Raw genomic sequence first — 115343 nt, 5'->3', positions numbered from 1 at the left:
TTTTTAATGAAAAAGTTTCTCTTCCAAAACTTGGACTTTTTACTAAATTTTGTACAGGAACTTCTGCTTTTATCTTAGCAATTTCCTTCTTTTTAAATGCGATTATTTTATCAAGTATTGTCATTTCTTATTTCTTATATTAGGTCGAGCACAGTCGAAACCTATTTTAATATATTTAGTCATTGTGAGGAGCGAAACAATCTGTTCTTTTTACTAAAAGATTCCTTCAGTCATACTTCCTTCGGAATGACATTTTCTATTTTTAAATACTAACTAATTTCTCTAGCGTTTGTTTCGCTTTCAATCCAAATAACGAATCTTTAGCTTCTGCGAAAGCATTTTCGAAAGACTTGGTATCATCAACAATAGTTAATGCAAAAGCAGCATTTGTTAGCACTACATTATTCTGAGATTCTGTTCCATTTCCACCAATAATCGTTTTGAAAATTTCAGCAGCATCTGCAACTGAATTCCCTCCAAATATTTCTGATTGCTGAATTCTTTTCTGTCCTAAATCTTCTGGGTTTATAATTTGTTCTCCGTTTTTCGTAAAGAACTTAAATCCGCTTGTTAACGAAATTTCATCATAACCATCTAAGGCATGAATAATTCCGTAATTGATATCTTCTTCTTGTAAAATGTAATTGTACAAACGTGCAACTTCTAAATTAAAAGTTCCCAACATGTGGTTTTTAGGTGAACTTGGGTTTACCAAAGGCCCTAACATATTAAAGAACGTTTTTAATGCCAATGCTTTTCTTGTTCCACTTACAGCTTTCATTGCTGGATGAAACTTTGGAGCATGTAAAAAACAAATATTTGCCTTTTCTAAATGTTCTCTTAAAATGGTTTCATCATTCGTAAAATTGTATCCAAAACTCTCTAACATATCAGACGAACCTGATTGAGAAGACACTGAATAATTACCGTGTTTTGCTACTTTTTGTCCGGTTCCGGCAACTATAAAAGAAGTTAAGGTTGATATGTTAAACGTATCTTTTCCATCGCCTCCAGTTCCAACAATATCGATTGTATTATAATCTGATAAATCTACTTTTATTGCCAACTCCATTAACGCATCTCTAAAACCAGCAAGTTCATCTGCTGTTATCGGACGCATCATAAAAACAGTCATAAATGATGCTAAATGGGCATCATTGTATTTCTCTGCAGCAATATCTTTTAAGATTTGTTTTGCTTCAGATTTAGACAATCTTTCGTGATTATATAATTTGTTTAAAATTGCTTTCATAATTCTTACTTGTCATTGCGAGGTACGAAGCAATCTCATCATTAAAAGATTGCTTCGTGCCTCGCAATGACATTTATTTATTCGCATTAATAAAATTCGTTACCAACTGCTCACCAACATCTGTTAAAATAGATTCCGGGTGAAACTGCACAGCAGAAATTGGAAATATCTTATGCTCAATTGCCTGAATTAATCCATCTTCATCTCTAGCAGTAACTTGAATTTCTTCTGGAAAACCTTCGTCTGTTGCTGCCCAAGAATGGTAACGTGCCGCCATAAATGTTTCTGAAACATCTTTAAATATTATTGCGTTTTTGTCTGTAACTCTCATTTCTGTGGCTACTCCGTGAAAAACATCTTCTAAATTGATGATGGTTCCTCCAAAAACTTCTGTAATGGCTTGTAAGCCCAAACACACTCCGAATATTGGTTTTATGCCTGCGTAGGTTTTAATTACTTCTTTTAAGATGCCTGCTTCATCCGGAATTCCTGGTCCTGGCGATAACATAATCATATCGTAGTTTCCTACATCTGCAATACTGATTTCATCGTTTCTAAAAACTGCAGGAAATTCTCCTGTGATTTTCTCTACCAAATGAACCAAATTGTAGGTAAAAGAATCGTAATTATCTAAAATTAATATTTTCATTTTAAAAAGCTTTTGGCTTTTGGCTTTTGGCAATTAGCAAAAAGCTAACCGCTAACAGCTAAAAGCTATTTTTAAATATTTTCTGCTAAAATCAACGCTTTTTTTAACGCTGCTAATTTATTATTTACTTCTTGTAATTCTTTTTCTTCGTCGGAATGAATTACGATTCCTGCTCCCGCTTGCGAATATAAAACGTTGTTCTTACTTACAAACGAACGAATGGCAATGGCCAAATTTACAGAGTTGTCTAGACCGATAATTCCGACTGCTCCACCGTAAAATCCGCGTGTTTGGTTTTCGTATTTATCGATTAACTGCATTGCCTTGTATTTTGGCGCTCCACTTAAAGTTCCTGCAGGAAAAGTGTCTCCAACAATTTCAATTGGGTTTCCTTTAATTTCTCCTCTAACAGTAGAAACCAAATGAATCACGTGGCTAAAATATTGTACTTCTTTAAATACCTCAACGGTAACTTTATCGGCATGTTTGCTTAAATCGTTACGTGCTAAATCTACCAACATTACGTGTTCTGCGGTTTCCTTTTTATCTGCGGATAATTTTTTACCCAACTTAATATCTTCTGCCATATCTCCCGTTCGTCTAAACGTACCTGCAATTGGATTGATCGTCGCTTTACCTGCGGATATTTTAATTTGCGCTTCTGGTGAAGAACCCATTAATTTGAAAGACCCGTAATCGAAATAAAACAAATATGGCGACGGGTTGATAGAACGCAATGCTCTATACACATTAAACTCGTCTCCTTTAAATTTTTGTTGAAATTGGCGAGATAAAACTAGTTGAAAAACATCTCCTCTTTTACAATGAGATTTTGCTTTTCGCACATACTCTTTAAATTCTTCGCCAGTTATATTTGAAGTTTCTTCACCTACAATTTCGAATTTTAGTGTATTAAATGCTTGTGCATCAATAATGGTTTCAACTTCATCTATACGAGAAGCTGTACCTTCTTCTATATTTTCTATCAGCGTCATTTCATCATTAAAATGATTGATAACAATAACAAAACGATAAAAACTGTATTGCATTTCTGGTATTGCAGAAGGTGCTTTCTTGTTTGTGAATTTAATATTCTCGAAATACTGAACAGAATCAAAGGTTGTATACCCATATAATCCGTTATAGGGTTTTAACTCGGCAGGACAATCTAAATCTATCGCATCCTTAAATTTATAATATAAATCATAAAAGTTTTTATAGATAGGTTGTGTATCTATTTGCGTTCCTTTATGTGAAACTGTAAACTGATAATCATCTACTTTCATAGTAACAATAGGTTCTACAGCAATAAAAGAAAAGCTTTCTTCTTTACTGTGATAATCGGAACCTTCTAACAACAGCGTGTTAGCGAATTTATCTCTAAAACGTAAGTACAGCCCTACTGGAGTAACTGTATCTGCCATTTTTGTTTTATGAATTGTCTTAAATTGTAATTTTTTCATTTTACTTTTTGTCTGGTCGAGCGCAGTCGAGACTTTTACTTATCCTCTTAACTGCACTCAAGCGGACATTTCTTTATTTTTTTCTTTAAATGACTAAAAAATCATCATAAAAAAAAGGCTTATCGTGAGATAAGCCTTTTTTAATATATTTTATACATATAGGTTTCTTCTCACTTAATTATTAAGAGAGTTCCACCAACCTGTATTTATTGTATTATTTTTCATTATGAAACAAAAGTAAGATAGATTTTTAAAATAGGCAATGTTTAGATTGATTTTTATTTGGAATTTATTGAAGTATATTTTTAAATTAATAGTTTAATTTAAAAAAACTAGTTCATATATTTCGTCTAAAAATCATTGATTTAATAAAAATATGCTTAATAATATTTATAAAATTATTTCTCACTTAATTTAAACATAGCCTTAGCTACATTTAAAGCTGACTTATCATATTCCTCATGTCCATAACTATGTTTTTCGTTTAATTCATAAAATGATCGGTAAATATCAAATGGGTTCTGTGATTTGGCAACCCAAGTAACAATAATATCAAGGATTTCATTCATAACAGGTTGAAAAGTCATTCTACCATCTCCTCCTCTAATGCCATTATTATCGGATTTACGTTTACCTAAATTTAGAAAAATATTTTTTTCATCGTATATGATATCTCGAACTTCCTTGAATTCTTTTCCTTTTGGAAGGTAAGCCATTAATAAGTTTCTAATTCCCTTATAATAAATATTATATTTCTCTTCTGGGTTTTCAAATTCTTTTCCAATTAACTCTCTCAATTCATCGACTTCCACAAGATTTCCTTTCTCTGAGTCAATAGACAATTGTTTTCCTACTTTTTCATTTGCTTTTTGTAACAACTCTAATCTTTCTATATCTGATTCAGAAAGTTCTACTTGCTTTTTTACTTTTTTATTATCTTCCATATACCAATTTTAATTAATTTCTAAAATATGCTTTATTCTTTCCCCTACTAATTTTATACTTTCATCATTCCATGACAAAGGACTCAATTTACTTAAAGCTTCTTTATAATCTGGATAGAATTTATTAAAAGCTCCATAATATTTTTTATCATATAAATTATCCTGATACCAAGTAAAAAATGAATAAACAACAGAAACATGAATTTCATTTTCAATTGCAAATTTCGAAACTAAGTAAGGATTATTTATATAATTTTTTATGTATATAAATTTTTCTTTTGGCATAAAAAAATCTCTAGCAAAAGAATCTGCTTTTTCTTCTATTAAAAATAAATCGGCATCACCAGATAAGTGAAAACTATTTGTTTTAATCAAATCGAAATCGAATAATACATGATGTAACTCATGCAAAAGAGTGAACCAAATTGTCGGGTAACTTTTATTAAAATCAGTAAGAACAATACAGGGTTTTTCATTAATAATAAACGTCCCTCCTCTTACTTGTGTTGTAGCTAAATAATCTTGAAACACAACAGTTACACCAATATTATATAATGCTTTACAAACAGTGAATAACCCGTTTTTTATATCTTGAGAATATGGTTTTATTTTTATGATTAAATCTTTTAATCTATTTCTATCATAATCGTTAGGATTATCAATAACCTTGAAAGTCTGATATGCTGACTTAACCCAAAAATCTTTCATCTTATCTGAAAAATTTCTTTTAGCGCTACTATATAAAGGTTTGTTAAGTTCTAATTGATAATCTTCAATAGAATTAAACCCAAAAAAAGATAAAATTTTGTGAACTAACTTATCCGGTTCATCTTTAATCTTAAAAAAACCAAACTTAGTCAAAGTTTTTACATCAAAATTATCTAATAAAAACGTTGCTTTCCTTGCATTATCAATAGAACGTATATTTTCAGGGCTTTGATTACTTAAAACAGTTTCAATAAATTTATTAATAGGTATTCCTAAAAACTCTGCAATTTTTACTATATGTATTAAGTTAGGCTGCTTAGCACTACCATTTATTATCTGTTCAAAAACATCTTTATCAATTTTCAATAACCTTAAAGCCTTAGTTTTACTAATCTTATAAGATTCTAATTTATCATCAAACATTTCTCTAATATCCAAGCGGCCATCATTTGAAAAAATTGATTTTAATAAGTCATCGATATCTGAGTTAATCATAAAAAAGAGTATTTACTCTGCAAATATACAACAAAATTAAACTTAAAATAAATTTAAAGGGTAATTACCCTCAAAAAAAATATTTATCTAAAACTATTACCTAAAAAATAGAATACTTTTTAATAAACCAAAAAAATCTCGCTTTCGCGAGATTTTTATATTTATAAAAGTAGTTAGAAACCTACTTCCTCATAACCCTAACATTCATCTCCTCAACTTTCTTATCACTCAAAATAGAAGGCGCATTAAATAATAAATCTTCAAACGAATCTATTTTTTATTGAGTAAGACAGCTGTAAAATCTGTGAAATCAATAAAAATACGAACTAAATTGAAAATTTTGTATCTTTGATAAAAGTCCAATAAAATGAATTTAGAAGCTCGAAAAATAGAATTTGTACAAGAATTTCTTAAACTACAAAGTGAGGAAGTTATTTCTCTTTTTGAAAAAATACTAAAAAAAGAGAATCTAAAAGCTGGACAAGAGGATTTTAAACCTATGTCCATTGAGGAATTTAATTCACGAATCGACCAATCTATGAACGACTCAGAAAACGGAAGATTAATAAGTTCTAGTGAATTGAAAGCCCAAATTGAAGAATGGAATTAAACATATTTTGGACTGAATTTGCTAAAAATGAACTTGAAATAATTTATAAATATTATCGAGAAAAAGCTGGAATCGTAATTTCTAAAAAACTTGTAAAAGGAATATATAACGAAACTCTTACTTTAAAAAATCAACCAGAAATAGGGCAAATTGAGGAATTACTAAAAAACCGAAAAGAAGAATTTAGATATTTAATTCACAAAAACTACAAGTTAATTTATTGGATAAATAGTAAAGAAAATCAGATTGAAATTAGTGATGTTTTTGATACTCGACAAAGTCCACCTAAAATTAAAAGAACAAAATAATTATAGCTAATTTTTGGCAAAGAATAAAACTAAAAAAGAATCGGTTTCAATAATGTTTTTTTTCATTTGTTTCTCTTGCATTTTCTAATTAGAATAAACCAAAAAAAATCTCGCTTTCGCGAGATTTTTATATTTTTAAGAATTATTAGAAACCTACTTCCTCATAATCTTTACATTCATCTCTTCCACTTTCTTATCACTCAAAATAGAAGGCGCATTAAATAATAAATCTTCAGAAGAACCTGTTTTAGGGAAAGCCATTACTTCTCTAATAGACGCTTTCTTTTCTAAAATCATCATTAAACGATCTACTCCCCAAGCAATTCCTCCGTGAGGTGGCGCTCCGTATTGGAAAGCTTTGTACATGGTTCCAACACTTTTCATCATTCCTTCTTTATCGTAACCCATATTTTTATAGGTTGCTTCTAAAATTTCTGCTTTGTGAGCACGAACAGAACCTCCACCAATCTCATAACCATTTAAGATTAAATCGTATTGTTGCGCGATAATTGTACCTATCTCCTCGCCTTCTCCAGTCATGTGCTTTTCTAAATCGTAGATAGCTGGCATAGAAAAAGGATTGTGCGTAAACGTCCATCTTCCTTCATCAGTTTTTTCAAACATTGGAAAATCTACAACCCAAGCTGGTCTTAGTTCTTTCGGATTGATCAACTTTAAAATACGTCCCATTTCTTGACGTACCGCATCTAACGCCTTGTTAGCGGTTGCATAATCTGCTGCTGAGAAAAATACAATATCACCAACTTGTGCATCTGTAGCCTTTATAATATAGGCTGCAATTTCTTCGCCTAAAAACTTAATAATTGGCGATTGCAAATCGTTTTCATTCACAATAATATAAGCCAAACCACCTAAACCATTTTGTTGTGCAATGGCAGTTAAGTTTTCTATTTGTCCTTTAGACATACGTTTGTTTCCTTGCTCTGCTGCAGAAACTTTAATACATTTTACAATTCCACCATCTTCAATTGGTTTGCTAAAAACCTGGAAAGTGGTATCTTTTACAATATCTGTAATGTCTTGCATTTGCAAACCATAACGTAAATCCGGTCTATCACAACCATATTTATCCATTGCATCTTTATACGTAATTACTTCAAACGGACGTAAAATCCATTTTTTACCATAAATTTTATTCACAACTTCATTAAACATTTTAGTGTTTAAATCGATGATTTGCTGCATACTTGCGTATGCCATTTCAATATCTAATTGTGTAAATTCTGGCTGTCTGTCTCCACGAGAATCTTCATCTCTAAAACAGCGTGCTATTTGAAAATATTTTTCAAATCCACCAACCATTAACATTTGCTTAAATTGTTGTGGTGCTTGTGGTAATGTATAAAAAGAACCTGCTTGTTTTCTTGTAGGAACAATAAATTCTCTTGCTCCTTCATCTGTACCTGCAGTTAAAATTGGAGTTTCAATTTCTAAAAACTCTTCTTCATCTAAAATATCACGAAGTAACTTAATTACTTTATGTCTATTTACAATTGCTTTACGAACCTCATCATTTCTATGATCTAAAAACTTGTATTGAAAACGAGTAGTTTCATTCGTTTTCATTGCTCTTTTTATTTCAAAAGGCAAGGTTTTAGATAAGTTTAAAATTTCTAATACAGATGTTTCTAATTCTATTTTTCCGGTTCTTAAACCTGCGTTATAATCATCTTCGTTTCTCTGAACCACTACTCCGGTTACAGAAATAACAGATTCTGATTTCAACTTTACAAGTTCATCTAAATTAGGAAAAGTTTCTCTACTTAAACGTACTTGAAAAACTTGATTGCTAGAATCTCTTAAATCGATAAAAATTAATTCTCCGTGATCACGCACACTAGAAACCCAACCAGACAATGTAACTTCTTCATTAATTGTTTCTTCTGATAACTGAGAAATTTTATGCGTTCTGTAGTTTTCCTTGATTATTATAGGAACTTTAGGTAATTCTTCTTCCGTTTTTGGCTTTTCGCTATTGGCTATTTGCTGTTGTTGGCTATTAGCTATTGGCTCTTCGCTAACCGCTAAAGGCGAATTGCTAAGTGCATCTAATATCTCCTCACGGATAACTTTCCCTGAAGCTCCTTTACCTATAATACCGATTACTTTACCAACAAGAATACCAGCTTTCCCTTGATTTCCTGCTTTAATATCGTTTGCAATTGCTTCATTTTCTGCAATCACCTTTTTAACGGCATCTTTAATTTTATCTTCAGAAATAGTATTGTCTTCAAAATACTTGTTGTAATCGAAGTTCCTATCTTTTAAATACGATGTAATTCCGTTTTGTACTAAAACAGAGGTAATTTTATCGTCTTTAAATAATTGGAAAATCTCTGTTAATTGAGCTACATCATGAATATTTTCATACTCATCTGCACCAATATTATTCACCAATGTTTTGGCTACAAAAGAAGCATCGTTAATTTTATTATTGATAGCTACAAATACTGCAGAACGTAAAGAATCTGCTGTAAAAAACTTTGCGTCTTGTGGTAAAACGCCACCATTTATCAAAATAGATTCTACGGCAAAAGGCAAAGAACTGATATCTACATCAATACTTTCTACTACTTTTTTAATGTTGACAAAAGGTAAATCTGGCTCAGAAATAAAACGATAATCTGCTTCAAATTCCTTTTTACGCATCGTTTTGGTTTGCTTTAAATCGGCATCCCATAAAACCGTAGTTTGGTCTGGTCTAAACGCTTTATTTTCTACGTAATAATTTAATTGCTTTTCAACTTCTTCCTTTAACGCATCTACCATAAACTTAAAAGAATTTAAGTTTTTGATTTCTGTTCTTGGGTTTAAATCATACGTACGCTTTTTTCTAAGTGATACAGAAACATCCGATTTAAACTCACCTTTTTCAAGATTTGCTTCAGAGATTTTTAAATTCTGAACAATTCTTTGAATGTATTGCGCATACGTAGAAGCATCTTCAATATTACGAATACAAGGATCGGTAACAATCTCGATTAACGGAACACCTGCTTTGTTAAAATCGACTAAAGAAATTTTCTTTTCGTGCATCAATTTTGCAGCATCTTCCTCAATATGAACTTGCGTTAAACTCACCGTAAATTGCGAACCATCATTTCTATAACAAGAAACTTGTCCGTCTGGAATTACAGGATTGTGAAACTGTGTAATTTGAATGTTCTTTGGGTTATCTGGATATTCATAATGTTTACGATCCCAAGAAATAACTTCATTAGAAAAAGTAGATTTTACCGCTTTTCCAAAATAAATAGCTTTGGTAATTGCTTCTTTATTTATCGATGGTAAAACACCCATTTGCCCAGTACAAACCGAACATATATTCTGATTTGGTTGCTCTATTTCTTGATTTGCACAAGAACAGAATAACTTTGATTTTGTATTTAATCGAACGTGTGTTTCAATACCGATTACTAACTCTAAGTCGTGCTTTTTAATAAGCTCATTTAATTGTTCCAGTTCCATTATATCGTATCTTTTAAGAAGTTAGCAAACTTCAAAACAAGTTCGTCATTATTTTTTGCTGCCGTAATTTGTAATCCTGTTTCTGTTCCTTGTGGCACTGTTAACGTTGGCAATTGCCCTAAACTAAAACCAACCGTATACGCATCCGACAAATACATTGCCAACGGATCTTTTAAACTATCGCCTATTTTTGGTGGCGAATTTGGCGTAACAGGTGATAAAATAATATCTACCACTTTAAAATCTTTTTCGAAATTAGTTACAATTTGATCTCTTAAATTCAATCCTTTTAAATAGATTTCATCAGAAAAACCTTGCGATAATACTTGATTCCCACCAACTATTCTACGTTTAGATTCTTCAGAGAAATTTTCTGATCGTGTAATAGAATACGTATCTTTTAAAGTATCGCCTTCTATTCTATTTCCGTAATTGGTACCATCTAACCTAGAAAGATTCGATGCTGTTTCTGCCATTGCCAATGTATAGTATGTAGAAACTAAGGTATCAGATTCAAAGAAATCTAATTCTTTAACTTCAATTCCTTTGGCTTTTATTTTTTTGATGGCTGATAAAAAATCTGCTTTTACTTGCGCATCAATTGCATCATTTTCAATGAAATTTTTAAAATACCCAACAGTTTTAATTCCATCAGCATTTAAAATAGTTTCTTCGGATATTGCTTCTGATGGATACGTAGTTAGATCTTTAATATCTTTACCACTCATTACATTTAAAACAATTCTAATATCTTCGATAGATTTTGCAATCGGACCAACACAATCTGTAGACGATGCGTACGCCATTAATCCGAATCTAGAAATTCTTCCGTAGGTTGGTTTTAATCCGTATATTTTATTGTAACCTGCCGGTTGACGTACAGAACCTCCTGTGTCTCCACCAATTGAAAATACCGTAAAGTCTTTTGCTACATTTACTGCAGAACCTCCACTTGATCCTCCAGAAACCAACGCTGTATTAATCGCATTTTTAACAGCTCCGAAAATGGTGTTTTCAGAAGAAGAACCATGCCCAAAAGAATCACAATTTTCTTTTACTAAAGGAATGGCACCTGCATCAAATAATTTCTGAATGGCAGTTGCTGTATATGGCGATTTGTATTTTTTTAATAAATCTGAACTTGCCGTTGTTAAAGTTCCTTGAACCATGTACACATCTTTAATTCCGAATGGAATTCCCTCTAACAAACCAATTTCTTGTCCGTCTGCTATTTTAGCATCTACTTTTGCAGCTAATTCTAATGCTAAAGTATCTAAAAGTGAATTGACTGTATTGTGGGTGTTCGATTTTAATAAATCTAATCTTTCTTGCACTAATTGTGTACACGAAATTTCTTTGTTCACCAATTGCTGATGAATTTTACGTATTTGCGATTCCATAATTATTCTTCTATCACTTTAGAAACTACTAAAAATCCGTTTTTTTCTTTCGGAAAGTTTTCGATGATGATTTGTTTTTCCGCTTGCGGACTATCAATAACCACATCTTCTCTTAAATCATCTAAAGACACCGCATTATTATGATTGGTATTAAAAGTAGAATTTGATGTATTTGCCTTTTTAATTACTTCAAATAACTGATTCACCGATTCCGATGGTTTTGCTCCTTTAATGCTAGACAAAATGTCTACCGTCATTATTTTGCTCATGTTTTTAATTTTTAGATTCAAAAAAAAGCCTTCCAAAATTTGGAAGGCTTTATTTATATATTTCTAAACAACAACCTTCCCATCCTAACAATTAGGATTATTGAAATTACGATTGTTATTATTGTTTGTCATTTTTGTTATACTGATGACAAATATAAATAGAAAAAACTGTATACATTCTTCTTTTTTAAGATTTTATACAGCCTTTACATAATTTATAAAATATTGATATTTATTTATTGATATAGCAATAGATTAAAGCATATTTATAAGAAACTTACTAATTAAATAGTAAGCTTCAAATAAACATCACGATAAAATTGGGGGATTTTACAGTTTTTATTAAAATAAACTTATTTTCTTAAAGGAATTGCAATATTGGGGTAATCGGTAATAATTCCATCAACACTCATTTTTAGTAGGTTTACCATATCCTCTTTTTTATTTACCGTCCAAGGAATTACTTTCATCTTATTATTGTGAATCGTTTTTATTTCATCTTTATTCAATAAAACAAAATACGGACTGTAAATTTTTGGTACAAAACTTAACATTTTCATATTCGTTTCAAAATCATTTTGATACGTTAAAAATGCCAAAGTAAATGTTGGATATTTTTTATGAATGTATTCTAAAACACGAGGATCAAAACTTTGAACCGTTATTCTTTCTAAAGGTAATTTTGCTTTTTTTAATTGATTAATTACAAGATCAGAAAATTCTGCCACAGCAGGTTGAAAACCATTTTTCTCATCATCAGGAGTACTTTTAATTTCAATATTATAACGAATCTCTTCATTTTCTGCTTCCGCAAAAGCAATCACTTCAGATAATAAAGGTTTATATGCTTTCTCTTTTTTCTGTTCTAAAAACTTAAGATTTCCAATAGAACCTACATCATAACTTTTTATCTTTTTGTATTTATTTTTATACATATTAAATGCAGAAGCTTCTTCTTTTGTAATACGATTTCCTTTAGCATCTAAAGTAACATTTTCATTTAACCAAGGCTCATGAGAAACAACCACTTTATGATCTTCACTAATAACCACATCTAACTCCAACGTATTTACACCTAATTCTAATGCCTTTTCAAAAGCCTGAATTGTATTTTCTGGTGATAAACCTCTTGCTCCACGATGACCTTGTAAATCAAAATAGAACTTTTGTTCTTTCCCTAAAATCACCTCATCAATAAAAGTTACCGTTTCATTATAAACACCTTGCCAATCTTTAGATCTTAAATCGCATGCAATAACATGGTTTCCTGCTTCTGGAAAAGCAACTTTTGTTTTTTTATCCGCAGGAGTTCCTAAACCATCATACATTTTTAAAATTGCAGCAACAGAAACCACTTGATCTTGTTCTTTGTCATTCTTATAATAATACCCAACAAATACAGGAATCTTAACTTTAGCAAAAGTTGCTGGTTTCATGTTATCTAGTAACATTTTTATCAAAGCCTCATAACCATTAACATGATACGAAGTAGACCAATACTTCGCTTCTTCTTCGGGTCTTATTTGTTTTGTAATTTCACTACCGTTCATTTTGATAAATCCGGCTTTACCTTCTGGAGTTGTAATTGCTGCAAAAGCAGGATTTTTAAGTCCGACAAATGGAGAATACATAATTAGACCAAGAATAGAAGCATCTTCTGATGCTAATTTTAGACTTAAAGTTCCGCCAGTAGACGTACTTACTAAAATTACTTTTTTACCAATTATTTTACCAATTGACAATGCTTCTTTTGCTGTTTCTAAATAATTTTCTGGAGTTAGTTTCTTAAAACTATCGTCCCTCTGTATGCCGTGTTCTTTTAAACGAGATAAGTAAACATTGGCATTGTATTTTTTAGAAAGCATACTCATTATTGGCTCTCCTTCCCTACTACTTGCGCCAAAACCATGTAAATAGACAAATGCAATATCAGATTGTTTATTTTTATAATTATCAGCCCAAATAATTCTAGCATCATTATTGGGTTTGATGTTTTTATTACTATCCTCTTTCTTTTTTACAATACTTTCAATGGTCATAATCGTTTTTACTTCTTGACCTAAAACCGTAAAATTAAAGGCTATTAATAAAAGCGAAGTTAAAAATGTTTTTTGCATGATAAATTGTGTTTTTAAAAAAGCTATCAAAAATATTTGTTAAAATAAATTAAGATAGCTTTTCTATTAAATTATAAGCGTTCTTAAAAGTTCGCTTTTACTTGTACTCCAAAAAATCTTGGCGCACCTGCAATAAAAGTCGGAATACCAAAAGCACCACCAGTATTACCTGCATCAACAATAAATTCTTTATTTAAAGCATTATTCATAAAAAAGGTAAGTTCATAATCTTTGTTGATTACAAGACCTGTTTTAAAATTTAAGATACCATAACCGTCTTGAGAAATATCTGGCAAATTAGTCTCTTCAAAAAATACTTTAGATTTATACGTATAAGTGGGTCTAAAAAAGTAACGTAAGTTTTTAGTAGCATCTATATTGATATTAAATCCTGCAGAAAAAGAATTCTTAGGTGTTAATCTAAATGTATTTCCTGCTAAAGCTTGTGCATTTCCATTAGAGTCTTCGTCATCAAAAGAAGCGTCTATATAACTATAGTTTGCAAAAAAGCTTGATGTTTTTGAAAACGCATACTGCATAGCCGTTTCAAAACCAAAAGAACTTGCACTTCCACTATCTTCTGGCGTTGACGTAAGTACCCCATCTTCAAATTTAGAAATAGTTGTTTGAAAATTTGAATACTCATACATATATGCATTTATATCAAATTGTAATTTATTATTTAAAAACAATGATTTTGCACCTACCTCATAAGACCAAACAGTTTCATCTGATAATACATTTGTTTCTGTTGCCGTTACATTAATAACATTTGGTCTTCTCCCTCTAGAAGCGGTACCAAATAATGTAATTGCCTCATTCACATCATAATTTACGGCAAAACGACCCACTGCTGATAAAAAGTTTTCGCTCGCTTCTATTTTTCCTCCGTTTGTAGTCGTAAATAACACATTAGGATAATTCCCTAATAAACGACCTAAAACAGAAGGATTTTCTGAATCCGTTACTTGATACCCCGCATTAATGTTTTCCCAAGTAGCTCTTAATCCTAAAGTAACAGATAATTTATCTGTGAAATCATAAGAAGCATCAGCAAAAATATCTCCCGAATAGTTTTCTCCAAAATTTTTATTGGATTCAGTATTAAAAGATTTTAAAGTAGCACCTGCAAGAGGTCCAAATGTAGCTGGATCATCTGGTAAATTTGACGCCAAAATTGGAAATCCGTTTGAAACCAAAAAAGTAGGGTTTAAGAATAACATTGCAACACTTTGCTCATTATATTCCCAAGGTACGGTTTGTGATCCTTTTTCATAAAAGAAGTTTCCACCAAAAAAACCTCTAAATTCAGCATCAGTATCAAAATTAAATCTAACCTCTTGACTAAATTGTTTTCCTTCTGATATCTCATGGAAAAATAAAGCAGGAGCCGCAGTTCCGTCTGCATCAAAAGCTTCATCAGAATTAAATTTTCTGTAAGCTGTTGTAGAAGTTACATCCCAAACATCATTTAATTCATGTTTTAAAATTGCAGTAACACCCCAAACAGTTCTGTCTAAACCTAATTCTTCTCCCCTTTCTAAATCTGCAAAAGTATTCGGGTTTGTATCTCCACCTAAAGGTGCATAAGTTCCACTTTTAAAAGAAGTTCCCGGAGGCGTATCTTGTTGCCAGTTTGCAATAAGATCTAAAGTTGTATCATCATTTAATAAATATCTAAATGAGGTTCTAAAAGCAACTGTTTCTTTTCCGTTTAAATCTCCACCAGAAAGGTTTTCGATATATCCATCTCTTTTATTATATATGGCAGCAGCTCTAAAAAACAATTTATCCTCTACTAAGGGAGCATTATAATGTCCTGTTGCTAAAAATTGATTAAAATTACCATACCCTAATTTTACAGCACCAGAAGTTTCATTTTTTGCTTTATTCTGAATAATATGCATTGCCCCAATTTGAGCTCCTCTACCAAACAACGTACCTTGTGGTCCTTTTAAAACCTCTACACGTTCTATATCATATAATTCTACAACAGAACCTCTAGATTTACTAATTGAAACTCCGTCTTGAAAAATAGAGACTCTTGGTTCTACTCTAGAATCACCACTATCACTTGTAATTCCTCTTACTACAATTCCGGGGTTATTTACACTTTGAATTTGCACTTGAAAACCTGGTACATATTCTGACAAAGCATCATATTCAAATGTTCCTTGATTTTCTAAAAAATCTGTTCCATAAGAGGTGATTGCAATAGGCACATCTTTATTTTTTTGCTCTCTTTTTTGAGACGTTACTACAACACCTTCTAACTGATAAGCACTTTCTTTTAAAACAACATTAAATATTGTTTCTACCTTATTAATTACTACTTTTTTGACGATTGTATTGTAACCTAAATAAGATACTTCTACCAAATAACTATCTTTTGCAATCTTATTCAATAAAAACGCACCATTTTCATTTGAAGTTGTTCCTTTTGCTATTTTTTTTATATGAACATTTGCTCCCATTATTGGTTCTCCTTGCTCTGTAGTAATAGTTCCTTTTAACACGCCTGTATTTTGTGCGTTTGTACTAATTAGACTAAAAAGTGTTAAAAATGTAAGTAAAAATTTAAATTGCATCTATTTGAGTTTAAAATTAAATTAGAACACAAATTTATCTTAGTACTACGAGACATTTGTTAACTTAAAATCATACAATGGTTACTTTTTTAATCATTAGAACCTATTCTATATAGATAGTTTACAAAACAATAACACCAAGGTTTCAGAATATTAATATTGTTTGCCTTAACCAAAAAAACACTTTTACATTAATTACTGATTTATAAATTATTAATCAATTTAACAGTGAAATAAGCTACTTTAAACCAAGAATCATAAACTTAACTTACTCATATTAACAACACCTTAATATCGTACTGATATTCCTTCTAACGAAGAATGTCTGCTATTTTATAGTTTTAAAACAAAAGTTTTAAGCGATTTTAAAATTTTCTAAATTTGACATTAAAACAAAAAATATCAAAATTTAATCTAACATCATTTTTAAGCGATTTAAAGCACTTTTATGAAATTAATAAATGTTGATAATTTTAGACTAAAATCACTAAAAAGCTTTTAAAATCGCTTTATTAATTGTAAATTTGAGATTATGAATTTCGCTTTTCGAAGCTGAATTTCATCAATTTAAAAAACATTAATTTACTTTTATATAATGAGCGAAGAAATTAAAAAAGAATATGATGCTTCCAGTATTCAGGCACTGGAAGGAATGGAGCATGTAAGAATGCGTCCTTCCATGTATATTGGAGATGTTGGTGTACGTGGTTTACACCATTTAGTATACGAAGTTGTAGATAACTCTATTGATGAAGCAATGGGTGGTTATTGTGATACAATTGATGTTACCATAAACGAAGACAATTCTGTTACAACCAAAGATAATGGACGTGGAATTCCGGTTGGAATGCACGAAAAAGAAGGCGTTTCTGCATTACAAGTAGTAATGACAAAGATTGGTGCTGGTGGTAAATTCGATAAAGATTCTTATAAAGTTTCTGGAGGTTTACACGGTGTTGGTGTTTCTTGTGTAAATGCACTTTCTGACCTTTTAGTAGCAACAGTGCATAAAGATGGTAAAGTTTGGAGACAAGAGTACTCTCAAGGTAAAGCATTATACCCAGTTAAAACCATTGGAGAAACTGATTTTACAGGTACAATTGTTACTTTTTTACCAGACAAATCTATCTTTAAACAAACTACAATATTTAACTACGAAACACTTGCAACTCGTATGCGCGAGTTATCGTTTTTAAATAAAGGGATCACCATTACCTTAACAGACAAACGTGAAACAGATGATGAAGGAAACTTTATTTCAGAAATTTTTCATTCTGATGAAGGTTTACCCGAATTTATTAAATATTTAGATTCTACGCGCGAGCAATTAACATCGCAAGTAATTTCTATGGAAGGCGAAAAAAACGGAATTCCTGTTGAAGTTGCTATGGTATATAATACTTCGTATGCAGAGAACTTACATTCTTATGTAAACAACATTAATACACACGAAGGAGGAACGCACTTATCTGGTTTTAGACGTGGATTAACAGGAACTTTAAAAAAGTATGCTGATGAATCTGGTTTATTAAAAAATGTAAAATTTGATATTGCTGGTGATGATTTCCGTGAAGGATTAACGGCAATCGTTTCTGTAAAAGTGGCAGAACCACAGTTTGAAGGGCAAACAAAAACAAAATTAGGGAACAGAGAAGTTTCTGCTGCAGTTTCGCAAGCAGTTTCAGAAATGTTAACTGATTATTTAGAAGAAAACCCAAATGATGCTAAAACAATTGTTCAGAAAGTAATATTAGCTGCAACCGCAAGACACGCTGCACGTAAAGCCAGAGAAATGGTACAGCGTAAAACAGTAATGTCTATTGGTGGTTTACCTGGTAAATTATCTGACTGTTCAGAAACAGACCCAGAACAATGTGAAATTTTCTTAGTTGAGGGAGATTCTGCAGGTGGAACAGCAAAACAAGGTAGAGATAGAAACTTTCAAGCAATTTTACCACTACGTGGAAAGATTTTGAACGTGGAAAAAGCAATGCAACATAAAGTTTTTGAAAATGAAGAGATCAAAAACATGTTTACTGCCTTAGGTGTTTCTATTGGTACAGAAGAAGACCCAAGAGCTTTAAACCTTTCTAAAATCCGTTATCATAAAGTAGTTATTATGTGTGATGCCGATGTAGATGGATCGCATATTGCTACCTTAATATTAACCTTCTTTTTTAGATACATGAGAGAGATGGTAGAGCAAGGTTATATTTATATTGCAACACCTCCTTTATACTTAGTTAAAAAAGGACAAAAAAGAGAATATGCTTGGGATGACAATCAACGTGATTTAATCGTTCAAAAAATGGGTGGATCTGCAGCAATCCAACGTTATAAAGGTCTTGGAGAGATGAACGCAGAACAACTATGGGATACTACCATGAATCCTGAATTTAGAACTCTTAGAAAAGTGATTATAGACAGTCCTGCAGAAGCAGATAGAGTTTTCTCTATGTTAATGGGAGACGATGTACCACCTCGTAGAGACTTTATAGAAAGAAACGCTAAATACGCAAACATAGACGTATAGTATTTTTATCTAAATAATTTATATGATACACATTTCTAGTAATAGGAATGTGTATTTTTTTTGATGAAATTCGCTACAAGCCCCACTATAATCATCAAATACTTTAGTTAACTACGCAATACTGATTTAAACATTTTACAAATCAATAAATCGTTACTTTTCCGATTACTTTTCATTAAAAATAATTCAATCTATTTTCACAACATTCTAAAATTAAATTACCTTATTTCTTTACATAGAATTTATTTTGAGTCGATTAAAATTCTGAATAAAATAAAATGAGTTTATAAAACCTTATATCTTTTTAGCATTGCAGACCTAAGTCTTTTTAAAATTATGCTTATAAATTCCTCATCAAACTAAAAAAAATCAATACCTAGATATAGTGAAATTTGACTTCTTACAACCAATATAATGACTCTAAACTTTTATTATTGATTTATTTATCTATTTTAGCAAAAAAATTAACAAACATTTAACCAATTACCAACTAAACCCCATTAACCATGAAAAAGAGTATTTTAATTTTTATCGGCGTATTCGCCTTAGCATTTAACGCAAAAGCTCAAGATGGTTTAGAGAACATTCTTTTTGCCGATATTTCAGACGCAAACCTACTTACAGAAGCTTATTTAAAACCAGTAGCAGAAGGCTTTATTTACGGGATGAGCAGCGGTTGGTTTCATACAGCAAAAGTTCACAAAACACTAGGTTTTGACATCACAATAGGCGCTAATCTTTCCCTTGTTCCATCTGATAAAGAAATCTTTAATGTAAATTCATTAAACTTATCCGATAAAATTACACAAAACCCAATTACTTCTCCTACCGTTTTAGGGAGTGGTGATAGTGCTTTACAAAATGGTTTTGAGGTAACCATACCTGCAAACTCAGACCCTACTATAAATAATGGTATCCACCCAGAATTAGTGAGAAACTTTACAATGCCAGATGGTTTTGGAGACGATTTACCTTTAAACGCAGCACCAACTCCATCAGTACAAATAAGCTTAGGCCTACCTTATCAATTTGAAGCAACTGTACGTGTTATACCAGAAGTAGGTAGCGATGATGTAAAAGGAAAATTATTTGGTTTAGGAATTAAAAAAGAAATTACCGATTGGTTTGGCCCTTTAGACAAGTTACCTCTTCATGTTTCAATAATGGGTGCTTTTACGAATATGACAGTTACAAGTACTATAGACGATCCTAACGAAAATGGAGTAACCATAACTGACGGTTTAGGAGAATTAAAATTAGATTCTTACACAGTACAAGCTTTAGCTTCATTAAACTTCCCTTTTATAAATGTTTATGGTGGTATTGGATACGTTAGCGGCTCTTCTTCTTTAAACATAAACGGAACTTACGAATTAGAATATTCAGGAGGACTTGGTCAAACATACCGAAAAACACTTGTAGACCCTTTAAACTTAAACTACAAAGTTGGTGGATTAACATCTACAATCGGAGCAAGATTAAGTTTTGGTTTCTTTAAGATTTTTGGAAGTTATACACTACAAGAATACAACACGGTAAATGCAGGTATTGCATTTAGCATCAGATAAAATAGTTCGAAATCCATTTCGTAGAAAGACACACTATTAAGGTGTCTTTTTACTTTTTTAGCAATTAAAACTTAAGTAAATTTCGTACTTTTGTTAGAGTTAAAATTGATTATAAATCTAAAAATAATAAATATGAAAGTTACCGTAGTAGGAGCAGGTGCAGTAGGTGCAAGTTGTGCAGAATACATCGCAATTAAAGACTTCGCTTCAGAAGTTGTTATCTTAGACATTAAAGAAGGTTTTGCAGAAGGAAAAGCAATGGACTTAATGCAAACAGCTTCTTTAAATGGTTTTGATACCAAAATCTCTGGAAGTACAAATGATTATTCTAAAACAGCAAATTCTGATGTTTGTGTAATTACCTCTGGTATTCCACGTAAGCCAGGAATGACTCGTGAAGAATTAATTGGAATAAACGCAGGAATTGTAAAAACAGTTTCATCTAATTTAATAGAACACTCTCCAAACACAATTATTATTGTGGTTTCTAATCCTATGGATACTATGACTTATTTAGTTCATAAAACTACAGGATTACCTAAAAACAGAATTATTGGAATGGGTGGAGCATTAGACTCAGCTCGTTTTAAATACAGATTAGCAGAAGCTTTAGGAGCACCTATTTCTGATGTTGATGGTATGGTAATTGGTGGTCACTCTGATGTAGGTATGGTTCCTTTAACTCGTTTAGCTACTCGTAACTCTGTTCCTGTTTCAGAATTTATTTCTGAAGAAAGATTAGAACAAGTTATGCAAGACACTAAAGTTGGTGGTGCAACCTTAACTGGTTTATTAGGTACTTCTGCTTGGTATGCTCCAGGTGCTGCAGTAAGCGCTTTAGTACAAGCAATTGCTTGCGACCAAAAGAAAGTTTTCCCTTGTTCTACTTTATTAGAAGGTGAATATGGTTTAAATGACCTTTGTATTGGTGTACCTGTTGTTTTAGGTAAAAACGGAATTGAAAGCATTGTAGAGATTAGCTTAACTGATACTGAAAAAGCTCACATGCAAAAATCTGCAGAAGGTGTTTCTAAAACAAACGGATTATTAGAATTGTAATAAGCCTTAAAAGCTTACTCAATATATTTTCTAAAATGCAAAAAGCCTCAAAGATCTTCTTTGAGGCTTTTTTACGCCCCTATTTTCTGTAATTCAAATAAACATCTTATCTATTTTCAAAAATGTAAAACACGTATATTTGTTACCTAATTGCTTAAAAATTGAAAAAACAAATACATACACTATTAAAAAATGTATATGGTTATGAAAATTTCCGTCCTTTACAGGAAGAAATTATCACCAGAACTATAGACGGAAAAGACAGTTTTGTTTTAATGCCAACTGGAGGAGGAAAATCTATTTGCTTCCAAATTCCTGCATTAATTTTTGATGGAATTACCATTGTAGTTTCACCGCTTATATCTTTAATGAAAGATCAAGTACAAGCGCTAAAATCTAACGGAATAAAAGCCGATTTTTTTAACAGTTCTATTTCTCCACAAGAAGAAAACGATGTAATTGGCAGAGCAATTAATGGAGAATTACAACTACTTTATTTATCCCCAGAAAAATTAATATCCGTAAGCAACACTTGGTTAAAAGAATTAAACATAAAATTAGTAGCTATTGATGAAGCACATTGTGTTAGTATGTGGGGACATGATTTTAGACCAGAATACACACAATTAAAACATTTTAGAAACTCTTTACCAGAAATACCTTTTATGGCATTAACCGCTACCGCGGATAAATCTGCTAGAAAAGATATTGAAGAACAATTAGGTTTAAAAAATTCTAAATTATTTATCTCTTCTTTTGATCGAAAAAATTTAAGCATAGAAGTTAGAGGACAAGTCGCTAAAAAGAAAAAACTACAAGAAATTGCCAATTTTATACAACGAAGAAAAAACGAAAGTGGTATTATTTACTGTTTAAGTAGAAAAAATACAGAAGAAGTAGCCAGTTATCTTAAAGCAGAAGGACATTCTGTAGCATTTTATCATGCAGGAATGAATCATGAAGAAAGAGAAAGTACACAAACTGATTTTATAAATGATGATATAAAAATAGTGGTTGCTACCATTGCTTTCGGAATGGGAATTGACAAATCTAATGTTCGTTTTGTAATTCATTACAATTTACCAAAAAACTTAGAAGGCTATTATCAAGAAATAGGAAGAGCAGGAAGAGATGGATTGCCATCAGAAACCATACTGTATTACAATATGAGAGATTTTGTATTGTATAGTCAATTTGCAGACGACGGAGCAAATACCGCCATGCAAAAAGAAAAATTAAATAGAATGCTTCAATTTGCAGAAGCTAAATCGTGTAGAAGAAAAATACTATTATCTTATTTTGGAGAACACCTTTCCGAAAACTGTGGCAATTGTGATGTTTGCGAAAATCCGCCAAAAGACTTTGAAGGCACTATTTTAACACAAAAAGCACTTTCTGGAATTGCAAGAATGGGTGAAAAAGATGGAATTACCATGTTAATAAACGTGTTAAGAGGAAGTAATAATGCAGACATCCATTCTAAACAATATTTTAATCTAAAAACGTACGGCATAGGAAAAGATGTCAGTTTTTTCGATTGGCGAGATTATGTAATTCAAATGGCAAATCAAGGATTGATAGAAATTATGTACAGCGAAAATTCTGCTCTAAAAATATCACCCATTGGGTGGAAAGTTTTAAAAGGAGAAAAAACAATTCGTTTAACAACTCCTATTGCCTCTAAAGATAAAAAGAAAAAAGAAAAAGTAGTAAAAACAGCAACAGAAGGAGCAGTAAATAAGGACCTATTTACAGAGCTAAAAAAAATACGATACGCCATAGCCAAGGAAGAGAAAATGCCTGCTTATATTATTTTTAATGACAAATCTCTAAAATTAATGGCTAGTGAACTGCCTACAACAGAAAATGAATTTTTAGCAATTTCCGGAGTTGGAATGAACAAAATGGAAAAATATGGTGAAGAATTTATGAGTGTGATTCGTACCTTTAAAAATGTAGCGAAACCGAGAAAAATTAGCACCATTCAAAACACATTTAATTTATTTAAAAAAGGTTTAAAACCAGCCGAAATTGCCCAAGAAAGAAGTTTATCTATTACCACCATTTTTTCACATCTATCACAATTATATATGGAAGGCAAAGAAGTGGATTTAGAAGAACTTGTAGATAAAGAAGTTGTAGATAAAGTACGAATTGCTTTTAATGAATTGGAAAGAAAAATAGAATTGAAACCCATTTACGACAAACTAAACGAAGAAATTTCTTATGGGGAAATAAGGTTAAGTATTACATTAATTTTAAAAAATGAATAAGATGTATGATCGCACAACCATAACGCAATCTTTTTTATATATTTGACGTATGAAGGCAAAATGGTACATCTGTACTTTATTCTTACTATTTATTTGTTTCGGAGCGTTTCACGAGGAGGTTACTTTACCTAATCAAGAAATTGTTCTTGAATTTGTTGATGTAAAAATCAACAAAAAAGACATAGATAACACAATAGCCGAAGTAAAAGAAAAACTACTAGCAATTGGTGTTGCAAATATTCAAATTAATAAGACACACAACGGTACCTTAAAAATTTCGTACTATAGTACTTCTCATATTAACAACATTAAAGAAGAGCTTTACAAGGATCATAACTTAGTTTTAAATCAAAGTTCTGATCATAAAGAAAAAAACAAGCATTCTTCTAATTACAATATTGATATTCATGAGTTAACCAACCAAAGTGATATTTCTAATTCTGATTTCAATTTTGTTCTTGATGTTAAATATTATTCTGATAAAATTAGCACTTTTAATTATGTTGCTTTCGTAAAAAAAACAACGCAATACAAAGAAAATCAACTCTTTAAAAATTCTTATAAAATCCATAAAAATCATCCTTTTATAAAGGATAGAACTTCTTACAATGAACCTGAAGTTAGAGCAGGTCCGCAAAGCTTCTATAGCTAAAAAAAATGTATTCATTTACATTTTAAAAATACTACTTTAAAATCATGAGTACCAAACTCATAATAACAAAAAACAATCAACAAAAATAATTGTCAGGTTTTACGAGAAACTATATATTTGCTCGTTTTTAAAAATTTGATTATAAAATACATATAAAATGCAGAATAAAGGACTTATAAAGTTATTTGCTATCCTTTTTGGATTAGTGAGTTTATACCAATTATCATTTACATTCTTAGCTACCAAAGTAGAAGATAATGCAATTAGTTATGCAGAAAGTAAAGGTGATAATATTGATTCAAGACAGAAAGCTGCTTTTGAAAGAAAGTACTTAGACAGTGTTGCAAACAAAGACATCATTAATTTAGGTATTACATCTTACAGCTACAATGATGTTAAAGACAAAGAGATGAATCTTGGTCTAGATTTAAAAGGTGGTATTAACGCTATTTTACAAGTATCTGTAAAAGAAGTTTTAAAAAGCTTAGCTAACGATTCTAAAAACGTTGCTTTTAACAAAGCCTTAGACGCTGCAGACGAAGCTCAAAAAAACAGTAATGCTACATATTTAGACTTATTCTTTGAAGAATTTGAAAAAGTTGCTGGCGATACGAAATTAAGTGATCCTTCTATTTTTGGAACAAAAGCTTTAAGCGAAAAAATCACTTTTAATGAAGCAAATGCTACTGTAAAAGAAACATTACAAGAAGAAATTAACAGTTCTATTGGTACTGCTTTTGAAGTATTAAGAAGTAGAATTGATAAATTTGGTGTTACACAACCAAACATTCAAAGAATTGGAAACTCTGGTAGAATTCAGATTGAATTGCCAGGTGCTAAAGATATTGAGCGTGTTACTCGTTTAATTACTAGTAAAGCAGAATTACAGTTTTGGGAAGTATATACAAATGCAGAAGTTCAAAATTACTTTTTTACTGCAAATGCTAAAGTTGCAGAACTTTTAAAAGACAACACCGTTCTAAAAAAAGCTGTAGATTCTACTAAAACAGATGATATTGATGATTTATTAGGAGAAACAAAAGATTCTACAAGTGTAAATCAAAAAAATCTTTTTACTTATTTATTTCCTAACGTAGCACAATCTCAACAACAAATGAGTTCTTTAGTTGCACAAGCTAGAGTTTTAGATACTGCTACTGTAAATAGTTTATTAAAAAGAAAAGAAGTTAAAGCATTATTACCTAAAGAATTAAAATACGTTAAATTCTTATGGGATTATAAATCTAACAAAGGAACAGACGGAACAGAATTAATTGGTTTATATGCCATTAAAGGAAGCCGCAGTGGTAAAGCGAATATTGAGGGTGATGTTATTTTAGATGCTTCTCAAGTATTTGACCAAATGAATAAACCAGAGGTTAGTATGACTATGAATAGTTCTGGGACTAAACAATGGGCAAAAATGACTACCGAAAACCAAGGTAAATTTGTTGCTGTTGTATTAGACAACTATGTGTACACTGCTCCTTCGGTTAACAATCCTATTACAGGGGGTAGAACATCTATTTCTGGTGGAAGTATGACTATTACAGAAGCAGAAGATATTGCTACCGTTTTAAAAGCAGGTAAATTACCAGCTGCAGCTAGAATAATTCAAGCAGAAGTTGTTGGGCCATCTTTAGGACAAGAATCTATAGATCACAGTATTCAATCTTTTGGTTTAGCTATTTTATTAGTTTTAGTTTGGATGATTTTATACTATGGTAAAGCTGGTTTGTATGCAGATATCGCTTTAGCTGTAAACATCTTATTTATCTTCGGAATTTTAGCTTCTTTCAACGCCGTGTTAACATTACCTGGTATTGCTGGTATTATCTTAACTATTGGTATGTCTGTAGATGCAAACGTTATTATCTTTGAGAGGATTAAAGAAAGTTTAGCCATAAAAAAAGGATTAAAACAATCTGTAGATGAAGGTTTCTCTATTAAAGGAGCTTTATCTGCAATTATTGATGCAAATATTACAACTTTATTAACTGGTATTATCTTATATGTTTTTGGAACAGGACCAATTAAAGGTTTTGCTTTAACATTAATGATTGGTATTTTAACCTCATTATTTACAGCGGTATTTATTACTCGTTTGTTAATTGACAGATCTATTAATAAAGGAAACAGTTTAACTTTTAATACTTCTATCTCTAAAGGATGGTTCCAAAATATAAATGTAGAGTTCTTAAGAAAACGTAAAATTGCATATTTCATTTCTGGATCTATTATTGTTGCAGGTATCATTTCTATTTTCTCTATCGGGTTAAAGCAAGGTGTAGACTTTAAAGGAGGACGTTCTTATGTTGTTCGTTTCGATCAAACAATGAACGCGACAGAAGTTGCTTCTACCTTAAAAGATGCTTTTGGTACAGCTCCAGAAGTAAAAACGTACGGTTCTGATCATCAATTAAAAATAACAACTGTTTATAAAATTGATGAAGAAGGACAAGATGTAGATGACCAAGTTCAGACTGCTTTATTTACAGGTTTAAAACCTTATTTAGGAAATACTACGTACAAAAACTTTAAACCAGGTTTCGAAAAAGAAGGTTCTGGTGTAATGAGTTATATGAAAGTAGAACCAACCATTGCAGATGATATTAAAACATCAGCATTATATGCCGTTTTTGGTTCTTTATTAGTGGTATTCTTATACATCTTATTAAGATTTAGAAAAATATCATTTAGTATTGGTGCAGTAGTTGCCGTTTTTCATGATGTATTAATTGTATTAGGTTTATTTTCTATCTTATATAAATTTATGCCTTTTGATATGGAAATAGGTCAATCATTTATTGCTGCAATTCTAACAGTGGTCGGGTACTCCATAAATGATACGGTAGTAATTTTTGATAGAGTTAGAGAATTTACAGGAACACACCCAAACTGGAAATATAGCGAGGTTGTAGACAAAGCATTAAGCTCTACTCTAGGACGAACAATAAACACCTCTTTAACAACATTATTAGTAATGTTAGCAATCTTCTTATTTGGAGGAGATTCTATTAAAGGATTTATGTTTGCCTTAATTATTGGAGTAGTTGTAGGTACATATTCATCATTATTTGTGGCAACACCAATTATGTTTGATACCTCTAAAAAAGAAGAAAAAAATAATTAAACTAATTTTTAGATATATTGAAACCGTTTTTAATTTGTAACTATCAGATTAAAAACGGTTTTTTCATTACACAAATAGATATAAAATTTACATTCTAATGAGCATTATTAAACTTCAAGATCTATATTTTAAACCTTTTATCAACAAGGAAGAAATAGCAGTAATAGTAAAAACATTAGCCGTTCAAGTAAAAGCAGACTTACCTAAAGGAGAAGTTCCTATTTTTGTAGGTATTTTAAATGGTTGCTTTTTATTTGCTGCCGACTTTATAAGGGAGTTTAATGGAGATTGTGAAGTTTCATTTGTAAAATTAGCTTCGTATAATGGTACGTCTTCTACAGAAAACGTAAAACAGTTGGTAGGTATTAATGAAGATTTAACAGGAAGAACTGTAATTATATTAGAAGATATTATTGATACAGGAAACACACTTCAAGAAATTTATAATATCTTTAGGGATAAAAATTTAAAACAATTAAAAATTGCAACGTTATTTTTTAAACCAGACGTATTTAGAAAAGAATTACCAATAGATTATATCGGAAAAGGAATTGAAGATAAATTTATTGTTGGTTACGGATTAGATTATAATGGTTTAGGTAGAAATTACCCAGCAATTTATCAACTATCAACACAACCTAAAATGAAAAACATCGTATTATTTGGCCCTCCAGGAGCAGGAAAAGGAACACAAGCAGATTTTTTAAAGGACATGTATAACTTAGTACATATCTCTACAGGAGATGTATTCCGTTTTAACATTAAAAACCAAACAGAATTAGGTTTGTTAGCTAAAAAATATATGGATGAAGGAGATTTAGTTCCGGATGAAGTAACTATTAATATGCTAAAAGCAGAAGTAGAAAAAAATGCAGATGCCAACGGTTTTATTTTTGATGGTTTTCCAAGAACAGAGTCTCAAGCAGAAGCTTTAGATGCTTTTTTAGCTGAAAAAGGGGAACAAATAAACGGAATGGTAGCTTTAGAGGTACCTGAAGATGCTCTAGTAACTCGTTTATTAGAAAGAGGAAAAACAAGCGGAAGAACAGATGATACTGATGAAAGTAAAATTAGAAACCGTTTTAACGAATACAACACCAAAACAGCTGTTTTAAAAGATTATTTTGACGCTCAAAATAAATACTATGGCGTTAATGGTTTGGGTTCTATTGAAGAAATTACGCAAAGAATTGCAAAAGTATTTGATACTTTATAAAAAGTGTAACTGTTTAAGCGTTTAATTGTTTAAACAAACACGAACAATTACACATTTAAACATTTACACAATTACACAACAAAAATGACTGAAGGAAATTTTGTCGATTACATAAAAATATACGCTTCTTCTGGTAAAGGCGGACAAGGTTCTATGCATTTACATAGAGAAAAGTATATTACCAAAGGTGGACCTGACGGTGGAGATGGTGGACGTGGAGGACACATTATTTTACGAGGTGATAAAAACATGTGGACCTTATTTCACCTAAAATTCAAACGTCACTTTAGAGCCGAAAGTGGTGGTGGCGGAAGTGCTAGTAGAAGTTCTGGTGCAGATGCAGAAGACATTTATATTGATGTGCCTTTAGGTACCATTATTAAAGATGCAGATACAGATGAAGTAATTATAGAAATTACAGAACATCAAAAAGAAGTAATTTTATTACGTGGAGGAAAAGGAGGACTAGGAAACTGGAACTTTAAATCTTCTACAAATCAAACACCAAGATATGCACAACCTGGAATGGATGGTTTTGATGGCTGGTTTAGAATGGAATTAAAACTATTGGCAGATGTTGGTTTGGTTGGTTTCCCTAATGCAGGAAAATCTACTTTATTATCAGTATTGACTTCTGCAAAACCAAAAATTGCAGATTATGCTTTTACTACTTTAAAACCTAATTTAGGAATTGTAGAACATAGAAATCATCAAACATTTGTAATTGCAGATATTCCAGGAATTATAGAAGGTGCTGCAGAAGGAAAAGGTTTAGGACATCGTTTTTTACGTCATATAGAACGTAATTCGGCGTTGTTATTCTTAGTTCCTGCGGATAGTGATGACATTAATAAAGAATATCAAATTCTTTTAAACGAGCTAAAACAACACAATCCAGAATTGTTAGATAAAGACCGTTTATTAGCCATTTCTAAAACAGATATGTTAGATGAGGAATTAGAGGCAGAAATAAAAGCAGATTTACCAAAAGGTGTCGAAGCTATATTTATATCTTCTGTTGCTCAAAAAGGATTACAAGAATTGAAAGACAAACTTTGGAAAATGTTGAATTAAGGCAACGGCAACCAAGTTGCCATTTGTATTCTTTTAATATTTATTAAAAAATAGAAACTCAAACATTCAGTTGTTTGAGTTTTTTTTTATGCAAAAAAAAAGGATAACATACAGTTTTGTCATTTCGAAAGTAGAGAGAAATCTCATAAAGTTTGATTGGGATTTTGTGATCACTGTTATGCGATTTCTCCTCTCGTCGAAATGAAAATTGTTGTTGCTAAGTTTTGCGGTAGCAAAGTTATTCAGTTAGTTGAATTCTAATTGGTAATCTATATTTTGTAGTAACCGGAATTCCGCGTTTATTTGCTGGATAGATTTTTGGAAGATTTTCTACACTTGCTTTTAATAAGCTATCTAACTTTGGTAATTCCTTTTTAATATTTTCTGAAGACTGAATTGTATCTAAACTAAAAATTCCGTCAGCATTAATAATAACATCCACATACACAATTTCGTCGATAGAATCTTTAACCGATAAATGGTATTGTTGCAGCTCTTCTCCCATCTTTTGATGGATAGTTGCTCTAAAACAATCTGCTTTTTGTTGTTTATCAATAATAGCATCACAACCTTTAAAAGAGGGAAAAGTATCTACAGAAGAAAAATCTACAATCGTATCTAAAGCTACAGTATTATTGCTTTTCGAAGGACAAAATAAATCACACGAAGTGATAAAAACCATCATTATTAAAAAAGATAAAAACCTTAAATACATACTTTTAATTAAAGTGTGAATTTACAAAACTTTAACGACTTTTATTCTAAAGATTTAACACTCAAAAAACTCCTCATTTAAACCCATAAAAATAACCAATCTATAATTTATATAAACTTTGGTTGCTGTAGATTTATATTACCCCAAACAGAAAACTCCTCAATAACAATTTTTTAAAATTCCAATAATTATAGAAATGGTATTATATAAAAGTTTTCGTATAGCTAATCTATCAATTACTTCTTTTAAAGAAGCTCCTTACAAATACCAAATTACTTCAATAATCTGCTATTCTACTTCTGTTAATATTTTAGTCATTATTAAAACAAGGTTTATAGCTGAATAATGGTAACAAGGTTTATTTTGAATCGTCTTACAACTAAAAACCTGGCATTATTATTGACTTTAAGCGAGTATTATCATTTATAAACTATGGATATATTTTTATTACTTCTAGGCTTTCTTTTTGTTTGCTTAGGCATTATTGGCTCATTTTTACCAATTTTACCCGGACCTTTAACAAGTTGGATAGGTTTACTTTTATTACATTTTACCAAGATTATTCCGATGGATTGGACTTTCTTAGGTATTACTTTAGGATTAGCCATTCTAATTTGGATTCTCGATTACTTTATTCCTGCTATGGGAACGAAACGGTTTGGCGGCACTAAATATGGAGTCTACGGAACTACAATCGGATTAATTGTTGGCTTGCTCTCTCCTATTCCGTTTGGTATGTTGGTTGGTACTTTTTTAGGTGCGCTAATTGGGGAATTGCTTTATGATAGTAAAGACACCAACCGAGCTTTAAAAGCTTCTTTTGGGGCCTTCATTGGATTTTTAGCTTCTACGACGATTAAATTCTCTATTTCTGTTATTTATTTTGTGCTGTTTGTTATTCAGTTTTGGGAATTTAAAGAAAATTTCTTTTAAAAATTGAACACATAGAAACATTGAAAACATAGATACAGCATAAAAATCACTCTAGTACTATAAGCCTGCAAACAAGTCTAGCCCAGATTGAAGCAATTGTTTGAGCTCTTTTTTATTCCTTTTTCAGGATAAAAAAAGCGAGTGCGGAAAGCTGGAAATAGCTACAAAAAAAAAAGAATTACACTTAATAGTAAAATTGCCACATCACATAAAAAAGTGAGACCCTGAAATAAATTCAGGGTAAAAAAAAAGCGTCCCGTTTCAGGGAAGCTTTCCATTGGTTAACAAAACCACGACGCTTTTACTAAAGCGCCAAAACAACACAACTAATGCTGCCCTAACAAAAAGCAGCCGACAAATATACGAAGTTTTTAAATATTCTCAAATAAAGTTACTGTTTTTTATTTTATTCTCAATTGGCTATTAATGCATTTGATTGTATCTTTGCGTTCTTAAATAAACATCAGAAAACTAAACAGCAAATGCAATTATCAGAACAAGAAGTTGTACGTAGAGAAAAGCTTGTAAAATTACGCGCTTTAGGCATCAATCCGTATCCTGCAGATTTATATCCTGTAGATTCTAATTCTAAAGAAATAAAGAAGGATTATGTTGAGGGAAAAAAGGTAATTATTGCTGGTAGATTAATGTCTATCAACATACAAGGAAAGGCTTCTTTTGCGCAATTGCAAGATGGAGAAGGTAGAATACAAGTGTATTTTAACAGAGATGAAATTTGTGCTGGAGAGGATAAAACCTTGTACAATGATGTTTTTAAAAAATTACTAGATTTAGGTGATTTTGTAGGAATTGAAGGTGAATTGTTTACCACTAAAGTGGGAGAAAAAACAGTGCGTGTTAAGAATTTTACGTTGTTAAGTAAGTCTTTAAAACCATTGCCTTTACCTAAAGTAAAAGATGGTGTTACGTATGATGCTTTTACAGATCCAGAATTAAGATACAGACAGCGATATGCAGATTTAGTTGTAAATCCGCATGTAAAAGAGGTGTTTATTAAAAGAACAAAATTATTTAATGCTATGCGTTCTTTCTTTAATGACGCTGGTTATTTTGAAGTTGAAACTCCGGTTTTACAACCAATTCCTGGAGGAGCTGCAGCAAGACCTTTTATGACACACCATAACTCATTAGACATTCCCTTATACATGAGAATAGCTAATGAATTGTATTTAAAAAGACTAATTGTTGGTGGTTTTGATGGTGTGTATGAATTCTCTAAAAACTTTAGAAATGAAGGAATGGACAGAACTCATAATCCTGAATTTACAGCCATGGAAATCTATGTTTCTTACAAAGATTACAATTGGATGATGGACTTTTCTGAAAAACTTTTAGAGCATTGTGCAATAGCTGTAAACGGAACTTCTGAAGCTACTTTTGGTGAACACAAAATAGATTTTAAAGCACCGTACGCCAGAGTTACAATGGCAGATTCTATTAAACATTTTACTGGTTTTGACATTACTGGAAAAACTGAAGATGAAATTAGAACGGCTGCAAAAGGAATGAATATTCCTGTGGATGAAACCATGGGGAAAGGAAAATTAATTGATGAAATTTTTGGTGAAAAATGTGAAGCAAATTACATTCAGCCTACTTTTATTACAGATTACCCGAAAGAAATGTCTCCTCTTTGTAAAGAACACAGAGACAACCCAGAATTAACAGAGCGTTTTGAATTAATGGTTTGTGGTAAAGAAATTGCAAATGCATATTCTGAATTGAATGACCCAATTGATCAACGTGAGCGTTTTGAGCATCAACTTAAATTGGCGCAAAAAGGTGATGATGAAGCTACCGAATTTATTGATGAAGATTTCTTAAGAGCTTTAGAATACGGAATGCCACCAACGTCTGGAATGGGAATTGGAATGGACCGTTTAATTATGTTTTTAACCAACAATCAATCGATACAAGAAGTACTTTTCTTCCCTCAAATGAGACCAGAGAAAAAGGCTGCTTCTGTTGAATTGAATGATGATGAAAAAGCACTTTTGGCAATTATTACCAAAGTAGAAAAAATAGATTTAAATGATTTAAAAGTAAAATCTGGCTTGTCTAACAAAAAATGGGATAAAACCATTAAAGGTTTAACTAAACATAAAGTAGCTAAAGTTTCTAAAACAGACGAAGGTTTGTTTGTAGAGATAGTTTAACTACAATATAACATATGTCATTCCGAAATGAGCCCTTTTAGGCGATTGAGGAATCTTATAAATCACAAAAGGAATTACAGCAATGTAGTTCCTTTTTTTATTGCTCTTTTTTTATAAGAAACTGCCAATACACACAATAACTATTTGAATTATAATTATTTACACAGAAACATTAGAACTAAGACCTTTATTTAATAAATTTAATTTGAATAGAATTATTTACAATTTAAAAAACAACAGCATCTCGTATTATTCTATTGCATTTATATTTTTTAACACCTCTAAAATACTCACTATCAAAATAACATAATCATGTCAGCAAATAAAAACAGCAAATTTTTAAATAAAATTTAACGGTTTTTTTATGTTCTTTTTGTTGTTGAATGAATTAACTTTTTGCACCTTTATATAGCTAAAAAACTAGTTTTTTTTTTAATACTAAAATCATAATTTCATGTACACATTTCAAGAGCAATTAAAAAGCATTAAGGAAGGTAAAGGATTTATTGCCGCTTTAGATCAGAGTGGAGGAAGTACACCAAAAGCACTATTAGGTTACGGTATTGCAGAGGATCAATATAAAGATGAAACAGAGATGTTCCAACTCATTCATGATATGCGTACTCGAGTAATTTCTGATAAAAACTTTACTCCAAATAAAATTTTAGGTGTCATTCTTTTTGAAAGAACAATGAATGGTTTAATAGATAAAAAGCCCGTACCTTCTTATTTATTAGAAAAACATATTGTCCCTTTTTTAAAAATTGATAAAGGATTGGAAAATCTTAAAGAGGGTGCTAAATTAATGAAACCCATACCAAACATGAAGTCTCGTTTATCTGAAGCTAAGAAATTAGGCATATTCGGAACAAAAATGCGTTCTGTAATTTATGAAAACAATTTAAACGGAATTAGAGATATTGTAAAACAACAATTTGCTTTTGGTTTAGATATTCTTGAATGTGGTTTAATTCCTATTCTAGAACCAGAAGTTGATATTCATGCGAAAGACAAAGTTGAAATTGAAGCCCTTTTAAAGCAAAATATTCTGTTAGAATTAGATAAGTTAGACGAAAATCAATCTGTTATTTTAAAATTAACATTACCAACAGTTCCAGATTTTTATAAAGACTTAGTAAACCACCCTAAAGTTATTAGAGTATTTGCACTTTCTGGAGGGTATGATATTGAAACAGCAAACACATTATTAGCTAAAAATAAAGGTGTAATAGCTAGTTTTTCTAGAGCTCTTTTAAACAATTTAAAATTTCAACAAAGTACAGATGAGTTTTCATTGGCTTTAGACAGTGCTATAGATAGTATATATAAAGCTTCAATTACTTAAAAAACGACTATAAATACACTCGCTGTTATTTAGTATTAAAACTTAAATATTTTATACTCAAAATAAAATTCGTTTAAAAATGATTCTATTTCGGTTGCTTTATCGCTCATTGCAGCCCTTTGAAAATTGGTAAAACATCAAAAGTAAATTGAAATTAAATTTGTGTAGATTCTATTAAAAATAGTCCAAATAATAGTGATTTTTAGATGAAAATACTAAGATTTCTTATTAGTTTATCTTGAGCGAAGTCGAAAGAACAAAATAGTCTCATTTCGGAATGACATCGATAAATAAAAGGAATTACAGCAATGTAGTTCCTTTTTTTATGTTAAAATATTTCATAACACACTGTAATCAATAGTAAAAACCTTTTAAATAATATTTATTAAAGAAAAAAAATGTAAAAATGTTTTTTAAATAAAGACAAAAGTCTTAAATTAGTAGTCAAATGTATTAAGTTATGGTTTATAAAGAAAACACATCAGATTTTACCGCTGTTAACGAAGCAATAAGTAGTTATGTATTAAATTCTCCCTTTAGTTTTAACAAAGAAAACATCACATTTTCAGAATTCTTTGAAAACAAAATGCTTATTATTCAGGTTATTAAAAACGGTTTACCTTTTAAAATATTTAATGCTATTAAGCGTATCATTCCGTTTACTGAAGAAGATTGGGCTAGCTATTTAAATATTTCTACAAAGTCTTTACAAAGATATAGTAACGATGCTACTTTTGTTTTTAAACCAATACATACAGAAAAGATAATAGAATTAGCAGAAGTTAATAACCTTGGTAAAGAGGTTTTCGATTCTAAAGAACAATTTTATTTATGGTTAAATACACCCTCTTATGCGCTTCATAATTTAAAACCTGCAGAACTCATAAAAGATTCTTACGGTAAAGAATTAGTGATGGAAGAATTAAATAGAATAGAGCACGGAGTTTTTGCCTAATGAATATCTTTAGACTATCTAAACGAAAATACGCTACGGAATTTAACGGAAAAGGAGCCGAAAAATCTAACAATAGATGGAATTCTAAAGGAACTGAAATTATTTATACAGCAGAAAGCAGAGCTTTGGCAATGGCAGAAGTTGCCGTACATTTAACAATTGCTACTTTGCCTAAAGACTATGTGATGATTACTATTGATGTTCCGGATGCTGTTTCTATCCAAAAAATTGATGTGAAAAAACTAATTGAAAATTGGAACAGTAATCCTTTTAATTCCGTTACAAAAAAAATTGGAGATGACTTTATAGATGCCATGGAAGCTTGTCTCTTAAAAGTTCCGTCTGCAGTGGTACAAGGAGATTTTAATTATTTGATAAACCCATATCATAAAGACTTTAAAAAGATAAAAATAACTAAAATACAGAATTTTCCTTTTGATACAAGAATATTTCAATAAGGAAAAAAATTACTTCCAGAACTATAACGTGTACTCTTGAGTGATTACCTACAAGTTGCACAAAGATCTAAAAAGACTAAACCTTAACATCCTAAACTTGTTTCAACATCTTATTTTTTTTTCATTTTTTCTAGATCTAAATCATGAGATTTCTCAATCATAAAAAAGTCTCATTTCGGAATGACATCGATAACTAAAAAGGAATTACAGTATCGTGGTTCCTTTTATACTTTATACCCTTTTGTTGTTTCTTAAAGAATTTTCGAATAAGTTTGCGATACCTAATATCAGCAAAAATCTATGGAAAATTATAAAGAAGTAATTGAATGCGTTTATAACGACGTTAAAAATGTAGATGATATTGGTAAAGTGGCCAGTTATATTCCGGAATTGGCATTTGTAGATCCAAATAATTTTGGAATTAGTATTACCACCATCGATAAGAACTCTTTTGGAGTTGGCGATTTTAATAAAAAATTCTCTGTACAAAGTATTACCAAAATTCTTTCTTTAACCTTAGCTTACAAATTTGAAGGTGCCAAATTATGGGAAAGAGTGGATGTAGAACCCTCTGGAAATCCGTTTAACTCTTTATTACAATTAGAAGCAGATTTAGGAAAACCTAGAAATCCTTTTATAAATGCCGGTGCCATTGTTATTTGTGATGTTTTACTTAGTCATCTTAAAAACCCAAAAGAAGACTTTTTAGACTTCTGTAAAGAAGTTTCTAACATTCCTACTTTAGCATATAACGAGGAAGTAGCGCTATCGGAAAAAGCTTCTGGCTATAGAAATGTAGCCTTATGTAACTTTATAAAATCTTTTGGAAACATTAAAAATGATGTAGATAACGTATTGGATTTTTATTTCTACATGTGTTCTTTAGAAATGACCTGCAAAGAACTTTCGCAAATATTTTTATACCTAACGGATGACAATTTTACTACCGTTAAAGGAAATAGAGTACTTACTATGAGTCAAGCAAAAAGAGTAAACGCCATTATGCTTACTTGTGGTTTTTATGATGAATCTGGCGAGTTTGCATTTCGTGTTGGTTTGCCTGGAAAAAGTGGCGTTGGCGGAGGAATTGTTGCCATTCACCCAGATAAATATTGCATTGCAGTTTGGAGTCCTAAATTAAATATTAAAGGAAATTCTTATAAAGGAATGTTGTTCTTAGAGAAGTTTACCTCTAAAACAACTTCTTCAATCTTTTAAATTTTATAAGTTAAAAAAAAATCTTCTATTTTATATTTTTATCTGTAAATTTATAAAATGAAAAAGATTCTATTTACCCTACTTACCTTCACTTCCTTACTTAGTTACAATCAATTAATAAGTCAAGAGGGAGAAAATAGGGTTTTGAAGAGTTACTTTAAAAATAAAGTTGTCTCTATAGAAAGATGGTATGGAAATGATAAGGCTATCGATAGTATTAAAACGTATCACCGATCTGGGAATAAAAATGAAACCTTTTTCTTTAAAAATAAACGCATGCATGGTGAATGCTATAAATATAATGATCTAGGTGAAAAGGTTGTTAGTTATATTTTTGACAATGGTAAACTTACCAAAAGAATAGACTATGAAACCCAAATAAATAAAAAGAACGCTCCTTACATTTTAGCAAAAAAACAGAAACTACAAGCACTTTATAAAAAAACAAACTACAACGTAAAAACTGGTAAAGATATTTATCAACAAGGTATTTTAAGATATCAAATTGGTGAGATGTTTTTAGCTAGAGAAAATTTTAAAAAAATTGAACACTATTTTAAACATACAGAAAAACAGAAAAAACCATTACCAGACAAACTAAAAGCGAGTCTTTACAATCGTTTAGGTGGTATTAATGCATATTATCAAAAAGAAAATTTAGCCATACATTATAGAAACTTAGCCATTGAAAAAGATCCTAAAAATAATCTTTACAAATATAATATGGGTTCTTATTTGTATGGTATTAAGGAATATAGATTAGCAATTACCTATTTAGAAGAAGTTAAAATTGAATGGAAAAAACATGCTTTTTCTAACAGAGCATTAGCTGCCATATACACTGAATTAGAAGAGTACGAAAAAGCATTTGAGTTAGTTAACTTGGCTTTTGAAAGAGAAAAAGCATTGTATAAATTTGGATTTGCAGGCAGCGAGAATGACTTAAGAACTATCCGTGGTTTCTTGTACCACAAATTAGGCGAAACAGCACTCGGAATTAAAGATTTAAATGAAGCTTTAGAATTAAACCCAAATAATTCTTTTGCTTATAAATTTTTAGGAATAACACAATATGATCTAGGAAATTTTGAAAAAGCATGTACTTATTTAACAAAATCTGCAGCATTAAATTATGTAAAAAAGCATGATAGAAATGACATAGAATATTACCTAGAAAGCGCTTGTTCAAAAAAAGATGCTACCCCAATAATTACATTAAAAACGAAACCGTATGCTTATCCAAACCCAACAAGGGACTTAGTATATATTAAAAATTTGTCTAAAAAAAATTATCAATTCAGAATTTATAATTTTAAATCAATACTCGTAAAAAAAGGTATTTCTGAAAATAGTACTTTCGATTTTTCTAATCTACAAAATGGACTTTATATTTTAACGATTCCCGGAAAAAGCCCACTAGACACCTATACTTTTAAAATTATAAAACAGTAAAACCGATACCTAAAGGTAATTTCAGCCAATTAAAGGATAATAAGAATCCTTTTATAACTTCTCTTAGTTCCTATTTTCGTAATTCTAAAAACGTCTTATGAAATCAAGAATCTTATCACTCATCCTTATCATTACTTTTTCTTACCAAAGCAAAGCACAAACGCCTGTAAAATTAAGTACAGATCAATTTCGATTTATTGAAGGTCCGGCTTGGGATGGTTCTGAATTTATTTATTTTTCAGATATTCCTGCTAAAAAAGTATACAAATACTCTGTAACCAACAATACGTTTGCACTTGCTTTTGATAATAACATAGATGGTTGCAATGGATTGATGTTTGACCAAGATTATAATTTAGTAGTCTGCGGATTTAGAGCAGGAAATATAGCTAGAAGAAAAGTAGATGGAACTTTAATTGAAACCTTATTTACAGAATATAAAGAAAAACGTTTTGACAACCCAAATGAGGTTTGTATCGATAAAAAAGGCGGAATTTACTTTACAGACCCAACAAGAAGAAACCCTCCTTTTCAGTCAAAGAGAAGAGTGTATTACATCACTCCAGAAGGAAAACTAACAGTTGCAGCCGAATCAGGATTTACATTCCCAAATGGAATCTTAATTTCTAATGATGCAAAACATCTTTTTGTAAACGATTCTGATACACATGATATTTATACGTTTAACATCAACCAAACAGACGGAACAATTACAAACAAAACCGTTTTTGCTACTTTAACCAATGCTAAAGATGGTGAACCAAAATCTCAAGCAGACGGAATGGCTTTAGACACAGAAGGAAACTTATATGTATGTTCTAAATTAACAATTCAAATTTTCAATAAACAAGGAACTAAAACGGGGTCTATCTTATTTCCAGAACAAACCACCAATTGTACTTTTGGAAAACCTGATAAAAAAACATTATTTGTAACTGCCACTAAAAATTTATACAGCGTTGATTTAACTAAAACAGGTTTTCAACATCCTTTCGATTTACCTGAATAACCTATTTATTTCCTATTAAATATTTTTAATAATTCTGTTGCGTATTTCAATAAAAATGAGGAACTTTCTACTACTTTCAATCAGAATTAAATGGAACAAAATCCTCACACTTTTTCTTCTTTTGAAGAATACCCAACAACAGATAAAAGTCTTTGGTTAGACTATTCTAAAGAACAAACTACTTTTAAAATTTGGTCTCCCAGAGCAACTGCAGTAAAACTAAACTTATATAAAACAGGAAATGATTCTGAAGTTTTTGAAACTTTAGATTTATCCCCTGAAGAAAACGGAGTTTGGTTTAAAACTATTGAAAAGGACTTAGACGGAATTTACTACACATATCAAACCTATATAGATGATAATTGGTTGACCGAAACTCCTGGTATTTATGCAAAAGCAGTAGGTGTAAACGGTAACAGAGCCATGGTTTTTAATGCCGAAAATACAAATCCTAAAAATTGGGAACAAGATACATATGTGCAACTAGACGTAGCAAATAATGCCATTATTTACGAACTACATATCCGAAATATTACCATTCAAAAAGAAGCAAACTCGTCTTATCCAGGTAAATATTTAGGATTGATAGAAAAAGGCGTAAAAAGCACCCAAAATGTTCCTACTGCTATCGATCACATCATAAGATTAGGAATTACTCATGTGCATTTACTACCTACTTTCGATCAGTATTCTATTGATGAAACAGATTTAGGCACGCCTCAATTCAATTGGGGTTACGATCCGCAAAACTACAATGTACCAGAAGGCTCTTTTTCTACCAATCCTTTTAAAGCAGAAGTTCGTATCAAAGAATTTAAAACCATGGTACAAGCTTTTCATGATGCCGGAATTGGTGTTGTTTTAGATGTAGTATATAATCATACAGGCGTAAAAGAAACTTCTAATTTTAATCTAGAAAATCCTGGTTATTATTATCGTTTTAATGAGGACGGTAGTTACTCTAACGCTTCTGGTTGTGGTAATGAAACTGCATCCGAAAGAAAAATGACTCAAAAATTTATGATTGAGTCTGTAAAATATTGGACTGAGGAATATCATTTAGATGGTTTTCGTTTCGATTTAATGGCTATTCACGATATTGAAACCATGAATTTAATTGCCGACGAGGTTAATAAAATAAATCCTAATGCAATTATTTATGGAGAAGGTTGGGTTGGAGGAGATTCTCCGTTACCAGAAGAAAAACGTGCCTTAAAAAAGCACATCCCTCAAATGCCAAAAATTGCTGCTTTTTCAGACAATATAAGAGATGCCATAAAAGGAGCCGTTTTTCATGATACTAGTACTGGTTTTGTTAGTGGTGCAAAATTTACCGAAGAGTCTATAAAGTGCGGAATCGTAGGTGCCATACAACATCCGCAAGTAAACTACCAATACGTAAATTATTCAAATGATGCTTGGGCAAAAGAACCTTGGCAAGCGATAAACTATGTTTCTTGTCATGATAATTTTACTTTATATGATAAATTAAAAATATCTAGACCAGATGCCTCTTCTTATGAAATTAAGGCAATGCATAAATTGTCTACAGCAATTGTACTTACATCTCAAGGAACACCTTTTTTACATGAAGGTTCAGAAATGATGAGTACTAAAAAAGGAGATCATAATTCATACAAATCTCCAGATTCCATCAATGAAATTGATTGGAATTTAAAGGTAAAAAATAGTGATGTTTTGGATTACTATAAAAACCTAATTAAGTTAAGAAAAGAGCACCCTGCTTTTAGAATGCCAACAGCAAAAGAAGTTCAAGACAACTTAAGGTTTAAAAAAATAGATGATGGTTTGGTTTCTTATCAACTAAGGAACAATGCAAATTTTGATTCTTGGTCTAAAATATTAGTGATTTTTAATGCACAAACCCATGAGATAAATTATGAGTTAGACCAAACCTGGAAAATTGCAGTCCTAAAAGATTCCTTTGATTTAGAAGGAAAAGAAAGTGTTACCGACAATGTAATTGTACCTCCTATTTCTATGATGGTATTGTTTCAGAAAAAAATGAATGCCAACGTAAAATATTATAAGGAACAACTTTTGGGCTTGATAGAAAAACTTTTTATTGAAACAGGAGATGCTAGAAGTAGGTTTTTAAATTGTGAAGAAAAATTAAAAGCGGCTTATTTGGCTTCAAAAACAGCATATAACCCGAAAGAAGTAATTGACACTTGGGATGCCTTATGGCATGAATTAAACGTAAAAGAAGCCCTTACTAACAAATCTATTGAACTTAAATCTTCTTACTTTCTTACCGTTAAAACAAAAAGAAATGCATCGTTAGAAAAATTTCTATTATTTTTTCTAAAAGAAATGTCTAGATTGAATTAAAAAGCAGAATTTTGATCTGGACGTATTTATTGCTATCATAAATATGTAACATCAGAAAAAAGTATAAATAATTATGGTCAATTTATCTGCCACTGAGCATCAAATTAAATGTGTTGCTAATTTTAAAGACTTACTTTCTACTCCTTTTCAGGGAGAAGTGAATGCTCTTTGTTGGAATCGTGAATTAAAAGGTGATTTTTCTGAAATTATTAAAAAGGTTGCATTCAGTGGAAATATGATTGAACTTCTTCCTGAGAAACTTCTAGAACTTCAGTTAAGTGAACAAGGTCAACTTGCCCGAGAAATTCTCTTAAATGACTTTAAAGTATTAAAAGAAAATGGTAAAATTCCAACGCTAAATATCATTAAAAACTATGAGAGAGATGATGCATTTCCTTTTTTCCCTACCGATGTATATTCTTTTCACGTAGATCGTTCACCAATACCTGCTGACACTTTTTTATGCACCTATCATGGAGCTTCGAGCGATATTTTGCCGAATTTACAAGGCACTCAAAAAATATTAATTCCAAAAATAAGAACTGAACTCAACAAACTTTATGATGGACCAGAAGATGGTTTTGAATCTTTTTTAACCGAATATTTCTTCGATTTACATTATCAAGCAAAGCCAGAAGCACATCCAATTAATTTAGGTCTTGGAAACTTATGGAAACTAGCCATTGATCATCCAGAAAGCAAAGTTTTACCTTGTTTACATCGCGCTCCCAAAGAAAACACAGGGGAACCACGCTTAATGATGATCTGCTAATTCAATAAAAATAAATGAAAATAAAGATTGATAAGTTTGTAGTATCTATAATAATCGTAATACTAATAGCCTATATATTTCCGCAATGGGGAACACAAGAAAGTAAATTTCCAATTAACACTATCAGTAGCATTGGTATTTCACTTATCTTCTTTTTTTACGGACTAAAATTAAGTCCGAGTAAGTTAAAAGCAGGACTTAAAAACTGGAAATTACATGTTTTAGTACAACTATCTACTTTTTTAATTTTTCCAATCCTCGTTTTATTATTACATCCTTTTATTCAAAATTCAGAACAAGAAACCATTTGGTTGGCTTTCTTTTTCTTGGCTGCCTTACCATCTACCGTATCGTCTTCGGTTGTAATGGTATCTTTAGCTAAAGGAAATATCCCAGGAGCAATTTTTAATGCCAGTATTTCTGGCATTATAGGTATTGCCATAACTCCATTATGGATGGGATTATTTGTAAATGAAGTACAATCAGATTTCGATTTTACAGAAATCTATCTAAAACTAATTCTTCAAATAATTGTACCCGTTGTTATTGGACTTTTTTTACAACGTTTTTTAGGTGATTTTGCGCAGAAGCATAATAGTAAACTCACCCTTTTTGATAAATCTATTATCCTTTTAATTATCTACAAAAGTTTTTCAGCATCTTTTGAAGGAAACATTTTTAGTGCTGTTTCTTTTTTAGATTTGGCATTAATTTTAGTTGGTGTGCTACTCTTGTTTGCTACCGCTTTTTATCTCACTGGTTTTTTATCAAAAAAATTACAACTAAATACTGAAGATCAAATTACAGCACAATTTTGTGGTACAAAAAAGTCATTAGTACACGGCACCGTATTTTCTAAAATACTTTTTGGAAACATGTCAACTATTGGTATTATGCTATTACCACTTATGTTATTTCACGCTACTCAAATTTTAATAATTAGTATTGTGGCAACAAAAAAGGCTGCTAAAAATAGCAACCTTTAAAATCTAAATAATTAATAATTTTTTATTTCTTAAAGAGATTTACCCTTTAAACTTCATTCCTAAATGAACAATTTTTTTGGTTTCGTAAAAATCTTCTTCAAAATAATCTGGTAAATCATAAATCGTTGCAGACGTATAGAGTTTTAATTCTTCTGTTAAATCGCCACCTTTTAAATACAAAATTCCATTTTTTATATCGTGATTTTGTTTTTTAGAAATTCTACCTTTGGTCCACCCCACAAAAGTTTCCATTTGTGCTACTGCTCTACTCACAATAAAATCATACGTATCCTTTACTTCTTCTACTCTACCGTTTGTAGTTTTTACGTTTTCTAAACCTAAACCAGCTACAACTTCATCAACCACTTTAATTTTTTTTCCGATAGAATCTACCAAATGAAATTGTGTTTCTGGAAACAAAATTGCCAATGGTATACCAGGAAAACCTCCACCTGTACCAACATCCATTACCTTAGAACCTGGTTTAAATTGAATCACTTTTGCAATTGCTAAAGAATGCAACACATGGCGCAGATACAATTCGTCTATATCTTTTCTAGAAACAACGTTAATTTTTAAATTCCAATCTTGGTATAATTCTTGAAGTTTAGAAAATTGTTCTATTTGAGTTGCTGTTAAGTCTTTAAAATATTTGTGTATTATTTCCATAAAAAAGTATATGATGCAAAAATAGTTATTGTCAACAAACAATTAGCAACAAAATGCAACCTTTGTTACACAAAGATATTTTAAAAATCTTATTTTTGTAAACTATATATAAAATTAATGAAAACAATAAACTTTTCGAGAGTAGATAAAGCAAAATTCTTTAGAACTCTAAACAAAAGAGTAAACACCTATTTTAAAGAAAACGAATTAAGAAAAACAGGAAACTGGAAATTGTACACAAAAGCAATTATAATGTTTTCTCTTTTCCTGGTTCCTTTTATTTTAATCTTAACAGTTTCTATGCCTCAATGGGTAATGGCACTTTTAATGGTGGTTACAGGAATAGGAATGGCCGGTGTTGGTATGAATGTAATGCACGATGCCAATCACGATTCTTTTTCTAAAAGAAAATGGGTTAATAAATTAATGGGAAGCAGTATTTATATTCTTGCCGGAAACGTGTATAATTGGAAAGTACAACACAACGTTTTACACCATACATTTACAAACGTAGAAGGACATGATGAAGATATTGACGCTGGACGAATTATTCGTTTCTCTCAACATTCTACATGGTTACCTATTCATAAAATTCAGAAATATTATTCTATCTTTTTGTACGGATTATTAACCATTAACTGGGCAATTACCACAGATATTAAGCAAATGCACCGTTATTTAAAACGTAAACTATCTTATGGTAAGTTTCCAAACCCTACAACCGAATGGACCAAATTAGTCATTTCTAAAATTGCATATTATGCACTTTGGATTGTTTTACCTTTATTGGTTTTAGACATTGCTTGGTGGAAAGTTCTAATTGGCTTTTTTGTAATGCATTATACTGCAGGTATGATTTTGAGTTTGGTTTTTCAATTAGCACACATTGTACCAAATACAGAAATGCCTTTACCAGATAAAGAAGGAAATTTAGAACACACTTGGGCAGTCCACCAATTATACACAACATCTAACTTTGCACCTACTAATTCATTGGTAAACTTCTATACAGGAGGTTTAAATCATCAAGTTGAACATCATATTTTTCCGCATATTTCTCATGTACATTATGATAAATTAGCTAAAATTGTAAAAGAAACCGCCAAGGAATTTAATTTGCCTTATAATGAATACGCTACCATGCGTAAAGCAATTATAGAACATTTTAGACATTTGGGAGTTTTGGGTAAAAACCCTGAAATAGCATAAGTAACACAACAACAACTATCAGTAAGATGAAACATCCATTATCGGACAGAATTAACAGTTTACCTGTATCTCAAACTTTAGCAATGGCTGCTAAAGCAAGAGAACTAAGAGCAGAAGGAAAAGATATTATTGGTTTAAGTTTGGGAGAACCAGACTTTAATACACCAGATTTTATTAAAGACGCTGCCATTGAAGCTATCAATCAAAATTATAATTCGTATTCTCCAGTAGATGGATATGCTGATTTAAAAGAAGCTATTTGCACCAAGTTTAAACGCGATAACGACTTAGTTTACAAACCAAGTCAAGTTGTAGTTTCTACAGGAGCAAAACAATCTATTGCAAACATTGCACAAGTATTGTTAAACCCTGGTGATGAAGTTTTATTACCAGCACCATATTGGGTAAGCTACTCTGCAATTGCAATTTTATGTGAAGCTAAATATGTAGAAATTCCTTCTTCTATAGAGACCGATTTTAAAATCACTCCAGAGCAATTAGAAGCGGCAATTACGCCAAAAACAAAAATGATTTTCTTTAACTCTCCAAACAATCCAAGTGGAACTATTTATAGTGAAGCAGAATATAGAGCGTTGGCAGCAGTTTTAGAAAAACACCCACAGATTTTTATCTTATCAGATGAAATCTATGAACATATCAATTACGATACAAAACCATTTAGTTTTGCGGCAATTGAAAGCATGTACGACAGAACCATTACTGTAAACGGTTTGGCAAAAGCATTTGCTATGACAGGTTGGAGAATTGGTTATATTGGTGCTCCAGAATGGATTGCTAAGGCATGTACAAAAATGCAAGGGCAAATTACCTCTGGTACAAACTGTATTGCACAAAGAGCTGCAATTACAGCAGTTTTAGCACCGGTTTCTAAAATTCAGTTTATGGTAGACGAGTTTAAAACTCGTAGAGATATCATTATTGGATTGTTAAGAGAAATAGACGGATTTAAAGTAAATGTTCCTGAAGGTGCATTTTACGTTTTTCCTGATGTTTCTGCTTTCTTTGGTAAAACTATTAAAGGAATGAAAATTGAAACTGCAAGTGATTTTTCTTTATTTATTTTAGAAAAAGCAAACGTTGCAACAGTAACTGGAGATGCTTTTGGTACACCAAACTGTATTAGAATTTCTTATGCAGCATCAGAATTACAAATTAGAGAAGCAATCAAAAGAATTAAAGAAGCGTTAAGCTAAACTTAAACTGTCATTCTTAATTTATTTCAGAATCTCAAACAAGTTCAGATTGACAAGATCGTTATTTATCAATATTAAAATCCATCTTTTTTAGGTGGATTTTTTTTTGTTTGGGCGTGCCCTAAAGGTCAGGATTTCCGCACTCGCTTCACGCTAAAAAGCGTGAGAGCTCAAACAATTGCTTCAATCCTTCACGCAAGCTTGTTTGCTTCCAAATTACAAGATAAACATCAGAATAATCCTTTAAAACTATCCCGAATCACTTCTTAACTAATAGAAATTTATTTTTAAGATATGAATCCTTGTAAAGAATCTAAAAACAAAAAAAACCATATCTATAAATAAATATGGTTTTAGAAAAATTGGGGGATTAAATTAGGGGACGAAATTGGGGGCCAATATGAGTTCTATGTATTATTCTTTTTTCTTTTGTTACCACAAATATACAATGGATTAAAACCTAAAAACGATCAAGACCGCCCATTAAACAATAACTAAAGATAAACGGCTGTTCTAATTCGTTAATTAACATATTAAATAACACTTCTCTTGCATATTCAAATATTCTTAGTCCTAACATTTTGTAACCGATACAGCAGCACCCAAATGAATGGAAAAAACAGTAAAACATAGAACTACCGCTAATACTTCTTTAAATTAAAAAGTCTCATAATTAAAAAATAATTATGAGACTTCAGAATAATAGAATAAGTGAAATTACTTTACTCTATAATCAACTTTAAGGTTTTATAATTTCTAAAATCATTTCTAATTTTTATAAAATAGATACCTTTTTTCAAACCTTCTCTTACTATAGAGACACTATTATTTCCTATTGTAGTATTTTCTATTGTTTTTCTAATTAGTGAACCCGTCAAGTTATAAACTTCAATACTCGTTGTTGCACTCGTTTCTGAGTAAAAACTTAACTCGGCAACATCTTTCATTGGGTTTGGCATTAACAAAGCCTCATTTTCTGCAATAACTTCTGTTTGCACTCCAAGTACTTGCGTTGTAAACTGTATGTCTTTTAAATTCATTTCTTTATCTAAAACAACCACACCATCAGAAGACATAGTAAATACAATATTTACGGCATCAGATAAATCAATATCTCCACCTGCGGCAGAAACAAAATGCGACAAAGGAATTGCAAAATGACTTTCTGTATCGTTTAATTTTATAGTAGTTCTAAATTGGTTTTCCCAAGCATCTATGCTTTCTTTCACAATCGTAATTTCTACATCTCCTGTTCCTTTTGCCTCTAGTTCTAATGTAGAAAAGTTAGATAAATCTACAGTTGTAAATCTTGGAGTAAAAGATCTAAACGCAGATACGTACTCACTTGTGGTTGCTTTTAAAGCTATATTTCTTTCTACTCTATAACCACTTCCTGTATAAATATTATCATTTTGAGTAATCTCAAATTCATTAATCGTAGTTCCTGAAGGAGAATCATCTTTTCCCCAGACACCATCAGACATAAATAAATCATCTGGAGTTAAATTGTATTCATTTTCTATTCTAAAACCGATATCAAAGATATTTCCTGTATCAATAACTAAAGACTCAATGTAATTACCCGTTAACTCTAAGGTGCTATTAAAATATTCTGTAGCCGAAGTTTCAGTTCTTTTAAAACCAGCATCTATTACCGCACTTTTACTTCTTCTTATATTAATTAACTCTAATTCTAAAGTACCGTTAACATATTTACCTTTCTTAACAAATACAGGTGGTGGAGAAGACGTTTCATAATCTAAAATAGGTTTCTGAATTTCGAACAACGCCAAAGCTTCCTCTCCTAAGGTTAACAAATCGTCTACACTATTAGACCAGATTTGAAAGTTATAATACGTAGCTCCCTCCTCATATTTATCAATATTCCAATGACTTTCTATTTCAAAATTTTCTTCATTATTAATCAATCTTCCAGAAAAACTTAAAACAAACTCTTTAGTTCCATTACTATTCTTTATAATAGACTTAATAAAATGTACGCCTTCGCCTTCTTGTTCTTCTTCGCCTTCTTCACTTTCTTCTTGAAAAAGTTCTATGGTTGAAACAGATAATAATTCGGCACCTAATAATCTATCACAAATAAATTTCGTGTGTTCATAAACTCCATTCTCAGTTTTAGTAGCTAACACAACCGCAATCGTTTCTCCATCTTTTACATAATCTACAGAGTATAGTTCGGTAGCATTTGTAATTGCTATTAAATCTGAAGGAGAAGATTCTACTGTTGTTGTTCCCGAAATTACGTCTAAAGGAATTAAATCTTTTAATTCGAAATTTGTACTTTTTGCAGCAGACTTCTTATAATTTTTAGTTTTTATAACCTTTTTAGCTTTTAACTTATCAAACTTATAGTTCCCTTTTTTTCTTAAATAGTTTCTTTGATTGATTTGCTGGGAAAGGCGATCATTACTTTCTAAACCTCCATCATTACCACTAGAAACTTGTGGTGCCAATATAGGACAAGCTGCAACACCAGAACAAGCCGGGTCATCACAATCTACTAATCCATCACCATCATCATCTACTCCATTTGCACAATCTTCTTGAGGTACAGGAGCTGTAGGACATCTTGCCCCATCATTAGAACTACTTGACGGTCCGTATGCAAAAAGATTAGAGTCTAACTGACTTCCTGGTTCTAGAGATTGTACACTTTGAATAACATATACTGTTCCGGTTTGATTGGCAGAAACATAAAAACGACCAGAAGCATCAAAATAAACTGCTCCATACGTATAGTTTAAACCATTTAAAATAGGTACTACTCCTAAACTAATTACTTCTCCAGTAGTAGCATTAATTCTATATAATATATTCGTCTTTTTTTCTACGGTATATAAATAACCATCTACAGCGTTAAATGCCCAATCGTGTACAGAAATGTTTTTAGTAAGCACATGGCTACTAACATACTTTGTATAATTATCAGACGCTGGGTCTAAATCTATTTTATAATAACTTGTTCCTCCTCCTTTTAAATAATAGATACCTTCTGAACTAACATCACCTACATATCTGCTAGAACTTGGTAACTCATCTATATAAAAAGTTTCTACATTAAAGTTTTTACCAATTCTTACAATTGTTTTTGCAGGTGTACTTAATGATCCCCAAATGTATCCATCTGCAGGATTATATCCTACTGCATTAATAGATCCTGGAGTAACATCTTCTTTTACCACATAAGAACTTCCCGATGCTAAATCTAAAGCATAAATATCATTCCTTTGGAATAAATAGGCATTGTAATCACAATTAAAAGGTTCTTCTTGTGCGTTAAAAGAAAAATTAATTATTATAAGCCATAAAAAGGTTATTAGCTTAAAATGTTTAGGTAGTTTTGATTCCATCTGTAAGTATTTTTTAACAAAAGTATTTTATTTATATAAATGCAATACTCTTTGGGGGGTTAATGGCGCTAAAGTGTAGACCAACACTAAGATATGAAAAGATAAAGGTTTTACCAAAACTTAATTATACTATAAAAGCCACATTAAAAATGTGGCTTTTATAGATCTTTTAAAGAAATTAAGATTATTTAATCTACATTATCATGTAAAAAAGAATTATTAGATTTTAGACTAATATCTTCTGTATCTTTATTTATAGATGTTTTAGTATTACTAATAGGACTATTTACATCTAAATCTATCCCTAATCTTTTATAAGCTGGCTGACGTTCAATTTCATCTATATTCTTGTTCATTTGATCGTTGAACTTATAGTTGAAACCTTTCATTTTTCTGCGTCGTTCTTCTGCGCGCTCTTTTAAGTCTGTAATTGTTAAATCTAAAGGAGAAATTTCTTCGCTATGCGTTTCTATCTGATTAATTTCTACTTGAGGAGCTCTAGTTTTTAATTCAAACTTAATTTCTTCTTCAACCGTTTTTTTTTCAACAATACCAGAACTTTTACCAATAGTTGGTTTTGCATCAAAATCTTCTAAGACATATCGTTTTTCTACTTCTTTTCTCTCAAAAACCACCTCTTCTTCTTCAAAAGATTCAATCTCATTTACCTTTGTAGCTTTTAATTCGGCTTGTGGATTTAAAGGTAAATCAAATAATAAATTCGGCTGATTTACTTTTGGCTCCTCTACAGCTTGTACTTCTTGAACTGGAGTTACATCTGTAATAACAAAATCTTCTTCTACACTAGTTTCTGGTTGAATTTCATCATAAACAACCTCCATATTTACAATTTCATTAGTAGTTTTAACCAAATTAGTTTTTGGTATTACTACTTCCTCTTCTAGAGAATGAATAATTTTTTCTTCTACATTATTAGTTAATGGCTCGTTTAATGATGGCGCTTTTATAACTGTTTTTTCACTAAAATCATACGTAGCCTTTTGTTCATCCTCTAAAGTATGTACAATTTTCTTAACCTCCGTATTTGTAATTGTACTTTGTTGGTCTGCAGCAAAACCGGTAGCTACAATAGTTACTGCTATAGCATCACCTAAATCTGCATCCTCTCCAATACCCATAATAATGTTGGCATCATAACCAGCTTCATCTTGTATGTAGTCATTTATTTCTCCAATCTCATCTAACGTTACTTCGTTGGTTCCAGAAACAATTAACAACAACACATTCTTTGCTCCTGTAATTTTGTTATCATTTAACAAAGGAGAATCTAATGCTTTCATAATAGCACTTTTAGCTCTAGTTTGTCCTTCTTCTTTTGCAGAACCCATAATTGCAGTACCACTATTAGAAAGTACCGTTTTAGCATCATGTAAATCAATATTTTGTTTATAGTGATGCGTAATTACCTCTGCTATTCCACGAGAAGCCGTAGATAAAACCTCATCAGCCTTAGAAAAACCAGCTTTAAAACCAAGGTTTCCATAAACTTCACGTAATTTATTATTATTGATAACAATTAAAGAATCTACATTTTGGCGCAGTTGATCGATTCCTAATTGAGCTTGTTTAGAACGTCTTCTTCCCTCAAAAGCAAAAGGCATCGTAACAATACCAACGGTTAAGATATCCATATCTTTTGCAATTTTGGCAATAATAGGAGCGGCTCCTGTACCGGTACCTCCACCCATACCAGCAGTAATAAATACCATTTTAGTTTGGGTATTTAACAATTGCTGAATTTCTTGCAAGCTTTCTTTTGCTGCTTTGGCTCCTACTTCTGGATTTGCCCCTGCACCCAACCCAGAGGTTAAGTTTGCTCCTAATTGAATTTTATTAGGAACAGGACTATTCTCTAAAGCCTGTGCATCTGTGTTACAAATTACAAAGTCTACCCCTTTAATGTGTTGCGTAAACATGTGGTTTACTGCGTTGCTACCTCCTCCTCCAACTCCAATTACTTTAATTGTGTTAGATTGCGTTTTAGGCATGTCAAATGAAATGTTATCGAATTCTGCGCTCATAATAACCGATATATTGTTTATTATTATTTTTTGTTTTTTACTCTATTTTTCTTAATCTCAATCTTTATTCTGCGTTGTCCAAAAAATCTTTTAAACTTTCTGTAAATTTTTCAAAAAACGACTTCTTTTTAATTTTTGGTTTTCGTTTTACCTCTGCCACAGGTGGATTTTCTTCTATAGATTGTTCTTGCTTTTCATCAATAACTTCTTCTACAATTTCTTCTACCACTACTTCTTCTACTACAGGTTTTAGCTTTTCTAAACCTTCCATCAATAAACCAACCGTTGTTGCAAAAGCCGGACTTGATAAAATTTCATCAGATTCTCCTGCCAAGTGTTCGTTAGGATAACCTATTCTTGCATCCATACCTGTAATATATTCAACTAACTGACGTAAGTGCTTTAATTGTGCACCTCCACCTGTTAACACAATACCTGCAATTAATTTTCCTTTTGCAGTTTCGTGACCATAATTTTTGATCTCTAAATACACGTGCTCAATAATTTCTTGTACTCTAGCATGTATAATTTTTGATAAATTCTTTAAGGTAATTTCTTTTGGTTCTCTGCCTCTTAATCCAGGTATAGAAACGATCTCTGTTTCTTTATTTTCTCCTGGCCACGCAGAACCAAATTTTATTTTTAATAATTCTGCTTGTTTTTCTATAATAGAACAACCTTCTTTAATATCATCAGTAATTACATTTCCTCCAAAAGGAATTACTGCTGTATGTCTAATAATTCCGTCTTTAAAAATAGCCAAATCAGTTGTTCCACCACCTATATCAATCAATGCTACTCCTGCCTCTTTTTCTTCTTGACTTAATACTGCTGCTGCAGAAGCTAACGGTTCTAAAGTAATTTCACTTAAACCTAAACCTGCACTTTTAACACAACGACCAATATTTCTAATAGAAGAAACTTGCCCAACAACCACATGAAAATTCGCTTCCAAACGACCTCCATACATACCTATTGGTTCCTTAATATCTGCTTGAGAGTCTACTTTATACTCTTGTGGCAACACATGGATAATTTCTTCTCCAGGCAACATCACCAACTTATGAACTTGGTTTACTAAATTTTCAATATCAGTTTCATCTATTACTTCATCTGCGTTATTTCTTGTAATATAATCACTGTGATGTAAACTACGAATATGTTGACCGGCAATACCTACAACAACTTCTTCTATCTTAACACCAGAAACACTTTCCGCTTCCTCTACCGCTTGCTGAATAGATTGTATGGTTTGTGTAATATTACTTACAACACCACGCTTTACACCTAAACTTTTAGCTTTACCAATACCAATAACTTCAATCTTACCATATTCGTTCTTGCGACCAATCATTGCTGCGATTTTGGTTGTACCAATATCTAAACCAATTGCTATTTTATTATTCTCCATTTTGATTTATTTTGCGCACACAACTTGGTTGTGATATTTTAAATTAATCGTTTTATACTCTTCAATCGTTTTATCTACAAATGCTTTGTTATAAAACGCTTTTAACTTCTTAAATTTTACATCCATTTCAGTTAAACTTCCAAAATCGATTTTATAATTTCCACTTCTCACGGAAAATTGATACTCTCCGTTGGTTAATTTTTCAATTCCTACTACCTCTTTTTGCAAAAAATCATCTTCCAAAATAACTGTTATTAAAGGCAATATTTCTTTAATTTCTTCATCTTTATCTACACCTGATACTAACAGAACTCTTGCAGTATAATTAGGAGACAAAGGTATTTTTAATCCTTCTTTATCAATATAATAAGAATCTTTTTTATTTATAATTCTTGCAACAGGTGTTCGCTGTTTTATGATTGTTTTTAAGGTACCCGAAATGGTCAAAAATACGGCAGCATTTTCAACATATGGGTTTTCTGAAACTGTTTTTTCCAAACTGTATAAATTTATCACAGATTTTGCTTGGTTTTTCACAGTCGAGTCATTTTGTATTAACAATTTATCAACCATAGAATGTGTCAAAAAATGATTGTCTCCAGCCTCAAATTCTACAATAATATCCTTCACTTTTTTATTTGAATTTCTTTTTACAGAAAAACTATAAAAAAACCCTAAACTCCCTATCAACAAAAGGAATGCTATGTATTTTAAAAACTTCTTAAAGATCATATTTAACTGTTTTTAAAAGTTGTTCTGCTACCTCATTAATCATAACTCCAACATCACCAGCACCTAACATTGTTACCACTTTTGCCGATGAATTTTTAATATCTTTTACTAAATTATTTTTTTTAGTTAATTTTTTATTCTTACACGTAATCTTATTTAACAACCATTCAGAATTTACTCCAGCAATTGGTTCTTCTCTTGCAGGATAAATATCTAACAACAAAACTTCATCAAATTTGGATAAAGCCAAGGCAAAATCATCAATAAAATCTTTGGTTCTAGAAAATAAATGAGGCTGAAAAACAACCAACACTTTTTCCTTCGGATACATTTCCCTTACAGAACTTTCTACTGCATTTATTGCTGTTGGATGATGCGCATAATCATCAATCAACACAAAATCGTTCGTTTTAATTTTATATGAAAACCTACGTTTTACTCCCTTAAAAGTTGATAAACGTGCTTTTATATCCGTCAATGAAATGCCATAAACATCTGCCATAGCTAAGGCAGCTAATGCATTCATAACATTATGCTGTCCTGGTAAATGAAATTCAATATTTTTTATTTCTGATGTTGGTGTTTTTACATCAAAAATATATTGTCCGCTTTCTATTTTTAAATTAAAGGCAGTATAATCTGCGTCTTCGTTAATTGCATACGTTAACCCTTTTAAAGGCAAGCCTTTTGCAACAATTAAAGTATCTTTAACTTTGTTTGTAAACGCTACAAACGATTCATTTAAAGCTTCCGCATCTCCATAGATATCTAAATGATCTGCATCCATAGAAGTTACACAGGCAATATTTGGACTCAATTTCAAGAAAGATCTATCAAACTCGTCCGCCTCTACAACACTCACTTTATCATCGCCTAAAATTAGGTTCGAATCATAATTTTCTGCAATTCCTCCTAAAAAAGAAGTTGCATTTACAGTTGCCATAATATGACCTAAAATAGCAGAAGTTGTTGTTTTACCATGCGTTCCTGCAACCGCTAAACAAAAAGTTGTTTCCGTTATTTTACCTAAAATATCTGATCTTTTTAAAACCGTATAATCATTCTCTAAAAAATAATTTAATTCCGCATGATTCTTAGAAATTGCAGGGGTATACACCACCAACGTTTTTTTAGTATCCAAAAATGAAATAGGAATATTTTTAACCGCATCTTCAAAATGAATTTGAACACCCAAACTTTCAAGATCTAAAGTGATTTGAGATGGAGTTTTATCATAACCAGCCACTTTTTTTCCATTCGCCGCAAAGTAACGAGCAATTGCGCTCATTCCTATGCCACCAATTCCGACAAAATAGACGTTATGTATATTGTTTAAATTCACTTTTGTAATAATTTTTCTACTTCATTAACGATATCTGTGGTTGCTCCTGGCAACGCTAACTCCTTTATATTTTCTGATAAATGCTCTTGTTTTCCTTTATCTTTTATTAAAGTTTCAAAAACAATTGGAAATGACTCCAACTCAGTTTCTTTTAATAAAATTGCAGCATGTTTATCTGCAATTGACCTTGCATTTTTTGTTTGATGATCTTCTGATACGTTTGGCGACGGAATAAAAATAACCGGCTTACCAACAATGCACAATTCGGAAACCGAACTTGCACCTGCTCTAGAAATAATAATATCTGAAGCCGCATACGCATAGTCCATTCTATTTACAAATTGATGTACTTGGATATTTTCTATCTCATTGTATTTTTCATATTCATCAAAATATAATTTTCCACACTGCCAAATAACCTGAACTCCCTGTTTTTTAAAAAATTCTAAATTGGTTTCTACCAATTGATTAATTTTACGTGCTCCTAAACTACCTCCTAAAACTAAAATAGTTTTCTTCTCTTTATCTAACTTAAAAAAGTCTTTTCCTTGTTCCCTTTTCGAATGAATAGACAACAAATCTTGACGAACAGGATTTCCTGTTTTCACAATTTTATCAGCAGGAAAAAAACGTTCTAAATTATCATAAGCAACACAAATTTTGTGTGCTTTTTTACTTAATAATTTATTAGTAATACCTGGATAAGAATTCTGCTCTTGTATTAAAGTAGGAATCCCTTTTCTATTTGCCATTATTAAAGTTGGACCGCTTGCAAAACCACCAGTACCAATTGCTACATCTGGTTTAAATTTTCTAATTATTTTAGAGGCATTCCACAAACTACTTACCAACTTAAACGGAAATGAAAGGTTGGCTACTGTTAACTTTCTTTGTATTCCAGAAATCCACAATCCTTTAATTTCATAACCTGCTTGCGGAACTTTTTCCATTTCCATTTTATCCTTTGCACCTACAAATAAAAATTTTGCATTCGGATAACGCAACTTTAATTCGTTTGCAATTGCAATTGCAGGATAGATGTGCCCTCCGGTTCCGCCTCCAGAAATTAATATGTTAATCGATTGTTTCATGAAGTATGTCTAAAGGGTTATCATCTAAAATATCTTCTTCTGTTTCTTCTTTGGATGCGCTTACACTTAAAATCATTCCTAAAGCAAAACAAGTCATCCAAATAGAAGTACCACCACTACTAATAAGTGGTAAAGTTTGCCCTGTTACAGGGAATAAATTAGTAGCAACTGCCATATTAATGGATGCCTGAAAAATAATAGGAAGCCCAACTCCCAACACCAACAAAGCTCCGAAAATTGTGCTTGTTTTTCTAATGACTACAAAAATTCTGAACAACAGAATAAAATATATAGACACTATTAAAAAACCACCAACTAAACCATATTCTTCCACAATTATTGCATAAATAAAATCTGATGTAGATTGTGGTAAAAAGTTTTTTTGAACGCTTTTACCAGGGCCAACACCAAATGTTTCTCCCATAGCAATTGCTATTTTTGCTTTTTCTACTTGATACGCTTCTTTGCCTTCATCATCAGAAAAACTCTCTATTCTATTCTCCCAAGTTTGTACTCTATTCGGCATTAAATCTGGAAATGCTTTTGCTGCTAAAATAAAAATTAACAGCAACCCAATTCCTACACCTAATATAAATCCTAAGTATTTTAACGGGTACCCTCCAATAAAAGTAACGATTAAAATCATGACAAATATAATTGCCGTTGTAGAGAAGTTTGCTGGTAAAATTAGTACTAAAACAAGTGCCACTGGCAACCATAATTGCCATAAACTTTCTTTAAAACTTATTGCCTTATCTTTATTTCTTGATAAATATCTAGCTACATACACCATTAAAACCAAACCTGCCAAAGTAGATGTTTGAAAACCAATTCCGCCAATTCTAATCCACCTACTTGCGTTTGCTCCTCCAATTGTTGTTCCTTGAGACAACGTATAAATCAACAAAAAGATAATTACCGGAAGCATTATAACAGAACCACCAGAAAAATACCTGTACGGCACTTTATGAACTCCATAAATAATGGCAAACCCCATAATTAACAACACAATATGCTTAAATAGATACCCTAAAGAAGAACCATAACCAACCACATACACCAAGTTTGTGCTTGCGCTATAAACTGGCATAAATGAGAATATTGCCAAAATAGCAACAATTGCCCAAATGGTTTTATCTCCTTTTATGTATTGAAAAATGGTTTTCATTAGTTAGATACTTAGATTTCTAGGATTTTAATTAAACATTTTTTAATTGTTAAACGCATAAACAATTACACGTTTAAACCACTTACAAATTTCTTACTGCCTTCTTAAATTGGCGACCTCTATCTTCATAGTTATCAAACAAATCGAAACTAGCACATGCTGGCGATAATAAAACAGCCTCTCCTCTTTCGGCTAATTTATGAGATACTTTTACCGCCTCTTCTGCTCCCGCAGTTTCCACAATAATATCTACTACATTGCCAAATGTGTTTTTTATTTTTTCATTATCTAAACCTAAACAAACAATCGCTTTTACTTTTTCTCTTACCAGAGGCAACAAATCATTATAATCGTTCCCTTTATCTACACCACCAACAATCCAAATAGTGGTTTTATCCATGCATTCTAATGCATAATAAGTTGCGTTTACATTAGTTGCCTTAGAATCGTTTATATATTCTACATCCCTAATTTTAGCTACATTCTCTAAACGATGTTCTGCTCCTTCAAAATCTTCTAAACTCTCTAATATAACTTGCTTTCTTGCTTTTAACAATTGAGCCGCCATTGTAGCTGCCATAGCATTTTTAGTATTGTGTTTTCCTTTTATTGATAAAGTTGATAACGGCATGTTAATTTTGTCTTTATTTATGTTGATAATAATATTGTTGTTTTTCAAATACGCTCCATACTCTAACTCTTTTTCAAGTGAAAACGGAACCAATTTTGCACTTGTTTTATTCTCTTTTAACCAATTATTGATGACTTCATCATCTGCATCATAAATTAAATAATCGGTTGCTGTCTGATTCTTTGTGATTCTAAATTTCGAATCTATATATTTATTAAAATCATATTCATATCTGTCTAAATGATCTGGCGTAATATTGGTTAAAATTGCAATATGACTATTAAAATTCTCAATACCATCTAACTGAAAACTACTTAACTCTAACACATAATTTTCATAAGATTGCTCCGCAACTTGTTGCGCAAAACTATCTCCAATATTACCTGCAACACCTACATTTAACCCTGCATTTTTTAAAATATGATGCAGCAATAGTGTAGTGGTTGTTTTTCCATTTGACCCCGTAATCCCTACAATCGTTGCATCTGTATATTGAGCTGCAAATTCAATTTCTGAAATAACAGGAATTGCGTTTTCTTTCAATTTTAGAATTAAAGCAACAGTCTCTGGAATACCAGGACTTTTAACCACTACATCCGCATTTAAAATTTTGCTTTCTGTATGTTGATTTTCTTCAAAATCGATCTCGTTATTTAAAAGAACTTCTTTATACTTTTTTGATATTTCATTTTTATCAGAAACAAAGACTTCGAATCCCTTTTGTTTTCCTAAAAGCGCTGCACCAACACCACTTTCTCCTCCTCCAAGAATACAAAGCCTTTTCATTTATCTTAATTTTAAAGTAACAATTGTAAATACTGCTAACAAAATTCCAACAATCCAAAATCGGACTACAATTTTACTTTCGTGATAATTTAATTTTTGATAATGATGATGCAATGGCGACATTTTAAAAATTCTTCTTCCTTCTCCAAACTTCTTTTTAGTGTACTTAAACCAAGACACCTGCATAATTACAGACAGATTCTCTACTACAAATACTCCGGCTAAAATGGGTAACAATAATTCTTTACGAATTGAAATTGCAATCACCGCTATAATTCCACCAATAGTTAAACTACCTGTATCTCCCATAAAAACTTGAGCCGGAAACGTGTTATACCAAAGAAAACCAATTAAAGCCCCTGCAAATGCCAATATAAAAACTGTCATTTCTCCAGAATTTGGTATGTACATTACATCTAAATAATCTGCAAAAACAATATTACCAGATACCCAAGCAAACGCCGCTAACGTTACCACAATAATTGCAGACGAACCTGCCGCTAAACCATCAATTCCGTCTGTTAAATTTGCTCCGTTTGAAATTCCTGTTACAATAAATACGGTAATAAATATAAAAACTATCCAACCATATTTTTCATACCCATCACCCAAAAAACTTAAAGCTTTTGAGTATTCTAATTCGTTATCCTTTAAAAAAGGAACTGTGGTTTTTGTAGACTTATGTGCTTCTCCAAAAACAACTTTTCGCCCTTCTTTATTTACTATTTGTTGCTCTTTTGGCAGTTGCTCTTTAATTGTAACTCCATCATTAAAATAAAGCATAGAACCTACAATAACACCTAAACCAACCTGTCCCAAGACTTTAAATTTACCACTTAACCCGTCTTTGTCTTTTTTAAATACTTTTATATAGTCATCTAAAAAGCCTATTAATCCCATCCAAACAGTAGTTATGATCAAGATAACTACATAAATATTCTCTAATTTCGCTAATAATAAAACAGGAATTAAGGTTGCTAAAATGATAATAACTCCACCCATTGTAGGTGTTCCTGCTTTTTGTTTTTGACCATCTAAACCTAAATCCCTTACGGTTTCTCCAACTTGTTGATTTCTTAAAAAATCAATAATTCTTTTACCATAAATTGTAGAAATCAATAATGATAAAATAAAAGCTGCTGCGGCCCTAAATGTGATGAACTGAAACAATCCTGCACCAGGAAAATGTGTTTCACTTTCTAAATATTGAAATAAATAATACAGCATTCTTAATTCTTTTTTAATTGATTAAAACAGTTATTAACTTCTTCTAAATCATCAAAATGAGTTCTTACTCCATTTATTTCTTGATAATTTTCATGTCCCTTTCCTGCTATTAATATAATATCTCCACTTTCAGAAAATTTACAAGCAGTTTTTATAGCCTGTCTTCTATCTAAAATTGACAATGTTTTTTTGTAATTCTCAGAAGAAACACCTACTTCCATTTCGTCTAAAATAGTTTGCGCATTTTCTGTTCTCGGATTGTCTGACGTAAAAATAGCTTGACTACTTAACTGAGAAGCAATATGTGCCATTTTTGGTCTTTTTGTTTTATCTCTATCTCCACCACAACCAACAACTGTAATCAGTTTTTCATGACCAGTTCTAATATCATTAATAGTTTCTAGTACATTTTTTAAAGCATCTGGTGTATGTGCATAATCTACAATTGCAGTAACCCCATCTTCTGAAATAACATACTCAAAACGACCACTCACATTTTCTAACTGACTTATAATTGTTAAGATTTCTATTTTTTCTAAACCTAATAATTCTGCAGTAGCAAAAATTGCCAGCAAATTAGAAGCATTAAACTGACCGATTAACTTGGTCCAAACCTCTGTATCATTTATTTTTAAAAGCGTACCAGAAAATTGCTTTTCTAAAATCTTAGCTCTATAATCTGCTAATGTCTTTAAAGCATAAGTTACCTTTTTCGCTTTCGTATTTTGCAAGATAAAATCACCATTCTTATCATCGATATTTGTAAGTGCAAAAGCAGATTTAGGCAATGAATCGAAAAATGATTTCTTTACATCTCTATACTCTGCAAATGTTTTATGATAATCTAAATGATCGTGAGATAGATTGGTGAAAATTCCACCAGCAAACGTTAATCCTTCTGTTCTTTTTTGATGAATTCCATGAGAACTCACTTCCATAAAACAATAATCTACACCTGCATCCACCATTTTATCTAAATAACTATTAATCGTTACAGAATCTGGCGTTGTATGCGTCGCTTTAAACACAACCTCATCTACCAAAATTTTTACTGTTGATAAAAGCCCAACTTTGTAACCCGCCTTTTTAAATAATTGATATAAAAGTGATGCTATGGTTGTTTTTCCATTAGTTCCTGTAACACCAATTAATGGTATTTTTTTTGATGGATTGTCATAAAAGTTAGAAGCCATAATTGCCAAAGCAACATTAGCATCAGCAACTTGAATGTATGAAATTCCAACTTTTTTATCCGCAGGAAAATCTTCACAAACAATAGCTGTAGCACCTAATTCAATTGCTTTCTCAATATATAAATGACCGTCTACAGAAACTCCTTTTTGAGCAACAAAAACAGCATTCTTTTCAATCTTTCTAGAATCGAAAACAACTGCACTTACATCAATATCTGTAACCCCAAATACTTGATGAATAGCAACCTTATATAATATGTCTTTTAATTTTTTCAGCTTACGAAAGTTTTAAAATAATTGTTCTTCCTTTAATTAACTTTTCTCCTCTTCTTAGTGATTGAGACTTCACTTTTCCTACTCCAGAAAATTGCACTTTTAATCCGATATTCTCTAATAAAGCCAAGGCATCCATCCCAGACATTCCTCTAACATCAGGCACTTCTTGATACTCCTTATTTATTTTTTTATCGAATTTTAAATATTCTTTTTCTATAGCACCAAACTCTACTTTATCATCTACAGACTGATTATCTATAGGAGTTGTAGTATAAATTTTCTGAGCAATTTCTTTAAAAACAGGACCTGCAACCGTTGCTCCATAATATCCTTTTTTCTTCAATGGATCATGAATAACCACAATGCAAGAATACTTTGGATTATCTGCAGGAAAAAAACCTGCAAAAGAAGCCACATAGTGTTTATTAGAATAAAAACCACCTTCCCATTCTCCTTTACTATTTTTAGTTCTTGGAATATACTTTTTAGCTGTCCCTGTTTTTCCCGCCATAGAAAAATTAGGAGAATACATACTCTTAGCAGTTCCTTTAACTACTACATTCTCCATCATCTTACGCAACTTCTTTAAAGTTTCATCAGAAGCTATTTTTGGGTTTACAATTTCGGTTTCAAAAACTTTTTCACTTTTACCTTCAGCTCTTAATTCTTTTACAAATCTTGGCTTTACCATTACCCCATTATTTGCAACCGCATTATAAAACATTAATGTTTGCATTGGTGTAATCGAAATTCCATATCCCCAAGCCATCCATTCTAATGAAATCTTACTCCAACTTTTATCTTTAGGATTAGGAATATAAGGTTTACCCTCTCCTTTTATTTGAAAACCAATAGGCTTCGTAAAACCATATTCTTTAATTTTATCATAATATCTCTGAGGATTTTTATCGTAATATTTTTTAATAATTTTAACCACCCCAACATTAGAAGAAACCTCTAAAACCCTTGCAGCAGAAATTTTACCATAACCACCTCGATGAGAATCTTCTACTTTTTTCCCATGCACATAAATCCTTCCTTTTTCCGTATCTACTACCGTTGATGTATCTATAACTTTATCATCTAAAGCAACCATTAAACTTGCTAACTTAAAAGTAGAACCCGGCTCATGACTTTCCCAAACCGCATAATTTCTTTTTTCGTAATATGTTCCCTTAGATGTTCTTCCTAAATTAGAAATCGCTTTAATCTCGCCAGTTGCAGTTTCCATAACCACCGCACAACCATGCTCTGCTTCAAAATATTCTAATTTATCTAATAAAGCATGATGCGTAACATCTTGAATATTAACATCTATAGTTGTTATAATATCATGCCCATCTATAGGCTCTTTTTCATTTACATCATTTATAGGCTTCCATTGATTTTTAGCTATTTTCTGCTTCCATCTTAACCCATTTTCACCTTCCATATAATCAGCAAAAGCTCCTTCAATACCCGCCTCACCTCTAAAATCATCATAACCAATGGTACGTTCGGCAATTTTACCAATAGGATGCGCTCTTACCGTTTTATGCTCTGCAATAAACCCACCACCGTATACACCTTTATTAAAAATTGGAAATTCTTTAATTTTTAAATAATCTGTATATCCTACATTCCTAGCAATTAACAAATATCTATTATGTCTCTTTTTTGCGGTTCTTAATTTATTTTGATAATAATAAGGAGTTTTCCCAAACATACCCGAAAGCGCCTTAGAAAGACCTACAATATTTTTCTCAAAAAGTTTACCATCAACAGCAACCACATCCATTCTAATTGTAAATTTAGACATAGAGGTTGCTAACAAATTTCCATCAGCCGCATAAACATTCCCTTTATTAGCATAAACAGTATCTTGTCTAATAGCTAATTCCGTAAAAAGCTTTCTATATTTTTCTCCTTCTGAATGCTGAATTGTAAATACACGAAATACAATAGCCAACAAAAAAAGCGTCATAAAAGCAGCTACTAAGTAGAATTTTGTAAGTATGCCTTTTTTTTGAGTTGCCAATTTTATTAGTCTTTAATAGTTACTTTTATTTTTTTTGGAGGGGATTTTAAAGGCTCTAAACCTTTTACTTTTACTCTTTCTCTAATACTCGACTCCATTTTCATTCTCATTAAAATAGTACCAGTATCTACATATTCTGCTCTTAATTCTCTTTTCTTTTTATTCAACTTTGATATCTGAATTACCTTTCTCTCTGCTCTATGCGCACTTGTTATCATAACTAATAACAACACAACTACAAAAATGATGATTCGCCAATTTTTAAATGCAGAATCGTCTGTAAGGAAACTTCCTCTCAGAAAATCATAGACGTTTTTTTTTGCTTTAGACATACTACTTCTTTAAAGTTGCTATCCTTAACTTAGCGCTACGAGCTCTATTATTTAACTTAATTTCTTGAGGAGTAGGTATTATTAACTTCCCTACTTTTTGCATCGGCTCATTACTTCTACCAAAAACATCTTTCTCTAATTCCCCTTGAAACAAACCAGTTCTAATAAACCTTTTTACCAATCTATCTTCTAAAGAATGATATGAGATTACACTTAACCTTCCATCCTCTTTTAACAAATTAGGCATCTGCTCTAGAAATTCTTTTAAAACATCTAACTCTTCATTTACCTCTATTCTAATTGCTTGAAAAATCTGTGCAATTATTTTATGTTCTTTTGCTTTTGGCAAATACTTTTGCAATACTTTTCTTAACTGAAAACTGGTATCAATTCTTTCTTCTTGTCTTTTTTCGACAATTGTTTTTGCTATATTTCTAGAATTTCTTAATTCTCCATACAAAAACAATATTTCTGCCAATTTCTCTTCAGAATACGTGTTCACAATTTCTTTTGCTGATGTTTTAGATTTCTGATTCATTCTCATGTCTAAATCACCATCAAAACGTGTAGAGAAACCTCTTTCTGCCTCATCAAACTGATGAGAAGAAACTCCTAAATCTGCCAAAACACCATCTACCTTTCTTACGCCATGAAATCTCAAAAATCTAGAAATGAATCTAAAATTCTCAGGTATTAAAACAAAGCGCTCATCATCAATAATATTATCTAACGCATCTGGATCTTGATCAAAACCAAACAACTTACCATTAGCACCCAATCTTTTCAAGATCTCTCTTGAATGACCACCGCCACCAAACGTAACATCTACATAGACACCGTCTTCCTTAATAGCAAGCGCATCTATACTCTCATGTAATAAAACTGGATTATGATAATTCATCTAATTCTGTATTTCCCATTACTTCCTCTGCCAAATCTGCAAAATCATCTGCTGCATCATCAATAGCTTTCTCATATTTGTCCTTATCCCAAATTTCAATAATATTCACTGAAGAAGACATAACAACTTGTTTTTTAATACCCGCAAACTCAAATAAATCTTTCGGAATTAAAATTCTTCCAGACGCATCTAATTCTACCATTTTTACTCCCGCTGTAAATCTTCTAATAAAATCATTATTCTTTTTATTAAACCTGTTAAGTTTGTTGATTTTTTCCATCATCAAGTTCCACTCTTTCATCGGATACAACTCTAAACAAGGTTGAAAAACAGCTCTCTTTACCACAAAACCATCTTGCAACACAGAAGCCAGTTGCTTTTTGAAGGCTGATGAAAACATCAATCTCCCCTTAGCATCTGATTTACACTCATATGTACCGATTAGGTTTATCACTCTTAAAACGTATTAATTGGAGTCAAAAATATGACAATTTTACCACTTTTTACCACTTTTTACCACATTGTTAATAAATAACGCTTTTGTTAACAATTCATTGCGACTAAAATCTATTTTAATTTAAAAATAGTCACTTACGAAAACGATATCTATTTCACAAAAAAGAATTACATTTGTGGTTAAGAAATTAGAGCATTTTAATGACAGATAAGTTAACAGAGGAAGGGAAATTTAAATATGTAGAAGCAGGAGAAGGACCTGCAATCATTATTTTACATGGATTAATGGGAGCATTGAGTAATTTTGACTCAACATTCGATCATTTCTCTAGTAATGGCTACAAAGTTTTAATCCCAGAATTACCTTTATATTCTTTACCTCTTCTAAAAACCAATGTTAAAAACTTAGCAAAGTTCTTAAAAGAGTTTTTAGAACATAAAAAGATAAATCACGCTATTCTTCTTGGGAATTCCTTAGGAGGACATATAGCATTGTATTTCACAAAACAGTATCCAGAAAAAGTAACAGCACTTGTACTTACAGGTAGTTCTGGTATGTATGAAAAAGCGATGGGAGATAGTTTTCCTAAAAGAGGAAACTATGAATACATAGAGCAAAAAGCTAGAGAAGTTTTTTACGATCCTGCAATTGCGACTAAAGAATTAGTTGATGATGTTTACAGCACTGTAAATGATAGAATGAAAGCTTTAAAAACATTATCTATTGCCAAAAGTGCTATTAGACACAACATGGCAAAAGATTTACCCAACATGAAACATCCTACATGTTTAATTTGGGGAAAACAAGATGGTGTTACACCTCCTGAGGCTGCAGAAGATTTTCATAGATTATTATCAAATTCAGATTTATTTTGGATTGACAAATGTGGTCATGCAGCAATGATGGAAAAACCAGAAGAATTTAACAAAATTCTTCATGCTTGGCTTACTTCTAGAAAATTATAATTCTCGTAGAGAACTATAATAAAAATTAAAGAACCTTATACTATATCATGAAAATTAGATCTGCAGATTTTGTAATGAGTAACAGTAATGTTACCAAGGCTCCACAAGAAAGAATGCCAGAATATGCATTTATTGGACGTTCTAATGTTGGTAAATCTTCATTAATTAATATGTTAATGGAACGCAAAGATTTAGCCAAAATTTCTGGTAAACCTGGTAAAACACAACTTATCAATCATTTTAAAATAAATGATGAGTGGTTTTTAGTAGATTTACCTGGTTATGGTTACGCTAAAGTTTCTAAGAAGAAAAGAACCATTTTTCAGTTTTTTATAGAAAACTACTTTAAAGAAAGAGAGCAGCTAGTTTGTACTTTTGTTTTAATTGATTCTAGACACGATCCTCAAAAAATTGATTTAGAGTTCATGAAGTTTTTAGGTGAAAACCAAATTCCGTTTTGTATTGCTTTTACCAAAGCAGACAAATTAGGTAGTTCTAAATTGAACAAACAAATTACTTCTTATAAAAAGAAATTATTAAACACTTGGGAAACACTTCCGATGTCATTTATTACCTCTTCTTCTACAGGATTAGGTAGAGATGAATTTTTAAATTTTATTGATAGTGTTAATGAAGACGTTGCCAAAGATTTTAAATAATCAATAATGCATTCTACTAAAGAAAATTTACAAATTTTATTTGAAGACAATCATATTATCATTGTAAATAAACGCGCAGGCGATATTACACAAGGTGATAAAACGGGTGATAAACCTTTAAGTGATGTTGTAAAAGAATACATTAAAGATAAATACAATAAACCCGGAAACGTATATTTAGGTGTTGTACACCGATTAGACAGACCTACTTCTGGTATTATTATTTTTGCTAAAACATCTAAATCTTTAGAACGTTTAAATAAGATGCTTCGCGATAAAACGATTCACAAAACGTATTGGGCTGTTGTAAAAAATCATCCGAAGAAAGAAAAAGACACCTTAATTAATTATTTAAGAAAGAATCCAAAAAACAATAAATCTACCGCGTATCCGAAAGAAATTGATGGAAGTAAAAAAGCAATTCTTCATTATGCTGTTATCAAAAAACTAGACAATTATTCTTTAATAGAGATTGATTTAGAAACAGGAAGACATCATCAAATTAGATCGCAACTATCTAACATTGGTAGCCCTATAAAAGGAGATTTAAAATATGGTTTTGACAGAAGTAATAAAGATGGAAGTATTCATTTACATGCCCGCAGAATTCAATTTATACATCCTGTAACTAAAGACGAAATCAACATTACTGCACCAACGCCAAAAGAAGTTATTTGGAACGCTTGTTTGTAGTTTATCTCTTTTAAAACTACTCCAATAGTTATTTAGACGCTAGTAGAAATCTCATAACAGTAACAACAAACACCTATTTTACTTTATGTGATTTCTCCCAAAAGGTCAAAATAACAAAACCCCGTATCTTCTTATCATTATTAAAAAGACACGACGAAATAATACCACTACAGAAGCTACAATTAACAGATTGCTTCGTGCCTCGCAATGACGATCTATTTTACTCCATTGGCTTAAAAACTAAAATATTTTTACTCTGTTCAATTTCAGCCTGATTCAGTTTCATCTTTACAAACTTCCCTTCTAAATATCTTTTAGTTTGATTTTTATAATACTTGCTAAACACATTTCCAGATTGCCCTGTTGGTACAATTGCTATACTATTTTCTACATCAGAAAAATCGATAACCCTTCTTGTTGACGGTCCTGCTGTAACCTTATAATACCCTGTACTATCTAATTTAAAAATTTGATTATTAATAACCTCGTTTCCACCAATAGTTTCATATGGACCAAGATTAAACAGTTTACGTAACAAACCACCTGCTTTTCCTATTGCATGTTCATATTCTACAGAAATAACTCTATTCCAGGTCCAATCATCTACATTTGCTCCTAACTGATTTTGTAAAAAAGAAAAAGCACTTTTAAAAGATGCTTGAACAATATCCCTTCTGGTTTCAATTTTATCTTTCGTATCAATATTATCCCACCAAACAGAATTCTTTCTATTTATTTGATTCGGTAATACTTTATCTTGCAAGTTAGAATTGATAAACAAATTAAAACTAGCACCCAACTCGTCTTTATAAGTTGCTTTTAAAAATTCATATAAAAAACGATTGTAAATGGTTGGCCCAACGGCTGTTTTTAAATAGTTTCCATCCCAATTTTCAAGTTCAGAAAACGCTTTTCTTTCTGATGCTAACAACTCCGATTTATCCACATTTTTTAACAAATTACGAATAATATTTGGCACTGTAGATGATTTTACATCGTACGTCATATTTGCAACCTCTTCTTTTGTAAAATCATCTTTCTGCTCTAATAATTCTACAATTCTTTTTGCTCTATCTTCAGGTAAATAATAACCAGGATATATTTTACCTTTTACAGAATCTACTTGGTTATTGGCAGAATACACGTAATTCCAACTCGGGTTTATTGCTTGTGGATTTTCATCAAAAGGCAAAAACTCTAAAATTTCATCTTCTCCAGAAGCACCATTTAAATACGTTTTGGTAGACAAACCGTCTCTTAACTCATACAATTTAGCCGAAGAAAAACAAGCTACATTATCTTTGGCGTCTCCATACATTACATTTAAACCGGGTGCATGAATTCTAGCTACAGAATTTCTAAAATCCTTTAAAGAATTTGCATGAGAAATTCCGTAAGAAACATCTAACATTTCGTTTGGTAATTGCGTGTAAATCCAATTCATTGCAATAGGTCTTTTATCCTTAATATGCTCTATTAAACCATTCATTATCGGTCCATGTTTACTAACCTTTACCTGAAAAGAAGTATCTTTTTCATTTTTTACATGAATCGTTTTGTCTCTTAGCTCATACTTCTGATACCCATTTTCTGTTTTATATTCTAAAGAATTCTCCGGGTTCTCTTCTTCAACATAAAAATTTACATCATCATTTTCAAACATTGTTAAACCGTACGCATATTCATGATTATGACCTAATAAAGGAAATGGCATCAATGCAATATTAAATCCATAAATTTCAAAATCGGGTGTTTTAATATGATTTTGATACCAAACAGAAGGTTGCGAATATGCAATATGCGGATCATTTTCGAAAATTACTTTTCCATTCTTTGTTTTTTCCGGAGCAAGTACCCAAGAATTACTTCCTATAAAAGGAGAAATCGGTAATTCATCCATAATAGAAGCAACTGTTTTAGAAAATGTTGCCTCTATTTTATCTGGTAAACTGGTTTTTATTATTGTTAAATAATCAGGATTCTTACTTAACAACTCATTTAAATAAGAAGCGCCTAATTTCTCTTTAACTTCTGTTAATAAAGGATCTGTTTTATGAGCAGCCGCAAAACTAAAAGACATATAACCGAATACATTATAAATATCTTTGAGGGTATATTTTTCTTTTTTCACACCTACTAACGTAAATTCTAAAGGTGTTTTTCCTTCTTCAATAAATTGATTTACTCCGTTTAGATATGCCTGCGTTAAAATATAAGATTCAGCTGTTTTATCTAAACCTGCAATCGTTTTATTTGCAGCTTCTTCAATTCCTAATCCTCCAAAAAACTGATCGACTCTCACCAAATCTTTTCCAAAAATCTCAGACAACCTTCCTGCAGCAATTCTACGCATCAATTCCATTTGCCATAATCTATCTTGCGCATGCACATACCCCAAAGCTACATAAGCATCTTTTTGATTTTGAGCATTTATATGAGGTACCCCAACATCATCAAAATACACCGTTACTTTATTAGAAATATTTTTCAATTCTAGCTCACCAGAATAATTTGGGTGATACGTTTTAGAGTACAACCAAACAAAAACAACCACCAACACCACAAGAATTAACAGAATTTTTAAAAAACGTCTTAAAAACTTCATAAAATTGATTTTTTTCAAAGATAACAGAATTATTATTTACGGATAACTACAAAGAAAATGAAAGTAAGTTCGTATTTTTGATGAGCAAAATTTTTTATATGAAAAAAATTCAAATGGTAGACCTACAAGGTCAATATCAACAAATAAAAGAAACTGTAAACTCTTCTATAGAACAGGTTTTAAATACCTCTGCGTATATAAACGGCCCATTAGTTCATGAGTTTCAAGCAGATTTAGAAAAATATTTAAATGTAAAGCATGTAATACCTTGTGCTAACGGAACCGACGCTTTGCAAATAGCAATGATGGGACTAGGTTTAGAGCAAGGTGATGAAGTAATTACTGCAGATTTTACGTTTGCTGCAACCGTAGAGGTAATAGCATTGTTAAAATTGACTCCTGTTTTAGTGGATGTAGATGCAAAAACCTACAACATAGACATAGAAGCTTTAAAAAGAGCAATTACTCCTAAAACCAAAGCCATTGTACCTGTTCACTTATTCGGACAAGTAGCAAATATGGATGCTGTTTTGGAAATAGCAAAAGAGCATAATCTTTTTGTAATTGAAGACAATGCGCAAGCAATTGGTGCAGATTACACGTTTAAAGACGGCACAAAAAAGAAAGCAGGAACGATTGGAAATGTAGGTACAACTTCTTTTTTCCCTTCTAAAAACTTAGGATGTTATGGAGATGGTGGTGCCATTTTTACAAATGATGACGAACTTGCTCATACCATTCGCGGAATTGTAAATCACGGAATGTACACCCGTTATTACCATGACGTAGTGGGCGTAAATTCTCGTTTAGATTCTATTCAAGCTGGTGTTTTAAAAGCAAAATTACCTTTATTAGACACCTATTGCGAAGCTAGAAGAAATGCTGCTCGTTTTTACAACAAAGCTTTATCTGTATCTAAACATATTATTACACCAACAACGTCTGCTTGTGGTGAAATTTGTGATACTTGTGATTGCCACGTTTTTCATCAATATACGTTACAAATTACCAACGGAAAAAGAGATGATTTACACAAGCACTTATTAGAAAAAGGAATTCCGAATGCAATCTATTATCCTGTAGCATTACACTCTCAAAAAGCATACACAGACACTCGTTACAACGAAAGTGATTTCCCTGTAACTAATGAGTTGATAAAAACGGTAATTTCTTTACCAATGCATACAGAATTAGACAAAGAACAATTAGAGTTTATTACAAAAACTATTTTAGATTTTGTAAATTAAAAAGTAATTGCCACGTCATTGCGAGGAGGAGTGACGTAGCAATCTCAAAAATAACCAAACAGATTACTTCGTCATACTTCCTCTTAATGACGTATAAATAAAACATAATGAAAAGAATATTAGTTACAGGAGGATTAGGATTTATTGGTTCTCACACCGTTGTAGAATTACAAAACGAAGGTTTTGAAGTAGTAATTATCGATGATTTATCTAACACATCTATCGGTGTTTTAGACAACATTACATCTATTACAGGTATTAAACCAGATTTTCATCAAATTGATTTAAGAATTAAAAGTGATGTAAAAAACTTTTTCGATAACAATAAAGTAGATGGAATGATCCATTTCGCTGCTTTTAAAGCGGTTGGAGAAAGCATGCACAAACCTTTAGATTACTACGAAAACAACTTAGGTTCTTTAGTGTATTTATTACAAGAAATGAGAGATAGAAAATTAGATAACTTTATCTTTTCTTCTTCTTGTACCGTTTACGGACAAGCAGATGAGTTACCTATTACAGAAAATGCACCTGTAAAAGCAGCTGAATCTACTTACGGAAACACCAAACAAATTGGCGAAGAAATTTTAAGAGATGCTAGTAAAGCACATGGTTTAAATATTATTGCTTTAAGATATTTTAACCCAATTGGAGCGCATCCATCAATTAAAATTGGAGAATTGCCTTTAGGAGTTCCTCAAAACTTAATTCCATATATTACACAAACCGCTGCAGGTATGCGTGATGAATTATCTGTTTTTGGTGATGATTATGATACTGTAGATGGTACTGCGGTTCGTGATTATATACATGTTGTAGATTTAGCAAAAGCACACATTGCCGCTTTACAACGTTTAATTAAAAAGAATAATAAAAAAGCATTTGAATACTTTAATGTAGGTACAGGAAAAGGAAGTTCTGTATTAGAAGTAATTAAAGCTTTTGAAAAAGCTTCTGGAAAATCTTTAAATTATAAAATTGTTCCTAGAAGAGAAGGTGATATTACTGCTGCTTATGCAGATACTACTATTGCCAATAAAGAATTGAACTGGAAAACAGAAAAAACTTTAGAAGAAGCATTGGCCTCTTCTTGGAAATGGCAACTAGCTCAAAATAAATAATATTAAAAACTCCAATCTTTACCGATTGGAGTTTTTTTTTGCTCTAGAGCGATTCTGTTACTAAACAACAAGTTGTTAAATTTAACTATGTCAGTTCGAGATCAAAAAAAAATTACGAGTAGAAAAGATAACATGCAGTTTTGTTTTTTTAGACTCCAATTAACTCACTAAAAAAAATCATGTACAAAACATTTCAATGGTAGTGAGTTTTAATAAAAATTGTTTCGAGAACTAATATGAAAGCAAAAATATTCTACAAATTAATTTCTATAATTTATCAATCCTACTTTTCATGAAAATCACAGGGAAACGCTATTTAGATTACTCCTCCTTTATAAAACTTAACTTCGGAGAAAGAGTGCAAAAAATATCTTTAGATATTGGCTTTTCTTGTCCTAATAGAGATGGTTCTAAAGGATACGGAGGTTGCACCTATTGCAACAACAATACCTTTAACCCAGATTATTGCGAACCTAACAAAAGTGTTAAACAACAATTACAAGAAGGCATTTCTCGTTTTTCTAGCAAATACAAAACGCAGCAATATTTAGCTTATTTTCAAGCGTACACAAATACCTACTCAGATTTTGAATCTCTAAAAAAAATGTACGAGGAAGCTTTAAGCGTTCCCAATGTAATTGGATTGGTTATTGGCACCAGACCCGATTGTATTTCTGATGAAGTGATCGATTACTTATCCTTTTTATCAAAAACACATTTTATTTCCCTAGAATTCGGAGTGGAAAGCACTTTAAACAATACTTTAAAGAAAGTAAACAGGTGTCATTCTTATGATGATAGTATTGCTACTTTTAATAAATGTAAAAACAAAGGTTTTCATTTAGGTGCTCATTTAATTATCGGCTTACCAGGAGAAACCAAAGAGGATTTATTAAACCATGCCATTGAAATTTCTAAGTTACCGATAGACACTTTAAAATTACACCATTTGCAGATTGTAAAGAAATCTATCATGGCCTCTCAATACAAACGAAATCCAGAAGATTTTAATCTTTTTACACCTGAGAGTTACATTGCGTTTATAACTCAATTTGTTGCCTTACTTAGGCCAGATATTGTGATAGAACGTTTTATCAGTCAGGCACCAATAGATTTGCTAATTGCACCAAAATGGAACGGACTTAAAAACTTTGAAATGGTTGCTAAAATTGATAAACAAATGGAGTTAGAGAATACTTGGCAAGGGAAAGATTATAATCCTTATCCGAAAAAATTGAATAAAGAAAACACGCTAATTACAGCTTAAAGACAACAAAAAAAAGCTAATTTGGTTTGATTCTAAATTTAGAAAAAACTAACTTCGTTAACTTCTGATATAAAACATTGAAACGATTTGATATCATTAGAGTTAACGAAACCAAAAAATTAGTCTAAAAAAACGAACTTGAGAAAGTTCGTTTTTTATTTATAAATAATTCATAAAAATCTATTCTGCTAAAGCAGCTCTAACATCAACAGCATTTCTATAAATTAAACTTTTGCAACACTTTACTAAATCTAACTTCAATAAATTCGATTGCCTCATTTACAAATCTTATTAACTTATTAATGACATCAAAAATAGAACGGACTTAAAAACTTTAAAAAGATTGCTAAAATGGACAAACATATTGAAACAATTTTACATTATTAGAGTTGTATGTCTTTTCAAAAATTTAAACATCAAAACCATTTTTATTAAAATATTTTATTACATTTGTACTGTAATAAAAAAAAATACAGTATATTTTGATAAAGACAAGATTTTCAATCGCCTTACATATTATGACTTTACTTGCAATGTATAAAGAAGATTGGTTAACATCTACTTTAATAGCTGAGAGCTTAAATATAAATCCGGTATTGGTTAGAAAAGAACTTGCAACACTTAAGGAAGGTGGTTTAATTCAAAGTAAAGAAGGAAAACATGGTGGAATTAACATTCTAAAAGATGCTAACAAAATATATTTATCTGAGATTTTTAATCTTATAAAAGGTGATGATAACGTATTATCACTACTTAAAAATACACCCAACCCTAATTGTAAGGTTGGTAAACAAATAAATACCAGATTAGAATCTTTATTAAATACAATAGATACTGCTATAAGTGAAGAGCTAAAGAAACAAACACTTGAAGAATTTAAAAATCAATTTTGATTTTTTTTAACCATAACTGTAACAAAAATAATTACATTAAATGAATAACAAGAATAAAACAATTAAAATAAATGGTCTAGAGATATTTTATAGAGAAGAAGGCCAGCAAAACAAAGAGACCATACTCCTACTCCACGGCTTTCCATCTTCCTCATACATGTTTAAAGGGTTAATGGAAGAGCTCTCAGAAGATTATCATCTTATTGCTCCAGATTACCCCGGGTTTGGATTAAGCGAGGCGCCAACAACATCTGAGTTTGAATATACTTTTGATAATGTATCCGCAATAATAGAAGAATTTATAGCCACTCTAAAGCTTGATCCTTTTTATTTATTGGTTCAAGATTATGGTGGACCCATCGGATTTAGAATTGCCTCAAAAAAACCAGAATTAATCAAAGGTTTAATAATTCAAAATGCAAATGCCTATATGGAAGGCTTAGGAGAATGGGCTAAAAAAATTGGACAATTTCAAAAAAATAATGATTTAGAAGGCCTTAATAATTTTAAAGGTTATTTAATGTCTCTTGAAGGTCTTAAGGAACAGCATCTTGGAGGATCATCAACACCAGAAAACATTGACCCTTCTTACTATTTAATGGATAACGCTTTTTTAAATAGAACTGGAGCAAAAGAAATACAAACAGCCATGTTTTATAATTATGGCACCAACTTTTCAAAATACTCAGAATGGCAAGATTACTTTAAAACTCATCAGCCTAATACTTTAATTGTATGGGGAGAAAACGATCCGTTTTTTAATAAATCGGGAGGTGATGCTTATGGTAAGGATATTAAAAATATTCAATCTTATTTTTTTAATGGTGGCCATTTCTTATTAGACGAATATGCCGTTGAAGTAGCAGAAAAAATACAAAAATTTATAAAAAATTAAGTACAATTAAATATCATAAAAATGAAAGTAACAATTATTGGAGCTGGTGGAAACATCGGACAAAGAATTACAAAAGAAGCAGCAACAAGAAATCATGAATTACAACTAGTTACCTCAAAAGACAGTCGTTTTTTTGGATTAAATAATGTTAGCATAGAAAAAGCTGACATTTTTGATGTAAACACTCTAGCAGAAATTTTTAAGAGTAGTGACGTTGTTATAAGTGCTTATGCGCCACCGCTAGAAAATACAGACTTAATTATTGATGCTTCTAAGGCACTAGTAGCAGCTGCAAAAAAGGCCAACGTTAGATTAATAGCTGTAGGAGGAGCCGGTAGTTTAAAAGTAAGTGAAGATTTGCTATTAGTAGATACCCCAGAATTTCCAGCAGCTTATAAAGCTGTTGCAGTTTCTCACCAAAAAGCATTGGAAAACATATATCTTAAAGAATCTGTATTAAACTGGACAAACGTTTCACCATCTGCTTATATTTTTGAAGGAGAAAGAACTAATAAATTTAGAGTTGCAGGTGATTACTTGCTCGCTAATGATAAAGGTGAAAGCTCTATTTCTATGGAAGATTTTGCTGTAGGAATTATGAACGAAGTTGAAAAACCTGCTTATAGTAAAAAACGTTTTACAATTGGGTATTAGTATAAAACGACATACAACGATGTCTAAAAATAATAGCGACTTTGGTTCTTAATCAAAGTCGCTATTTTTATGTACACTAAATGAAAAATAAGAAGGTTTGTATTTCATTTTTATTTAACAATACAAGAAAATCAACATCAATAAATTTAAGTATTTTTAAAAGCTTAAAATCAACCCAAATGAAAAAAATACTACTTGTAATTATAGCAACAACTTAAAAACGAGATCTAAATATCATAGAACTTAACGTGATTTATAGTAGAAAAGAGTATGTTTTTTTTCAGCGAAGAGGCCTTAATAACAACGATACGATCCTATAAGATACTTGCTTGTACGGCTATTTCATATCAATATTATTATAATAATTCTTCATCACAAACCAAGCTTTTTTACGTTGTCCTTTATCAGAAATAAGTCCTTTACGATTCCATCCTTCTTGGTTTTTAGGGTGGCATCTATATGGTGAGCGAAAATCGAATAATACCCACGGACTCGTTCCGCTAAGGTTCGGAATGTTTTTGAACATTTCAAGGTTTTTTAAGTATAAATCTTTCTGGTAATCTTCACTCCAAGAATGTGCTTTATCTTTATCGCCTATTTTTCCATATAAACTCTCACAGCCAAACTCTGTCATAATTAGAGGTTTATCAAGAGCTACATTCCATTTTATATTTGATGGGTCGGTTGGCCATGGCATGTACCATCCCATATATTTATTTACTCCTACCACATCAACAATTTTTGAGATATCATCTTTTATATTAAACGTGGAAGTTTCAGGATCATAACGTGGATTGTCAAAAGCAGCTCCAACAAGGCGCGTATCATCTAACTCATGGGCTAGATTAATTAGATCTGTAAGCACTTTATCTCTATAATTACTAGGCTTCGTTTCATTTGCTACACTCCAAATAATAATTCCTGCTCTGTTTTTATCGCGATAAATCATTTCACGTAGCATATTTATTGCTTTGTCTAGTACAACAGGGTTTTTAAAATCAATTCCTTGCCAAAGAGGAATTTCCTCCCAAATCATCAGTCCTTTTTTTTCTGCCAAGCGGATGATATGTTCGTTTTGAGGATAATGAGCAGTACGTATAAAATTACAACCTAATGCAGTAACTTCTTCTATAATCATAGCTGCATCGGCAGTTGAATAAGCACGTCCTAGGCGTTGTGGTATTTCTTCATGAAAGTTAACCCCTTTAAGGAATACTTTTTCACCGTTTAGAAGAATGTCATCTCCATTTACACTTATATTTCTGAATCCAATTTCATCTTTTACTTGTTCTTTTTGCTCTGAAATAATAGATACATTATACATTTTTGGGGAATCAGGATTCCATAATTTTGGTTTTGCTTTTATTTCAAAAGAAGCATATCCATTATTGTTGGTGCTAACAATTTTTTCAATTTTCAGTTCAGGAATAGAAACGGTTACTTGTTGCGATAATTTTGCTCCATCTAACTGTACATAACCAGAAATTATTTTTTTCTCATTTTTCTTTAATTGTATCTTGTAATCACGAATAAAAGTATCTGGTGTTTGAACAAGAAATACATCTCTTAAAATTCCACCATAATTCCACCAATCGAAATTCATAGCTGGTATCCGATCTTTTTTTCTGTTATTATTTACTTTAACAACAATATCATTTTTGCCTTCCTTCAATAAATCGGTTACTTCAAATTGAAATGGTGTAAAACCTCCTTCATGATTTCCTACTTTTTTTCCATTCAACCAAACAGTTGCTTCGTAACTTACTCCGGCAAAATAAATAAAAGATCGTTTATGGTTTTGTTTGTTTGCTTCAAAATAACGTTGATACCAAATATCTCCTTCATAATATTTTAGCTCTGGGTATTGTGAGTTGAAATCTCCGGGAACATCGAGCCTCATAGCTCCTTCAAATCCATATTCTAAAAACTTAGTGTCCTCTGTAGCAATTTGATTCAGATAAAATTGCTTTTTTTCTCCTCTACTATATTGATCGACTATCGCATTCCATTTTCCGTTTAATAATTTGGTATTGTCTCTGCCATAAGGGTTCATTATAAAGCTTTGAGCATTTAAACCAATAGCAAGTATAAGATAGATGAATGTAATTAAGAATATTTTCATTATGTTAAAAATATTTAATAAACGAATTTACATTATAAATCTAACTCATTAAATTTAATGATCATAAAATGTTGATTTCGGCTTATGGAGGTAGTCCATTAAAAAATACACAGTGTAAACGGCTTATTAAATCAATAAAATTCAAGAAATAGTATAGGCGTTTTTTAGAGCAGATTTACCAATACAAATTAGTATTATTTAATTCTCTCGAATATCTAATTTCTCTACCTTTTATTTGATAAACTCTTCTCTGTTTTTTAAATTGGTAGAAACTGAAGGCTTCAAATTTGCCCTATTTGATGGCTTTAAAATAATCAGCACTAAAAATGACCATATTTTACTAGACTATGCCAAAGGTTATCGTTTGCAGACCGAATTAAATTCGCGTTTAACAGCTTTTTTTTTCAGCGAACGATAGGATATATCAAATAAAGATGTTCTGTATAAGGAATTACTGACTGTATGTCTAAACGCTGATGAAGGGATTAAAAAATTAGTTGATACAAAAGCTCGTAAGCACGCAGAAAAACAATTACAATATTGGAAAAACCAAAAAAATTAGTCTAAAAAAAATAAACTTTCTCAAGTTCTTATTTTTCGCTCTAAATATCTCGTTAAAATTCAATCAATAAAAAGTTAGATCACACTCAGCAAACAGATCTATAAATCTTACGCTGTAAACCTTGCAAGAAAAAAAACAACAAAAGCATTATTTCTATTAAATAATATTCAAAATCCAACACGAAGTTTTAGTGTTTTTCTCATAATATTTAACAACTCAAAAATACCTCTATCATTAAATTTTAGTATTTTTAAAAGCTTAAAATCAACCTATATGAAAAAAATACTACTTGTAATTTTAGCAACAACTTGTTTTTTAAGTTGTAAACAATCAAAAGAAGAAAAAACACCAGAACTTAGCATCAATTATAAAAAAATTGAATTAGAAAACGGTTTAGATGTTGTTTTTCATGTAGATAAATCCGACCCAGTTGTGGCTGTAGAACTAATGGTTCATGTTGGTTCTGCCAGAGAAATTGAAGGTAGAACTGGTTTTGCACATTTATTTGAACATTTATTATTCCTAGAATCTGAAAATTTAGGAAAAGGTGGATTGGATAAAATGAGTGCAAGAATTGGTGGTTCTGGCGCAAACGGATCTACTTCTAGAGACAGAACAAATTACTTACAAACGGTACCAAAAGATGGTTTAGAGAAAATGATTTGGGCAGAAGCCGATAAATTAGGATATTTTATAAACACCGTTACAGACCCGGTTTTAGCAAAAGAAAAACAAGTAGTAAAAAACGAAAAAAGACAAAGTATAGACAACAGACCGTACGGACATAACCAATATGTAATTGGTAAAAACTTATACCCAAAAGACCATCCTTATAACTGGCAAGTTATTGGTTCTTTAGAAGATTTACAAAATGCAACCTTACAAGATGTAAAAGATTTTTATAAGAAATGGTATGTACCTAACAACGCAACTTTAGTATTATCTGGAGATATAGATATTGCACAAGCAACAAAATGGGTTCATAAATATTTTGATGAAATACCAAAAGGAAAAGAAGAAATACCTGCATTAGTTAAAAGACCTGGTGTAGTTAAAGAAACTAAATTTTTATATTACGAAGATAACTTTGCAAGAGTACCACAATTAACAATGGTTTGGCCAACAGTAGCGCAATACAATCCAGATTCTTATGCACTAGATGTATTATCTCAATATTTAACAGATGGTAAATCGGCCCCTCTTAATCAAGTTTTAGTTGATGATTTAAAATTAACATCTAGAACAGGTATGTACAGCAGAAATTCTGAATTGGCAGGAGAAATTCAAATTTCTATACGCGCTTTTAATGATGTAAAATTAGATGATGTAAAAGCTGGAGTTGAAAAAGGATTGGCAAAGTTTGAAACTGAAGGAATATCAGAAAAAGATTTAAATAGAATTAAAGCAGGTCAGGAAACTGATTTTTACGCAAGCCTTTCTAGCGTTTTAGGTAAAGGAACTAACCTTGCATCTTACAATACTTATTTAGGCAACCCTGGCTTTGTTACAGAAGATATTAAAAGAACATTATCCGTTACCACAGAAGATGTAATGCGTGTTTATAATACATACATAAAAAACAAAAATTATATAGCAACAAGTTTTGTTCCTAAAAACAGTACTGAATTAGCATTAACAAATTCTCTATTAGCAAATGTTGTAGAAGAGAAAATTGTAACAGGAGCAGAAGAAAAATTCGATCCTAAAATTGCGGCAACATACGAGAAAACACCTTCTTCTTTTGATAGAACGATAGAACCACCTTACGGAGCAACGCCTTCTTTAGCAGTACCAAAAGTGTATGAAAGTAGTTTAAAGAATGGTTTAAAAATCTTTGGAATTGAAAATGACGAAGTTCCTTTGGTTCGTTTTAATATAACTATTGATGGTGGCCAATTATTAGAATCTATGGATAAATTAGGGGTTGCTAATTTAACTGCGAATCTATTAAACAAAGGAACAAAAAATAAAACTGTAAAAGAATTAGAAGAAGCTATTCAAGAATTAGGTGCTTCTATCTATGTGTCTTCAGATGTTGAAAACATTACCTTAAGCGGAACAACATTAGCCAAAAACTATGATAAAACGTTAGCTTTAGCAGAAGAAATATTATTAGAACCAAGGTTCGATAAAAACGAATTCGATTTATTAAAAAAAGCGACTATTGCTAATTTACGTCAGCAAGAAGCGAGCCCTAATTCTGTAGCTAGAAATGCTTATAACGCGTTAATCTACGGAAAAGACAATATCCGTTCTAAAAACATTTTAGGAACAACAACATCCGTAGAAAAAATAACAATTAACGATTTAAAAGAATATTACAACAATTTTATTTCTCCTTCTGTAGCAAAAATGTTAGTTGTAGGAGATATTTCTAAAGAAAAAGTAATTGCTTCTTTAGGCACTTTAAACACGAATTGGAAAGCAAAAGAAGTTTCAATTCCGGTATATAAAACACCAGAAACACCAACTAAACCTACTGTTTATTTTTATGATATTCCGAATGCAAAACAATCTGTTTTACAATTTGGCGCACCTGCTTTAGCAGCAACAGATAAAGATTTTTACGCTGCTTCAGTTATGAATTACATTCTTGGTGGCGGTGGCTTTGCTTCTCGTTTAACACAAGAATTACGAGAAGGAAAAGGATATACGTACGGAATTCGTTCTGGTTTTTCTGGCACAAAAGCAAAAGGTGCTTTTACCATTTCTAGCGGCGTAAGAAGTAATGTAACTTTAGAATCTGCCCAAGCTGTAAAAAAAATATTAGAAGAATACCCAACTACTTTTTCCGATAAAGATTTAGAAACTACCAAAAGTTTTTTAATTAAAAGTAATGCAAGAGCTTTTGAAACTTCTAGAGCAAAACTAAATATGTTGTCTAATATTAGTGACTATGGCTGGAGTGCAGACTATGTAAAAGACCAAGAAAACACGGTTAATAACATGACCAAAGAGCAAATTACAGCGTTAGCAAACAAATATGTGAATCCTAATAAAATGATCTGGTTGGTTGTGGGTGATGCAGAAACACAATTGGAAAGAATAAAAGAATTAGGGTATGGAAAACCTATTTTACTGAATAAAAGACAAGAAAAAATAAAAAATTAGATATAAAATACTTCCATAAAAAAGCCCCAATTTCAAAATTGAAATTAGGGCTTTTTTTATATTCTTATGCTTTAAATTTTTCAACCAAAAGGCACCATGAGCCGCAACAGATCTATCCTATTTATTACAGCGTTTGTAATATTAGTACTTCTAAGAACCAGATACTTATATAAAAAATAACCTTTTAATTAAGACGTTACATCTCATAGAGAAGTCTTTAAATAGAACTAAAACAATCTAAATTATTAAACATTTACAATTCTTGAAATAACAAAATCAGAGTAAAGTACATAGGTTTTATTAAACTGAGGCCAAGAAATGACTTTAAAGCAAGTTTAACCTTCTCATTAATTCACTTTTATTAGATCTACTAATCGGAATAACACTTTTTTGAATAAGCACACTATTATCTTCTATATCAACAATCTCTGAAATATTAATAATAAATGACCTGTGTATTCTTAAAAATAAAGAAGACGGTAACTTATCTTCTATTTTCTTTAGTGTAGAATGTACTATATAATTTTTCCCTTCTGTTTTAATGCTAATATAATCTCCTTTTGCTTCAACAAAATAGATATCTGGAATATTAATTTTAACAAGCCTTCTTTCTACACTAACATAAATAAAACTAGAATCTTCCTTAGACACATCCTTTAGATTTATAGAATTTTTAATTTCATTTAGGCCCGCTAATTTCTGTAAAGATTTATTAAATCTTTCTTTAGTAATAGGCTTTACTATATAATCAATCACGCAATCATATTCAAATGCTTGTAAAGCAAAATTCATGTCTGAAGTAGTTAAAATAATTTTTGGAGGCGATTTTAACGTTTGTATAAAATCAAAACCAGAAAATGTAGGCATGTGTATATCTAAAAATATTAAATCTACATCATTAGAATTAAGATACTTTACAGCTTCTATAGCAGAACTAAACTCCTCTATTACAGAAACTTCTTTAGAATTACTACATAACTGCTTAATAATTAATCTTGCCGTTGCATCATCATCTATTATTATACCAATCATACTATATTTAAAAAATTATTAGACCTTTAAATATACATGAATTTTGTCTAAAATATTTACAAAATCATTATATAATTCAGTGTTAGTATTTTTTAAATCTTTTTCAAATCTAGAAGCTAATTCTAGCCCTTTTTTCAAACCTAAAATACTAATTTTATGTTTTATCTTGTGAACATTATTTGCAGCCTCTACATATTCTTTTTTAGAAAAATTCTCATTAAAGAGCATATGTTCTTCAGGAAATTCCTTTTTTAACAGCTCAATGATATTTTCTTCAAATTCTAAATCTCCTCCAGAAAGCTCTTTTATATAATTTAAATTTGGGGTCTCCATTTTTGTTAGAATTGTTTTAAAAAAATCTAATTATTATTCATTAAGTTCATTCCTTTTCCAATAATCTAATAATGATTTTACTTTTTCAGAATATTGAGAATATTGTGCTGGTTTTGTAAAATAGCCAGAAATCCCCAAATTATAACAGTCTTGTAATTCTGTACTATCTTCTGAATTAGACATTATGACAACAGGAATATTCTTATACTCGGTATTTGACTTTAATATTCTTAAAAGTTCAAGACCGTTCATTTTAGGCATGTGTAAATCTAAAATAATAATATCGAAAGTTTTACCTTTTGCACTTAAAAAATGTAAAGCTTGTTTTCCATCTACCGCTTCAACTATTGTGCATGAAAAACAAATATCTTTACATACTTTTTTAAACTTAATTCTTTCCAATTCATCGTCATCAATAAGTAATATGGAGAGAGATTTCATTTCTTTTAACTTTTTTTGTTTAGAACTATGTAAAATTGAACTATTAAGAAAGAAATAAAAAATTTGTTAGTTTACATGAAGTAAAAACTCGTTAAATGGTAAAATTTTAGAGTTCAGTTTATTTTTATATGTGTATTTGCCTCTCAATATGTTTATTTAAAGAAATAAATGTTTCAAATTTAACAACTCCTTTAATAACTTTTAACTTACTATTTAACAAATACATTAAATCTTCATTATTTTTACATAATACCTTAATAAAAACTGTAAAACTACCGGTTGTATAATGACATTCTACTACTTCCGAAATTTCTTTAAGTCTTTTGATTACAGATGATAAAATTGCAGAAGTTTCTAAAAAAACCCCTACAAAAGCGATTGTATTATAGCCCAAAGCCTTAGTATTTACCATCATTTGATAACCATCAATTAGTTCTGATTTCTCTAATTTTCTTAACCTTTGATGAATTGCAGCTCCAGAGATACCAACTTCTCTAGCAATACTTAAAATAGGTGTTCTTGCGTCTTTTATTAAACTTCTAATAATTTTTTTATCAATTCCGTCTATTTTCATCTTAAGATCTTTAACTATAAAGATAAAAAAAATAGAGAACACAAATTGTATTCTCTATTTTTATATTAAATTTAAACTAAGGTTTTATATTTTATTTCATTACAAAATCTTCCATAAACTTAGTTGTATAGTTTCCGGCAACATAATCTGGATGATCCATTAATTGTCTATGAAAAGGAATTGTTGTTTTAACGCCTTCTATTACAAATTCATCTAAAGCACGCTTCATTTTATTAATTGCTTCTTCTCTTGTTTGAGCAGTAGTAATTAATTTAGCAATCATAGAATCGTAATTTGGCGGAATCATATACCCTGCATATACATGTGTATCTACTCTTACTCCATGCCCTCCTGGAGAATGGAATGTTGTAATTTTTCCTGGAGCTGGTCTAAAATTATTATAAGGATCCTCTGCGTTAATTCTGCATTCTATAGAGTGCATTTGAGGGAAGTAATTTTTCCCTGAAATTGGCACACCTGCAGCCACTAAAATCTGTTCTCTAATTAAATCGTAATTTACTACTTCTTCTGTAATAGGATGCTCTACTTGTATACGAGTATTCATCTCCATAAAGAAGAAATTTCTATGTTTATCAACAAGAAATTCTACGGTTCCGGCACCTTCATACTTAATAAATTCTGCCGCTTTAACAGCTGCAGCACCCATTTTCTTTCTTAATGCATCCGTCATAAAAGGAGAAGGAGTTTCTTCTGTCAATTTTTGATGACGACGTTGAACAGAACAGTCTCTTTCTGATAAATGACATGCTTTTCCGTAAGAATCTCCAACAATCTGAATTTCTATATGTCTTGGCTCTTCAATAAGCTTCTCCATATACATATCATCATTACCAAAAGCTGCTTTAGATTCATATCTTGCAGCATCCCAAGCATCTCTTAATTCATCGGCTTTCCAAACAGCACGCATTCCTTTACCTCCACCTCCTGCAGAAGCTTTTAGCATTACGGGATACCCGGTTTCAATAGCTATTTTTTCACAATCTTCAAAGGTTTCAATAACACCTTCACTTCCTGGAACACAAGGTACACCTGCAGCAATCATAGTAGATTTAGCGTTTGCTTTATCTCCCATTTGATCAATCATATCTCCTGTTGCTCCAATAAATTTAATATTATGCTCTTCACATAATTTAGAAAATTTAGCATTCTCAGATAAAAATCCGTAACCTGGGTGAATTGCATCTGCATTCGTTATTTCTGCAGCAGCAATAATATTAGACATTTTTAAGTAAGATTCTGAACTTGGTGCTGGACCAATACAAACTGCTTCATCAGCAAACCTTACATGTAAACTTTCTGCATCTGCAGTAGAATATACTGCAACAGTTTTAATGCCCATTTCTTTACAGGTTCTAATAACACGAAGTGCTATTTCTCCTCTATTGGCAATTAATATTTTTTTAAACATAATTTAAGAGTTATAAGTTATAAGTTATAAGATTTGAGTTAGAAAGTCTAAAATCTAAACTCAAAAATCTAAACTCTTTCTATTACGATGGGTCTACTAAAAATAATGGTTGATCAAACTCTACAGGAGAAGAATCATCAACTAATACTTTAACAATTTTACCAGAAACTTCAGACTCTATCTCATTAAATAATTTCATAGCTTCAATTACACAAACAGTATCTCCTATAGAAATATCAGTTCCTACTTCAACAAAATTAGATTTATCTGGAGATGGTCTTCTGTAAAATGTTCCAATAATAGGAGACTTTACAGTAATATATTTAGAATCTTCACTTTCTGCTTGTACAGCTGCTTCTGAAGTAGCAACTGGTTGCGCTGCAATAGGAGCTGCTACTTGAGGCATACCTGCCATTGGAGCTGCTTGTAAAATTGTTGTTTCTGTTTTTCCAGAACCAGTTCTAATCGTAATCTTTACATCTTCCATTTCTAACTTTACCTCGCTAGCGCCAGATTTAGCTACAAATTTTATAAGATTTTGAATCTCTTTAATATCCATACTCATAATTGTTTAGTTATTGTATTTATGAATTATACGCCCATTTTACGTAAGCTGCTCCCCATGTGAAACCGCCACCAAATGCCGCAAAAATTAAATTATCTCCTTTTTTTAATTGACTTTCATAATCTGCCAGTAAAAGAGGTATAGTTGCAGATGTAGTATTCCCATATTTTTGAATATTCATCATTACTTTCTCTAATGGCATTTCTATCCTTTTAGCAATTGCTTCAAGAATTCTTTTATTAGCTTGATGAGCAACTAACCATTGAACATCTTTTTCTATAAGATTATTTCTAGTTAACACTTTTTTTGCAACATCTGCCATACTAGAAACGGCATATTTAAAAACAGTTTTACCTTCCTGATACACAAAATGTTTATCTCCTTCCACTGTCTCTTTGGTTGTTGGCATTACAGAACCACCTGCTTCTACTCTTAAAAAGTCTCTTCCTACACCATCACTTCTTAAATATTCATCTTGCAAACCTAATTCCTCATAATTAGGTTCAAACAATGCAGCTCCTGCTCCATCTCCAAAAATAATACAGGTTGCCCTGTCTTTATAATCTATAATCGAAGACATTTTATCTGCCCCTATTAATAGCACTTTTTTATATCTACCAGACTCTATATAACTTGCGGCAGTAGACATACCGTACAAAAAACTAGAACATGCAGCTAACAAATCATAACCAAAAGCATTTATTGCTCCTATTTCTGACGCAACATAAGCTGCTGTAGATGCTATAGGTAAGTCTGGTGTTGCAGTACCAACAATAATTAGGTCTATTTCTGCTGGGTTTACTTTTGATTTTTCTAGTAATTCTTCTGCGGCTTTTATAGCCATGTATGAAGTACCTAAACCTTCTCCTTTTAAAATTCTTCTTTCTTTAATCCCTGTTCTACTGGTAATCCACTCATCATTTGTTTCTACCATGGTTTCTAACTCTTTATTAGTTAGAACATATTCAGGAACATATTTCCCTACTGCTGTAATTGCTGCAGTGATTTTTGTCATAATTTTAGTTGTTTTCCATGTGGTTAGGAAAATCAAAAGTAGTGATTTTTATTTCACTTTTTAAAGTATTAATTATCAAAAGAAGTGATTTTTACTTTAAAAACGCAAAAAAACCCTCATTTAATGAGGGTTTTTATTCAAAAACTTTTAATTCTTATGCTTCAATTGCTGATGCCGATTCTAATACTACTTGTCCTCTGTAGTATAATTTACCTTCATGCCAGTGAGCTCTGTGGTATAAATGCGACTCTCCTGTTGTTGGATCTGTTGCTATTTGTTGAGAAGCGGCTTTATAATGCGTTCTCCTTTTGTCTCTTCTAGTTTTAGATATCTTTCTTTTAGGATGTGCCATTTTATGTATTTTTTTCTGTTATTAAATTCTTTAATTTATCCCACCTTGGGTCTGTCTCTTCAACAGTCTTTACTTCTTTTATTTCTAATTCTCTTAACTTATTTAATGCTTCAGAGTCCATTGTTCCGTCTAATACTTTTGGATGAACCCTTTTATTTGGAACTGATAATACAATCATTTCATAAATAAACTGAGCTACACTAAACTCATACGCCTCATGAGGTAAGATTAAAATCTCCTCATTTTCATCATTAAATTCTGGTCCGAAGTTTACAACTAAAGGTAAAACTGCTTGAACATCTTGTTTATAAAGTTCATTAGAAACATCACAGGGCACCTCTACATAACCATTGGCAGTAAAAGTTAACTCTAATAATGTACTCTTCTTTATAAAATCTAATGAGATTTTAATTGATGAACTTTCATATTCATCAAAATTAAAGGCGTCAAAGAACGTATTATCAATTTCATATTCAAACAAATGACTTCCTTCTTTTAATCCTACAAACGGTATGTTGAATTCCTTTAAGTATTTCATTTCCAAATATCAGTTGAGGGTGCAAAGATATAAAAAATTCTTATTTTACACTGTTTTCTTTTAAAAGTTTTTTATTTTACTAAAAGAGGACTTTTTGTAAGCTCTTTATATTCTTTTCTTGTCTTATAAATTTCAATTGCAGTAAACAATGCTTCTTTAAAAGAAGATGCATTTGCTATGTTTTTACCAGCAATATCAAAGCCTGTACCGTGATCTGGTGATGTTCTAATCTCACTTAAACCTGCCGTATAATTTACTCCACTACCAAAAGACAACGCTTTAAATGGCGCCAAACCTTGGTCGTGATAAGTTGCTAAAACACCATCAAACTGCTTATATGTTTCAGAACCAAAGAATCCATCTGCTGCATAAGGTCCAAAAACCAACTTACCAGATTCTTTTATTTCATCTATAGTCGGCTTTATAATCTCATCATCTTCAACACCAATAACTCCCTTATCTCCACAATGTGGATTTAATGATAAAACTGCTATTTTTGGTTTATTGATACCAAAATCTTGTACCAACGAAGCATACATTGTTCCTACTTTTTCTTTAATTAATGCCGGACTAATGGACTCTGCTACTTTAGAGATAGGAATATGCCCAGTAATTAACCCAATTCGTAATGCATCTGTCATTAAAATCATCAAACTCTTTCCTTCTAGTTTATCTTCTAAGTATTCAGTATGTCCCGGAAAATTAAAAGTATCAGATTGTATGGTTTCTTTATTAATTGGTGCAGTTACTAAAACATCTATCTTTTTTTCTTTTAAATAAGTCGTTGCTGCCTCTAATGATTTTGCTGCATACTCACCAGATTCTTTCGTTTCCTTCCCTAATTCAATAGAAACATCTTCTTTCCAAATATTTAGTATATTAATCTTATTATGATTAATTTGATTTAAAGAAGTTATTCCATGAACAGGAGTCTCTGATTTTAATGCTTTTTTATGATAAGAAACTACTTTTGTACTTCCAAAAATAACAGGTGTACAAAAATCTAGCATTCTTTTATCTTGAAAAGTTTTTAGAATTACTTCTAAACCTATTCCATTTAAATCTCCTATTGAAATACCAACTATAATTTTATCAGATTTATCCATAGTAACTCTTCTATTATTCCTATTTTTGAATACCACAAAAGTAACTAAAATTTATAAATATGTTTACCGGAATTATAGAAACACTTGGTACAATAACAAATATCACAAAAGAACAAGACAATATTCATCTAACTGTGAAAAGTAATTTTACTAATGAATTAAAAATAGATCAAAGCGTAGCGCATAATGGTGTATGTTTAACTGTTGTAAATATTAAAAATGACACATACACAGTTACCGCAATTAAAGAAACTTTAAACAAAACAAATATTGGTCGTTTAAATGTAAATGATTCTGTAAACTTAGAAAGAGGAATGAAGCTAGGTGATCGATTAGATGGACATATAGTGCAAGGCCACGTAGACCAAACTGCAACTTGCATTAATATTAAAAAAGATAATGGAAGTACTATTTTTACTTTTAAATACGATGCTGGCACTAATAATATTACCATAGAAAAAGGTTCTATTACTATAAATGGAGTAAGCTTAACGGTTGTTAACTCTAAAAAAGATGAATTTAGTGTTGCTATAATACCATATACGACAGAAAACACAACCTTTAAGTATTTAAAACTTAATGATTGTGTAAATCTCGAATTTGATGTTATTGGAAAATACGTTAGTAAACTAACTAATTCTTAACCTTCTTTACTCCGTAAATAATTCCAGAAACTACTAAAAAGATCAAACCTCCGTCAATAGCCAAACCAGGTGGTGGCGGTGGTCCTGCAGGTCTTGGAACATTTTGTGCGTTAACTATATACGTAAGTGCTAGCATTATTATTAATGCAAAGTATTTTTTATTTTTCATTTTATATCCCCCCAGATTAAAATTTTAATATTAAATAATTTTATTAGATAAAAAATCTATATATCATAAACAATCTAAAAACAAAGCTTATTTGTTATAACTAAACAAATCAACCTCTTTTCTAACTACTTACTAAAATAGGATATAAAAATTTTCTCGGCAAATATAGATACTTTTATTTATTAATTGTAATTTTTAGCATCCGTTTTAAAAATAATTTGATTTCCTATCAATAATCTAATCATCATAAAAATCTAATTAATTTTAAAATAAGCTTCAATGATAGGGTTCGGATTATCTCATTTTAATAATTCGCATATCCCCCCAAGCCCTTCATCTTAAATTTATACTTTTATTAATTTTAATATACTTAGATAACTTCATCCAAAATATTTAGAATAATTCTTAGTTTTTAACCAAACTAATTCATGCTCATTAATAATTAATTAAAGTAAATCACAATCTCTCAATTTCAATATTTATTAAAACCTTTTCTTTTTAAACAGCAGTAACATTTTATTTAGTATTAGACTAATTTCTTTTTCTAACTTATTATATAGTAAATAACCGTTATTTAAATATTTTTTTAAAACAAAAAAAAGCCTCTACATTTCTGTAAAGGCTTGTTGTTACTAGTGGTCCCACTTGGGCTCGAACCAAGGACCCTCTGATTATGAGTCAGATGCTCTAACCAGCTGAGCTATGGGACCGAATAATTGGCTGCAAAGGTACTCTTTATTTTGAATAATCAACAAACTTTTTAAAAAAAAATTAATTAAACTGATCTATTCATTAACCAAAGTCCAAAATTCCTTAAACTAACCTTACTTTCTTCAGAAATATTCATGCAAGATAAAGTCTCAAAAGCTCTTTCTGTATAATCCTGAATCTGTTCTTTTATTAAAATAGGAATATCATTTAAATCAAAAATACGACTTACCTCCGTAATTTTAGTTGAATTATCATCTAATTTACGGCTATAAAAATATTCCAATTTCTTACAATCATGCTCATTTGCAACCTCTAATGACTTTAAATAAAGATAAGTTTTCTTATTTTCAATAATATCCCCTCCTACTTGTTTTCCAAAAGTTTCGGGATCACCAAAAGTATCTAAATAATCATCTTGTAACTGAAAGGCCAATCCTAAATTTAGTCCAAAATCATATATTAAGTTTGCATTTTCATCACTAGTTTCTGCAACTATTGCACCCATTTTTAATGCCGCTGCAACCAAAACTGAAGTTTTTAAACGAATCATATTAATATACTCATCGATAGTTACATCATTTCTAGTTTCAAAATCGACATCTAATTGCTGTCCATCACAAACCTCTAAAGCTGTTTTGCTAAATAGTTTTGCTAATTTCTGAAAAACAATAGGTTCATAATTCTCAAAATACTGATATGCTAATATCAACATGGCATCTCCAGAAAGAATTCCCGTATTGATATCCCATTTTTCATGCACTGTAGCCTTACCTCTTCTTAAAGGTGCATCATCCATAATATCATCATGAATTAAGGTGAAATTATGAAAAACTTCTACAGCCAAAGCTGCTGGCATTGCTTTTTCATATCCTCCAGAAAAAATATCTGCTGCCATTAGCGTTAAAATAGGACGCATTCGTTTACCTCCTAATTTTATAATATAATCTATGGGCTCATATAAATTTTTAGGTTCATTAACCCACTTTTTAGATTCTAAATAATCAATAAAATCTTTCTGATAATGTAAAATGTCCAAATCTGTAATTTTTTGTAAAAATAACGTAAAGAAATTTTATTTTTTAATTCCACTGTAGAAAAATTACTAAAACTTTGGAAACTTTTTTTGTTTCCAAAGTTTCCTTTTATATATTTGCACCCGAATATTATTTTTTTTATAAAATTCAATATTTAGATTCCCGTGTTCACGGGAATGACAATTTCAGAGGAAACCTTTAGAAAAACTAAAGGAAACTTTTTTAAATTATGAGAGAAAAAATTTTAGAAAAATCAAATGAACTCTTTTTAAACTTAGGTTTTAAAAGTGTTACTATGGATGAAATAGCAGAGGCTCTTGGGGTTTCAAAAAAAACCATTTACAAGTATTTTAAAAACAAAACCGAACTTGTTACCGCTGTAACACACGCTATGTTTGATAAAATATGTTGTGGTATTAATGGCGTTTGCAAATTAGAATTAAATGCAATACATGAACTTTTTTCTATAAAAAGATTGATTTTGGAAAATTTAAAGGATGAAAAATCATCACCACAATATCAACTTCAAAAATATTACCCTAAAATTTATGCCTCTTTAAAACAAAAACAATTTCATGTAATGCAAGATTGCGTTATCAATAACCTAGAAAAAGGAATAAAAACCAACTTATACAGAGAAACAATAGATTTAGAATTTATCTCTAGAATATATTATAATGGAATGATCGGAATTAAAGATAAAGATCTATTTCCTTTAACAAATTATTCTATGAACACCTTAATGACCAATTACTTAGAATATCATTTAAGAGGAATTTGTACTGAAAAAGGAATACAACAATTAGAAAACCAATTAAAACTGAAATAAAGAACACATGAAAAAAATAATTATGGTATGTTTAAGTACCTGTTTTTTCTTAGTTACAAACGCACAAGAAAAAACAATGAAATTATCTTTAAAAGAAGCTATAGACTTTGCAATAGAGCATAGTTACAATACCAAAGCATCTAAAAATGATATAAAAATTGCAGACAAAAAAGTTTGGGAAACAACCGCTACTGGGTTGCCTCAAATTTCAGGAACTGTAGATTATACAAATTGGCTTAAACAACAAGTATCGTTGTTACCTGCCGAATTAGTTGGAGGAGCTGCAGGCACCTTTACCCCTGTAACTTTTAGTCCAAAACAAAACATTGGTGCATCTGTAACCTTAAAGCAATTATTATTTGATGGTTCTTATTTGGTAGGATTACAAGCATCTAAAACATATTTAAAAATTTCTAAACAAGCCAATGAAAAAACAGAGCTCCTAACCAGAGAAGCTATTATAAATGCTTACGGAAATGTTTTAGTGGTAGAAAACAGCATTACCATATTAGAAGGAAATATAAGAATTCTTGAAAAAAATTTAAGTGATGCTAAAAAAATCTATGAAAATGGTTTTAATGAAGAGGAAGATGTAGAACAACTACAAATTACATTAGGAAATCTAAAAAGTCAGCTTAATAGTGTTAAGAGAATGAAAGACATTGCTTACAAGATGCTAAATCTTTCTCTAGGAAACCCTATTGAAACACAACTTGTATTAACAGATTCTTTAGACTCTTTAGCGGAGAAAAACATTAACTTAGGTTTAATTGCTGATGATTTTAAAGTGGATAAACATATCGATTTTAAAATTGCACAAAACGATAGAGAATCTAAACGCTTACTTGTAAAATTAGAAAAAAGTAAAGCTTTACCAAGTTTATCTGCCTATGTAAATTACGGAGCACAAGCATACTCTAGCGACTTTTCTTTTTTTAAATCAGATCAAAGCTGGTACAACTCTTCTTTATTAGGTGTTAGTTTAAACATCCCTATATTTAGTAGTTTACAAAGAAGTTCTAAAACTGCACAAGCAAAAATCGACTTAGAAACAGCAGATATTAGATTAGAAGAAACCAAACAACGCTTAACCTTATTGGCAGAAAAAGCAAAAAGCGAGTATCAATTAAGCATCGAAAACTACGCAACAGCAAAGAAAAATGTTGGCTTAGCAGAAAGAATAGAAAAAAAGCAACGAATTAAATTCTTCGAAGGAATTTCTACTAGCTTCGATTTACTGCAAGCACAAAACCAACTATACACACAACAACAAACCTACATACAATCTATGTTAGATGTAATTGCTAAAAAAGCAACTTTAGAAAACGCATTAAACACCCCAATCAAATAACAACCAGGCATGAAAAAAATATATTTATTATTAGTAATTACACTTGTTTTAAACTCTTGTGGAGAGAAAAAAACAACCTCTGTTGCAGATTTAGTTGCCACAGGAAACTTACAAGAATTAACAGCAAAAAAGAAAGAAATTACCGCTAATTTAGAAAAAATAAATACCGAATTAGAAACTATAAACGAAGCCATTTCTAAAAAAGATACCTTAAAAAAACTTCCTTTAATTACTACTATTACAGTAAAAGAAGAAGTTTTTAATCACTATTTAGAAATTCAAGGAAATGTAAAAACAAAACAGAATATTTTAATTTACCCAGAAATGGCGGGAATTTTAAAAACAGTTTATGTTAAAGAAGGTCAAAAAGTTACTAAAGGTCAATTATTAGCAACTATAGATGATGGTGGATTAAGCAATCAGGTAGCTCAATTAGCAGCTACAACTCAATTAGCCAAAACTACATTTGAACGTCAAAAACGTTTATGGGATCAAAAAATAGGCTCAGAAATTCAATTTTTACAAGCAAAAACAAGCTATGAATCACAAAGAAACTCTTTAAAACAACTTAAAAGTCAGCAATCTAAATCTTCTATCAGAGCACCTTTTTCTGGTGTTATTGATGATGTAATAAAAGAAAAAGGAACTGTAATTGCTCCTGGTCAAGGGTCTGAAGTTTTTAGAATTGTAAACCTTAACAACATGTATGTAGAGGCAGAAGTACCAGAAAGATATATTACAAGCATTCAAAAAAACAAAGAGGTAAAAATAGAATTCCCTGTATTAGGTACAAGTGTAAATAGCTCAATAAGACAAGTTGGTAGTTTTATCAACCCAAATAATAGATCTTTTAAAATTGAAGTTCCTGTTGCTAATAAAAGTGGAAATGTAAAACCAAACTTAACGGCAAAACTTCAAATTAATGATTATACAGATGCTACCTCTATTTTAATTCCGCAAAGTATTATTTCTGAAAATGCAAATGGAGAACAATTTGTATATGTTATTAAAGGAAAAAATTCTGATAATGAAGCTATCGCAGAAAGAGTTGTTATTAAAACAGGAAAAACACAAGGAAATTTTATTGAAGTTTTAGAAAACTTACCTGTTGGATCGGAAATAATTAAAGAAGGTGCTCGTAGTGTAAACAACGGACAAACAGTAAAAGTTATCAATAAATAAAAAGAATAGCGATGACAAAACAAAGAAAACAAGTAGATAAAGAATTTAAATTATCTTCTTGGGCAATTCATAATAAAACTACCATTTACGTAATAATGGCTGTGTTATTTTTCTATGGTATTACTGCTTATTTAAGCATGGCTAGAGAGAATTTTCCGGAAGTAAAAGAAACCAAAATTTACATTAGTACCATCTACCCTGGTAATACAGCTGAAGACATAGAGAAACTAATTACAGACCCCCTAGAAGACGAAGTAAAAACAATTAGTAATGTTATAGAAGTTACCTCAACATCTCAAGAAGATTACTCAATGGTTGTTGTAGAGTTTGATGAAAACATCTCTGTAGAACTTGCTAAACAAAAGATTAAAGACGAAATAGCAACAGAAACAGCTAGTGAAGATTGGCCTACTTTTAACGGGGCTAAAATAGAACCCAATGTATTTGATTTAAGCTTATCTGAAGAAGTAGCAATTTTAAATATTAACATTTCTGGTGATTACCCTGTTCATAAACTAAAAGAATTTGGTGAATATTTACAAGACGAAATAGAAGATTTAGCAGAAATTAAGAAAGTAGATATTCGTGGAGCCCAAGAAAAAGAAGTTGAAGTTGCCGTAGATATTTATAAAATGATGGCTGCAAAAGTAAGTTTTAATGATATTACTTCTGCTATTAGCAACGGAAACGTAACCATGTCTGCAGGTAACTTTATTACAAGCGGACAAAGAAGAACGGTTAGAATTATTGGTGAAATTGATAAACCTGCTGCCTTAGAAGATTTTGTAATTAAATCTGAATTTAACAATCCTATTTACCTAAAAGATGTAGCAACCGTTGCCTTTAAAGACAAAGACAAAACAACTTTTGCTAGAGAAAACGGAAAAGAGGTTGTAATGCTAGATGTTAAAAAAAGAGCAGGGAAAAATATGGTTGCAGCTTCAGAACAAATACAAGTAATTGTTGCTGATGCCATTGCTAATTATTTTCCAAAAGACTTAAAAGTAACTATTACAAACGATCAATCTAACAAAACCATTGGTCAGGTAGACGATTTAGTAAACAACATTATTTTTGGAGTTTTCTTAGTTGTTACGGTTTTAATGTTCTTCTTAGGGTTTAAAAATGCCGTTTTTGTTGGTTTTGCAATACCAATGTCTATGTTTATGTCTTTAATGATTTTAAACTTATTAGGTTACACCATGAATACCATGATTCTTTTTGGATTAATTATGGGACTTGGAATGTTGGTAGATAACGGAATTGTTGTCGTAGAAAACGTGTATCGTTTAATGGACGAGGAAGGAATGGGCAGAATTGAAGCTGCAAAAAAAGGAATTAGCGAAATTGCATATCCTATTATTATTTCTACCGCTACAACGGTAGCCGCATTTATTCCTTTAGGTCTTTGGCCCGGAGTTATGGGTGACTTTATGGTGTTATTACCTATAACTTTATCTACCGTTTTAGGTTCTTCTTTATTAGTTGCCATTTTCTTTAACTCTGTATTGGTTTCTCAATTTATGAGTGTAGAAGATGTAGATATGCCTATTAAAAAGATAGCAATTCTTACCGGTGTAATGACCGTTTTAGGAATTATTGTTTTAATTACCGGAGGTGCTTACGCAGCTCTTGGATCTTTAATGATATTTACCGCAATTATGCTTTGGGTGTATCGTTTATTCTTAAGAGACTGGGCAAATAGTTTTCAAAATAAAGTATTACCGGTCTTAGAAAGATGGTATGAAAGTAGTTTAAGATTCTCTTTAACAGGTAAAACACCATACTTTTTAGTTATTGGAACTACCCTTTTATTATTAGCTTCTTTTATTGCCTTCGGATGGTCTTTAGGTACACAAAGAACTAAAGTAGAATTTTTCCCAGACAATAAACCAAATCAAATAATTGTTTATATAGAATACCCAGAAGGAACAGATATTCAAAAAACAAATGACATTACTAAACTAATCGAGAAGAAAGTAGAAACCGTTTTGTATAGTGATGAATATATGGATGGTGACTATAACTTTATGGTAGAAAGTTTGATTTCTCAAGTTGGTGAAGGTGCAGGAAACCCACAAACAGATGGAGGTTCTGCTGCAGAAATGCCACATAAAGGAAAAGTAAAAGCCTCTATGAGAGAATACAAATATAGAAGAGGTTTAGATAGTGAATTAATGCGTCAGAAATTACAAACTGCTTTGGTTGGTATTTATCCGGGAGTTTTAATTTCTGTTGAAAAAGATGCTAACGGACCACCAGCAGGTTCTCCTATTAATATTGAAATTGAAGGTGATGATTATGCTGAATTAATTCATGTTGCTCAAAGAATGCGCGATTTTATCAATACAAAAAGTATTTCTGGTATAGATGAATTAAAGATTGATGTAAACAGAGACAAACCAGGAATGGAAGTTTTAGTTGACAGAAAAAAAGCGGGTGAATTAGGGGTTTCTACGGGTCAAGTAGGACAACAATTAAGAGCTTCCATTTTTGGAAACAAAGCAGGCGTTTACAAAGAAGATGGAGATGATTATGATATTTATGTTCGTTTTAATAAAGAAGATAGGTATAACACAAGCGCACTCTTTAATCAGAATATTATTTTTAGAGACATGGCTTCTGGTAAAGTAAAAGAAATTCCGGTTTCTACGGTGGCAACACAAAAAAACAATTCTGGTTTTAGCGCTATTAAACATAAGGATATTAAAAGAGTGGTAACCGTTTACTCTGCATTAACTCCGGGAGAAACAGATGCTGCTGCTGTTGTTGGTAAAATTCAAAATGAAATGAAAAATTTCAAGAATTTACCTAAAGGAATTAAAATTGATTATACCGGTCAGATTGAAGAACAAAACAAACAAATGCAATTTTTAGTAGGCGCATTTTTTACAGGTTTGGCTTTAATTTTCTTTATTCTAATTTTCCAATTTAACTCGGTTTCTAAACCAGCAATTATAATGATTGCTATTTTCTTAAGCTTTATTGGCGTTTTTGGAGGAATCGTTATTTCTGGAAGTTCTTTTGTAATTATGATGACCATGATGGGTATTATTTCATTGGCCGGAATTGTAGTAAATAATGGTGTGGTACTATTAGATTACGCGCAATTATTAATAGACCGAAAGAAAGGTGAATTAGAAATAGACCATGAAGATTATTTAGACAAAGAAACTTTATATGAAGCTATTGTAAAAGCTGGTGGCGCACGTTTAAGACCCGTTTTATTAACCGCAATTACAACCATTTTAGGTTTAATTCCTTTAGCAATTGGTTTAAACATTAACTTCTTTACTTTATTTTCAGAATACAATCCGCATATTTATTTTGGAGGAGATAACGTTGCTTTCTGGGGACCGTTAGCTTGGACCGTTATTTACGGTCTACTAATAGCAACCTTTTTAACATTAATTATAGTACCTGTTTTATTCTTCTTAATTACGTTATTTAAAATGTGGTTAAAAAGTAAAATAGCTCCTAAAAAAGTAATTTTGTAAAAAGAATTAAATATATTTTAATATTAAAGGGATGAAATTATTTAAATTTCATCCCTTTTTGTATTTTCGAACCAATGATAAAAAAGAAATCTTTTACGGTTGATGAACTAAAACGAAAACTAGAGAATTATTGCGTTTATCAAGATAGATGCCACAAGGAAGTAGAGCAAAAAATGCGCGAATACAACTTGATTCCTGAGGCTAGAGAAATGATTCTTTTAAGTTTAATGAAAGATAATTTTTTAAATGAAGAACGTTTTGCTAAAAGTTATGCAAGAGGAAAATTTAGAATTAAATCTTGGGGAAAACAACGTATTGTAAGAGAATTGAAGTTTAGAGATATTTCTGCTTACAATATTAAAACAGCCCTTAAAGAAATTGATGAGAGTGAATATTTAAAAACTATTTATAGAATTACAGAAAATAGAAATGAAGTAATTACAGAACCGAATATTTACAAAAGAAAACAGAAATTAATTGGGTTTTTAATGCGTAAAGGCTTTGAAAACGAGTTGATTTATAAAGCTGTAAACGAGGTAGTTTCTTAGACACCTATGTTAATCGATTATTTTTCAAAAACACCATAACCATCACTAATTTGTCACTTCGTATTGAGAAATCCCATAATAGTGATACCACAAAACTGAGCCTCAACAATTGTCATCTCGAAGTATTGAGAAATCACATAACAGTGATTACACAAAACCAACAAAACTTTATGTGATTTCTCCCAAAAGGGTCGAAATGACAAAACTGTGTGCGAAAAAACTGAACGCAAAAGAAATCCCAACAATTGTTATTTCGACAAAAGGAGAAATCTCATAACAGTGATAACACAAAACTAAGCCTCAACAATTGTCATTTCGAAGTATTGAGAAATCCCATAACAGTGATAACACAAAACCAACCAAACCTTATGTAATTTCTCCCAAAAAAAGGTCGAAATGACAAAACTGTGTGCGAAAAAACTGAACGCAAAAGAAATCCTAACAATTGTCATTTCCACAAAAGGAGAAATCTCATAACAGTGATAACAAAACACCAACCAAACCTTATGTGATTTGTCTCTACGTTAGAAGAGACAAATTGGGCGGTAAAAACCACTACAAATCTATAACTTAGAAGATGTTACAGACATAGATAAACTCTCATAATAATTTCTTGTAATAACAAAATACTTGCAAAAAAATCTAGCCCTAATTGAAACGGCATCCTTTTTTCTTTTTCTGAAAAAAGATATAGTCTTTCGACACTGCTCAAGATAAATTCCAAGCAGGAAATAGCTTCTAAAGCTATTTATTAAATCTTGTTAAAAAAATAGAATCACTTTTTTTCTTGGCAAAAATAACTGATTGTATATCATCATTCGGAATTTCTACAGACAAAACGTAGTGTCTTATTTTCCATATATTTTGTTTTTTCTCTAAAACTCCAGACCCTCTACAGGTGCCCATCCAAGTAGTTAACAACTCATCGAACCAAACAAAATCTTTAGCATCATTCACATAAACATTTCTTTCTAACGACTTAAAAGACCACGCTTTGCCCTTATCAAAATAAGGTTTACTAAAGTTTGCAAATTGCATTTTACTCCAATTTTCCGTTGCATCTGTTCCAATAAAAACAGAAATGCTATCCATTTTTCCAAAATAACCTTCAAAATCTGCTTCAGAAGCAGCTTTGTGCCAATCATCTAACAAGGTATTCACCTTGGTTTTTATGGATAAAATAGTTTGTGCTGCTTTAATTTCTTTTTTTTCAACACAACTCATAAAAGACACAAAAACTACAAAAACGCTAAAGAAGTTTTTCATCTTTTTTATTTTTCCACTTTTTCTACTTGTTTCTTAATAACACGTAACTTAGGCTTTACCCTAGTCTTTTTTATTGAATCTTCTACGTGCTTTTTTAAGTTAATAGATTTCTTGGATATGCTATCCATTTGTGTAGAATCTATACCAATAAAAGCGAATTCCACATCTATTTCATCTTCAAAACTTTTTTTAGCAAGAATGCTATTAATTTTAGAATTAACAGATGAAAAAGCGGCTATTGTTTTGTCTATTTGTAAATTAACTTCTTCTGACGTAATAGCGGGTATAAAGGTTAAATCTGCCAAACGCAAGGCCTCATTATTTAACACATCTATTCTTGTTTGAAAAGGAGGATTGTTAAAAATTGCTGGTTTTACACTATCCTTTAAACTTATTATTAAATCCCTCAATTCTAAAGCATTACTTAAAGCCTCGTTAGGAGATACTTTTTGAAACTTCTTTATAAAAGAATTTACTGATTTTAATTCTTCCCAATTTTCTACCTCTTTTTTATAAATAGGTTTTACATTTTCTACAGAAATATGCTGTTTAGAAATACTTAATTTAGGTGTTTCTTGGGGTGTTTTAATAGTTTCTTGCTTATTATTACTACAAGAAAATAAAATGACTGATATAAATAAGTAAATAATTTGTTTCACGAGTTTTTATAATAAGTGGTAAAAATACACATTTTAAGAGCATCTGTTATCAATTTAAGAAAATTGTAACACAAGGCCTTATTTATACTAAAAAAATAACTTTGTAAGATATTCTTTTTTTTTCGTCTATTTAAATAAGTAAAAATTAAGACTTTTGTAACAAAGGTTACCAATTGTTTTAAGTAATAAAAATACATTTGTATAAAATATTAGAAGATGAAAAAAATCATTGAAAAAAGTTTAGAGAACGCATTATCATATATAGAGTATAGAGGTTTAGTAAGTAATTTATTAGCAGAAGGAAAAGCTACAGGACCTAATCAATCTGAAGATTTAACAAACTACAGCTTGTTAAACGATAAAAGAATGAAGCGTTTAGATAAAACCATAAAAATATCTGAAGAAACCATTGCAGAAATGCAAGAAATTAATGAACCACAAACTTGGTTGGTTATTGCAGAAGGTTGGTGTGGAGATGCTGCACAAAACCTACCTGTTATAAATAAAATTGCAGAAACAAATGATCTTATTACGCTTAAATTAGCTTTAAGAGATGAGAATGAAGATTTAATGAACCTGTTTTTAACCAATGGCGGTAAATCCATACCAAAATTAATTGCTTTAGATAAAAATAATAACGTAATAAATACTTGGGGACCTAGGCCTAGTGAGGCTACTAAAATGGTTGCAGACTATAAAGCAGAACATGGTGTTATAGATGCACAGTTTAAACAAGACTTACAAGTTTGGTATAACAAAAATAAAGGACAAAGTTTACAAGAAGATTTTATCAAACTTTTTAAAAAGTCCTTAGCATAAGAGTTCTAATTAAAAATCAAAATAAATTTAAAACCGCAAATTAATAAATTGATTTGCGGTTTTTCTTTTCTGTATCTTTGCAGCGAAAATTATATAAAAATGTTTGTAGATTATTCCACAATTACCGAAAACGCAAAAGTTTGGGTATACCCTTCTAGCAGAAAATTCTATCCTAATGAAATTGAAGGAATTGAAAGCAAAGTAAAAGAATTTCTAGAAAACTGGAAATCTGACGACGAAAATTTTAAAGTTTCGTACAAATTTCTTTACAACCGTTTTATTGTACTATTTGCTGATAGTGAAAATTCTAATTTAACAAATGCAGATGTTGATGCTTCTGTTTCTTTTATTTTGGGTTTACAACAAGAATATGAAGTAGAATTGTTAGACAAAATGAATGCTTGTTTTAAACAAGGAGAATTTGTGCAATACAAAGATTTAAAAGACTTTAAAAAACTACTTAAAAACAAAGCTGTAACTGCAAAAAGTATCATTTTTGATAATTTAATTACCACAAAAGTTGACTTTGATAACAATTGGGAAATCCCTATTGAAGAAAGCTGGTATAACAGATATTTATAATATTTTATTTTTCTAAAATCTCGGCAATGTTGGGCTTAAAATAATTAGGCCCTTTTAAAACTTTGCCATCTTCTCTGTAAATAGGTTTACCATCTGCACCTAATTTACTCATATTACTACGTTGAATTTCATTGAAGACTTCTTCTATTTTATCTTGCATTCCATGTTCTATAATTGTTCCACATAAAATATATAACATATCTCCTAGAGCATCTGCAACCTCTACCAAATCATTGTTTTCTGCTGCTTCTATATACTCTTCATTTTCTTCTTTCATTAAATCAAAACGAAGTGTATTTCTATCTTTACCAATATTTGCAATTGGTTCTTGATTCATGTTTAATTTAAAAGCGGTGTGAAATTTAGTTACTGCTGCTATTTTGTTTTTCATTATGTATAAGATTTTTATAATTCTTTTGGTTTAAATTTTGGTTTATGATATTCTGTTTTTAGAAGTTACTCTAAAAACAATGACATTCTTCTTTTAATTTGTAATTTTACAAAATAGAATTTTGTTAATTTTAGTTAGACAATATATAGAATCTTTCTGATAAAATAAAAGCTTCTTGTTTACTATTAACTCACAACTTATAAAGAATACAAATTATGTTTTTAGGTGCTTATTTTACTTCAGGAAGAATCGTTTTTATGATTTTTTTTATCATTGCTTTTACTGCCTTAATGATTTATAGTTACAGAAAAGATATTAAAAATCACAAACGTTATTATAAAGATACCGGAATAAAAGTACTTATGTATGGAGGAATCATTATTGCTGTTTTTATAGCAATCCGCATACTATGGGGACAATAGATTGATTTACAAATATTTGTAATTTATTTTAACTCAAAAAAGCCTTGTTAATCATAAATATTTTATATTTTTGCTGAATTAAAACATATAAAAACGCAGTATTTAAAATATTTATCTGTATTTTTATCAATAGTTAGAATTACATAATCATTTAACCCCCCAACAAATGATACAAAAAAACAAATACAATATTATTGTATTTTTCGGAATATCCTATCAGTTAGCTACTGCAACTCCTGTAGCTATAACGGATAATTACGATATTAAAACATACACTACATTTACTACTAACAATATAGACCTGCTTATTAATCACATAGGCCTAAATAAATTTTTTCAGTCGGTTACTCGTTTTTATTCGAGTTACCCCCGTTTATTATAGACCACAAAAAACAAAAAATATGGCAGTGTTTAAAACAAACCTCTGCCTTTAAATAGTTCATATAAATATTAAAATCATTTAATCCCCCCTACAAATGGTAAACACTAAAAAAAACAAGACTTTTATAATAAATCTAGTATCCTATCTACTAATATTTTTATTATTCCTTTTATTATTCAATAAGTTTGCTGCAGCAAATCCTGAATCAGAAAAGAACAAACATTATACTAAAACCAATACTACTTTAAAGATTGAACCCTTAAATGCATCTGTTAACGATGTAGATTTTGATATAAATTGATTGCCCATAAAAAAAATGACCTGACAACATATAAACTTTTTTATTAAAATCATTTAACGCCCCCTAAGAATGATATCCCCTAAATACAATACCTATAAAATAGTTATATTCTTTCTACTTTTCTATCAATTTACAGCAGCACAAACAGCTCCTATAGCATTAGATGATAGTTATGCTACTAAAACAAATTTAGAACTAAGAATTAACACTCCTGGTTTATTAAGTAATGATACAGACAAAGATGATGATGAACTAGAAGTCATTCGATTTTCTGTGAGCGGTAGTACATATAATGTAGGAAACAGTATTAGTTTACCTGAAGGAACAATTACCATAAATGCTAATGGTAGTTTTGTTTTTATACCTACCATCAATTATAACGACTTTACTATTGTAGTTAACTATACAATTTCTGATGGAACTTTTACAGCATCTGCTAACCTAACTATAAAAATCATTAACTTATATCCGCCAAAGGCACAAAACGACAATTATACAACAGAAACAAATGCAGCATTAAATATTGATGCTCCGGGCATCTTAAATAACGATACTGATAAAGATGAAAACTTTCTAACAATTACAGAATTTAAAATAGATTCCGTTAGTTATAAAGTTGGTGAAAAAGCTAAATTTAATGAAGGATCTATTACCATAAATGCTAATGGTAGTTTTTCTTTTATTCCTACAAAAGATTATAACAAGAGTATTCCTACAATTAATTATACGGTTTCAGACGGAACTTTTACAAGTACAGCTAACCTAACTATAAAAATCATTAACTTATATCCGCCAACCGTACAAAACGACAATTATACAACAGAAACAAATGCAGCATTAAATATTGATGCTCCAGGGATCTTAAATAACGACACAGATAAAGATAAAAACTTTCTAACAATTACAGAATTTAAAATAGATTCCGTTAGTTATAAGGTTGGTGAAAAAGCTAAATTTAATGAAGGGTCTATTACCTTAAATGCAAATGGTAGTTTTTCTTTTACTCCTGCAACAGATTATAACAATAGTATTCCTACAATTAATTATACAGTTTCAGACGGAACTTTTACAAGTACAGCTAACCTAACTATAAAAATCATCAACTTATATCCGCCAGATGCAAAAGATGATTATGATACTGCAAACATAAACACTACTTTAAGTGTTCATAACCCTGGGGTATTAATAAATGATAGTGACCAAGACAATAACGCCTTGTCTATTATTAATTTTATTGTAAACGGCAAAACGTATAACACAGATCAAACAGCTACTTTTACAGAAGGAAGTATCTCTTTTAAACCAGATGGTAGCTATTCTTTTATCCCTGCTAAAAACTACACGGGTAATGTTCCTGTAATTAAATACATCATTTCTGATGGAACTTTTACAGATGCTGCTAATTTATATTTAACAGTAGAACATATCACTAACTTATTAAAAATAAAATCTTTATCTAGTTGCAACCAAGGCTACACAGTAGACGGAGTCTATAAAATTAAATATAACATAACGCTTAAAAACACAAGTACAGCTAGAGATTACCATGCAGAAAACCTTATAACCAACATCAATTTAACAAATGATTTAAATGCTATTTATGGAAATACATGTGTTGAAAAAATAGAAGGAGTTACTGTAAGCACCACTTCCGTTCAAGATTTTGTAAACAACCCATATCCTTTAGATTTTGATAATGACGCTATAAATAATGACTTTTTTACTGCTTCATCAAATGAAATTTTTAATAAAAATGCCATAGATAATTTTACTTTATACCCAAGACAATCTATAAATATTCAGTTTTGTGTAACAGTAAACCCTTTTTGTAATGGCAGACCAAACCCTACTCCATCTGGTTCTGGAATCGATTTTAATCATGTTGTAGATGTTACCTCTACCATAGGAAACGATACTGCGAATGTTTTATTAACAGATTTTCATACTACAGAAGCTATTCTAGCTGGAGGTTTATATGTACCAGAGCCTAAACCTAAAGTAAACCCAGACGGAACTTTTGATTACACCAATAGAGTAATCTTAACAAATGAAGGAACTGCTACCGCAAACAATATTAATTACAATATGGGCTTAGGTGATTTTTTAAACAAGTCTATTGTTTTTAAAGAACTTAAAGTTACTCAAATTTCTGGGCCTAATGTTACCGTTAATAATTCCTATAACGGAGACACAAACACTAAATTATTAATGCCAAATAACACTCTTGCTCCAGGAGAAACTGTTATTTTAGAAATCTTTTATTTAACAGAACCTTTTTCTTCTTCTAGAGTAAATAATTTTTATCAATTAAATCGTTCTCAAACTCAAGGCGGTATAGATGGGTTTGATGAAACAACAACTTCTAGTAATAAAAGTTACTCTTTTGTTAATTGGTCAGATAATTTAGGAAATCATTTAGATAGATATTACCCTTCTAATTCACCTACAGCGCCTGTTTCATCATCATTACAATGCAGTTGTTCTGCTTCTAGTATGGTTTTTCTTTTTAATTCTTTTTCTGGAAATACTAAAACAATTTCAGAAGTAAATAAAGTTCCTAATGGAATTTTAGAACACCAAGAAATTACGTTTCAACTTACCGTTAAAAATACTAGTGAAATTGTACAATTAGAAAACTTAAACCTACAAGACGACTTAAATAAAATTTGTGTTGGTAATATTGTTTCTGTTAGCCTTCCTTTTATAGAAAACTCTACAGCAACCACTAACCCAACATTAAACCCGGCATATAACGGAGTTTCAGATATTAATTTTTTTGATGGTACTTCCGGTATATTAATGCAAGGAGAAACAATTACAGTTCAATTTACAGTTGTATTTTATGAAGACTGTATTAACCCCAACACTTCTAGTTTTACAGCAACAGACCCATTAAATGTAATTATAAGTTCTTCTGCTTTTGTACTTGTAAATGCCTCAACGGATACAGATAATGACGGAATTACAAACTTCGTTGATATTGATGATGATAATGATACCATACTAGATATTGATGAATATAACGGATTAAATCCTTTAGATGATCATGACAAAGATTTAACACCTAATTACAGAGATACAGATTACGGAGTTGATGCCAATAATGATGGTATTGTCGATATTTTTGATTTTGATAATGATGGTGTTCCTAATCACTTTGATTTAGATAGTGATAATGATGGAATTTTAGATATTGTAGAAGCAGGAAATAGGGCAGCAGACAAAGACCAATCTGGTACAACCAATAATTTTGTAGGTAATAACGGACTAGATAACACTTTAGAAAACACCGACACTGCAAGTACATCTATTAAATACACTATTCTAAATACAGATGCAAATGGTTCTCCTAACTTTATAGATATTGATGCAGATGCAGATGGTATTGTAGATAATATTGAAGGACAAACTACCGCTACTTATAAAGCCCCTAACGGCATTGTTAATACTTTTGGTATAGACACAGCATACCCAAATGGAATTACTCCAACAGACACAGATCGTGATGGTGATCCTGATTATATTGATTTAAATTCTGATAACGACATTCGTGATGATGCTATTGAAGCTTGGGATGATGATAATGATGGAGTAGCAGAAACTAACCCACTAAATTTAGATAGTGATAATGATGGCTTAGACGACGCTTATGACAATAACAAAATCCTAGTAAACCCAACAAATAATCAAGATCCTACCGATTTTCCAAACAACGATGACCCCGATACAACCGAAAGAGATTGGAGAGAAATTATAGCAATCGACGTACTTATTGATAACGTTTCTGCTATAGAAGGAAAAGTTTTAGAATTCACAATCTTGCTAGTTAAAAAGACTGATCACTCTAAATTGATTCAAAGTGCATCACCAATTACAATTAGTTTTACAACAGAAGACGGTACTGAAACCGCAAACAAATACAATATAGCAATCGCCCCTTATGATTATGAGCAAGTAACATCAAAAATGTTAAAGATACCTGCTTTTACAGATACAAAAACATTTACCATAACCTCTTTAGATGACAATATTGATGAATTAGAGGAATTATTTACTTTAAACGGAAAAATAATCTCTAACAATACCATTAACACAGAAATAAGTGGTGTTGGTACTATTTTAGATGATGATGATGCTCCATCTATAAGTATGAATGATTCCGAAAATAAGGAAGGTGAAGATTTAGAACACACAATTAAACTAAGTCATCCATCTTCTAGACCTATTTACATAGATATCCATACAACCGACGGAACCGCAATTAGTCCAGAAGATTACCCAAGTTCTTATAAATCTGTATCTATTAACGAAACGACAGATCCTGAGAATGCGAATACAGAAACTACGTTTAACATTTCTACATATGTAGACAACATAAACGAACCAGATGAGTTTATAAATGTTTTAGGAGTTGTAGCTTCTTCACCTATAGGAACCCAAGATTTAACAAAAACCGGAACCATTTTAGATATTAATCAAGAACCCCAAATTATAATAGATGATGTAACAGTTATTGAGGGAGCTACTTTGGTATTTACAATTTCTCTTATAAATCCAGATTCTGATGAACCAATGCAAAACTCTTTACCAATCAATTTTAATTTGCAATCGGTTAATGAAACAGCAAGTGATTTAGAAGATTTTAAAATGTTATTTACCAACGCTACAATCCCTGCATTTTCTACATCTATAACCCAAAAGATACAAACCATAGATGACTCTTTAAATGAAGATACAGAAACCATGCGACTACAAGTAAGCATAACATCTACAGATGTCTCTAATATTTCATCAACCATATTTGGAACTGGAACTATAAAAGATAATGATTATCCAAACCTATTTTCGCCAAATGGCGATGGAAAAAGTGACACTTTTGAAATTGCGGGTATTGAAGAGTATCCTAACTTTAAAATAATCATTATGGATCGTTGGGGAGGTCAAGTATTTAATTATAATAACAACGGAAAGTCAAATCCTCTTTGGTGGGATGGTTGCAATCATGGAAAACCTGTTACAGAGGGTATTTATTATTATTCTTTAAACTACAACGACGGAATTACCAAACCTAAAAAAAGCTTTATTCAATTAATAAGATGATAAAAAACAACCCCCTAAACAATCTAAAAATTGAATATAGGCAGCTTTATATAAATGCCTTCATCTTTCTTTTTTTTACGACCATTAATTACGCACAACTAACACCACATTATACACAATATTTGTATAACATGCAGGTAATAAACCCGGCTTTTGTGGGTTCTAAAGCAGATTTAAGCATCTCTTTTTTATCGCGTAAGCAATGGGTTGGTGTAGAAGGAGCTCCAGAAACTAGAACCTTTTCTATAAATGCAAGGACAGCTGCTGGTTTAGGTTTTGGAGTAACCGTAATAAACGACAAATTGGGTTTAGCAAACAGCAATAATATAAATTTAGATGCTTCATATACGCTTGCCATATCTCGTTACGAAAGATTATCTTTTGGTTTAAAAGGTGGTATTACTTTTTTTAATAACAACTATGCAGGAGGAATAACTCCAGACAATGAAATATATGCATCTAATAACGGTACATATGCAAATATAGGTTTTGGAGGATTGTATTATACTGAAGAGTTTTTTGTAGGATTATCCATTCCAAATATTTTAGATTCCAATCAATTTAAAACCCTTAAAAACCTAGAAAACAATTTTGGAATAAAACATAATAATTTTTTTTTATCAACAGGTTTTATATATGATTTGTCTGAAAACTTTAAACTTAAGCCTTCAACAATTGTAAAATACACACCTAGCTTGCCGATGTCAGTTGATTTAAATGCTAATTTAATTTACAAAGATAAGATTGAAACAGGATTATCTTATCGTTATAAAGAATCCATCAGTGCATTATTTGCTATAATTATAAATAAAAAATATAGGGTGGGGTATTCTTATGATAATAGGTTAGCAAGTTATGGAAACAACTTAAGCTCTCATGAAATTATAATTCGTTTCGATTTAAATTTAAATAGAAATACACGTTGGTTATTTCATAACCGTTGTTATTTTTAATAAGACAGTATTCTACAAAATGATTGATTAAATTCATTTGATTTAACTTATCTACATAAAAAAAATATTTTTTTATTTTTCTTTTTTTTTAAAAATCGGCTCTTTAAAGAGTCGGTTCTATTTCGCTTAAATAGTATGATAAATAAAAGCCAAATAAGCTGCTAATAAAAGAATACCATCTTTCCAATTTAAACGATATCCTTTTGGTATAAAAACCAAAGGAAGCACAATAAAAGAGATTCCTAACATCCAAAAAATATCACTGGTTAGCAATCCTTGGTCTTTTACTGCAACAGGAGTAATTATAGAAGTAATTCCTAAAACAGCTAAAATATTAAACACATTAGATCCAATAAGGTTTCCTAAAGAAATTGCTTTTTCTTTCTTTAAAACAGCTATAATAGACGCCGCTAGCTCAGGTACACTTGTTCCTATAGAAACTACCGTAACACCTATTACACGTTCACTTACACCAAACTCTAAAGCGAGAGAAGTAGCTCCTTTTATTAATAATTCAGATCCACCCCAAAGCCCTATACCTCCTATAACTAAAAACAAAACTATCTTATACAAAGGCAAAGGTTCATCATCTTCTGGTAATTCATCTATTACGGCTGTTTTTTGAAAACGTAAAAGGTATACTAAAAAGATAATTAAAAATGAAAACAAAATAATTCCTTCATTTCGAGTAATTACATGATCACCACTTAAGAAAAAATACAAAAGAAGCGATGCAATCATCATAACAGGCCAATCTGTTTTATAAAAACTCTTTTGCACTTCCATGGTTCCTAATAACAAGGTAATTCCTAAAACCAAACCTAAATTAGCAATATTGGAACCAATAACATTACCCAAAGCTAAATCTGAAGAACCACTTAAAGCAGCATTAATACTTACAATTAGTTCTGGTGCAGAAGTAGCAAAGGAAACCACTGTCATACCAATAACTATTTTTGGAATATCTAATTTTAAAGATAAAGCAACAGCAGATTTTAACAACCAATGCCCTCCCAAAATCAACAATACCAAACCTCCAATTATTAATAAAAAATTCATGAATTATAATTTTTAGCGAAGATACATTTTTATCACTCTTAGAAGAAAATAAAAAATGAAAAGCCAAAATTTCTAAATTTTTAAAAGGCACTTTCCTTTACGTTTTAAAAATTCAAATAAACACGCCTTTACAACCTAACACTTAATTACCTAAAACAACCTTACAACTTACAATTACAAATATGATTAAAGCAAATATGGTTACATATTAAAACTAATTTACATTAAATGATTACTAATAACAAATCAATTTAATTAATAACTACTACTCTATTTGGTAACGAGGCTGCAAACATTATATATTGATAAAACAATTTCGAAATTGACACAAATTAGTAACTTTTAAAACCCAAACTATTATGATTCTAATTTTAATTAAATGTATAACAACGCTCTGTGATATTATATTTCAACTTTTATTATAACAAAAAAATAACAAAACTATATATGCAGAGAAAAAAAAGTAACTTACCTTTAAACAACTCAATCTTTAAACATTGAGTTGTTTATTTTAGTAAATTTGATAGCTAATTTACGACCAATGAAAAAACAAGTTTTTAAAATACTTGCAAAGATTAATAAATTGATCTTACCTTCCTTTACTAAAAAAGGATTGGATATCTCTAAAGCATCTAAAATTCAACTAGCTATTATTGGATGGAGAGCTTTTACAACTAAAAATTCATTAACCTAAAAAACAATATTATGTCTGAAGATTATACCAAAGTATTTACAGATAATTCTATCATAGTACACAGATTGCATACCTTATTAATTAATGCAGATATTAAATCTAGAACATCCGATCGAGTAGAATCTGGAAGATTAGCTGGTTTTGGTGTTCCCACAAATTCTGTTGAATTATTTGTCTTAAAAACAGATCTAGAAAAGGCCCAACCAATTATAGATGCTTATAAAATGAAAATAAATTCATAAAAAACAACAATTATCTTTCCGTATTCAAAAAAGCACACTATATTTGCACCCGCTTAACGGCCATGTGGCGCAACTGAATAGCGCACTTGATTACGGCTCAAGAGGTTGCTGGTTTGAATCCAGCCATGGTCACCAATAAAACCAGTACTTTCCAACGATTTGGAAATTACTGGTTTTTTCATTTGCATACTATTTGCCTACAAAACAAGAATTTAAACACCACAATGATTTAACAATGTAGTTTTACCAGCTCCTAAAAATCCACTTAAAACAGTTACTGGTAATTTTTTTATTCCTTTTATCATTATTATTTTATATTTTGAATGGGTTATTTATCTAAATTATCGTAATTAATTATGAGCTTTAAGGCTGTATGCAATCACTTTTTCTAAAACAGCGGGTTCACTACCAGCACCAATAGTTAGTAATTTAGTTCCTGTAATTGGTACGCCTTTAAAAGGTCTTACAAATACTTTTCCGTCTGGAGTTCTTTCAAAATAAGTATAATTTGCTTCTTTAGCTATTTGCACACAACCTTTAACCCTAAGTATACTTTTAGGTAATTGTTTACAAATAAAATCTATACAATCTTTAGATGGTAAAACAGGTAAATCTATAGAACAGGAAGACCAATGTGCTTTTTGATGCGCTAATTTATCGACCACATTTTTAGAAGGTAAAAGAATGGGTAACAACTCAACGTCTAGCGCATCCATGGTAATGATTTTAGCAAAAGGGTTGTGCTTTTTTAAATCTTTAACCACCAATGCTGTTCTATTTTCTGAAGCTCCATTAAGATGAGTCAGCACAATTAAAGAGGAAACTTGTATTTGATTCGCTTCTAATTCATTATGTTCTCCTCGTTTTTGCCAATTTTGTACATCTACCACAGAGATTTGTATCGGTGGTAAAAATCGATCATTTACACCTACTCCTAAAAACTCCATAAGCGAACAAGCATCTGATGTTCCGTTGGCTTCAATTAAGGTAATTCCGTTTTTTCTAACAGGAATTCCGTTTACATAATTTCTAAGTTCATGTATACCACTGCAACAGATACAACTTCCGGTAAGCGCTTTTAGATATTTGTTATCTACTTTTTCTAGAAACTGCTGCACATCCATATTGGCATTTTCATAATCATTTAAAATGACAAAAGGATTCCATTTTTTTTCTGTAAAACGATCTATTAAATAATTTAACAAGGTAGTTTTCCCTGATCCTAAAAAACCGACAATGGTAATAATTGCTTCCATATTGTAAAAAATGCTTGTGCTAATTTATGCTTTTAGTAGATTTAATGTATTCATTTTATCAATAAAACCTTACAACATTCATTCGAAAAATGCCCTAAATTATATTTTCTCTTGAGCGATGATCTTTAAGAATTCATTACGAGTTTCAGCTTCTTCAAAACAACCTCCATACTCTAAAGTGGTTGTAAAACTACTTTGATCTTTAATCCCTCTAGAAGAAACGCAAAGGTGCTTTGCAGTAACAGAAACAATTACATCTTTGGTTTCTAAAATAGTTTGTAAGTCGTTTAAAATTTGAAGCACAAGCCTTTCTTGCACTTGCGGACGACGGGCATAATAATCTACCAATCGATTTATTTTAGACAAACCTATTACTTTGTCTTTAGGAATATACGCCACATTTGCATACCCTATTATTGGCAAAAAGTGATGTTCGCAAGCAGAATCTATGGTAATATTTTGTTCTACCAGCATTTTTTTATACCCATATTTGTTTTCAAAAGTGGATAACCTAGGTTTATTTATAGGGTTTAATCCATAAAACAACTCCTTTACATACATTTTTGCAACGCGATACGGAGTGCCAGACAAACTATCATCAGTTAAATCTAACCCCATTTCTTCCATGATCTTTTTAAAATGATACTGAATGTTTTCTATTTTCTCATCGTCACTTTTATCAAAAGCATCTGCACGTAAAGGCGTTTTTATACTCGTTGAAAAATGATTATCTCCTACGATTTCTATTTGTTTTTTATTTTTCATGACTACAACATTTATCGGTTTTACATTGGCAATATTTTCTATTATATGTATGTAAAATAATCAGGGC

95 protein-coding genes, 2 tRNA genes and 3 pseudogenes (2 of these 100 running past the window's edge) are annotated in these 115343 nt (G+C 30.8%); 49 read left to right on the top strand and 51 right to left on the bottom strand.

All coding sequences use genetic code 11. From position 1 onward, the window contains the following. The 6 genes from trpC to JOP69_RS16355 all read right to left on the bottom strand — a co-directional run. Nucleotides 1-124 carry the start of an indole-3-glycerol phosphate synthase TrpC gene (gene trpC, locus JOP69_RS16380; protein ID WP_203391976.1) on the bottom strand. Its footprint begins 665 nt before the window's first position, so only the first 124 of its 789 coding nucleotides appear in the window; the start codon lies at nt 122-124; its stop codon lies off the left edge, out of view. A gap of 138 nt (nt 125-262) precedes the next feature. After that, nucleotides 263-1252 (bottom strand): anthranilate phosphoribosyltransferase, encoded by a 990-nt coding sequence (gene trpD / locus JOP69_RS16375; protein WP_203391975.1) that lies wholly within the window; start codon nt 1250-1252, stop codon nt 263-265. Nucleotides 1253-1325: 73 nt separating this feature from the next. Next, complete coding sequence (locus JOP69_RS16370) at nt 1326-1901, bottom strand: aminodeoxychorismate/anthranilate synthase component II (RefSeq protein ID WP_203391974.1); 576 nt, start codon at nt 1899-1901, stop codon at nt 1326-1328. A gap of 71 nt (nt 1902-1972) precedes the next feature. Further along, the gene (locus JOP69_RS16365) at nt 1973-3364 is read right to left on the bottom strand and encodes an anthranilate synthase component I family protein (protein WP_203391973.1); all 1392 of its coding nucleotides are present in this window, start codon (nt 3362-3364) and stop codon (nt 1973-1975) included. 398 nt (nt 3365-3762) lie between these two features. After that, complete coding sequence (locus JOP69_RS16360) at nt 3763-4308, bottom strand: hypothetical protein (RefSeq protein WP_203391972.1); 546 nt, start codon at nt 4306-4308, stop codon at nt 3763-3765. Nucleotides 4309-4317: 9 nt separating this feature from the next. Then, the gene (locus JOP69_RS16355; protein WP_203391971.1) at nt 4318-5511 is read right to left on the bottom strand and encodes an ImmA/IrrE family metallo-endopeptidase; all 1194 of its coding nucleotides are present in this window, start codon (nt 5509-5511) and stop codon (nt 4318-4320) included. Nucleotides 5512-5878: 367 nt separating this feature from the next. Between JOP69_RS16355 and JOP69_RS16350 the strand changes: the two genes are divergently transcribed. Continuing rightward, nucleotides 5879-6121: a hypothetical protein gene (locus tag JOP69_RS16350; RefSeq protein ID WP_203391970.1), complete on the top strand. Its 243-nt coding sequence runs from the start codon at nt 5879-5881 to the stop codon at nt 6119-6121. Then, on the top strand, nt 6112-6429 hold the full coding sequence (locus JOP69_RS16345; RefSeq protein WP_203391969.1) for a type II toxin-antitoxin system RelE/ParE family toxin: 318 nt from the start codon (nt 6112-6114) through the stop codon (nt 6427-6429). Before JOP69_RS16350 ends, JOP69_RS16345 begins: the two co-directional genes overlap by 10 nt. Before the next feature lie 153 nt (nt 6430-6582). Here the strand turns inward: JOP69_RS16345 and gatB/aspS are convergent, their stop codons facing one another. The 5 genes from gatB/aspS to JOP69_RS16320 form a co-directional block, all read right to left on the bottom strand. Further along, complete coding sequence (gene gatB/aspS, locus JOP69_RS16340) at nt 6583-9918, bottom strand: aspartate--tRNA ligase (RefSeq protein ID WP_203391968.1); 3336 nt, start codon at nt 9916-9918, stop codon at nt 6583-6585. Beyond that, complete coding sequence (locus JOP69_RS16335) at nt 9918-11318, bottom strand: amidase family protein (RefSeq protein ID WP_203391967.1); 1401 nt, start codon at nt 11316-11318, stop codon at nt 9918-9920. Before JOP69_RS16335 ends, gatB/aspS begins: the two co-directional genes overlap by 1 nt. A gap of 2 nt (nt 11319-11320) precedes the next feature. Next, nucleotides 11321-11587, bottom strand: coding sequence for a hypothetical protein (locus JOP69_RS16330; RefSeq protein ID WP_166386651.1), 267 nt, complete (start codon nt 11585-11587; stop codon nt 11321-11323). Between the two features lie 353 nt (nt 11588-11940). Further along, entirely contained in the window at nt 11941-13704 is a 1764-nt protein-coding gene (locus tag JOP69_RS16325) for a glycerophosphodiester phosphodiesterase family protein (RefSeq protein ID WP_203391966.1), read from the bottom strand. Nucleotides 13705-13787: 83 nt separating this feature from the next. Further along, on the bottom strand, nt 13788-16292 hold the full coding sequence (locus JOP69_RS16320) for a TonB-dependent receptor (protein WP_203391965.1): 2505 nt from the start codon (nt 16290-16292) through the stop codon (nt 13788-13790). A 595-nt stretch (nt 16293-16887) separates the two neighbouring features. On the opposite strand from JOP69_RS16320, the gene gyrB reads away from it, so the two are divergent. The 8 genes from gyrB (at nt 16888) to obgE (ending at nt 29800) form a co-directional block, all read left to right on the top strand. Next, nucleotides 16888-18825: a DNA topoisomerase (ATP-hydrolyzing) subunit B gene (gene gyrB / locus JOP69_RS16315; RefSeq protein ID WP_203391964.1), complete on the top strand. Its 1938-nt coding sequence runs from the start codon at nt 16888-16890 to the stop codon at nt 18823-18825. A 506-nt stretch (nt 18826-19331) separates the two neighbouring features. Beyond that, nucleotides 19332-20393: a DUF6588 family protein gene (locus JOP69_RS16310; protein ID WP_203391963.1), complete on the top strand. Its 1062-nt coding sequence runs from the start codon at nt 19332-19334 to the stop codon at nt 20391-20393. A gap of 132 nt (nt 20394-20525) precedes the next feature. Continuing rightward, a complete protein-coding gene (gene mdh / locus JOP69_RS16305) occupies nt 20526-21452 on the top strand; it encodes a malate dehydrogenase (RefSeq protein ID WP_203391962.1) in 927 nt (308 codons plus the stop codon). 161 nt (nt 21453-21613) lie between these two features. Continuing rightward, nucleotides 21614-23725 (top strand): DNA helicase RecQ, encoded by a 2112-nt coding sequence (gene recQ, locus JOP69_RS16300; RefSeq protein WP_203391961.1) that lies wholly within the window; start codon nt 21614-21616, stop codon nt 23723-23725. 49 nt (nt 23726-23774) lie between these two features. Next, the gene (locus tag JOP69_RS16295; RefSeq protein ID WP_203391960.1) at nt 23775-24377 is read left to right on the top strand and encodes a hypothetical protein; all 603 of its coding nucleotides are present in this window, start codon (nt 23775-23777) and stop codon (nt 24375-24377) included. Nucleotides 24378-24534: 157 nt separating this feature from the next. Then, nucleotides 24535-27510, top strand: coding sequence for a protein translocase subunit SecDF (secDF, locus tag JOP69_RS16290; RefSeq protein ID WP_203391959.1), 2976 nt, complete (start codon nt 24535-24537; stop codon nt 27508-27510). 97 nt (nt 27511-27607) lie between these two features. Continuing rightward, the gene (locus JOP69_RS16285) at nt 27608-28726 is read left to right on the top strand and encodes an adenylate kinase (RefSeq protein WP_203391958.1); all 1119 of its coding nucleotides are present in this window, start codon (nt 27608-27610) and stop codon (nt 28724-28726) included. Nucleotides 28727-28810: 84 nt separating this feature from the next. Further along, complete coding sequence (obgE, locus tag JOP69_RS16280) at nt 28811-29800, top strand: GTPase ObgE (RefSeq protein ID WP_203391957.1); 990 nt, start codon at nt 28811-28813, stop codon at nt 29798-29800. Between the two features lie 238 nt (nt 29801-30038). Here the strand turns inward: obgE and JOP69_RS16275 are convergent, their stop codons facing one another. Continuing rightward, nucleotides 30039-30485, bottom strand: a complete 447-nt coding sequence (locus JOP69_RS16275; RefSeq protein ID WP_252191135.1) for a hypothetical protein — start codon at nt 30483-30485, stop codon at nt 30039-30041. A gap of 462 nt (nt 30486-30947) precedes the next feature. Between JOP69_RS16275 and JOP69_RS16270 the strand changes: the two genes are divergently transcribed. From JOP69_RS16270 to JOP69_RS16220, 11 genes are all read left to right on the top strand, one after another. Then, the gene (locus JOP69_RS16270; protein ID WP_203391955.1) at nt 30948-31448 is read left to right on the top strand and encodes a DUF456 domain-containing protein; all 501 of its coding nucleotides are present in this window, start codon (nt 30948-30950) and stop codon (nt 31446-31448) included. Between the two features lie 482 nt (nt 31449-31930). Beyond that, nucleotides 31931-33625, top strand: coding sequence for a lysine--tRNA ligase (gene lysS, locus JOP69_RS16265; RefSeq protein WP_203391954.1), 1695 nt, complete (start codon nt 31931-31933; stop codon nt 33623-33625). 454 nt (nt 33626-34079) lie between these two features. Further along, the gene (locus tag JOP69_RS16260) at nt 34080-34970 is read left to right on the top strand and encodes a fructose bisphosphate aldolase (protein WP_203391953.1); all 891 of its coding nucleotides are present in this window, start codon (nt 34080-34082) and stop codon (nt 34968-34970) included. Nucleotides 34971-35430: 460 nt separating this feature from the next. Next, nucleotides 35431-35925, top strand: a complete 495-nt coding sequence (locus tag JOP69_RS16255; protein WP_203391952.1) for an antitoxin Xre/MbcA/ParS toxin-binding domain-containing protein — start codon at nt 35431-35433, stop codon at nt 35923-35925. Beyond that, complete coding sequence (locus JOP69_RS16250; RefSeq protein ID WP_203391951.1) at nt 35925-36383, top strand: RES family NAD+ phosphorylase; 459 nt, start codon at nt 35925-35927, stop codon at nt 36381-36383. The genes JOP69_RS16255 and JOP69_RS16250 overlap by 1 nt, the downstream gene beginning before the upstream one ends. Before the next feature lie 300 nt (nt 36384-36683). Beyond that, nucleotides 36684-37601, top strand: coding sequence for a glutaminase (locus JOP69_RS16245; RefSeq protein ID WP_203391950.1), 918 nt, complete (start codon nt 36684-36686; stop codon nt 37599-37601). 57 nt (nt 37602-37658) lie between these two features. Beyond that, complete coding sequence (locus JOP69_RS16240) at nt 37659-39053, top strand: T9SS type A sorting domain-containing protein (protein ID WP_203391949.1); 1395 nt, start codon at nt 37659-37661, stop codon at nt 39051-39053. A 97-nt stretch (nt 39054-39150) separates the two neighbouring features. After that, entirely contained in the window at nt 39151-40062 is a 912-nt protein-coding gene (locus JOP69_RS16235; protein ID WP_203391948.1) for an SMP-30/gluconolactonase/LRE family protein, read from the top strand. 90 nt (nt 40063-40152) lie between these two features. Beyond that, the gene (pulA, locus tag JOP69_RS16230) at nt 40153-42414 is read left to right on the top strand and encodes a type I pullulanase (RefSeq protein ID WP_203391947.1); all 2262 of its coding nucleotides are present in this window, start codon (nt 40153-40155) and stop codon (nt 42412-42414) included. A 73-nt stretch (nt 42415-42487) separates the two neighbouring features. Beyond that, nucleotides 42488-43186 (top strand): hypothetical protein, encoded by a 699-nt coding sequence (locus JOP69_RS16225; protein ID WP_203391946.1) that lies wholly within the window; start codon nt 42488-42490, stop codon nt 43184-43186. A 14-nt stretch (nt 43187-43200) separates the two neighbouring features. Further along, nucleotides 43201-44172 (top strand): bile acid:sodium symporter family protein, encoded by a 972-nt coding sequence (locus tag JOP69_RS16220; RefSeq protein ID WP_203391945.1) that lies wholly within the window; start codon nt 43201-43203, stop codon nt 44170-44172. 39 nt (nt 44173-44211) lie between these two features. Here JOP69_RS16220 and rsmG read toward each other — a convergent pair whose 3' ends face one another. After that, a complete protein-coding gene (rsmG, locus tag JOP69_RS16215; protein ID WP_203391944.1) occupies nt 44212-44841 on the bottom strand; it encodes a 16S rRNA (guanine(527)-N(7))-methyltransferase RsmG in 630 nt (209 codons plus the stop codon). A gap of 117 nt (nt 44842-44958) precedes the next feature. Between rsmG and JOP69_RS16210 the strand changes: the two genes are divergently transcribed. Continuing rightward, the gene (locus JOP69_RS16210) at nt 44959-46050 is read left to right on the top strand and encodes an acyl-CoA desaturase (protein ID WP_203391943.1); all 1092 of its coding nucleotides are present in this window, start codon (nt 44959-44961) and stop codon (nt 46048-46050) included. A gap of 26 nt (nt 46051-46076) precedes the next feature. Then, nucleotides 46077-47264 carry a pyridoxal phosphate-dependent aminotransferase gene (locus JOP69_RS16205; protein WP_203391942.1) on the top strand — a complete coding sequence of 396 codons (1188 nt, stop codon included), beginning with the start codon at nt 46077-46079 and terminating at the stop codon, nt 47262-47264. A 722-nt stretch (nt 47265-47986) separates the two neighbouring features. Here the strand turns inward: JOP69_RS16205 and JOP69_RS16200 are convergent. The 14 genes from JOP69_RS16200 to mraZ form a co-directional block, all read right to left on the bottom strand. Then, entirely contained in the window at nt 47987-50635 is a 2649-nt protein-coding gene (locus JOP69_RS16200) for a T9SS type A sorting domain-containing protein (RefSeq protein ID WP_203391941.1), read from the bottom strand. Between the two features lie 188 nt (nt 50636-50823). Continuing rightward, nucleotides 50824-52677, bottom strand: a complete 1854-nt coding sequence (gene ftsZ / locus JOP69_RS16195; protein WP_203391940.1) for a cell division protein FtsZ — start codon at nt 52675-52677, stop codon at nt 50824-50826. A 64-nt stretch (nt 52678-52741) separates the two neighbouring features. Beyond that, entirely contained in the window at nt 52742-54088 is a 1347-nt protein-coding gene (ftsA, locus tag JOP69_RS16190; RefSeq protein ID WP_203391939.1) for a cell division protein FtsA, read from the bottom strand. A gap of 6 nt (nt 54089-54094) precedes the next feature. Next, nucleotides 54095-54820 (bottom strand): cell division protein FtsQ/DivIB, encoded by a 726-nt coding sequence (locus tag JOP69_RS16185; protein ID WP_203391938.1) that lies wholly within the window; start codon nt 54818-54820, stop codon nt 54095-54097. Next, complete coding sequence (murC, locus tag JOP69_RS16180; RefSeq protein WP_203391937.1) at nt 54810-56162, bottom strand: UDP-N-acetylmuramate--L-alanine ligase; 1353 nt, start codon at nt 56160-56162, stop codon at nt 54810-54812. The genes JOP69_RS16185 and murC overlap by 11 nt, the downstream gene beginning before the upstream one ends. Beyond that, complete coding sequence (gene murG / locus JOP69_RS16175) at nt 56159-57253, bottom strand: undecaprenyldiphospho-muramoylpentapeptide beta-N-acetylglucosaminyltransferase (RefSeq protein WP_203391936.1); 1095 nt, start codon at nt 57251-57253, stop codon at nt 56159-56161. The genes murC and murG overlap by 4 nt, the downstream gene beginning before the upstream one ends. Beyond that, a complete protein-coding gene (locus tag JOP69_RS16170; protein WP_203391935.1) occupies nt 57237-58421 on the bottom strand; it encodes an FtsW/RodA/SpoVE family cell cycle protein in 1185 nt (394 codons plus the stop codon). The genes murG and JOP69_RS16170 overlap by 17 nt, the downstream gene beginning before the upstream one ends. An 82-nt stretch (nt 58422-58503) precedes the next feature. Continuing rightward, a complete protein-coding gene (gene murD / locus JOP69_RS16165) occupies nt 58504-59838 on the bottom strand; it encodes a UDP-N-acetylmuramoyl-L-alanine--D-glutamate ligase (protein ID WP_203391934.1) in 1335 nt (444 codons plus the stop codon). Then, a complete protein-coding gene (mraY, locus tag JOP69_RS16160) occupies nt 59839-61065 on the bottom strand; it encodes a phospho-N-acetylmuramoyl-pentapeptide-transferase (RefSeq protein WP_203391933.1) in 1227 nt (408 codons plus the stop codon). It lies immediately after the preceding gene. A 2-nt stretch (nt 61066-61067) separates the two neighbouring features. Next, on the bottom strand, nt 61068-62534 hold the full coding sequence (locus JOP69_RS16155) for a UDP-N-acetylmuramoyl-L-alanyl-D-glutamate--2,6-diaminopimelate ligase (RefSeq protein ID WP_203392100.1): 1467 nt from the start codon (nt 62532-62534) through the stop codon (nt 61068-61070). A gap of 1 nt (nt 62535) precedes the next feature. Then, nucleotides 62536-64497 carry a penicillin-binding protein gene (locus JOP69_RS16150; RefSeq protein ID WP_203392099.1) on the bottom strand — a complete coding sequence of 654 codons (1962 nt, stop codon included), beginning with the start codon at nt 64495-64497 and terminating at the stop codon, nt 62536-62538. Between the two features lie 59 nt (nt 64498-64556). After that, entirely contained in the window at nt 64557-64883 is a 327-nt protein-coding gene (locus JOP69_RS16145; RefSeq protein ID WP_203391932.1) for an FtsL-like putative cell division protein, read from the bottom strand. A 1-nt stretch (nt 64884) separates the two neighbouring features. Further along, the gene (rsmH, locus tag JOP69_RS16140; protein ID WP_203391931.1) at nt 64885-65784 is read right to left on the bottom strand and encodes a 16S rRNA (cytosine(1402)-N(4))-methyltransferase RsmH; all 900 of its coding nucleotides are present in this window, start codon (nt 65782-65784) and stop codon (nt 64885-64887) included. Next, nucleotides 65771-66238: a division/cell wall cluster transcriptional repressor MraZ gene (mraZ, locus tag JOP69_RS16135; RefSeq protein WP_203391930.1), complete on the bottom strand. Its 468-nt coding sequence runs from the start codon at nt 66236-66238 to the stop codon at nt 65771-65773. The genes rsmH and mraZ overlap by 14 nt, the downstream gene beginning before the upstream one ends. Before the next feature lie 203 nt (nt 66239-66441). Between mraZ and JOP69_RS16130 the strand changes: the two genes are divergently transcribed. Genes JOP69_RS16130 through JOP69_RS16120 form a run of 3 tightly spaced genes read left to right on the top strand, consistent with a single transcriptional unit; the run spans nt 66442 to nt 68558 of the window. After that, nucleotides 66442-67206: an alpha/beta fold hydrolase gene (locus tag JOP69_RS16130; protein ID WP_203391929.1), complete on the top strand. Its 765-nt coding sequence runs from the start codon at nt 66442-66444 to the stop codon at nt 67204-67206. 47 nt (nt 67207-67253) lie between these two features. Then, the gene (yihA, locus tag JOP69_RS16125) at nt 67254-67865 is read left to right on the top strand and encodes a ribosome biogenesis GTP-binding protein YihA/YsxC (protein WP_203391928.1); all 612 of its coding nucleotides are present in this window, start codon (nt 67254-67256) and stop codon (nt 67863-67865) included. A gap of 6 nt (nt 67866-67871) precedes the next feature. Beyond that, a complete protein-coding gene (locus JOP69_RS16120) occupies nt 67872-68558 on the top strand; it encodes an RluA family pseudouridine synthase (RefSeq protein ID WP_203391927.1) in 687 nt (228 codons plus the stop codon). A 220-nt stretch (nt 68559-68778) separates the two neighbouring features. Here the strand turns inward: JOP69_RS16120 and JOP69_RS16115 are convergent, their stop codons facing one another. Beyond that, nucleotides 68779-71163 carry a penicillin acylase family protein gene (locus tag JOP69_RS16115; protein WP_203391926.1) on the bottom strand — a complete coding sequence of 795 codons (2385 nt, stop codon included), beginning with the start codon at nt 71161-71163 and terminating at the stop codon, nt 68779-68781. Between the two features lie 98 nt (nt 71164-71261). Here JOP69_RS16115 and JOP69_RS16110 point away from each other — a divergent pair, with 98 nt between their 5' ends. From JOP69_RS16110 to JOP69_RS16085, 6 genes are all read left to right on the top strand, one after another. Beyond that, nucleotides 71262-72410, top strand: coding sequence for a DegT/DnrJ/EryC1/StrS aminotransferase family protein (locus JOP69_RS16110; protein ID WP_203391925.1), 1149 nt, complete (start codon nt 71262-71264; stop codon nt 72408-72410). A 107-nt stretch (nt 72411-72517) separates the two neighbouring features. Beyond that, nucleotides 72518-73531, top strand: a complete 1014-nt coding sequence (gene galE, locus JOP69_RS16105; RefSeq protein WP_203391924.1) for a UDP-glucose 4-epimerase GalE — start codon at nt 72518-72520, stop codon at nt 73529-73531. A gap of 292 nt (nt 73532-73823) precedes the next feature. After that, nucleotides 73824-74798, top strand: coding sequence for a TIGR01212 family radical SAM protein (locus JOP69_RS16100; protein ID WP_203391923.1), 975 nt, complete (start codon nt 73824-73826; stop codon nt 74796-74798). A gap of 482 nt (nt 74799-75280) precedes the next feature. Continuing rightward, a complete protein-coding gene (locus JOP69_RS16095) occupies nt 75281-75691 on the top strand; it encodes an Rrf2 family transcriptional regulator (RefSeq protein WP_284041503.1) in 411 nt (136 codons plus the stop codon). A gap of 40 nt (nt 75692-75731) precedes the next feature. After that, nucleotides 75732-76586 (top strand): alpha/beta fold hydrolase, encoded by an 855-nt coding sequence (locus JOP69_RS16090; RefSeq protein WP_203391921.1) that lies wholly within the window; start codon nt 75732-75734, stop codon nt 76584-76586. 21 nt (nt 76587-76607) lie between these two features. Further along, entirely contained in the window at nt 76608-77240 is a 633-nt protein-coding gene (locus JOP69_RS16085) for an NAD(P)-dependent oxidoreductase (RefSeq protein WP_203391920.1), read from the top strand. Between the two features lie 337 nt (nt 77241-77577). Here JOP69_RS16085 and JOP69_RS16080 read toward each other — a convergent pair whose 3' ends face one another. Further along, nucleotides 77578-79362, bottom strand: a complete 1785-nt coding sequence (locus JOP69_RS16080; protein WP_203391919.1) for a glycoside hydrolase family 2 protein — start codon at nt 79360-79362, stop codon at nt 77578-77580. A gap of 923 nt (nt 79363-80285) precedes the next feature. Further along, nucleotides 80286-80363: pseudogene (locus tag JOP69_RS18865) on the bottom strand (hypothetical protein); the annotation flags it as partial. Here JOP69_RS18865 and JOP69_RS18860 point away from each other — a divergent pair. Beyond that, nucleotides 80342-80575 (top strand): annotated as a pseudogene (locus JOP69_RS18860) (insulinase family protein); the annotation flags it as partial. The pseudogenes JOP69_RS18865 and JOP69_RS18860 overlap by 22 nt on opposite strands. Nucleotides 80576-80581: 6 nt before the next feature. Next, the gene (locus tag JOP69_RS16075) at nt 80582-83035 is read left to right on the top strand and encodes a M16 family metallopeptidase (protein ID WP_368378390.1); all 2454 of its coding nucleotides are present in this window, start codon (nt 80582-80584) and stop codon (nt 83033-83035) included. A 324-nt stretch (nt 83036-83359) separates the two neighbouring features. Here the strand turns inward: JOP69_RS16075 and JOP69_RS16070 are convergent, their stop codons facing one another. From JOP69_RS16070 to pdxA, 10 genes are all read right to left on the bottom strand, one after another. Next, nucleotides 83360-84067 carry a LytTR family DNA-binding domain-containing protein gene (locus tag JOP69_RS16070; RefSeq protein WP_203391917.1) on the bottom strand — a complete coding sequence of 236 codons (708 nt, stop codon included), beginning with the start codon at nt 84065-84067 and terminating at the stop codon, nt 83360-83362. 18 nt (nt 84068-84085) lie between these two features. Further along, nucleotides 84086-84400 (bottom strand): Hpt domain-containing protein, encoded by a 315-nt coding sequence (locus JOP69_RS16065; RefSeq protein ID WP_203391916.1) that lies wholly within the window; start codon nt 84398-84400, stop codon nt 84086-84088. 33 nt (nt 84401-84433) lie between these two features. Beyond that, a complete protein-coding gene (locus tag JOP69_RS16060; RefSeq protein ID WP_203391915.1) occupies nt 84434-84841 on the bottom strand; it encodes a response regulator in 408 nt (135 codons plus the stop codon). A 124-nt stretch (nt 84842-84965) separates the two neighbouring features. Then, on the bottom strand, nt 84966-85415 hold the full coding sequence (locus JOP69_RS16055) for an Lrp/AsnC family transcriptional regulator (RefSeq protein WP_203391914.1): 450 nt from the start codon (nt 85413-85415) through the stop codon (nt 84966-84968). A 91-nt stretch (nt 85416-85506) separates the two neighbouring features. Beyond that, the gene (gene accC, locus JOP69_RS16050; RefSeq protein ID WP_203391913.1) at nt 85507-86844 is read right to left on the bottom strand and encodes an acetyl-CoA carboxylase biotin carboxylase subunit; all 1338 of its coding nucleotides are present in this window, start codon (nt 86842-86844) and stop codon (nt 85507-85509) included. A gap of 82 nt (nt 86845-86926) precedes the next feature. After that, nucleotides 86927-87403: an acetyl-CoA carboxylase biotin carboxyl carrier protein gene (accB, locus tag JOP69_RS16045; protein ID WP_203391912.1), complete on the bottom strand. Its 477-nt coding sequence runs from the start codon at nt 87401-87403 to the stop codon at nt 86927-86929. A 25-nt stretch (nt 87404-87428) separates the two neighbouring features. Beyond that, complete coding sequence (locus JOP69_RS16040) at nt 87429-88424, bottom strand: beta-ketoacyl-ACP synthase III (protein ID WP_203391911.1); 996 nt, start codon at nt 88422-88424, stop codon at nt 87429-87431. Between the two features lie 154 nt (nt 88425-88578). Further along, nucleotides 88579-88776, bottom strand: coding sequence for a 50S ribosomal protein L32 (gene rpmF, locus JOP69_RS16035; protein WP_068448735.1), 198 nt, complete (start codon nt 88774-88776; stop codon nt 88579-88581). 1 nt (nt 88777) lies between these two features. After that, nucleotides 88778-89314, bottom strand: coding sequence for a DUF177 domain-containing protein (locus JOP69_RS16030; protein ID WP_203391910.1), 537 nt, complete (start codon nt 89312-89314; stop codon nt 88778-88780). Between the two features lie 71 nt (nt 89315-89385). After that, nucleotides 89386-90420, bottom strand: coding sequence for a 4-hydroxythreonine-4-phosphate dehydrogenase PdxA (pdxA, locus tag JOP69_RS16025; protein ID WP_203391909.1), 1035 nt, complete (start codon nt 90418-90420; stop codon nt 89386-89388). 59 nt (nt 90421-90479) lie between these two features. On the opposite strand from pdxA, the gene JOP69_RS16020 reads away from it, so the two are divergent. Next, the gene (locus tag JOP69_RS16020; RefSeq protein WP_203391908.1) at nt 90480-91064 is read left to right on the top strand and encodes a riboflavin synthase; all 585 of its coding nucleotides are present in this window, start codon (nt 90480-90482) and stop codon (nt 91062-91064) included. Here the strand turns inward: JOP69_RS16020 and JOP69_RS16015 are convergent. From JOP69_RS16015 to JOP69_RS16005, 3 genes are all read right to left on the bottom strand, one after another. After that, nucleotides 91054-91200: a PID-CTERM protein-sorting domain-containing protein gene (locus JOP69_RS16015; protein WP_252191134.1), complete on the bottom strand. Its 147-nt coding sequence runs from the start codon at nt 91198-91200 to the stop codon at nt 91054-91056. The genes JOP69_RS16020 and JOP69_RS16015 overlap by 11 nt on opposite strands. Nucleotides 91201-91869: 669 nt before the next feature. Further along, nucleotides 91870-91943, bottom strand: a tRNA-Ile gene (locus tag JOP69_RS16010). Between the two features lie 65 nt (nt 91944-92008). After that, the gene (locus tag JOP69_RS16005) at nt 92009-92980 is read right to left on the bottom strand and encodes a polyprenyl synthetase family protein (RefSeq protein WP_203391906.1); all 972 of its coding nucleotides are present in this window, start codon (nt 92978-92980) and stop codon (nt 92009-92011) included. A 227-nt stretch (nt 92981-93207) separates the two neighbouring features. On the opposite strand from JOP69_RS16005, the gene JOP69_RS16000 reads away from it, so the two are divergent. The 5 genes from JOP69_RS16000 (at nt 93208) to JOP69_RS15980 (ending at nt 100385) form a co-directional block, all read left to right on the top strand. Then, nucleotides 93208-93807, top strand: a complete 600-nt coding sequence (locus JOP69_RS16000; protein ID WP_203391905.1) for a TetR/AcrR family transcriptional regulator — start codon at nt 93208-93210, stop codon at nt 93805-93807. A 7-nt stretch (nt 93808-93814) separates the two neighbouring features. Next, a complete protein-coding gene (locus tag JOP69_RS15995; protein WP_203391904.1) occupies nt 93815-95158 on the top strand; it encodes a TolC family protein in 1344 nt (447 codons plus the stop codon). A gap of 9 nt (nt 95159-95167) precedes the next feature. Next, nucleotides 95168-96340: an efflux RND transporter periplasmic adaptor subunit gene (locus tag JOP69_RS15990; protein ID WP_203391903.1), complete on the top strand. Its 1173-nt coding sequence runs from the start codon at nt 95168-95170 to the stop codon at nt 96338-96340. Between the two features lie 11 nt (nt 96341-96351). Continuing rightward, on the top strand, nt 96352-99837 hold the full coding sequence (locus JOP69_RS15985; RefSeq protein ID WP_203391902.1) for an efflux RND transporter permease subunit: 3486 nt from the start codon (nt 96352-96354) through the stop codon (nt 99835-99837). A gap of 74 nt (nt 99838-99911) precedes the next feature. After that, nucleotides 99912-100385 carry a regulatory protein RecX gene (locus JOP69_RS15980; protein ID WP_249988429.1) on the top strand — a complete coding sequence of 158 codons (474 nt, stop codon included), beginning with the start codon at nt 99912-99914 and terminating at the stop codon, nt 100383-100385. Nucleotides 100386-101129: 744 nt separating this feature from the next. Here JOP69_RS15980 and JOP69_RS15975 read toward each other — a convergent pair. Then, nucleotides 101130-101651, bottom strand: coding sequence for a nuclear transport factor 2 family protein (locus JOP69_RS15975; RefSeq protein ID WP_203391901.1), 522 nt, complete (start codon nt 101649-101651; stop codon nt 101130-101132). A gap of 5 nt (nt 101652-101656) precedes the next feature. Continuing rightward, the gene (locus tag JOP69_RS15970; RefSeq protein ID WP_203391900.1) at nt 101657-102310 is read right to left on the bottom strand and encodes a hypothetical protein; all 654 of its coding nucleotides are present in this window, start codon (nt 102308-102310) and stop codon (nt 101657-101659) included. A 216-nt stretch (nt 102311-102526) separates the two neighbouring features. Between JOP69_RS15970 and JOP69_RS15965 the strand changes: the two genes are divergently transcribed. Both JOP69_RS15965 and JOP69_RS15960 read left to right on the top strand, forming a co-directional pair. After that, nucleotides 102527-103129 carry a thioredoxin family protein gene (locus JOP69_RS15965; protein ID WP_203391899.1) on the top strand — a complete coding sequence of 201 codons (603 nt, stop codon included), beginning with the start codon at nt 102527-102529 and terminating at the stop codon, nt 103127-103129. A gap of 99 nt (nt 103130-103228) precedes the next feature. Then, nucleotides 103229-103711, top strand: coding sequence for an ABC transporter ATPase (locus JOP69_RS15960; protein ID WP_203391898.1), 483 nt, complete (start codon nt 103229-103231; stop codon nt 103709-103711). Nucleotides 103712-103715: 4 nt separating this feature from the next. On the opposite strand, the gene JOP69_RS15955 is transcribed toward JOP69_RS15960, so the two are convergent. Continuing rightward, on the bottom strand, nt 103716-104102 hold the full coding sequence (locus tag JOP69_RS15955) for a nucleoside triphosphate pyrophosphohydrolase family protein (protein WP_203391897.1): 387 nt from the start codon (nt 104100-104102) through the stop codon (nt 103716-103718). Between the two features lie 215 nt (nt 104103-104317). Between JOP69_RS15955 and JOP69_RS15950 the strand changes: the two genes are divergently transcribed. From JOP69_RS15950 to JOP69_RS15935, 4 genes are all read left to right on the top strand, one after another. After that, nucleotides 104318-104524 carry a hypothetical protein gene (locus JOP69_RS15950; protein WP_203391896.1) on the top strand — a complete coding sequence of 69 codons (207 nt, stop codon included), beginning with the start codon at nt 104318-104320 and terminating at the stop codon, nt 104522-104524. 476 nt (nt 104525-105000) lie between these two features. Then, nucleotides 105001-105207, top strand: coding sequence for a hypothetical protein (locus JOP69_RS15945; RefSeq protein ID WP_203391895.1), 207 nt, complete (start codon nt 105001-105003; stop codon nt 105205-105207). A 69-nt stretch (nt 105208-105276) separates the two neighbouring features. Continuing rightward, nucleotides 105277-110307 (top strand): cadherin-like domain-containing protein, encoded by a 5031-nt coding sequence (locus tag JOP69_RS15940; protein ID WP_203391894.1) that lies wholly within the window; start codon nt 105277-105279, stop codon nt 110305-110307. Then, nucleotides 110304-111260, top strand: a complete 957-nt coding sequence (locus JOP69_RS15935; RefSeq protein WP_203391893.1) for a type IX secretion system membrane protein PorP/SprF — start codon at nt 110304-110306, stop codon at nt 111258-111260. Before JOP69_RS15940 ends, JOP69_RS15935 begins: the two co-directional genes overlap by 4 nt. 126 nt (nt 111261-111386) lie before the next feature. Here JOP69_RS15935 and JOP69_RS15930 read toward each other — a convergent pair whose 3' ends face one another. Then, nucleotides 111387-112319: a calcium/sodium antiporter gene (locus JOP69_RS15930; RefSeq protein WP_203391892.1), complete on the bottom strand. Its 933-nt coding sequence runs from the start codon at nt 112317-112319 to the stop codon at nt 111387-111389. Between the two features lie 541 nt (nt 112320-112860). Here JOP69_RS15930 and JOP69_RS15925 point away from each other — a divergent pair. The 3 genes from JOP69_RS15925 to JOP69_RS15915 all read left to right on the top strand — a co-directional run bounded on the left by JOP69_RS15925 (nt 112861) and on the right by JOP69_RS15915 (nt 113390). Next, entirely contained in the window at nt 112861-113013 is a 153-nt protein-coding gene (locus JOP69_RS15925) for an SsrA-binding protein (protein ID WP_203391891.1), read from the top strand. 11 nt (nt 113014-113024) lie between these two features. Beyond that, nucleotides 113025-113255, top strand: coding sequence for a DUF2007 domain-containing protein (locus JOP69_RS15920; protein ID WP_203391890.1), 231 nt, complete (start codon nt 113025-113027; stop codon nt 113253-113255). A 58-nt stretch (nt 113256-113313) separates the two neighbouring features. Continuing rightward, nucleotides 113314-113390, top strand: a tRNA-Arg gene (locus tag JOP69_RS15915). A gap of 89 nt (nt 113391-113479) precedes the next feature. On the opposite strand, the pseudogene JOP69_RS15910 reads toward JOP69_RS15915, so the two are convergent. From JOP69_RS15910 to JOP69_RS15895, 4 genes and pseudogenes are all read right to left on the bottom strand, one after another. Next, nucleotides 113480-113548: pseudogene (locus JOP69_RS15910) on the bottom strand (GTP-binding protein); the annotation flags it as partial. Nucleotides 113549-113605: 57 nt separating this feature from the next. Then, the gene (locus JOP69_RS15905) at nt 113606-114511 is read right to left on the bottom strand and encodes a GTP-binding protein (protein WP_203391889.1); all 906 of its coding nucleotides are present in this window, start codon (nt 114509-114511) and stop codon (nt 113606-113608) included. 99 nt (nt 114512-114610) lie between these two features. Then, nucleotides 114611-115276 carry a GTP cyclohydrolase I FolE gene (folE, locus tag JOP69_RS15900; RefSeq protein WP_203391888.1) on the bottom strand — a complete coding sequence of 222 codons (666 nt, stop codon included), beginning with the start codon at nt 115274-115276 and terminating at the stop codon, nt 114611-114613. Continuing rightward, on the bottom strand, nt 115266-115343 hold the 3' portion of the coding sequence (locus JOP69_RS15895; protein ID WP_203391887.1) for a MerC domain-containing protein. 333 nt of this gene lie beyond the right edge of the window; 78 of the gene's 411 nt are visible here — the last part of the coding sequence; its start codon lies off the right edge, out of view; its stop codon occupies nt 115266-115268. The genes folE and JOP69_RS15895 overlap by 11 nt, the downstream gene beginning before the upstream one ends.

This window comes from Polaribacter sp. Q13 (assembly GCF_016858305.2).
Taxonomy (GTDB): domain Bacteria; phylum Bacteroidota; class Bacteroidia; order Flavobacteriales; family Flavobacteriaceae; genus Polaribacter.
Note: the sequence above shows the minus strand (reverse complement) of the source record. Positions and strands in the feature narration are given on the sequence as shown.

What these genes read in the sequence shown, in the direction of transcription:
- trpD (WP_203391975.1), bottom strand. Translation starts at nt 1,252, where the DNA reads ATGAAAGCAATTTTAAACAAATTATATAATCACGAAAGATTGTCTAAA.
- JOP69_RS16370 (WP_203391974.1), bottom strand. Translation starts at nt 1,901, where the DNA reads ATGAAAATATTAATTTTAGATAATTACGATTCTTTTACCTACAATTTG.
- JOP69_RS16365 (WP_203391973.1), bottom strand. Translation starts at nt 3,364, where the DNA reads ATGAAAAAATTACAATTTAAGACAATTCATAAAACAAAAATGGCAGAT.
- JOP69_RS16360 (WP_203391972.1), bottom strand. Translation starts at nt 4,308, where the DNA reads ATGGAAGATAATAAAAAAGTAAAAAAGCAAGTAGAACTTTCTGAATCA.
- JOP69_RS16355 (WP_203391971.1), bottom strand. Translation starts at nt 5,511, where the DNA reads ATGATTAACTCAGATATCGATGACTTATTAAAATCAATTTTTTCAAAT.
- JOP69_RS16350 (WP_203391970.1), top strand. Translation starts at nt 5,879, where the DNA reads ATGAATTTAGAAGCTCGAAAAATAGAATTTGTACAAGAATTTCTTAAA.
- JOP69_RS16345 (WP_203391969.1), top strand. Translation starts at nt 6,112, where the DNA reads ATGGAATTAAACATATTTTGGACTGAATTTGCTAAAAATGAACTTGAA.
- gatB/aspS (WP_203391968.1), bottom strand. Translation starts at nt 9,918, where the DNA reads ATGGAACTGGAACAATTAAATGAGCTTATTAAAAAGCACGACTTAGAG.
- JOP69_RS16335 (WP_203391967.1), bottom strand. Translation starts at nt 11,318, where the DNA reads ATGGAATCGCAAATACGTAAAATTCATCAGCAATTGGTGAACAAAGAA.
- JOP69_RS16330 (WP_166386651.1), bottom strand. Translation starts at nt 11,587, where the DNA reads ATGAGCAAAATAATGACGGTAGACATTTTGTCTAGCATTAAAGGAGCA.
- JOP69_RS16325 (WP_203391966.1), bottom strand. Translation starts at nt 13,704, where the DNA reads ATGCAAAAAACATTTTTAACTTCGCTTTTATTAATAGCCTTTAATTTT.
- JOP69_RS16320 (WP_203391965.1), bottom strand. Translation starts at nt 16,292, where the DNA reads ATGCAATTTAAATTTTTACTTACATTTTTAACACTTTTTAGTCTAATT.
- gyrB (WP_203391964.1), top strand. Translation starts at nt 16,888, where the DNA reads ATGAGCGAAGAAATTAAAAAAGAATATGATGCTTCCAGTATTCAGGCA.
- JOP69_RS16310 (WP_203391963.1), top strand. Translation starts at nt 19,332, where the DNA reads ATGAAAAAGAGTATTTTAATTTTTATCGGCGTATTCGCCTTAGCATTT.
- mdh (WP_203391962.1), top strand. Translation starts at nt 20,526, where the DNA reads ATGAAAGTTACCGTAGTAGGAGCAGGTGCAGTAGGTGCAAGTTGTGCA.
- JOP69_RS16295 (WP_203391960.1), top strand. Translation starts at nt 23,775, where the DNA reads ATGAAGGCAAAATGGTACATCTGTACTTTATTCTTACTATTTATTTGT.
- secDF (WP_203391959.1), top strand. Translation starts at nt 24,535, where the DNA reads ATGCAGAATAAAGGACTTATAAAGTTATTTGCTATCCTTTTTGGATTA.
- JOP69_RS16285 (WP_203391958.1), top strand. Translation starts at nt 27,608, where the DNA reads ATGAGCATTATTAAACTTCAAGATCTATATTTTAAACCTTTTATCAAC.
- obgE (WP_203391957.1), top strand. Translation starts at nt 28,811, where the DNA reads ATGACTGAAGGAAATTTTGTCGATTACATAAAAATATACGCTTCTTCT.
- JOP69_RS16275 (WP_252191135.1), bottom strand. Translation starts at nt 30,485, where the DNA reads ATGATGGTTTTTATCACTTCGTGTGATTTATTTTGTCCTTCGAAAAGC.
- JOP69_RS16270 (WP_203391955.1), top strand. Translation starts at nt 30,948, where the DNA reads ATGGATATATTTTTATTACTTCTAGGCTTTCTTTTTGTTTGCTTAGGC.
- lysS (WP_203391954.1), top strand. Translation starts at nt 31,931, where the DNA reads ATGCAATTATCAGAACAAGAAGTTGTACGTAGAGAAAAGCTTGTAAAA.
- JOP69_RS16260 (WP_203391953.1), top strand. Translation starts at nt 34,080, where the DNA reads ATGTACACATTTCAAGAGCAATTAAAAAGCATTAAGGAAGGTAAAGGA.
- JOP69_RS16255 (WP_203391952.1), top strand. Translation starts at nt 35,431, where the DNA reads ATGGTTTATAAAGAAAACACATCAGATTTTACCGCTGTTAACGAAGCA.
- JOP69_RS16250 (WP_203391951.1), top strand. Translation starts at nt 35,925, where the DNA reads ATGAATATCTTTAGACTATCTAAACGAAAATACGCTACGGAATTTAAC.
- JOP69_RS16245 (WP_203391950.1), top strand. Translation starts at nt 36,684, where the DNA reads ATGGAAAATTATAAAGAAGTAATTGAATGCGTTTATAACGACGTTAAA.
- JOP69_RS16240 (WP_203391949.1), top strand. Translation starts at nt 37,659, where the DNA reads ATGAAAAAGATTCTATTTACCCTACTTACCTTCACTTCCTTACTTAGT.
- JOP69_RS16235 (WP_203391948.1), top strand. Translation starts at nt 39,151, where the DNA reads ATGAAATCAAGAATCTTATCACTCATCCTTATCATTACTTTTTCTTAC.
- pulA (WP_203391947.1), top strand. Translation starts at nt 40,153, where the DNA reads ATGGAACAAAATCCTCACACTTTTTCTTCTTTTGAAGAATACCCAACA.
- JOP69_RS16225 (WP_203391946.1), top strand. Translation starts at nt 42,488, where the DNA reads ATGGTCAATTTATCTGCCACTGAGCATCAAATTAAATGTGTTGCTAAT.
- JOP69_RS16220 (WP_203391945.1), top strand. Translation starts at nt 43,201, where the DNA reads ATGAAAATAAAGATTGATAAGTTTGTAGTATCTATAATAATCGTAATA.
- rsmG (WP_203391944.1), bottom strand. Translation starts at nt 44,841, where the DNA reads ATGGAAATAATACACAAATATTTTAAAGACTTAACAGCAACTCAAATA.
- JOP69_RS16210 (WP_203391943.1), top strand. Translation starts at nt 44,959, where the DNA reads ATGAAAACAATAAACTTTTCGAGAGTAGATAAAGCAAAATTCTTTAGA.
- JOP69_RS16205 (WP_203391942.1), top strand. Translation starts at nt 46,077, where the DNA reads ATGAAACATCCATTATCGGACAGAATTAACAGTTTACCTGTATCTCAA.
- JOP69_RS16200 (WP_203391941.1), bottom strand. Translation starts at nt 50,635, where the DNA reads ATGGAATCAAAACTACCTAAACATTTTAAGCTAATAACCTTTTTATGG.
- ftsZ (WP_203391940.1), bottom strand. Translation starts at nt 52,677, where the DNA reads ATGAGCGCAGAATTCGATAACATTTCATTTGACATGCCTAAAACGCAA.
- ftsA (WP_203391939.1), bottom strand. Translation starts at nt 54,088, where the DNA reads ATGGAGAATAATAAAATAGCAATTGGTTTAGATATTGGTACAACCAAA.
- JOP69_RS16185 (WP_203391938.1), bottom strand. Translation starts at nt 54,820, where the DNA reads ATGATCTTTAAGAAGTTTTTAAAATACATAGCATTCCTTTTGTTGATA.
- murG (WP_203391936.1), bottom strand. Translation starts at nt 57,253, where the DNA reads ATGAAACAATCGATTAACATATTAATTTCTGGAGGCGGAACCGGAGGG.
- JOP69_RS16170 (WP_203391935.1), bottom strand. Translation starts at nt 58,421, where the DNA reads ATGAAAACCATTTTTCAATACATAAAAGGAGATAAAACCATTTGGGCA.
- murD (WP_203391934.1), bottom strand. Translation starts at nt 59,838, where the DNA reads ATGAAAAGGCTTTGTATTCTTGGAGGAGGAGAAAGTGGTGTTGGTGCA.
- mraY (WP_203391933.1), bottom strand. Translation starts at nt 61,065, where the DNA reads ATGCTGTATTATTTATTTCAATATTTAGAAAGTGAAACACATTTTCCT.
- JOP69_RS16150 (WP_203392099.1), bottom strand. Translation starts at nt 64,497, where the DNA reads ATGACGCTTTTTTTGTTGGCTATTGTATTTCGTGTATTTACAATTCAG.
- JOP69_RS16145 (WP_203391932.1), bottom strand. Translation starts at nt 64,883, where the DNA reads ATGTCTAAAGCAAAAAAAAACGTCTATGATTTTCTGAGAGGAAGTTTC.
- rsmH (WP_203391931.1), bottom strand. Translation starts at nt 65,784, where the DNA reads ATGAATTATCATAATCCAGTTTTATTACATGAGAGTATAGATGCGCTT.
- JOP69_RS16130 (WP_203391929.1), top strand. Translation starts at nt 66,442, where the DNA reads ATGACAGATAAGTTAACAGAGGAAGGGAAATTTAAATATGTAGAAGCA.
- yihA (WP_203391928.1), top strand. Translation starts at nt 67,254, where the DNA reads ATGAAAATTAGATCTGCAGATTTTGTAATGAGTAACAGTAATGTTACC.
- JOP69_RS16120 (WP_203391927.1), top strand. Translation starts at nt 67,872, where the DNA reads ATGCATTCTACTAAAGAAAATTTACAAATTTTATTTGAAGACAATCAT.
- JOP69_RS16115 (WP_203391926.1), bottom strand. Translation starts at nt 71,163, where the DNA reads ATGAAGTTTTTAAGACGTTTTTTAAAAATTCTGTTAATTCTTGTGGTG.
- JOP69_RS16110 (WP_203391925.1), top strand. Translation starts at nt 71,262, where the DNA reads ATGAAAAAAATTCAAATGGTAGACCTACAAGGTCAATATCAACAAATA.
- galE (WP_203391924.1), top strand. Translation starts at nt 72,518, where the DNA reads ATGAAAAGAATATTAGTTACAGGAGGATTAGGATTTATTGGTTCTCAC.
- JOP69_RS16100 (WP_203391923.1), top strand. Translation starts at nt 73,824, where the DNA reads ATGAAAATCACAGGGAAACGCTATTTAGATTACTCCTCCTTTATAAAA.
- JOP69_RS16090 (WP_203391921.1), top strand. Translation starts at nt 75,732, where the DNA reads ATGAATAACAAGAATAAAACAATTAAAATAAATGGTCTAGAGATATTT.
- JOP69_RS16085 (WP_203391920.1), top strand. Translation starts at nt 76,608, where the DNA reads ATGAAAGTAACAATTATTGGAGCTGGTGGAAACATCGGACAAAGAATT.
- JOP69_RS16080 (WP_203391919.1), bottom strand. Translation starts at nt 79,362, where the DNA reads ATGAAAATATTCTTAATTACATTCATCTATCTTATACTTGCTATTGGT.
- JOP69_RS16075 (WP_368378390.1), top strand. Translation starts at nt 80,582, where the DNA reads ATGATTTGGGCAGAAGCCGATAAATTAGGATATTTTATAAACACCGTT.
- JOP69_RS16070 (WP_203391917.1), bottom strand. Translation starts at nt 84,067, where the DNA reads ATGATTGGTATAATAATAGATGATGATGCAACGGCAAGATTAATTATT.
- JOP69_RS16065 (WP_203391916.1), bottom strand. Translation starts at nt 84,400, where the DNA reads ATGGAGACCCCAAATTTAAATTATATAAAAGAGCTTTCTGGAGGAGAT.
- JOP69_RS16060 (WP_203391915.1), bottom strand. Translation starts at nt 84,841, where the DNA reads ATGAAATCTCTCTCCATATTACTTATTGATGACGATGAATTGGAAAGA.
- JOP69_RS16055 (WP_203391914.1), bottom strand. Translation starts at nt 85,415, where the DNA reads ATGAAAATAGACGGAATTGATAAAAAAATTATTAGAAGTTTAATAAAA.
- accC (WP_203391913.1), bottom strand. Translation starts at nt 86,844, where the DNA reads ATGTTTAAAAAAATATTAATTGCCAATAGAGGAGAAATAGCACTTCGT.
- accB (WP_203391912.1), bottom strand. Translation starts at nt 87,403, where the DNA reads ATGGATATTAAAGAGATTCAAAATCTTATAAAATTTGTAGCTAAATCT.
- JOP69_RS16040 (WP_203391911.1), bottom strand. Translation starts at nt 88,424, where the DNA reads ATGACAAAAATCACTGCAGCAATTACAGCAGTAGGGAAATATGTTCCT.
- rpmF (WP_068448735.1), bottom strand. Translation starts at nt 88,776, where the DNA reads ATGGCACATCCTAAAAGAAAGATATCTAAAACTAGAAGAGACAAAAGG.
- JOP69_RS16030 (WP_203391910.1), bottom strand. Translation starts at nt 89,314, where the DNA reads ATGAAATACTTAAAGGAATTCAACATACCGTTTGTAGGATTAAAAGAA.
- pdxA (WP_203391909.1), bottom strand. Translation starts at nt 90,420, where the DNA reads ATGGATAAATCTGATAAAATTATAGTTGGTATTTCAATAGGAGATTTA.
- JOP69_RS16020 (WP_203391908.1), top strand. Translation starts at nt 90,480, where the DNA reads ATGTTTACCGGAATTATAGAAACACTTGGTACAATAACAAATATCACA.
- JOP69_RS16015 (WP_252191134.1), bottom strand. Translation starts at nt 91,200, where the DNA reads ATGCTAGCACTTACGTATATAGTTAACGCACAAAATGTTCCAAGACCT.
- JOP69_RS16000 (WP_203391905.1), top strand. Translation starts at nt 93,208, where the DNA reads ATGAGAGAAAAAATTTTAGAAAAATCAAATGAACTCTTTTTAAACTTA.
- JOP69_RS15995 (WP_203391904.1), top strand. Translation starts at nt 93,815, where the DNA reads ATGAAAAAAATAATTATGGTATGTTTAAGTACCTGTTTTTTCTTAGTT.
- JOP69_RS15990 (WP_203391903.1), top strand. Translation starts at nt 95,168, where the DNA reads ATGAAAAAAATATATTTATTATTAGTAATTACACTTGTTTTAAACTCT.
- JOP69_RS15985 (WP_203391902.1), top strand. Translation starts at nt 96,352, where the DNA reads ATGACAAAACAAAGAAAACAAGTAGATAAAGAATTTAAATTATCTTCT.
- JOP69_RS15980 (WP_249988429.1), top strand. Translation starts at nt 99,912, where the DNA reads ATGATAAAAAAGAAATCTTTTACGGTTGATGAACTAAAACGAAAACTA.
- JOP69_RS15975 (WP_203391901.1), bottom strand. Translation starts at nt 101,651, where the DNA reads ATGAAAAACTTCTTTAGCGTTTTTGTAGTTTTTGTGTCTTTTATGAGT.
- JOP69_RS15965 (WP_203391899.1), top strand. Translation starts at nt 102,527, where the DNA reads ATGAAAAAAATCATTGAAAAAAGTTTAGAGAACGCATTATCATATATA.
- JOP69_RS15960 (WP_203391898.1), top strand. Translation starts at nt 103,229, where the DNA reads ATGTTTGTAGATTATTCCACAATTACCGAAAACGCAAAAGTTTGGGTA.
- JOP69_RS15955 (WP_203391897.1), bottom strand. Translation starts at nt 104,102, where the DNA reads ATGAAAAACAAAATAGCAGCAGTAACTAAATTTCACACCGCTTTTAAA.
- JOP69_RS15950 (WP_203391896.1), top strand. Translation starts at nt 104,318, where the DNA reads ATGTTTTTAGGTGCTTATTTTACTTCAGGAAGAATCGTTTTTATGATT.
- JOP69_RS15945 (WP_203391895.1), top strand. Translation starts at nt 105,001, where the DNA reads ATGGTAAACACTAAAAAAAACAAGACTTTTATAATAAATCTAGTATCC.
- JOP69_RS15940 (WP_203391894.1), top strand. Translation starts at nt 105,277, where the DNA reads ATGATATCCCCTAAATACAATACCTATAAAATAGTTATATTCTTTCTA.
- JOP69_RS15935 (WP_203391893.1), top strand. Translation starts at nt 110,304, where the DNA reads ATGATAAAAAACAACCCCCTAAACAATCTAAAAATTGAATATAGGCAG.
- JOP69_RS15930 (WP_203391892.1), bottom strand. Translation starts at nt 112,319, where the DNA reads ATGAATTTTTTATTAATAATTGGAGGTTTGGTATTGTTGATTTTGGGA.
- JOP69_RS15925 (WP_203391891.1), top strand. Translation starts at nt 112,861, where the DNA reads ATGAAAAAACAAGTTTTTAAAATACTTGCAAAGATTAATAAATTGATC.
- JOP69_RS15920 (WP_203391890.1), top strand. Translation starts at nt 113,025, where the DNA reads ATGTCTGAAGATTATACCAAAGTATTTACAGATAATTCTATCATAGTA.
- JOP69_RS15905 (WP_203391889.1), bottom strand. Translation starts at nt 114,511, where the DNA reads ATGGAAGCAATTATTACCATTGTCGGTTTTTTAGGATCAGGGAAAACT.
- folE (WP_203391888.1), bottom strand. Translation starts at nt 115,276, where the DNA reads ATGAAAAATAAAAAACAAATAGAAATCGTAGGAGATAATCATTTTTCA.